The organism is Gordonia jinhuaensis, from assembly GCF_014639795.1.
GTDB classification, from domain to species: Bacteria; Actinomycetota; Actinomycetes; order Mycobacteriales; family Mycobacteriaceae; genus Gordonia_B; species Gordonia_B jinhuaensis.
This window is the reverse complement of sequence record NZ_BMGC01000008.1, coordinates 57,672-154,034: the sequence shown is the minus strand read 5'-3', so window position 1 is coordinate 154,034 and position 96,363 is coordinate 57,672. Positions and strand designations below refer to the sequence as shown.

93 protein-coding genes, 4 tRNA genes and 1 other RNA gene (1 of these 98 cut by a window edge) are annotated in these 96,363 nt (G+C 66.1%); 49 read left to right on the top strand and 49 right to left on the bottom strand.

What is annotated here, in order from left to right:
- Positions 1–658: 658 nt before the first annotated feature.
- The 3 genes from IEW22_RS08220 to IEW22_RS08210 all read left to right on the top strand — a co-directional run bounded on the left by IEW22_RS08220 (position 659) and on the right by IEW22_RS08210 (position 3,499).
- Complete coding sequence (locus tag IEW22_RS08220) at positions 659–1,831, top strand: outer membrane protein assembly factor BamB family protein (protein WP_188586113.1); 1,173 nt, start codon at positions 659–661, stop codon at positions 1,829–1,831.
- 63 nt (positions 1,832–1,894) lie between these two features.
- Positions 1,895–2,758, top strand: coding sequence for an LLM class F420-dependent oxidoreductase (locus tag IEW22_RS08215; RefSeq protein ID WP_188586112.1), 864 nt, complete (start codon positions 1,895–1,897; stop codon positions 2,756–2,758).
- Positions 2,759–3,028: 270 nt separating this feature from the next.
- Positions 3,029–3,499, top strand: coding sequence for an ATP-binding protein (locus tag IEW22_RS08210; protein WP_188586111.1), 471 nt, complete (start codon positions 3,029–3,031; stop codon positions 3,497–3,499).
- Between the two features lie 151 nt (positions 3,500–3,650).
- On the opposite strand, the gene bluB is transcribed toward IEW22_RS08210, so the two are convergent.
- From bluB to IEW22_RS08170, 8 genes are all read right to left on the bottom strand, one after another.
- Positions 3,651–4,295, bottom strand: coding sequence for a 5,6-dimethylbenzimidazole synthase (bluB, locus tag IEW22_RS08205; protein WP_188586110.1), 645 nt, complete (start codon positions 4,293–4,295; stop codon positions 3,651–3,653).
- 41 nt (positions 4,296–4,336) lie between these two features.
- Positions 4,337–4,981, bottom strand: coding sequence for a hypothetical protein (locus tag IEW22_RS08200; RefSeq protein ID WP_188586109.1), 645 nt, complete (start codon positions 4,979–4,981; stop codon positions 4,337–4,339).
- 147 nt (positions 4,982–5,128) lie between these two features.
- Entirely contained in the window at positions 5,129–5,698 is a 570-nt protein-coding gene (locus IEW22_RS08195) for a hypothetical protein (protein ID WP_188586108.1), read from the bottom strand.
- Positions 5,699–5,790: 92 nt separating this feature from the next.
- Positions 5,791–6,402, bottom strand: a complete 612-nt coding sequence (locus IEW22_RS08190; protein WP_188586136.1) for a YoaK family protein — start codon at positions 6,400–6,402, stop codon at positions 5,791–5,793.
- Between the two features lie 133 nt (positions 6,403–6,535).
- Positions 6,536–7,171, bottom strand: a complete 636-nt coding sequence (locus IEW22_RS08185) for a CPBP family intramembrane glutamic endopeptidase (protein WP_188586107.1) — start codon at positions 7,169–7,171, stop codon at positions 6,536–6,538.
- Positions 7,168–8,334, bottom strand: a complete 1,167-nt coding sequence (locus tag IEW22_RS08180) for an SDR family NAD(P)-dependent oxidoreductase (protein WP_188586106.1) — start codon at positions 8,332–8,334, stop codon at positions 7,168–7,170. Before IEW22_RS08180 ends, IEW22_RS08185 begins: the two co-directional genes overlap by 4 nt.
- Positions 8,335–8,370: 36 nt before the next feature.
- A complete protein-coding gene (locus IEW22_RS08175) occupies positions 8,371–9,405 on the bottom strand; it encodes a magnesium transporter CorA family protein (RefSeq protein WP_188586105.1) in 1,035 nt (344 codons plus the stop codon).
- Between the two features lie 21 nt (positions 9,406–9,426).
- Positions 9,427–10,530 (bottom strand): D-alanine--D-alanine ligase family protein, encoded by a 1,104-nt coding sequence (locus IEW22_RS08170; RefSeq protein WP_188586104.1) that lies wholly within the window; start codon positions 10,528–10,530, stop codon positions 9,427–9,429.
- 91 nt (positions 10,531–10,621) lie between these two features.
- Here IEW22_RS08170 and IEW22_RS08165 point away from each other — a divergent pair, with 91 nt between their 5' ends.
- Genes IEW22_RS08165 through IEW22_RS08155 form a run of 3 tightly spaced genes read left to right on the top strand, consistent with a single transcriptional unit; the run spans position 10,622 to position 14,362 of the window.
- Positions 10,622–11,962, top strand: coding sequence for a UDP-N-acetylmuramoyl-tripeptide--D-alanyl-D-alanine ligase (locus IEW22_RS08165; protein WP_188586103.1), 1,341 nt, complete (start codon positions 10,622–10,624; stop codon positions 11,960–11,962).
- A gap of 19 nt (positions 11,963–11,981) precedes the next feature.
- Positions 11,982–13,127 (top strand): acyltransferase family protein, encoded by a 1,146-nt coding sequence (locus tag IEW22_RS08160; RefSeq protein WP_188586135.1) that lies wholly within the window; start codon positions 11,982–11,984, stop codon positions 13,125–13,127.
- A gap of 23 nt (positions 13,128–13,150) precedes the next feature.
- Positions 13,151–14,362, top strand: coding sequence for a hypothetical protein (locus tag IEW22_RS08155; RefSeq protein ID WP_229742303.1), 1,212 nt, complete (start codon positions 13,151–13,153; stop codon positions 14,360–14,362).
- 9 nt (positions 14,363–14,371) lie between these two features.
- Here IEW22_RS08155 and IEW22_RS08150 read toward each other — a convergent pair whose 3' ends face one another.
- From IEW22_RS08150 to hisC, 3 genes are read right to left on the bottom strand one after another with little or no spacing between them, the layout of a single operon-like run.
- Positions 14,372–14,800 (bottom strand): acyl-CoA thioesterase, encoded by a 429-nt coding sequence (locus tag IEW22_RS08150; protein ID WP_188586102.1) that lies wholly within the window; start codon positions 14,798–14,800, stop codon positions 14,372–14,374.
- Positions 14,800–15,879 (bottom strand): alpha/beta hydrolase, encoded by a 1,080-nt coding sequence (locus IEW22_RS08145; RefSeq protein WP_188586101.1) that lies wholly within the window; start codon positions 15,877–15,879, stop codon positions 14,800–14,802. The genes IEW22_RS08150 and IEW22_RS08145 overlap by 1 nt, the downstream gene beginning before the upstream one ends.
- A gap of 4 nt (positions 15,880–15,883) precedes the next feature.
- Positions 15,884–16,945, bottom strand: a complete 1,062-nt coding sequence (gene hisC / locus IEW22_RS08140) for a histidinol-phosphate transaminase (RefSeq protein WP_188586100.1) — start codon at positions 16,943–16,945, stop codon at positions 15,884–15,886.
- 117 nt (positions 16,946–17,062) lie between these two features.
- Between hisC and IEW22_RS08135 the strand changes: the two genes are divergently transcribed.
- Positions 17,063–17,151, top strand: a tRNA-Ser gene (locus tag IEW22_RS08135).
- A gap of 81 nt (positions 17,152–17,232) precedes the next feature.
- Positions 17,233–17,305: transfer RNA gene (locus IEW22_RS08130), tRNA-Arg, on the top strand.
- A gap of 57 nt (positions 17,306–17,362) precedes the next feature.
- Here the strand turns inward: IEW22_RS08130 and IEW22_RS08125 are convergent.
- The 5 genes from IEW22_RS08125 to gjpA all read right to left on the bottom strand — a co-directional run bounded on the left by IEW22_RS08125 (position 17,363) and on the right by gjpA (position 23,877).
- Positions 17,363–18,403 carry an NAD(P)-dependent alcohol dehydrogenase gene (locus IEW22_RS08125; protein ID WP_188586099.1) on the bottom strand — a complete coding sequence of 347 codons (1,041 nt, stop codon included), beginning with the start codon at positions 18,401–18,403 and terminating at the stop codon, positions 17,363–17,365.
- 59 nt (positions 18,404–18,462) lie between these two features.
- On the bottom strand, positions 18,463–19,266 hold the full coding sequence (locus tag IEW22_RS08120; protein WP_188586098.1) for an SDR family oxidoreductase: 804 nt from the start codon (positions 19,264–19,266) through the stop codon (positions 18,463–18,465).
- Positions 19,263–20,927: an FAD-binding dehydrogenase gene (locus IEW22_RS08115; protein ID WP_188586097.1), complete on the bottom strand. Its 1,665-nt coding sequence runs from the start codon at positions 20,925–20,927 to the stop codon at positions 19,263–19,265. Before IEW22_RS08115 ends, IEW22_RS08120 begins: the two co-directional genes overlap by 4 nt.
- A gap of 52 nt (positions 20,928–20,979) precedes the next feature.
- Positions 20,980–22,116, bottom strand: a complete 1,137-nt coding sequence (locus IEW22_RS08110; protein WP_188586096.1) for an NAD(P)/FAD-dependent oxidoreductase — start codon at positions 22,114–22,116, stop codon at positions 20,980–20,982.
- 123 nt (positions 22,117–22,239) lie between these two features.
- Positions 22,240–23,877: an outer membrane porin GjpA gene (gene gjpA / locus IEW22_RS08105; RefSeq protein WP_188586095.1), complete on the bottom strand. Its 1,638-nt coding sequence runs from the start codon at positions 23,875–23,877 to the stop codon at positions 22,240–22,242.
- Positions 23,878–24,190: 313 nt separating this feature from the next.
- Here gjpA and IEW22_RS08100 point away from each other — a divergent pair, with 313 nt between their 5' ends.
- Positions 24,191–26,059 (top strand): fatty acyl-AMP ligase, encoded by a 1,869-nt coding sequence (locus tag IEW22_RS08100; protein WP_188586094.1) that lies wholly within the window; start codon positions 24,191–24,193, stop codon positions 26,057–26,059.
- On the opposite strand, the gene IEW22_RS08095 is transcribed toward IEW22_RS08100, so the two are convergent.
- The gene (locus tag IEW22_RS08095) at positions 26,044–26,817 is read right to left on the bottom strand and encodes a trypsin-like serine peptidase (RefSeq protein ID WP_188586093.1); all 774 of its coding nucleotides are present in this window, start codon (positions 26,815–26,817) and stop codon (positions 26,044–26,046) included. The two genes, IEW22_RS08100 and IEW22_RS08095, sit on opposite strands and share 16 nt — an antisense overlap.
- A gap of 182 nt (positions 26,818–26,999) precedes the next feature.
- Between IEW22_RS08095 and IEW22_RS08090 the strand changes: the two genes are divergently transcribed.
- On the top strand, positions 27,000–27,626 hold the full coding sequence (locus IEW22_RS08090) for a putative glycolipid-binding domain-containing protein (RefSeq protein ID WP_229742302.1): 627 nt from the start codon (positions 27,000–27,002) through the stop codon (positions 27,624–27,626).
- 31 nt (positions 27,627–27,657) lie between these two features.
- Here IEW22_RS08090 and IEW22_RS08085 read toward each other — a convergent pair whose 3' ends face one another.
- Positions 27,658–28,668, bottom strand: a complete 1,011-nt coding sequence (locus IEW22_RS08085) for a prephenate dehydrogenase (RefSeq protein WP_188586091.1) — start codon at positions 28,666–28,668, stop codon at positions 27,658–27,660.
- Between the two features lie 40 nt (positions 28,669–28,708).
- On the opposite strand from IEW22_RS08085, the gene IEW22_RS08080 reads away from it, so the two are divergent.
- The 5 genes from IEW22_RS08080 (at position 28,709) to IEW22_RS08060 (ending at position 30,910) form a co-directional block, all read left to right on the top strand.
- Positions 28,709–29,245, top strand: coding sequence for a tRNA adenosine deaminase-associated protein (locus tag IEW22_RS08080; RefSeq protein ID WP_188586090.1), 537 nt, complete (start codon positions 28,709–28,711; stop codon positions 29,243–29,245).
- Positions 29,246–29,261: 16 nt separating this feature from the next.
- Complete coding sequence (locus IEW22_RS08075) at positions 29,262–29,729, top strand: nucleoside deaminase (protein WP_188586089.1); 468 nt, start codon at positions 29,262–29,264, stop codon at positions 29,727–29,729.
- A 143-nt stretch (positions 29,730–29,872) separates the two neighbouring features.
- Positions 29,873–30,082: a CsbD family protein gene (locus tag IEW22_RS08070; RefSeq protein ID WP_188586088.1), complete on the top strand. Its 210-nt coding sequence runs from the start codon at positions 29,873–29,875 to the stop codon at positions 30,080–30,082.
- A 67-nt stretch (positions 30,083–30,149) separates the two neighbouring features.
- Positions 30,150–30,237 (top strand) — tRNA-Ser (locus IEW22_RS08065).
- Between the two features lie 124 nt (positions 30,238–30,361).
- Entirely contained in the window at positions 30,362–30,910 is a 549-nt protein-coding gene (locus IEW22_RS08060) for an MOSC domain-containing protein (protein ID WP_188586087.1), read from the top strand.
- 35 nt (positions 30,911–30,945) lie between these two features.
- Here the strand turns inward: IEW22_RS08060 and IEW22_RS08055 are convergent, their stop codons facing one another.
- Positions 30,946–31,542: a hypothetical protein gene (locus tag IEW22_RS08055; RefSeq protein WP_188586086.1), complete on the bottom strand. Its 597-nt coding sequence runs from the start codon at positions 31,540–31,542 to the stop codon at positions 30,946–30,948.
- Positions 31,543–31,565: 23 nt separating this feature from the next.
- Here IEW22_RS08055 and tgt point away from each other — a divergent pair, with 23 nt between their 5' ends.
- Positions 31,566–32,816 (top strand): tRNA guanosine(34) transglycosylase Tgt, encoded by a 1,251-nt coding sequence (gene tgt / locus IEW22_RS08050; RefSeq protein ID WP_188586134.1) that lies wholly within the window; start codon positions 31,566–31,568, stop codon positions 32,814–32,816.
- Between the two features lie 6 nt (positions 32,817–32,822).
- Here the strand turns inward: tgt and gluQRS are convergent, their stop codons facing one another.
- A complete protein-coding gene (gene gluQRS, locus IEW22_RS08045) occupies positions 32,823–33,743 on the bottom strand; it encodes a tRNA glutamyl-Q(34) synthetase GluQRS (RefSeq protein ID WP_188586085.1) in 921 nt (306 codons plus the stop codon).
- A 94-nt stretch (positions 33,744–33,837) separates the two neighbouring features.
- Between gluQRS and IEW22_RS08040 the strand changes: the two genes are divergently transcribed.
- Together IEW22_RS08040 and IEW22_RS08035 are read left to right on the top strand one after the other, a co-directional pair.
- Positions 33,838–34,878 carry an ATP-dependent DNA ligase gene (locus IEW22_RS08040; protein WP_188586084.1) on the top strand — a complete coding sequence of 347 codons (1,041 nt, stop codon included), beginning with the start codon at positions 33,838–33,840 and terminating at the stop codon, positions 34,876–34,878.
- Complete coding sequence (locus IEW22_RS08035) at positions 34,878–35,918, top strand: DNA polymerase domain-containing protein (protein WP_188586083.1); 1,041 nt, start codon at positions 34,878–34,880, stop codon at positions 35,916–35,918. Before IEW22_RS08040 ends, IEW22_RS08035 begins: the two co-directional genes overlap by 1 nt.
- Positions 35,919–35,931: 13 nt before the next feature.
- On the opposite strand, the gene IEW22_RS08030 is transcribed toward IEW22_RS08035, so the two are convergent.
- From IEW22_RS08030 to IEW22_RS08015, 4 genes are read right to left on the bottom strand one after another with little or no spacing between them, the layout of a single operon-like run.
- The gene (locus IEW22_RS08030; RefSeq protein ID WP_188586082.1) at positions 35,932–36,303 is read right to left on the bottom strand and encodes a VOC family protein; all 372 of its coding nucleotides are present in this window, start codon (positions 36,301–36,303) and stop codon (positions 35,932–35,934) included.
- Positions 36,300–36,761, bottom strand: a complete 462-nt coding sequence (locus tag IEW22_RS08025; protein WP_188586081.1) for an NUDIX domain-containing protein — start codon at positions 36,759–36,761, stop codon at positions 36,300–36,302. Before IEW22_RS08025 ends, IEW22_RS08030 begins: the two co-directional genes overlap by 4 nt.
- 39 nt (positions 36,762–36,800) lie before the next feature.
- Entirely contained in the window at positions 36,801–37,292 is a 492-nt protein-coding gene (locus IEW22_RS08020) for a DUF2231 domain-containing protein (protein WP_188586080.1), read from the bottom strand.
- A 4-nt stretch (positions 37,293–37,296) separates the two neighbouring features.
- Positions 37,297–37,773 (bottom strand): Rieske (2Fe-2S) protein, encoded by a 477-nt coding sequence (locus tag IEW22_RS08015; protein WP_188586079.1) that lies wholly within the window; start codon positions 37,771–37,773, stop codon positions 37,297–37,299.
- A 163-nt stretch (positions 37,774–37,936) separates the two neighbouring features.
- Between IEW22_RS08015 and IEW22_RS08010 the strand changes: the two genes are divergently transcribed.
- Positions 37,937–38,875 carry a quinone oxidoreductase family protein gene (locus tag IEW22_RS08010; RefSeq protein WP_188586078.1) on the top strand — a complete coding sequence of 313 codons (939 nt, stop codon included), beginning with the start codon at positions 37,937–37,939 and terminating at the stop codon, positions 38,873–38,875.
- Positions 38,876–38,890: 15 nt separating this feature from the next.
- Here IEW22_RS08010 and IEW22_RS08005 read toward each other — a convergent pair whose 3' ends face one another.
- Positions 38,891–39,322: a MarR family winged helix-turn-helix transcriptional regulator gene (locus tag IEW22_RS08005; RefSeq protein WP_188586077.1), complete on the bottom strand. Its 432-nt coding sequence runs from the start codon at positions 39,320–39,322 to the stop codon at positions 38,891–38,893.
- Between the two features lie 173 nt (positions 39,323–39,495).
- On the opposite strand from IEW22_RS08005, the gene IEW22_RS08000 reads away from it, so the two are divergent.
- Both IEW22_RS08000 and IEW22_RS07995 read left to right on the top strand, forming a co-directional pair.
- Positions 39,496–40,125, top strand: coding sequence for a DUF6611 family protein (locus IEW22_RS08000; protein ID WP_188586076.1), 630 nt, complete (start codon positions 39,496–39,498; stop codon positions 40,123–40,125).
- Between the two features lie 350 nt (positions 40,126–40,475).
- Complete coding sequence (locus tag IEW22_RS07995) at positions 40,476–41,474, top strand: hypothetical protein (protein WP_188586075.1); 999 nt, start codon at positions 40,476–40,478, stop codon at positions 41,472–41,474.
- Here the strand turns inward: IEW22_RS07995 and mhpA are convergent.
- Positions 41,461–43,041: a bifunctional 3-(3-hydroxy-phenyl)propionate/3-hydroxycinnamic acid hydroxylase MhpA gene (mhpA, locus tag IEW22_RS07990; RefSeq protein ID WP_188586074.1), complete on the bottom strand. Its 1,581-nt coding sequence runs from the start codon at positions 43,039–43,041 to the stop codon at positions 41,461–41,463. The two genes, IEW22_RS07995 and mhpA, sit on opposite strands and share 14 nt — an antisense overlap.
- A 369-nt stretch (positions 43,042–43,410) precedes the next feature.
- On the opposite strand from mhpA, the gene IEW22_RS07985 reads away from it, so the two are divergent.
- Positions 43,411–44,529, top strand: coding sequence for a cellulase family glycosylhydrolase (locus IEW22_RS07985; RefSeq protein ID WP_188586073.1), 1,119 nt, complete (start codon positions 43,411–43,413; stop codon positions 44,527–44,529).
- Between the two features lie 40 nt (positions 44,530–44,569).
- Here IEW22_RS07985 and IEW22_RS07980 read toward each other — a convergent pair.
- Positions 44,570–44,658, bottom strand: a tRNA-Ser gene (locus IEW22_RS07980).
- A 107-nt stretch (positions 44,659–44,765) separates the two neighbouring features.
- Here IEW22_RS07980 and ffs point away from each other — a divergent pair.
- The 5 genes from ffs to IEW22_RS07955 all read left to right on the top strand — a co-directional run bounded on the left by ffs (position 44,766) and on the right by IEW22_RS07955 (position 51,200).
- Positions 44,766–44,860, top strand: an RNA gene (gene ffs / locus IEW22_RS07975) — signal recognition particle sRNA small type.
- Between the two features lie 84 nt (positions 44,861–44,944).
- Positions 44,945–46,225 (top strand): PLP-dependent aminotransferase family protein, encoded by a 1,281-nt coding sequence (locus IEW22_RS07970; RefSeq protein ID WP_188586072.1) that lies wholly within the window; start codon positions 44,945–44,947, stop codon positions 46,223–46,225.
- A gap of 8 nt (positions 46,226–46,233) precedes the next feature.
- Positions 46,234–47,553: a glycosyltransferase 87 family protein gene (locus IEW22_RS07965; RefSeq protein WP_229742301.1), complete on the top strand. Its 1,320-nt coding sequence runs from the start codon at positions 46,234–46,236 to the stop codon at positions 47,551–47,553.
- Between the two features lie 164 nt (positions 47,554–47,717).
- The gene (locus IEW22_RS07960) at positions 47,718–48,983 is read left to right on the top strand and encodes a glycosyltransferase 87 family protein (RefSeq protein ID WP_188586071.1); all 1,266 of its coding nucleotides are present in this window, start codon (positions 47,718–47,720) and stop codon (positions 48,981–48,983) included.
- A 9-nt stretch (positions 48,984–48,992) separates the two neighbouring features.
- A complete protein-coding gene (locus IEW22_RS07955; RefSeq protein ID WP_188586070.1) occupies positions 48,993–51,200 on the top strand; it encodes a DNA polymerase III subunit gamma and tau in 2,208 nt (735 codons plus the stop codon).
- A gap of 42 nt (positions 51,201–51,242) precedes the next feature.
- On the opposite strand, the gene IEW22_RS07950 is transcribed toward IEW22_RS07955, so the two are convergent.
- Both IEW22_RS07950 and IEW22_RS07945 read right to left on the bottom strand, forming a co-directional pair.
- The gene (locus IEW22_RS07950) at positions 51,243–52,568 is read right to left on the bottom strand and encodes a class I SAM-dependent methyltransferase (RefSeq protein WP_188586069.1); all 1,326 of its coding nucleotides are present in this window, start codon (positions 52,566–52,568) and stop codon (positions 51,243–51,245) included.
- A complete protein-coding gene (locus IEW22_RS07945) occupies positions 52,565–53,983 on the bottom strand; it encodes an FAD-binding protein (protein ID WP_373284152.1) in 1,419 nt (472 codons plus the stop codon). Before IEW22_RS07945 ends, IEW22_RS07950 begins: the two co-directional genes overlap by 4 nt.
- A gap of 274 nt (positions 53,984–54,257) precedes the next feature.
- Here IEW22_RS07945 and IEW22_RS07940 point away from each other — a divergent pair, with 274 nt between their 5' ends.
- From IEW22_RS07940 to IEW22_RS07915, 6 genes are read left to right on the top strand one after another with little or no spacing between them, the layout of a single operon-like run.
- Positions 54,258–54,695, top strand: coding sequence for an SRPBCC family protein (locus IEW22_RS07940; protein WP_188586068.1), 438 nt, complete (start codon positions 54,258–54,260; stop codon positions 54,693–54,695).
- 4 nt (positions 54,696–54,699) lie between these two features.
- Positions 54,700–55,638 carry a pseudouridine synthase gene (locus tag IEW22_RS07935; protein WP_229742300.1) on the top strand — a complete coding sequence of 313 codons (939 nt, stop codon included), beginning with the start codon at positions 54,700–54,702 and terminating at the stop codon, positions 55,636–55,638.
- The gene (locus IEW22_RS07930; RefSeq protein WP_188586067.1) at positions 55,619–55,975 is read left to right on the top strand and encodes a hypothetical protein; all 357 of its coding nucleotides are present in this window, start codon (positions 55,619–55,621) and stop codon (positions 55,973–55,975) included. The genes IEW22_RS07935 and IEW22_RS07930 overlap by 20 nt, the downstream gene beginning before the upstream one ends.
- Positions 55,976–56,026: 51 nt before the next feature.
- Positions 56,027–56,353 (top strand): YbaB/EbfC family nucleoid-associated protein, encoded by a 327-nt coding sequence (locus IEW22_RS07925; RefSeq protein WP_188586066.1) that lies wholly within the window; start codon positions 56,027–56,029, stop codon positions 56,351–56,353.
- A 7-nt stretch (positions 56,354–56,360) separates the two neighbouring features.
- Positions 56,361–56,972: a recombination mediator RecR gene (recR, locus tag IEW22_RS07920; RefSeq protein ID WP_188586065.1), complete on the top strand. Its 612-nt coding sequence runs from the start codon at positions 56,361–56,363 to the stop codon at positions 56,970–56,972.
- Positions 56,969–57,559: a uridine kinase family protein gene (locus IEW22_RS07915; protein ID WP_373284151.1), complete on the top strand. Its 591-nt coding sequence runs from the start codon at positions 56,969–56,971 to the stop codon at positions 57,557–57,559. Before recR ends, IEW22_RS07915 begins: the two co-directional genes overlap by 4 nt.
- Positions 57,560–57,564: 5 nt before the next feature.
- Here the strand turns inward: IEW22_RS07915 and IEW22_RS07910 are convergent, their stop codons facing one another.
- Genes IEW22_RS07910 through stf0 form a run of 5 tightly spaced genes read right to left on the bottom strand, consistent with a single transcriptional unit; the run spans position 57,565 to position 61,949 of the window.
- Complete coding sequence (locus IEW22_RS07910; RefSeq protein WP_229742299.1) at positions 57,565–58,326, bottom strand: type 1 glutamine amidotransferase; 762 nt, start codon at positions 58,324–58,326, stop codon at positions 57,565–57,567.
- Positions 58,323–59,600: a Mur ligase family protein gene (locus IEW22_RS07905; protein ID WP_188586064.1), complete on the bottom strand. Its 1,278-nt coding sequence runs from the start codon at positions 59,598–59,600 to the stop codon at positions 58,323–58,325. Before IEW22_RS07905 ends, IEW22_RS07910 begins: the two co-directional genes overlap by 4 nt.
- Before the next feature lie 60 nt (positions 59,601–59,660).
- Positions 59,661–60,122, bottom strand: coding sequence for a peroxiredoxin (locus tag IEW22_RS07900; protein WP_188586063.1), 462 nt, complete (start codon positions 60,120–60,122; stop codon positions 59,661–59,663).
- Positions 60,123–60,145: 23 nt separating this feature from the next.
- Positions 60,146–61,105, bottom strand: coding sequence for a formylglycine-generating enzyme family protein (locus tag IEW22_RS07895; protein ID WP_308421374.1), 960 nt, complete (start codon positions 61,103–61,105; stop codon positions 60,146–60,148).
- A gap of 49 nt (positions 61,106–61,154) precedes the next feature.
- Positions 61,155–61,949, bottom strand: coding sequence for a trehalose 2-sulfotransferase (gene stf0 / locus IEW22_RS07890; protein WP_188586062.1), 795 nt, complete (start codon positions 61,947–61,949; stop codon positions 61,155–61,157).
- A gap of 166 nt (positions 61,950–62,115) precedes the next feature.
- Here stf0 and IEW22_RS07885 point away from each other — a divergent pair, with 166 nt between their 5' ends.
- Entirely contained in the window at positions 62,116–63,141 is a 1,026-nt protein-coding gene (locus tag IEW22_RS07885; protein ID WP_229742298.1) for a phosphotransferase family protein, read from the top strand.
- On the opposite strand, the gene IEW22_RS07880 is transcribed toward IEW22_RS07885, so the two are convergent.
- Positions 63,132–63,794 carry a histidine phosphatase family protein gene (locus IEW22_RS07880; protein WP_188586060.1) on the bottom strand — a complete coding sequence of 221 codons (663 nt, stop codon included), beginning with the start codon at positions 63,792–63,794 and terminating at the stop codon, positions 63,132–63,134. The two genes, IEW22_RS07885 and IEW22_RS07880, sit on opposite strands and share 10 nt — an antisense overlap.
- A 152-nt stretch (positions 63,795–63,946) precedes the next feature.
- Between IEW22_RS07880 and IEW22_RS07875 the strand changes: the two genes are divergently transcribed.
- The gene (locus tag IEW22_RS07875; RefSeq protein ID WP_188586059.1) at positions 63,947–64,267 is read left to right on the top strand and encodes a helix-turn-helix domain-containing protein; all 321 of its coding nucleotides are present in this window, start codon (positions 63,947–63,949) and stop codon (positions 64,265–64,267) included.
- 27 nt (positions 64,268–64,294) lie between these two features.
- On the opposite strand, the gene atzF is transcribed toward IEW22_RS07875, so the two are convergent.
- The 5 genes from atzF to IEW22_RS07850 form a co-directional block, all read right to left on the bottom strand.
- Positions 64,295–65,956, bottom strand: a complete 1,662-nt coding sequence (gene atzF / locus IEW22_RS07870; protein WP_188586058.1) for an allophanate hydrolase — start codon at positions 65,954–65,956, stop codon at positions 64,295–64,297.
- A complete protein-coding gene (locus IEW22_RS07865; protein WP_188586057.1) occupies positions 65,953–67,983 on the bottom strand; it encodes a 5-oxoprolinase/urea amidolyase family protein in 2,031 nt (676 codons plus the stop codon). The genes atzF and IEW22_RS07865 overlap by 4 nt, the downstream gene beginning before the upstream one ends.
- Positions 67,980–68,708, bottom strand: coding sequence for an urea amidolyase associated protein UAAP2 (locus tag IEW22_RS07860; protein ID WP_188586056.1), 729 nt, complete (start codon positions 68,706–68,708; stop codon positions 67,980–67,982). The genes IEW22_RS07865 and IEW22_RS07860 overlap by 4 nt, the downstream gene beginning before the upstream one ends.
- 60 nt (positions 68,709–68,768) lie before the next feature.
- Entirely contained in the window at positions 68,769–69,644 is an 876-nt protein-coding gene (locus IEW22_RS07855) for an urea amidolyase associated protein UAAP1 (RefSeq protein ID WP_188586055.1), read from the bottom strand.
- Positions 69,645–69,718: 74 nt separating this feature from the next.
- On the bottom strand, positions 69,719–71,278 hold the full coding sequence (locus IEW22_RS07850; RefSeq protein WP_188586054.1) for an amino acid permease: 1,560 nt from the start codon (positions 71,276–71,278) through the stop codon (positions 69,719–69,721).
- Between the two features lie 201 nt (positions 71,279–71,479).
- Here IEW22_RS07850 and IEW22_RS07845 point away from each other — a divergent pair, with 201 nt between their 5' ends.
- The 10 genes from IEW22_RS07845 (at position 71,480) to IEW22_RS07800 (ending at position 82,279) form a co-directional block, all read left to right on the top strand.
- A complete protein-coding gene (locus tag IEW22_RS07845; RefSeq protein ID WP_188586053.1) occupies positions 71,480–72,094 on the top strand; it encodes a TetR/AcrR family transcriptional regulator in 615 nt (204 codons plus the stop codon).
- A 204-nt stretch (positions 72,095–72,298) separates the two neighbouring features.
- Complete coding sequence (locus IEW22_RS07840; RefSeq protein ID WP_188586052.1) at positions 72,299–74,323, top strand: dipeptide ABC transporter ATP-binding protein; 2,025 nt, start codon at positions 72,299–72,301, stop codon at positions 74,321–74,323.
- A complete protein-coding gene (locus IEW22_RS07835) occupies positions 74,324–75,193 on the top strand; it encodes an ABC transporter permease (protein WP_188586051.1) in 870 nt (289 codons plus the stop codon). It begins immediately after the preceding gene.
- 10 nt (positions 75,194–75,203) lie between these two features.
- Positions 75,204–76,202, top strand: coding sequence for an ABC transporter permease (locus tag IEW22_RS07830; protein WP_188586050.1), 999 nt, complete (start codon positions 75,204–75,206; stop codon positions 76,200–76,202).
- A 58-nt stretch (positions 76,203–76,260) separates the two neighbouring features.
- Positions 76,261–76,893, top strand: a complete 633-nt coding sequence (locus IEW22_RS07825; RefSeq protein ID WP_188586049.1) for a cysteine hydrolase family protein — start codon at positions 76,261–76,263, stop codon at positions 76,891–76,893.
- Complete coding sequence (locus IEW22_RS07820; protein ID WP_188586048.1) at positions 76,890–78,467, top strand: ABC transporter substrate-binding protein; 1,578 nt, start codon at positions 76,890–76,892, stop codon at positions 78,465–78,467. The genes IEW22_RS07825 and IEW22_RS07820 overlap by 4 nt, the downstream gene beginning before the upstream one ends.
- Before the next feature lie 3 nt (positions 78,468–78,470).
- Entirely contained in the window at positions 78,471–79,268 is a 798-nt protein-coding gene (locus IEW22_RS07815) for an N-acyl homoserine lactonase family protein (RefSeq protein ID WP_188586047.1), read from the top strand.
- Positions 79,268–79,975 carry a hypothetical protein gene (locus IEW22_RS07810; RefSeq protein WP_188586046.1) on the top strand — a complete coding sequence of 236 codons (708 nt, stop codon included), beginning with the start codon at positions 79,268–79,270 and terminating at the stop codon, positions 79,973–79,975. The genes IEW22_RS07815 and IEW22_RS07810 overlap by 1 nt, the downstream gene beginning before the upstream one ends.
- Positions 79,972–81,024, top strand: a complete 1,053-nt coding sequence (locus tag IEW22_RS07805; RefSeq protein ID WP_188586045.1) for an isopenicillin N synthase family dioxygenase — start codon at positions 79,972–79,974, stop codon at positions 81,022–81,024. Before IEW22_RS07810 ends, IEW22_RS07805 begins: the two co-directional genes overlap by 4 nt.
- Before the next feature lie 181 nt (positions 81,025–81,205).
- Positions 81,206–82,279, top strand: coding sequence for an ABC transporter ATP-binding protein (locus IEW22_RS07800; RefSeq protein WP_188586044.1), 1,074 nt, complete (start codon positions 81,206–81,208; stop codon positions 82,277–82,279).
- 24 nt (positions 82,280–82,303) lie between these two features.
- Here IEW22_RS07800 and IEW22_RS07795 read toward each other — a convergent pair whose 3' ends face one another.
- The 7 genes from IEW22_RS07795 to IEW22_RS07770 form a co-directional block, all read right to left on the bottom strand.
- On the bottom strand, positions 82,304–83,242 hold the full coding sequence (locus IEW22_RS07795; RefSeq protein WP_188586043.1) for an ROK family protein: 939 nt from the start codon (positions 83,240–83,242) through the stop codon (positions 82,304–82,306).
- Positions 83,239–84,774, bottom strand: coding sequence for a glycoside hydrolase family 3 protein (locus tag IEW22_RS07790; protein ID WP_188586042.1), 1,536 nt, complete (start codon positions 84,772–84,774; stop codon positions 83,239–83,241). The genes IEW22_RS07795 and IEW22_RS07790 overlap by 4 nt, the downstream gene beginning before the upstream one ends.
- Positions 84,771–85,622 (bottom strand): carbohydrate ABC transporter permease, encoded by an 852-nt coding sequence (locus IEW22_RS07785; RefSeq protein WP_188586041.1) that lies wholly within the window; start codon positions 85,620–85,622, stop codon positions 84,771–84,773. Before IEW22_RS07785 ends, IEW22_RS07790 begins: the two co-directional genes overlap by 4 nt.
- Positions 85,619–86,152: a carbohydrate ABC transporter permease gene (locus IEW22_RS20030; RefSeq protein WP_229742297.1), complete on the bottom strand. Its 534-nt coding sequence runs from the start codon at positions 86,150–86,152 to the stop codon at positions 85,619–85,621. Before IEW22_RS20030 ends, IEW22_RS07785 begins: the two co-directional genes overlap by 4 nt.
- The gene (locus tag IEW22_RS20025) at positions 86,149–86,487 is read right to left on the bottom strand and encodes a hypothetical protein (protein WP_229742296.1); all 339 of its coding nucleotides are present in this window, start codon (positions 86,485–86,487) and stop codon (positions 86,149–86,151) included. Before IEW22_RS20025 ends, IEW22_RS20030 begins: the two co-directional genes overlap by 4 nt.
- A 70-nt stretch (positions 86,488–86,557) precedes the next feature.
- Positions 86,558–87,811, bottom strand: a complete 1,254-nt coding sequence (locus IEW22_RS07775) for an extracellular solute-binding protein (protein WP_188586040.1) — start codon at positions 87,809–87,811, stop codon at positions 86,558–86,560.
- An 83-nt stretch (positions 87,812–87,894) separates the two neighbouring features.
- Positions 87,895–89,073, bottom strand: coding sequence for an ROK family transcriptional regulator (locus IEW22_RS07770; RefSeq protein WP_229742295.1), 1,179 nt, complete (start codon positions 89,071–89,073; stop codon positions 87,895–87,897).
- Positions 89,074–89,480: 407 nt separating this feature from the next.
- Here IEW22_RS07770 and IEW22_RS07765 point away from each other — a divergent pair, with 407 nt between their 5' ends.
- The 3 genes from IEW22_RS07765 to IEW22_RS07755 all read left to right on the top strand — a co-directional run bounded on the left by IEW22_RS07765 (position 89,481) and on the right by IEW22_RS07755 (position 93,762).
- Positions 89,481–90,854, top strand: a complete 1,374-nt coding sequence (locus IEW22_RS07765; RefSeq protein ID WP_188586039.1) for an ROK family protein — start codon at positions 89,481–89,483, stop codon at positions 90,852–90,854.
- Between the two features lie 107 nt (positions 90,855–90,961).
- Positions 90,962–91,855, top strand: a complete 894-nt coding sequence (locus IEW22_RS07760; RefSeq protein WP_188586038.1) for an SDR family oxidoreductase — start codon at positions 90,962–90,964, stop codon at positions 91,853–91,855.
- 164 nt (positions 91,856–92,019) lie between these two features.
- Positions 92,020–93,762, top strand: a complete 1,743-nt coding sequence (locus tag IEW22_RS07755) for an HNH endonuclease signature motif containing protein (RefSeq protein WP_188586037.1) — start codon at positions 92,020–92,022, stop codon at positions 93,760–93,762.
- Positions 93,763–93,780: 18 nt separating this feature from the next.
- Here the strand turns inward: IEW22_RS07755 and IEW22_RS07750 are convergent, their stop codons facing one another.
- Positions 93,781–94,992, bottom strand: a complete 1,212-nt coding sequence (locus IEW22_RS07750; RefSeq protein ID WP_188586036.1) for a GNAT family N-acetyltransferase — start codon at positions 94,990–94,992, stop codon at positions 93,781–93,783.
- A gap of 129 nt (positions 94,993–95,121) precedes the next feature.
- Here IEW22_RS07750 and IEW22_RS07745 point away from each other — a divergent pair, with 129 nt between their 5' ends.
- Positions 95,122–96,300, top strand: coding sequence for an acyl-CoA dehydrogenase family protein (locus IEW22_RS07745; protein WP_188586035.1), 1,179 nt, complete (start codon positions 95,122–95,124; stop codon positions 96,298–96,300).
- Between the two features lie 6 nt (positions 96,301–96,306).
- On the opposite strand, the gene IEW22_RS07740 is transcribed toward IEW22_RS07745, so the two are convergent.
- Positions 96,307–96,363, bottom strand: partial view of an NUDIX hydrolase gene (locus IEW22_RS07740; RefSeq protein WP_188586034.1) — the 3' portion only. 348 nt of this gene lie beyond the right edge of the window; 57 of the gene's 405 nt are visible here — the last part of the coding sequence; its start codon lies beyond the right edge, outside the window; the stop codon is at positions 96,307–96,309.

Sequence of the window (96,363 nt, the reverse complement as noted above, 5' to 3'; positions counted from 1 at the left end):
TCGCGGAACTCCTGGGGATAGGGCTTGGGCACAGCTGGCATCCTTCCAGGCCGCCCGGCAGGGCAAGCCAGATCAGATGTCACCTACTCGTGCACCAGCCCCGTTTGAGCTCGCGTTCCTCGGCTTGTTCGTCGTTGCACTGATTGTCGAGTTGGTCGGTTTCCTTCGCTGATCTTGGGGACCGCTAACTCCCGTCGGGCAGCGCAATCCACGGGATCGCCCGGTTGGCGCCCTACCGTCTAGCAGCCGCTCCGTCGGACTGCTGTGGTTCGACAACCATGCTGTCCCTTCCGCGGAGATCCCCTCACTGTTTGTGTGCCGGTGAGGGGATCTTCTTCTATCCGGCGGAGTCTTTGGTTCGAGTCCTGCCCCGTGTTCGAGTCCTCCCCACATCTTGCGCGCGGCCGCGGTGAGTCGGCAGATGTGTCATTCTCGCGTACGACACTGGCGCCTGTTTTCCCTGCGTGTCAGATTCCGCGTCGTTCAATGATTCGGCGGTACTCATCCGCTCTGCGATATTGACACGGTGATACGGACGATTTCGGGCGCTTCGGGCGCACTGCTTGCTGCTGCTCTCTTGCTCACGTCGTGCTCATCGACGGACGCGGGTACTGCGAGTTCAACATCGACACCACGTGACGGCAGCGATGGCAGCGCGGTGAGAGCGTTCGATCCCCCGAGAAAATTCGATGGTGTGCCGCGTCCTCTTGACTCTCAGGCGATCGATACCAACGTTACGGGCGACTTCACCAGCAGATTTGTGATGGACGATCGGACGGCTTATGGCGTCACTCGATCGGGCATCGTTGCCACCAGTTTGACGACCGGCAAGCCTCGGTGGACGCAGGACTTTCCGGGTGCTGGCTCCGACGCGTCCGATCCGTCGCTCAACGACTCGGCTGACGTGAGTGCGCCGGTACTTAGCCCAGATCATTCGACGGTCTACGGGGTACTCGACGTGGAGCTCCGAGGGGGCGGTACGGAAAGCGATTCACAGGCGTACCAACTCATTGCGGTCGACACTGGGTCCGGCAAGCTCGACTGGAGTGTGAACATTCCAGGAGTCGGACTCGCGTATGGTGCGCCAACAGGTGGTCTGACGATTTTGAGCGCTACGGACGGCCGTGTCATCGTCGGTGACGGCGGCGGAAACAGTATGAGCGACGGGATTGTCGCGGCTGTCGATGCAGCAACCCACAAGGTCCTGTGGACCACACGCGGCGATGCGTATGCGGTGACGCCGTCGGCCATCGTCGCCACCGCGCACTCGACTACGACAGCAAAAACGGACTACCCGCTTTTGGTGGGACTAGATCCAACAAGTGGCAAGGTGAAGTGGACGGCGGGCAACGACTACGAATCTGCCCCGCGTGATCTGTCAGTTCTGCAGACTGACAGCAAGACCGTCGTCAGTTTCGCTCACTACAGTGGAGCCTCAGGCACTGTTACGGCAGCTATCGATCCGACGACGGGGGCACTGACGCAGCGGTTTCCGGGTGTCGAGCTCTCCCATCCGACCCGAGATGGCGATGCGGTCTATGACGTCGGCGTGAATGACGATGGTGCGGATGAGTTGCGCGCTCTGGACCCGTCGACGCTCCAACCGATCTGGTCCCTGCCAGAAGCAAACAGGATGGCCCCACGGGACCCTGTGTTCTTCGACGGTCTGGTCTACGGCCAGGTAGATCACGGAATGAGCGTCGTTCTCGATGGCGCCACAGGACGGGACGTGACGGCTAATATTCAGGGGTCTTTCGCAATGGTGAACAACGTTGGCGCGATCATGTTTTCGGACGACGGGAAGACTGCCTTCGTCCCGGCGACCGGATAGGCCTTCGACGGTTCTCGAGGCGGATTTCAGGAAATCGGTCCGGGCCGGTGCTAGGTTTGGTGGGTGCGAATAGGATTGCACGCGTTGGGAATAGGGTCAGGTGCTGATCCTGATGTCATCGCGGCCACTGCCCGGCACGCCGAGGATCGGGGTTTCGCGACTCTGTGGTGTGGTGAGCACGTGGTCATGGTCGACCAGCCGTCGTCGCGATATCCGTACACCCCAGACGGACAGATCGCTGTGCCGGTCGACGCCGACTGGCTCGATCCTCTGGCATGCCTTGGGTTTGCCGCCGCACATTCGTCGACGATCCGTCTGGCCACCGGCGTTCTTTTGCTGCCCGAACACAATCCGGTGATCATGGCCAAGCAGGTCGCGTCGCTGGATCGGCTGAGCAAGGGGCGGTTCACGCTGGGCGTGGGGATCGGTTGGTCCAGGGACGAGTTCGATGCCCTCGGGGTCCCGTTCTCGCGGCGCGCTGAGAGGACCGCGGCCTACCTGGAGGCCATGCGGGCATTGTGGAGCACTGAGGTGGCCACCGTCGAATCGGATTTCGTGTCGTTCCGAGACGTGCGCGTCAACCCGAAACCGACCCAAAGCCACGTGCCGGTCATCCTCGGTGGCAACAGCGACCGCGCGCTGATGCGCGTGGCCGAGTGGAGTGACGGGTGGTACGGCTTCAACCTCGACGGACTTGACCACGTAGCTGATCGGCTCGCGACGCTGCGCAGCTACTGCGCCGAGCGCGACCGTGCGATGTCGGACATGCGAATCGCCGTCGCACTTCGTGATCCACGAGATGCCGAGCTCGGTGATCTCGAGCATCTCGGTGTGGATGAACTCGTGATCGTCGAGTCGCCACCGGATTCGGCCGACGCTGTGGAGGAGTGGATAGCGGATCTCGCGCAACGCTGGATCGATCGTTGAGCTGTCCACCGGGGACGCCCCGAAAATTCGCGTGACTGATCGCGATCAACCGTGTACAACGGAAACCTTGCCCGAATTGGGTGCAGGTTTTCGCGGGGCTTTCCCGCGTCGTCAAACCCTGCCGGGTGGATCGATTCGCTCAGCGGGTCGTCTCGTGACGCGCTGCTGGCGCTCGGTGAATTGCTCGTCGGAACGCTCGACCGTCGGACGGACGTCGAGACCGCCCGGCAGTTCACGGCGAGAGGGCTTGGTGTGTCGAGCCTGTCGGGAGTGATCGACGAGACCCGCGAGCTCAACGCGGTGTCGTGTCTGACTGTCGCGTTGGCTCTCGCGGAGTTGATCGAGCTTCACGGAGCGCAGGTGGGTCCGCAGGAGGCGACCGATCCGCCGGCTTTCGTGCAGCGCGATCATCAGTTGGACGCACGAGCGGCGCTCGACCGTCTCTACTCCCGTGCCGCCGAGCTGAACCCCTACCGGGGTCGCGCGGTGCGAGCCTCGATGAAGCAGGGATGGCAAGAGATCGACCTCGGCATCTGCGCAGTGCGCGATCAGCACGAGATGCTCAACCGGCACGGTCTCGGGTCGCGGCGCGGCGTGCTCCTGGTGGGTCCACCGGGTACCGGCAAGAGCGCGGTGTCGGCTGTGATCGCCGCCGAGCTGGTCGACGGCATCCCCGGTGACGTGGATGCACACGCGGTCGCGACCCGCGACCCGCGTCCCGGACGGCACCAGCGGCAGTGATCTGCGTGAGATCGTCCGCCGCGCTGTGGTTTCCGGTGCGGGTGAGGTATCGACCGAGGCGTTGCTGAGGGAGATCGGCTCGGGTCGCTACCGGGTGGAGGTGGCAGAAGTCGGCCAGTATCTCTAGCGGTCCGGTGTCTCAGGCGGACCCTTACGCCCAGCGGTTCTCGCTGACGAAGTCGTCGAGCGGGCGCGCGGTGGTCCACTGCTCGATTTCCAGCAGGGGTCGGTCGGGAAATGACTGTGCCGGTCCCAGGCAGAGCATCGCGACCGGCTGCGCACCCGGCGGCATCGACAGGATCGCCGCCACATCGGCAGGAGAGAAGATCGACACCCAGCCCATGCCGAGGTTTTCGGCGCGTGCGGCGAGCCACAAGTTCTCGATCGCGCAGGCCACCGACGCGAGATCCATCGCAGGCATCGTCCGGCGCCCGAATATGTGACGCTCGCGGTCATCGCAGAGACCGACCACCAGTAGTTCGGCGCAGTCGAGCACTCCCTCGACCTTGAGTCGCATGAACTCGTCGGAACGCTCGCCCAGTGCGTGCGCCGTCCGTACCCGTTCCTCCTCGACCACGGCGTGGAGTCGCCGGCGGACGTCTCCGTCGGTGATGCGCACGAATCGCCACGGTTGCATGAGTCCGACGCTCGGCCCGGCATGTGCCGCCGCCAGAAGGCGGGCGAGAGTATCCGGTTGGATGGTCGCGCCGGGTATGAAGTGCCGGATGTCGCGTCGTGCGCCGATCACGTCGTAGAAGGCGGTGCGTTCGGACTTGGTGAAGTGACGTTGTGGCACAGCGTGACCGTAGTGGGTCAGCCCCTCAGTGAGTCAGACCCTCAGTGTGAGTGAGTCCCCGTCGCTGCGCGTGATGCCTTTTCGAGCGCGGCGGGGGTGCGCAGCACCGACGAACGCTTGGAAGTGAGGTCGGTGAGCTTCGCCCGCGCACTGAGCCCCGACTGTCCTTCCACCGCCGAGAGCTCGGCGTCGATCTCGGTGAGCTGGTCGAGCAGAACCTGGGCGCGACGAGCGAGTTCCTCATGTGAGGGCTGCGACGTATCCGTTCGACGTGCCTGAGCGCGGGATGGTCCGGTGACCGACCCCGAAGCCGTCGAGCCCGAGGACCCCGACGCGCTGCTCGTCGTCGGAGGAGCGGTGTGGGCCGCCGGGCGCGAGGCCGGCCGCGACTTGGTGCGAGAAGCCGGCGCCTTGGTGCGCACTCGGAACAGCTCGGCGTAGGCGTCGCGAGCGGCCACGCGCAGCTCGCGCTCTTCGTCGTCGTCGGTCTCCACCGATCCGCCGAGCGGTCGCAGTCCGTAGAAGCTCACGAACTCACGCGCCTGCGCCACGATGTCCTCGAGTTCCCGGCACCGCCCGCACCGCGGTTCGTTGCGATAGTCCTGCACGTCGGAAAGCGATGAGCACCACACGCATGCAGCAGTCGTGGTGCCGGTGACAACGGTGTCGGCAGCTCTGGAAATCACGGGTAAAAAGAATACGGCACAAGGGGTTTCGAACTCCAACTCACCGGGCGGCGGCAGATGCCCCACGGTGCCGTGCTAGTCTGTTCGACCGACAGTGCTGGCGGGCGGTGGGCCCCGACGATGCGGTGATGGCCGGTACGGCTCCGCTCAGGTGTGATCGTCCCCGACGACCGTCGCAGGCCAGCTCATCGACCGGTCGACCTGCGACTTGGGAAAGCATGGCGACTGAACGCTGACCGGGATGTCGCCGCTGCTGTTGATCTGAGCAGACAGTGTGTAACCGCCCGACTCGCGTGCACGCAGGTATCGCTGATCGGCGTCTTTGTCGACGCTGAAAGATTGCTTCTGCCAAGCAGTTTCGAGGTCGGTGAAGGCGGAGTCGGCGGACTTTCCTGCTGGTAGCAGGAGCCAGAGCCCGTACCGCCACGAGTACGGCTGCTCGGGATTGCTGTCATCGACATCGCAGGGGGCCGCGGTCGCGCTCAACGGCGCGGCCGCGACCCCGGGCAGCGACCTGGACAGCGTGGCCGCCGGCCAGGGAAGGGCGTCGGCGGTGCGCTGAAGCAGTGCGATGATGCGCTGGTGCGCCATGGCATTGCTTGTCGCCGGTGTCTCCTCGCGGTGGTCGCTGCCGCACGATGTGAGCGCTGCGATCGCGCATCCGGCGCTGAGGGCAGCTGCGAGTCGGCGGATGCCCGTCCGGGTGATCCTGATCATGGTGTCGAGGGAGTTGTTTCCGTGGTCCCAGTACGCGGCGTAGACCCACGGCCAGGACCTTAACTGATTCTTTACTGTTTGTCTGCGCGCTGTCACCCGGGTGACTGACGGCTCCATCTGCTCACCGACACGGTCGTGGCCGCGACCGCGAGCATGCCCGCCGCGATCCACAGCGCATCCGAGCCCAGATGCGCCCACGCGAACCCGCCGACCAGCGCACCGCAGGTGAGCGAGGCCCACAGCGACAGATGTCGCAGCCACACCCAGCGGGGTCCGCCGTTGAACGCGTCGACGAGTCGCTGCCCGGCCTTGACGAGAGTTCCGGTCATGTAGGTCAGACCCACCGAGACCTCCCCGCCGCGCTGGAAGGTGGAGTTCACGATGCCCATCGCGACAGCCAGCAGAAGGATGGCGGGGGTTCCCACGCCGAGGTCGCTGGCGATTGCCGACACTGTCACCAGTCCGACCGCCGGCCACAGCACCGCCGACCGCTTGTAGCGGGTACGCGAGAGCACCGACCCGGTGATCACCCCGATGAAGAACAGCCCGATCAGACCCAGCGCCCGACCAGCGCCCTGCCAGTCGCTGTATGCCGCGCGTGCGGCCATCGTGGTGGAGTTGCCGCTGATGAACGATACGAAATAGCCACCGAGGGCGATGAATCCGGCCGCATCGACGAAACCCGACGCCGCAGCGACGACCATCGCGAGCGCAAACTCGCGACGCCGGATCGTGTGCACCACCTTCGCTCCACCTCCTACCGCGCACCTTCTGGCCAGGAAAGGATAGGGGGTGGTGGCCACAGACCGGTCATCGAGCCGGCCGGAGTCGGGTACCTCACACCCCGAAGATGGGTGGCAGAGCCAGCACCATCACCGCACCCCAGATCATGTGGGTGATGATCGGTGCGAGAACGCCCGAGGTGAGGCGGCGCTCGTAGGCGCACACGGCGCCGAGCAGGATCCCGGCGAAGGCCAGCATGAGATTGCCGCTGGCGAGGGTGGCGATCACGTACAGAACGGTCGAGGTGACGATCGGGTGATGCCCGATCAGCGCCGAATACAGTGCGCCACGAAAGTACAGCTCCTCGGCGACACCGTTCACCACGGTGATCACCGCCACGATGGCGACGTTGCCGTGCTGGGCGTGGTCGAGCACCTCGGTGATCAGCCGTGCGATCGGACCGATCTCACGGACCACGAACGCGCCGACGATGAACAACAACCCCAGTCCGACACCCACCGCCGCGCCCAGAGCTGCCGCGCCCGAACGGGTCGTGCGCCACTGCCCCCACCACACGGGGCCGGATGCGAAAGCACCTGCGGTCCACACGATCGCCAGCAACACGGTGAGGAGGTAGAACAGGCCGATGCCGGGGTGTGCACCGAGTGAGAGCCCCAACAGCGCGGTACCCAGCACGTAGGTCACCGCCACGACGACTCGGCGGCGACGTGTGGGTACCTCGGTTGTCATCGGGTACCGGCCACCACGGCACTGAGGAGAGTGGTGGCCCCACGGGTGGCGCCCAGCGCGGTGTCCAACCCGACGCGGATGGCCGCCGACAGCGGTCCGATGTCCAATCGACAAGCGAGACAGAAGTATTCGAGCCGGTGCGACATGGTCTCCCCGACTGCGATGGTGCTCACGGTGCGGATCCGGGCCACGTCGCCGCCGGCCCAGTCTGGGTCGGTGTCGGCAATGTGATGCAGGTCGGCGAGGTCGGAGACGGGGCGGCGGGGCACCTCGGCAGCAGCTGAGGCGACGGCATCGGTCACCGACACCGGTGTGTGTCCCGGCAACTCCGGTGGGGCAGCCTCGCGCCGCGCGGTCATCGACACGCCCAGTGAGCGAACGAGATCGGCGGCCAGGGTGGTGGGCACCGGCGTGAGAAAGCCCCCCACCGACGCTGCCAGTGACGTTCCGATGCCCCGCAGCGGGATCCCGAGCCGAGGCCGGTGTGCCGCGTGCAGGTAGTCGAACACCAGATCGGCGTAGGTGAGCGTCTCTCCGGCGGAGATGTCGTACGCGCCGGGGGCGAAGGTGTCCGGGTCGGCGGCAGCGACGAGATATCGGACCGTGTCCTCGATGGAGATCGGGTCGAGCCGGTTGCGGGTCCAGGCGGGCAGTGGGATCACCGGGAGTCGGTCGGCGAGGTAGCGGATCATCTCGAATGAGGTCGACCCGGCGCCGAGGATCACCGCGGCGCGCAGCCACACCAGGTCGATGCCGTCGACGTCGAGGGCGTCGGCCACCTCGGCGCGACCGGCGAGATGTTCGGATAGTTCACCGTCGGGGACGAAGCCGCCCAGATAGACGATCCGTTTCGTGCCGGAACGCTGCGCTGCCGCCGCGATGCGCGTGGCTGAGGCGTTGTCGGCTGCGCGAAAGTCTTTGCTGCCCAACGTGTGGACCAGAAAGTAGACCGCATCCAACGCACCCGCGGTCTCGAATGCCGCGGCGACCGACTCGTCATCGCTCACATCCATCTCGACCGGTGTCACACGGTCGGCCCAGCCGAAGGATTCCAGGCGTTCGGGGTTGCGAGATGCGGCCAGTACCTCATGCCCCTCATCGAGGAGGCGCGCGACCAGTCGCGATCCGACATAGCCCGTGGAACCGGTGACCAGTACTCGCATGACTCAACGGTACGTGGCTTTCGGTGATGTCGGGTTTTACAGCCAATCCCGCTTCTTGAACGAGATGTACAGTCCCACCACCGCGACCACGGCGATCACCGTGCTGGTGATGTACCCGCCCCAGGTGTCGTAACCCGGATAGGGCACGTTCTGCCCGTAGAAGCCGGTGATGAGGGTGGGGACGGCGATGATCGCGCCCCAGCCGGAGAGCTTCTTCATCACCACGTTGAGCCGGGCGTCCTGGATCGAGAGGTTGGTGTCGAAAATCGACGAGACCATGTCGCGCAACGACTCCGTCCACTCCGCCGATCGCACCGAGTGGTCGTAGAGGTCGCTGAACGCTGCGTCGAGTGCTTCGCCACCGGCGCTGCCGTCGGCCGAGTAGTTTCCCCGGTTGCGGTGAATCGAGCCGATCACGTCGCGCATCGGCAGGATCACCCGGCGCATCACCTCGAGGTCCTTGCGGTAGGTGTACACCTCGCGCTGCAGCGTCTTGCCGCTCTTGGGGTCGTCGTCGAACAGCAGTTCTTCGAGCGCCTCGATGCGGTCGTCCATGTCCTGGATGGCATCGAGATGTTCGTCCACGATCACGTCGAGCAGTCCGTGGACCAGCGATCCGACGCCGTACTCCTGCCCGCCGATCTCGTTCCACCGGTCGACCACTTCGGCCATGTCGAATCCGTCGGAGAGCCGGACGGTGATGAGCGCGTTCTTCTTGACGAAGGCGGAGATGCGATGCAGGCTAACGCGCCCGACGCCCTCCGCCGTGCCGCTCTTGTCGTCGCTGATCTCGATCGAATACAGAGTCATGAACAGGTGCGACGAGTAGCGGGTCACCTTCACCCGCTCGGATTTGGCGAGGGTGTCCTCCACCGCCCACTGGTCGAGGTCGAGCTCGTCGGCGAGTTTGCTCATCTCCTCATGCGACGGGTTGAGCAGGTCCGCCCAGATCAGCAGCGAGTCGTCATGAAGACACTCCGACACCTGCTCGAGGCTGAAATCGTCGAGGAGCTTCCCGTTCCGCCAGACCTGCCCCTGCACACCGGGGTGTTTCGGGTCGACCGCTGTCATCGTGTCGCGCCTGTCATCGCATCACCGCTCTGTGGAGAACGACACGCGGGCGCGGTGGCGCGCCACCGCCAGTTCCACGAGTCGATCGATGAGTTCGGAGTAGCCGACACCCGTGGCCTCCCAGAGCTTCGGGTACATCGACAGCGGGGTGAACCCCGGGATGGTGTTCACCTCGTTGAGCAGCCACCCGCGGCCTCCGTCCTCATAGAAGAAGTCGACCCGGGCCATCCCCGAGCAGCGCAGCGCCGAGAAGGCGGTGACGGCCAGTTCGCGTACCTGCGCGGCCGCGGCGTCGTCAAGATCGGCGGGGATCACCAGCTCGGCCGCCCCGGTGACGTATTTGTCCTCATAGTCGTAGAACTCCGCGCCGGGACGGATCTCGCCGGGTACCGATGTCTGCGGGTCCTCGTTGCCGAGCACGGCGATCTCGATCTCGCGGCCGGTCACAGCCTCCTCGATCACCAGCACCTCGTCATACTGCAGTGCGAGGTCGATCGCGTCGAGCAGCTCGGCGCGGTCGTGGGCTTTGGTGATGCCGACCGACGATCCGAGATTCGCGGGTTTCACGAACGCCGGGAGTCCGAGCTCGTCTTCCACGCGATCGGCGATCGCCTGCGTGTCGCCGCCGGCGCGGTACTCGAGCCACTTGCACTGCGGGATGCCGGCCGCCTCGGCGACCACCTTGGCCATCGCCTTGTCCATGCACACTGCCGAGCCGAGTACGCCGCTGCCCACGTAGGGGACGCCGGCGAGTTCGAGCATGCCCTGCACCGTGCCATCCTCACCCTGCGGGCCGTGCAGCAGCGGCAACACCACGATGGGGGTAGCGGGGTCGTCGGATCGCAGCACCGGCAGCGGGTCGACCTCGGTTCCCGCCGGTTCGAGGGCATCGGGCAGCGACAGCGTCGCGGTTGGGTCGAGTGCGAGTTCGCCGAGGGCGGCGATCGCCTTGTCGTTGCGGATCCAGTGGCCGTCGCGGGTGATCCCCACCGGGATGATGTCGTATTTGCCGAGGTCGGCGGCGGCGAGCACGTGTGCGGCGGTCACGCGCGACACGTCATGTTCGGCGGACCGGCCTCCGAACAACACGACGAGCCGATAGCGATCCGAGGACGGGTTGACCATGGCAGCAACCATACGGTGACCGGCGCGCTTCGACCGGTCGCGGGTGCGGTGCGCCGCCTCCCTCGGTGCCGTCGCCAGGTAGCGTCGACGCGTGCATCTGACGGCGAGTGAGGTGGCCTCGGCCACCGGTGGGCAGCTGAGTGGACCCGATGTGGATGTCGACGGCGCGAGTATCGACTCACGCACGATCGGTGCGGGAAACCTGTTCGTACCGGTTGTCGCCGAGCGGGACGGCCACGACTTCATCCAGGGCGCCCTCGACAAGGGTGCCGTCGCCTACCTCACCGAGCGGGAACCGCTGCCCGGCACCACCGCGATCCGGGTCGCCGACACCCAGAAGGCGCTGGCCGATCTGGGCCGCCACGCCCGCAGCCGGATCGACGGACCGGTGGTGGGGGTGACCGGCTCGGTGGGCAAGACCTCCACCAAGGACCTGCTCGCGGCCGTGTTGTCGACGACCTTCGTGACCGCGGCCAACGAGCGTTCGTTCAACAACGAGTTGGGTCTGCCGCTGACCCTGCTCAACGCACCCGACGACACCCAGGCCGCGGTCGTGGAGATGGGTGCGCGCGGCATCGGACACATCGCGCTGCTCTGCGACATCGCTCATCCGAGCGTGGGCGTGGTGACCCGCGTGGCCGGGGTGCACCTGGAACTGTTCGGGTCGATCGACGACGTCGCGCAGGCCAAGGGCGAGCTGATCGAGTCGCTGCCCAGTGACGGTCTCGCCGTGCTCAACGCCGACGATCCGCGGGTGATCGCGATGGCGTCGCGCTCGTCGGCGCCGGTGATCAGTTATGGCATCGACAGCAGCGGGGCCATCGACGAACCCGCCGACGTCTACGCCACCGACATCACCGTCGGTGACGACCTGCGTGCGGCATTCACACTGCACACCCCGTGGGGTCAGACGCCGGTGGCGCTGTCGGCACGCGGTGCTCATCAGGTGAGCAACGCGTTGGCCGCGGCCGCTGTGGCCGGTGGACTGGGCGTGGGTATCGACGCCATCGCTGCCGGACTCGGCGCCGGTCAGGTGTCGGCGTTGCGGATGGAGCTGGTCACCACCCCCGGCGGGACCACGGTGATCAACGACGCCTACAACGCCAACCCCACCTCGATGAAGGCCGCGCTGGACGCCCTGGCGTCGTTGCCGGCCACTGGTCGCCGCGTGGCGGTACTCGGGGTGATGGCTGAACTCGGCGCCGACGGCGCCGCCGAGCATGCCCAGATCGCCGCCGACGCCGCGCAGCGCGGGATCGAGGTGATCGCGGTGGACTGCGACGCCTACGGGGCGCAGGTCACCCACGTCGCCGACATCGACGGTGCGCTGGCGGCTCTCGGTGAGCTGACCGCCGCCGACGCCGTTCTCGTCAAGGGCAGTCGGGTGGCCGCCCTGGAACGGGTCGCGGCCGCGCTGCTCGGCGCACAGTGAGCCCCCGGTGAGCGAATCGATGCTGCGGGCGGGCGCTCGCGTCGACTCGCTCACCGGCATCCGCTCGCTGGCGGCGCTGGCGGTGTGTTTCACCCACGCCGCGTACTGGACCGGTCGCTACACACCCGACCTGCCCGGACAATTCTTCGCGCGCTTCGAGATCGGCGTCGCACTGTTCTTTGTGTTGTCGGGATATCTGCTGTTCCGGCCATGGGTGGCGGTGGTCTTCGATCGTCGCCCGATGCCATCGGTGCGCCGGTATTCGTGGCATCGTGCCCGACGCATCCTGCCCGCCTACTGGATCACCGTGATCGCGGTGTTCGCGATCTATCGCTGGTGGATCACCGATGACTCGGTGTTCAGTCACGGCTGGTCGGGATTCGTGCGCAACATGACGCTCACGCAGGTCTACGGACTCGGTCACCTGCATTCCGGGCTCACCCAGATGTGGAGTCTGGCCGCCGAGGTGGTCTATTACGTCGCCTTGCCGCCGGTCGCCTGGCTGGTGGTGGTCGTGTGCCGACGACGGCCGCGACCGATCGCCGCGTTGGTGGCGCTCGGTGTGTTCGCACTGATCTCCCCGCTGTGGGCGGTGATCGTGGCGAACACCGACGGCATCGACCCCACCGCGCGACTGTGGGCACCGGCCTTTGCCACCTGGTTCATCGGCGGCATGATGCTAGCCGTCGCCGCACGCGTGGTCACCCGCTGGCATGCCCTGCTGTCGGTTCTCGTCGGGGTGCTGGCGTTCCAGATTAGCTGGACTAGCCTGGCCGGAGAACCCACGATCACCCCGACGGGGGTGGGTGCGACGATCGTCAAACTGCTCCTCTACCTGGTGGCGGCGGTGGCGTTGATCGCTCCGCTGGTGCTCGGCGAACGCGGCAATTGGTGGGACCGGTTGCTGTCGTGGCGACCGCTGGTCGCCATCGGCGAGATCTCCTACGAGTTCTTCTGCGTCCACGTGATGGTGCTGGAACTGATGATGCGGGCGTTGGGATTCCACGTGTTCAGCGGTTCCACCGGCCTCGTGTTCGTGGCCACCACCGTGGTGTCGCTGGCGGTCGCATGGGTCCTGCACCGGCTGACCCGACCGATCTGGTCGCCGGGACATCGTCGGCGCATCAACGCTCCCGGGTCTGCGTTCGTCGGCCATACTGGATGACAGGCCAGTTCAGGAGGGCAGACGTGACGCAGGGGCGACCGACGATCACCGGCGAGCAGATCGGCGCGTGGAGCGCCCGCAGCCGGGTGCCCGGTGAGCTGCCCGAACTGTCGGACGCCGCCGCGGTCCTCATCGCCGCCGGCCATCTGCGCGACGAGCCGCGTGCGGTGATCGTGCGTCGCGTCGCGGCCGGTCTGCCGATCCCCACGGTCCCCGGCGGATTCCATGACCTGCGCCAATTGCAGCGCGCGATCGACGTGACCGAATCCCAGCTCGCCGCCCCGATGGTTCCCGGGGTGGTCGCCGCGGTGCTGCGCAGTCGGCGCAATTCGCTGACACGGCGCCGCGAAGATCTGCGAAAGTCGTCGATGGGCGGCAAGGCCGTCTTCGCCGGCAGTGTGCGCGGGATCCGTCGTGAACGCCGCGAGGGTGTGCACCTGGAGATGACCGACCGCGAACGCCTCTTCGACGCACTACTGCGCACGCCCACCCCCAACCTCGACGGCGGCGGATACGTGCGCCGTGCCGGCTCGCTGGCCGCTGACCGGATGGTCTCGGCGCTCGGCCAGGTGGCGGTGCGGGCGGGTGCCTCGAAGGTGGAGGAGTGGATCAGCGCGCTCGGTGTGGAGGTCGGCGAGATGCCCTCGGGCCAGTCGCGGTTCGTCGACGGATACGAGACGATCCTCGCGCTCACCGGTACCTTCTACGATCGTGTGATCCGTTCTCCTGCATGGCATTCCGAACACTTTGAGCTGCAACGGACCCAGTTGAACCTGCATGCGGAGGTCGCCGACATCGCCGCCGACGTGATCGCACTGCGCTCGGTACGTGTGGACCTCGAACGCTCTCGGCGCAACGCCGGATTCGACGAGTCCTTCCGTGCGCACATCGACAGCCGTGAGCAGTCGCTGCGTCCGGTGTGGGCGCAGCTGATCGAACGCGTGCGTGCGCTCGCCGGTATCGCCGAGGTGATGGAGTCGGCCGCCGTCGAGCTGCGTCTGCTCGACGAGTTCGCCCACACCGCGACCATCGACGAGCGGATCGACCGGCTGGTCGCGCGATCGGGCAGCCGCGAGATGTCGGCCGACAACGCCGATCGGATGCGCGAGCAGATCAAGGCCGGCGAGGAACAGCTGCGGATCTACCGGGATGTGTTGCAGGGCAACCTCATCGCCCTGCCGTCGAACCTCGGTGGACGCGCCGGATCGGATGCCCCGCCGCAGTCGGGGGACTGAGCGCGTCGCTCAGTCGGCACCACCCCAGTCGCGTAGGTACTGCTTCTCGGTGTCCGACAAGCGCCGTAGGCGGTGATGCTCGATGTCGACCACGGCCATCTGCGTACTCGCCACACATGCTGGCCGCGAATCCGCAGCCGCACGGGCGCTGCGGATTTCGTAGCCGATGGTGAAGTCCACGGATCGGAATGCGGTGATCCACATTCCGATGTGCAGCGGTGAGTCCTCCACCCGTAACTGATCCTGATAACGGATCTCGACATGCACGATCATGGCGCTCTTGATCAGCGGCGCATACTCCTCGCCCGCCGACAACAGCCAGGCGATCCGCGCCTCCTCCATCAGCGTCACCATGCGTGCGTGGTTGATGTGACCGAAAGCGTCCATATCCGACCAGCGGACCGGCACCTTCGCCTGAAAGGCGAACGTACGTGCCATCAGCGCGCCGCGCCGACCGACAGCGTGGTGGCCCGATGCGTGGAGATGAGTGCGTCGTAGTACGTGCCGCCCGGGTAGTACTCCGACTGGAAACCGCCGTCGAAGATGTCGGTGGCCCAGGCGTTCGAAAGCGTGCGCAGCACAGCCACATTGCGTGGATCGGGGACGGCGAGTTCGGAGGCGATGCCGAGGATGTCGGTGCTCTCACCCTCGACGTCGATATGGATTCCAGTGGTCAGACGCGTGCCGAGGAATGCCTGATGGGTGCTGGTCGATAGGATCAACACGCCCCGTCCGTCGGCGTTGGACGGAGACGGCGGCGAGGCGATGACGCGAATCGTCGGACCGCCGCCCTTACCGTTGGCGTTGGCCAGATCGGTTGCCGCCGTAGCGAAGCCGTCACCCACGAACGATGCCACCGGATCGAACAACACGAGCCCGCGCAGCCGAGAGAACTGCTGCGGGTGATCGATGCGTAGTTTGTCGGCGGTGGTGAGCACGAATTCGCCACCCGCCGAATGTCCGGAGAAAATCATCGTCGTCGGCATCGGCTCCTCGCTGCGGTGCGCCATCGCCTCCGCGCGGTGCAGGCTGATCCCGAGTGCGCCCGTCGGATCGGTGCCCGCGGCGAACACCGAGGCCATCTCCTCGGTGAACGTGGAGTTGGAGGCGATGTTGGACGCGATCGCGCATCCGGAGGCGCTGAAGGAGCTGATCGTTGGCGCCATCACCACCAGCGAATGTTCGGCATAGGAACGGGCCTGAGCGTCGAGATTGGCTGCGGTGCGGGCGAATCCGTGCTGCAACCAGACGAATCCACGAGGGGTCCCCGAGGGGAGATACCAGGTGGCCGGAAGGGCGAGTGGTGCGCCCGCGCACTGGACGACGAGGGTGGTGCGGGCCACTGAGACGCCGTCGGCAGGACGCGACGTGGCGGGCTGGACAGTGGTCGGTGCGGCCGAGGCCGGTGCGCCGAGACCGACCAGTGAGGTGCCAAAAAGTAGCGCGCCCGCGAAACCCGTTGCCAGTTGCCGACCGACGCGGGTGCGACCGCATGCCAGGATCCGCGCGAGGCTCATCACGTCAGCGCTTCGACCAGTCGGCGGCGAATGCGATCACGAGATCGTTCTCATGCGCTTCGGTCACCGTGATGCGCACGCCGTCGCCGTCGAACGGGCGGACCACGATGCCCGCGTCGATCGCGTCGGAGGCGAATCGCATGGTCTCGTCGCCGAGATCGACCCAGATGAAGTTGGCCTGGGAGTCGGGTACGCGATAGCCCATCTCACGCAGCGCCGCGGTCACCCGAGCGCGTTCGGAGACCACCGTCTCGGTGCGGGTCAGTAACTCCGACGCGGCCGACAGCGACGCGATCGCGGCGCGCTGGGCCAGCGAGTTCACGCTGAACGGCACGTGTACGCGGCGCAGCGCGTCGATCACGGTCGGATCGCCGATCGCATACCCCACACGCAGGCCGGCCAGCCCGTAGGCCTTGGAGAAGGTGCGCAGCACCACCACGTTGTCGTAACGACGGTGCAGATCCATCGCGTCGTAGGACTGTGCGTCGTCGAAGCGGGTGTACTCGAAATAGGCCTCGTCGAGTGCCACGACGACCGAACTCGGCACCCGGTCGAGGAAGTCGACCAGCGCCTGCGCATCGACCACGGTGCCGGTGGGGTTGTTGGGGTTGCATACGAAGATCAGCCGGGTGCGGTCGGTGATCGCGTCTGCCATCGCGGGCAGATCGTGGCTGAGATCGGCGGCCAGCGGCACCTGCACCGGCGTGGCGCCGGCGACCCTCGTCGCGAGCGGATAGGTCTCGAACGAGCGCCAGGCGAACAGCACCTCATCACCTGGACCAGACGTCGCGGTGATGAGGTTCTGGCACAGACTCACCGAACCGCATCCCACTTGGACCTCGTCGGGGGTGACGCCGAGATTCTTGGCCAGGGTCTCGGTCAGCTCCACCATGCCGTTGTCGGGGTAGCGGTTGACGGTGTCGGCCGCATCGGCGATCGCCTGCTTCACCGAGGGCAGCGGGTCGTGGATCACCTCGTTGCTGGCGAGTTTGACCGCCCCGGGAAATGTCTTTCCGGGGACATAGGCGGGGATGGAGCTGAGATCGGGGCGGATGCGCGGTGTCACATCGACCATCGTAAGACTGGTGTCCATCGGTGCTCGCAGGCCGTCTACGAGCGGATTTGCCCCATGACGACGGTCCTGTGTAGCCTTTCTTCTCGGCAGTTCGAAAGGACTCAGCCAGGAGGCGTGCCAGAGCGGCCGAATGGGACTCACTGCTAATGAGTTGTCTCGCTAAAACGGGACCGGAGGTTCAAATCCTCTCGCCTCCGCGCTTGGCAGCCACCTAGTGGCGGCACGCCAGCCACCCGGACAACCGGGTACAACTGGATATGTACAACTGAACAGATCATGCGCTCGTAGCTCAACGGATAGAGCATCTGACTACGGATCAGAAGGTTAGGGGTTCGAATCCCTTCGGGCGCACGTACACCCCGGCGACTTGCAGAGATGCGGTCGCCGGGGTTGTTTTGTCTGTGCCGGTCAGGGGACCACGACGGCGCGACCGCGCAGGTTGTTGGCGGCCAGTCGCCGATAAGCCTCCACGCCGTCGTCGAGGGAGAACGTCTCCAGCGCCACGTCGACCACACCATTGTGAGCGAGGTCGATGACCTCCAGCAGCTCGGTCCGTGCACCCCAGTACGGCGAGCGCACCGAGACCTCATGCGGCTGAGCCCAATAGCCCACCTTGGCCGTTGCCGAGCCGTCGCCGAGGCCGACGATCGTCACATCGCCGAGTGTGCCCACCACACCCATCGCGATGTCGATGGTCGGCTGGTATCCGACGAAGTCGAATACTGCCGTGACACCGTCTTTCCCGACGATCTTGCGCACGTTGTCCACGGCATCGGAATCGCTGAGCACGGCCTCGTGTGCACCGACGGATTTGGCGAAATCGAGTTTGTTCTGCGTGACGTCGAGCGCGATCACCTGCGCGGGGGACAGGTGGCGCAGCATCTGGATTGCGACGTGTCCGAGCCCGCCCGAACCGATCACCACGGCGGTCGAACCGCCGACCAGTTTCGGTAGCGACGCCTTGATCGCGTGATAGGGAGTGAGGCCCGCGTCGGTGAGGGACACGGTGCTCACCGGATCGAGATCGCCGATCGGCACGAGATGTCGGGGATCGTCGACGATCATGTATTCGGCCATCGCTCCGGGAGCCCCCAGACCGGGCGGATAGATCTTGAGTTCTTCGGCTTTGGAGCAGTAATTCTCCAGACCCTGCGAACAGAACCGGCACACACCGCATCCCCACGGCCCGTAGACCACCACCGAGGTGCCCTCGGTCACCGAGTCGACACCGGAGCCGACCTCGGCGACCACACCGGCGCCCTCATGGCCGAGGGTCATCGGTAGGTCGAAACCCAGGGCGCCCGGTGGAGCGTTGAGTACGAAGTCGTCGGAATGGCATGCACCGGCCGCCGTCACCTTCAGCAACACCTGGCCTGGTCCGGGCGAGGGTTTGTCGACCTCCCGGAGCTCTGGCTCTGCCTGTGCTTTCACCATCTGGATGGCCTTCATGGACACGCTCCTCGCCGTTCGACTACGGTTTCGTCCCCCTGACCTCCTTCATACCCGCTTCAGCGGCGCAGCCCGAACATCCTGGCCGACACCTTCTCCAGCACGGTGTCGGGAACGAGGCGTTTGAGAGTGAAGACGATCGGTGCGTTACTGCCGACGGCGTAAAGCGGTTTGGGCTTGTCGGCTTCGATCGCTGAGACGATCGTGCGGGCGACCTGCTCGGGGCCGATGCCGGTGGATTCCTTGTGGTCGAGCGCAGCGATCACCGTCTCGAAGTCGGTGCGGTAGACCGAGTCGGGACGGATGTACTTCGTGCGACGCGAGCTGATGCCGGTGTTGATCGAGCCCGGTTCCACGGTGGTGATGTGCACGCCGTAGGGGGTGACCTCCGTGCGGGCGCTGGTGGCGAATCCCTTGATCGCCGCTTTGGTCGCGGCGTAGGAGGATCGGAAGGCGACGGGGAAACTGGCGAGCATCGAGCCGACCATCACCACCCGGCCGTACCGGCGTTCGCGCATACCCGGCAAGACGAGTTGGGTGAGTTTCACCGGGCCGAACACGTTGAGCGCGAACACATGCTCGATTGCATCGGCTGGGAGTTCTTCGAGTGGGCCGCACTGGCTCTCACCGGCGTTGTTGACCAGTATGTCGACACCGCCGGCGGCCTCGGCGCAGGCACGGATGCTCGCGTCGTCGGCCAGATCCAGTGCCAGGTACTCCACGCCGGGAACCCGCGACCCGCTGCTCAGCGACTCGGGGTCGCGGCTTGTCCCGATCACCCGGTAGCCGCGAGCGACCAGAAGACGCGCCACCTCGCGTCCGATACCCGAGGAGGCGCCGGTGACCAGCGCGGTGCGGCTCACGCCAGATCCCTTGCCAGTGCGCGACCAGCGGCCCGGCCGGAGAAGATGCAGCCGCCGAGGAAGGTCCCCTCCAGGGCGTTGTAGCCGTGTACTCCGCCGCCGCCGAATCCGGCGACCTCACCGGCCGCGTAGAGGCCGTCGAATGCGCTGCCGTCGGGACGCATCACCTGCGAGTCGAGATTCGTCTCGAGTCCGCCCAGTGTCTTGCGCGACAGGATGTTGAGCCGCACGGCGATCAGCGGACCGTGATCGGGATCGAGGAGTCGGTGGGGTTTCGCGACGCGAACCACCTTGTCGCCGAGGAAGGCTCGTGCGTTGTTGATCGCCATGATCTGCGCGTCTTTGGCGAATTTGTTGACCACCTGGGCATCACGCGCGCTGATCTCGCGTTCGATGTCCTTGAGGTCCAGTGCCGGTCCGCGAGTGATCTTGTTCATCCCGTCGACCAGTTCGTGCAGGGTGTCGGCGACCACGAAATCCTCGCCGCGGTCGAGGAATGCCTGAACCGGACCGGGCGCCCCCTTGGCCAACCGGCTCTTCGCCGCGAATCGCAGGTCCTTGCTGGTGATGTCGGGGTTCTGCTCGGATCCCGACAGCGCGAACTCCTTCTCCACGATGGAGCGGGTGAGGATGAACCAGGAGTAGTCGTAACCGGTGGCCAGAATCGCCTTCATCGTCGAATTGGTGTCGAAGCCGGGGAAATTCGGTGCGTCGAAACGCTTTCCGGTCGCATCGAGCCACAGTGAGGACGGGCCGGGGATGATCCGGATGGCGTGATGCGGCCAGATCGGATCCCAGTTGGTGATGCCCTCGGTGTAATGCCACATACGATCCCGGTTGACGATGCTCGCGCCGGCATCCTCGGAGATGCCGAGCATCCGACCGTCGACATGTGCCGGGACACCGGCGATCATGTGCTCGGGCGCGGGACCGAGGCGTTCGGTGGGCCAATTGCGGCGGATGAGGTCGAAGTTGTGGCCGATACCGCCGGAGGTGACGATCACCGCCTGCGCACGGAAGTCGAAGTCGCCGATCACTTCTCGACTTGAGGCAACACCTCGGGGAAGGTCGGTGGATGCCAGGGTCGCGCCGCGCACGCCGACGGCGGCGCCGTCGGCGACCACGACCTCGTCGACCCGGTGGCGGAAGGCGAAGGTCACCAGACCGCGCCGTTCGGCATCGAGAACGGGTTCGGCGAACACCCGGACCACCTCGGGGCCGGTGCCCCAGGTCAGATGGAATCGCGGCACCGAGTTGCCGTGACCGTCGGCGCGGCCGTCACCGCGCTCGGCCCAGCCGACCACGGGTGTGATGCGCAGCCCGAGATCATGCAGGTACTGCCGCTTCTCGCCGGCGGCGAAGTCGACGTAGGCGCGCGCCCATTGGCGCGGCCAGTAGTCCTCGCGATCACGATCGAAGCCAGCCGAACCCAACCAATCGCGCAGCGCCAGCTCGTGGGAGTCCTTGATGCCCAGCCGTCGCTGTTCAGGACTGTCGACGAGGAACAATCCGCCCAGCGACCAGAACGCCTGACCGCCGAGATTGTTGCGATTCTCCTGGTCGACGACGAGTACGCGCTTGCCTGCCTGGGTCAGCTCGTAGGTGGCCACGAGGCCTGCGAGGCCCGCTCCGACGACGATCACATCGTGTTCGACCGGCATGTGTTCTCATCCCCTTGTCCGCGAGATCGAACCACCATGTCCGATCATGTGATCAGGGTAACGAACGCTGCGGACTCAGGGCTGCGGCATCAAGTCCCTTGTCGGTGACGTAGTCGGGGAGCGCGTCGCCCCGGACCAGCGCCGCAGCCACGTCGGAGAGCGCAGCGCACGTCTGAATCCCGTAACCGCCCTGCCCGGCACACCAGAAGAAGCCGTCGGCGTTCTCGTCGTAGCCGATCACCGGGGTGCGGTCGGCGACGAAGCTGCGCAGTCCGGCCCACGGTGTGAGTACGCGCCGGGTGTCGAGTGTGGTGTACTCGCCGATCGCCTCGAGCGCCTTGGCGATGTCGAGATCCTCGGGTTTCGCGTCGACCGGTTCGCTGGGCGTCTCGTCAGCCGGAGAACAGAGCAGCTGTGCGGTCTCGGGTTTGACGTAGAAGGTCTCGTCGACATCGGAGACGGTCGGGATGTCGCGCAGATCCAGTCCGGTCGGGGCGGGGAGCATGAATGCGGTGCGGCGCAACGGCATCAGGCCGATCGTGGTTGCACCGGCAAGGTCCCCGATCACGTCGGCCCACGCACCGGCCGCATCGACCACCACCGGCGCGCTGCGGCGATTGCCGTTGCCGTCGGTGGCCGTCCACAGATCGCCGGAGTGCGAGAGATCGACCACCCCGAATCCGGTCTCGATCACCGCTCCGGCAGCCTTCGCGCCGCGCACGAATCCCTGATGGAGCGCGTGGACGTCGATGTCGGCGGCATCAGGGTCATACATCGCGGCCTCGACGCGGTCGGCGCGCAAGAACGGGATGAGGTCACCGGCCTGCTCGGGCGTGATCAGCGTCGCCGATTCGTTGAGCACTCGGGTGTCCTCATAGAGCGCGCGCACCGCGTCGCCGCGGCCGAGGCCCGCGATGTCGATCGATCCGCGTCGGGTCAATATCGGGCGGTCGAAACCCTCAGGCGGGTCGGTCAAGAACGGCTTGCTTGCCACCGTGAGCGCTCGGATCGGTGCGTTGCCAAAGGATTCGAGGTACAGAGCCGCCGAGCGACCGGTGGTGTGATAAGCCAGTGTTGGCTCACGTTCGATCAGTCGTACGGTTCTGTCGGCGGCCAGTCGATAGGCCAGCGACACGCCGGCGATACCGCCGCCGATCACGAGTACGTCAGATGTGGTGGAGGTCGTCACCGGCACATCTTAGGTCCGCTCGAGCGGCTGAGAGCGCCGTCGACATCAGCGTGGGCATCCAGTTCCCCCGCAGGCGGGGGCGTTCGGCTCGATGACTCGAGCCGAACGCCCCTCGGCCAGTTGTTATGCGGCCGCTGTCGACACCGCAGACGTCGACGCGGATGTGTCGGCGGTCGACGCTCCGGATGTGCTGTCGGACTTGGTGTCTGACGATGCCGCCGTACTCGGTGCAGTATCCGAGGAAGTACTCGGCGAAGAAGTACTCGCCGACGACGCATCGGTGGTGGCGGGGGTGTCGGGGGCCGGGGTGGCATCCGAACTGGCTGCCTCGGTGGCCGGTGCGCTATCCGATGCGGTGGCTCCCGCTGGTGCGGCGGTCTGCTCGCTCGTGACCGGGGTGCTGGGTGCCGGGGTGCTCGCCGGTGCGGACTCGACGGGAGCCGATTCGCTGGTCGTCGAGACAGCAGAAACCGCTTGCACGGCGGTGCTCACCGGTGCAGCGGGAGTCGCATCGCTGCGCGCAGCCGTTGTTGCAGCGGCAGTGTCGTCAGCCGGCGTGCCGGTCTCGGTGGACCCTTCGGATGCCGTGGAACCGGTGTCGGTGACGATCGACGACAACCAGTCGTGCAGTGCGCTCACCACGTCGGCGCCGCCGGTCGGCGTGGTCAGCGTCGGGAACTGAATCCCGGCAAGCGGCGGAACGGGCTTGCCGTTCTTGCCATCCCACTGGTCGCCGAGGAGTGCGCCGACAGTCTGGGCCAGGCCTTCCATGGCGCCGATGGGTCCGATGCCCTGTCCGGGAATGTTCAGTGTGATCGGGAAACCGAGAGCATCGGTGGTGACGTTCATCCCGATGCTGTTGAAGATCGAGCCGCCGGGAGCCTGGATGTTCCCGACATTGCCGCCCATCTCGTATTTGTCGCGACCGATGGCGCCGGTGCTCAGCAAACCCCCGAAGGCGATGTCGAGTGCGTTGATGGTGGTCCCGGTGCCGAGTGCGCCCGAATCGTTCAGGATCGGGGCCAGTGCGTCGAGGTTGAGGGTTGCGCCGTTGAAGAAGGCGTTGATCACATTCGCCGGAGTGTCCCAGACGTCGGCGAACGCCGCCCCGGCATCACCGGCACCGATGGCAGCCGCGATCGCGAACGCGCTGTTGAGGATCGCGACTGCCGGGCTGACAACCGGTCCGACCAACCCCATCAGCATGCCGCTGACCGGCGAGGCGAGAACGTTGAGTACGGACTTCACCAGGTCGGGGTCCAGTGCACCGCCGGACGGTAACAGCCCGGGAATCTGCTGGAGAAGGAGATTGTGGAGGCCATCGACGCTGTGGGTGGTGACAGCGTCGGTGGTGTCCTTGTCGGCCCCGATCAGCGTGACCCCGGTGATCACAGAGGTGAAGTTCTTGCTGATCTGGTCGAGAACGGTGTTCAGGCTCGACGGGTCGTTGAGCACCTGATTGAGGTAGCGCGACTGGTTGAGGATGATCTGCTGTAGCGGCAGTCCTGGGGCCAGTAGAAAGTTGTCGAGAAGCGTCGACGCGTTTTTCGAGGTGTTGTTGAGCGCATTGACGTAGGACGCCAGCGGCTGCCACTCGGTGGTCGAGGCTACCGGCGCCGGGGTGGCGGTAGCAGCGACTGCGGTGTTCATCGCCGGCATGAGCGCAACGGCGCCCGCGCCGAGAAGTGCTGCGCCGGTGGTGATCAGCGGTCGGCGGTGTGATTCCTTCACGTCGGCAGCGACGGAGGGTGAACGGTGCACGGGGTCTCCTAGTTCGAGCATGTGGGAAGCGAACGCATCTGGCGGAATTGCGACTGAGTTGATGATTCAACGCAAGCTGAACGTAGCCTGAGAGCCTGGTCTCGAAATGCGGTTTCGCAGATTTCTTCTCAAAACAAAGTTTCTTGGACGGGAGTGCGCAATCCGATCTGTCGGACACCTCGTTTCCGATAGCATCTACCGAATGCCCGTGGTGTGGCATAACGATGACGATCGGTCATGTTGTGGTTCAACATGATTCGGATGGAGGCGGCGTCTCGACCAGAGGCGGCTGTCGGGTGGGAGATGGGCGGCGATGGCAAAACACTCGCGACGGACTGAGTACACACTGGTGGATGTTCTACGCAATCGTGCTCAGGTCCTCGGCGACAAAGTCGCGTTCACCTTCTCCTACGACGGCGACGGCGTGGATGAGGTGACGCTCACCTTCGCTGAACTCGACCGGCGCGCTCGTGCCATTGCGGCCGACCTGACCGGCCACGGCGCGGCCGGCGAGCGGGTTCTGGTGCTCTGCCGTCCGGGCCTCGATCACATCGCCGGATTCTTCGGCTGTCTGTATGCCGGGGCCGTCGCCGTCCCGGTTCACGAGCGCCTCGCGCCGAGGTTGTCGGCGGTGGTCCCCGACGCCCGCGCCCGCCTCGCACTCGGTGTCACGCAGACGCATTCGGAGATCATGACCGCACTCGACGCCCTCGACGAAGGACGAGACTTGGTGTGGGGACTGATGGATGCACCGGCCGGCGACCCTGACGCGTGGTCGCCGCCGGTCGTCGACGACACCACCACGGCGATGATCCAGTACACATCGGGTTCGACGACGACGCCGAAAGGTGTTGTGCTGAAACACCTCAATCTGATCGACAACATGGAATCGATCCGCGAGTCCTGGCAGGGTACAGATGCGGACATCGCCTGCCTGTGGTTGCCGTCCCATCACGACATGGGTCTCATCGGCGGTGTGCTGTCGATGGTCTACCTCGGGTGTACCGCGCATCTGATGTCTCCCACGTCATTCGTGAAGCGGCCGATGCGCTGGATGGAGGCACTGTCGCGACGCGGCGCCACCTACACCGTCGCACCCGATTTCGCTTACCAGATGTGCGTCGAGAACAGCACTCCGGACGAGCGTGCGGCACTGGATCTCTCGCATCTGAGAACCGCGATGAACGGTGCCGAACCGGTGCGGGCGGGAACATTGAGCGCCTTCGCCGAGGCCTTCGCCGTCGCCGGTTTCGACCCCGGGGCATTCGAGCCTGTCTACGGCCTCGCCGAGGCCACCCTGCTCGTGTCGGGCGGATCAGATCAGGCGGCACCGAAGGTCATGCACATCGACCGCACCGCTCTGGCTGCCGATGAGATCGTCGAGACCGAACCCGGTGAGCACAGCATGGCCATCGTGTCGTGCGGCCGGCTGCGCGGTGGTGCGGCGCTCATCGTCGACCCGGTGACCCAACGCCGCTGCGGCGACGGCGACATCGGCGAGATCTGGTGGGCGGCAAGTTCTGTGGGCCAGGGATACTGGGGCAGGCCGGAGTCGACCGAGCAGACGTTCGGTGCGTTCGTCGACAGCCCAGACAACTTCGACAGTCCCGATGGCTCTGACGACTCCGAGGCGCCGTGTCTACGCACCGGTGATCTCGGGTTTCTCCGTGCGGGTGAGTTGTACGTTGCCGGGCGGTGCAAAGACCTGATCGTCATCCGTGGCGGACACCACTACCCGCACGAGATCGAGCACACCGCACTGGCGGTGCATCCGGGGTTGTTGACCGGACGGGCCGCCGCATTCGCCTTCACCCCGGGTGTGCGGCAGGTCGAACAGTTGGTGGTGGTTGTCGAGGCCGACCGCGCGAAGGTCGACCCGGCTGAGCATGACACCGTTCTCGAGACCATCCACGAGCGTGTCGCACAACGTTTCGGCCTGCAGGTGCATTCGGTGCTGGTGGTGGAACCGATGTCCATCCCGACCACCTCCAGCGGCAAGATCCAGCGGGGGGAGTGCAGGAGGCGTTTCCTCGCCGGCGAGCTCGCGCCGGTGGCGACTCGCCGGCCGGCAACGGCAGCAGACGACATCGCCGCCGCCCGACAGTTCGACCAGGCGCAGGCCGCAGCCGAATTCGTGCGGGCGGCACTGGCCTCGCGGTCGCAGCGTCAGCCGCAGCTCTGAGGGGCCGATGCGCTGAGTACATCGCCGCGGGTGGCGGAGTCGGCCCGCGCGACCAGCCGCGTGGTGTCGGCGCCGAATTCCGGTGTGTAAGAGACGGCGTCGATACACCCGCCCTGTTCGAATCCACCGATCAGCCCAACCACCACTCCACGGTCGGTGACCCACGGGGATCCGCTGGTGCCGTTGGGGAGTCCGTTGCAGTCGATCGCGGCGATCGAGTTCTGATAGCGGACGCGGGTGGTGCAGCGCTGCTGCGGGTCGTCGACGCCGGCGGGATAGCCCATGATGTGGACGGTGGTGTCGGCCTTCGGTGCCGAACCGAGGTGCAGCCCGCCGCCCACCACTCTCGACAGACGTGATCTCGTCCCGGCCGGCGGCGCGACACGCAGGACTGCGTAATCGTGGTCGATGTCGAAGGACTCGTTCCACTGCGGCGAGACGAACACATCGGTCACCCGCCACACGCCGTGTGGTGCGGCGCCTTTGGCGTATCCCGGGGTGAAGTACATCGGTGTGCCGTCGGTGGGAAGGCAGTGCGCGGCGGTCATCACCAGATCGCCCGACCGGCTGGCGACGACGAATCCGGTGCAGTCGTGGCGGACATTGTCGCCGAAGAACAGTGCGCCGACCCGGTGATCGGCGTCGGATGCGGTGGCGTGCGGAGACTTGCCGACCATCCCGAGTCCGATCGCGGTGATCGCGGCGACGAGTACCGCGATCGCCGCCAGCGCTACCAGCACCGGTGCTCTGCGCACCACCGGACCTCCAGCTCGTCGATTCTCCGCGCACCTCGAGCCGGAGCGGGCGGGGTCGGTGGCGCGTGACGAGGTCGTTTTTACCCGGTTGCGCGACGTGCTGCCACACGAACGCGGTGCCGGATTTGCCCGCTTATCCGGACTCGTCTGGTGGTCGGGGCGACCGGTCTCCTATGTTTGATGACGTGAGTTCACCAGACACCCCTGTCGAAGTCGGCGAGCAGACGTCCGGCAGCGACGACGCGTCGTCGGAGCTGAAGACCATCTTCACCTGGAAAGGTGTCGATGCGCAGCGCCTCGAGCAGGTCCGCGTGATGACCAACGGCCTGCGTCTCAAGGCCAGCGGACAGATCATCGCGGCCGGCACCGACGACCATGAGCCGTTCAGCGCCTCCTACGACCTGCTGACCAACGAACTCGGCGTCACGCGGCGACTGTCGATCATGTTGACGCGGGTATCGGGGGAGACGCAGATCTCGATCACCCGCGACGCCGAGCGCAACTGGCTGATCCAGACGCCCAACGGGGTCGAGCACGGCGACTTCGGTGGTGCCGAGGACGTGGACCTGGCGCTGAGCCCGTTCTTCAACGCGCTGCCGATCCGCCGCAACGCCCTGCACCGCAGCCCCGGTGAACTCGACGTTCCGGTTGTCTACATCCATCTCCCGGAGTGGCGGGTGGAACCCAACGTCATGCAGTACACGTCCTCGGCCTCCGGCGTCGCGGTGATCTCGCCGATCGCCTCCTCGACACTGACGGTCGACACCAACGGGTTCGTCATCGACTACCCGGGTCTGGCGACGCGGATCTGAGCCAGCCCGGTGTGAGCCGGTCAGCGCCGGTTCACGCGGTCTGCTGACCGGTCCACACGCGTCCGTCGAGTGCCTGCGCACGCAGCTGCGCCTGCCATCCCGGCGACCCGATCTGCACACCACTGATCGGCCGCGGTTGTGCTGCGGAGAGTTCCTCCCAGCGCAGTCGCGCGCGGTGGCCGTCGTTGATCAGCGTCTCGACACTGCCCCGGTCGCGCAGTTCGTCGCGTGCGGCGACGAGCCGGTCGATGGTCTCGCTGAGGCTGTTGAGCAGTGCCATCCGATTGGCCTCGAGCATCGCGCGCTGCAGTTCGGGTGCGGTGGCCGCGACCCGCGTGCCGTCGCGGAAGCTCCCCGCCGCCAGGTGCAGCGCCAGATCCCCGTCGCCCGCGCCGACGGCCGCGGTGACCGCCGCGGTCAGGTGGGGCAGATGTGAAATTGCGGCCACCGCGCGGTCGTGTTCGTCGGATGCCACCGGGATGACGTCCGAGCCGACGTCGAGCGCCAGACGTGCGACCCGCGCCCAGGTGGCCGGGTCGGCAGAGTCGTCGGTGGCGATCGCCCACACGGCGCGGGTGAACAGGTCGGTCTGACCGGCCGCCCATCCCGACTGTGCGGTACCGGCCATCGGATGTCCGCCGACATACCGCTGACCGGGGGCGTGCCGGGCCATCGCACGCGCGACCTGCTGTTTCACCGAGATCACGTCGGTCACCGCGCAGTCGGGTGCCTGGCCGTGCACCACGGGAATCACTTCGTCGAGCGCGGTCACCGGGGTGGCGAGCACAATGAGCGCGTCGTCGGCCGCGGCTCGTTCCACCACGTCGGCAAGGTCGGCGCCGGCGTCGAAGCCCTCGTCGAGTGCCGAGGAGACCGTTTCGGCGCTGCGGTTGTAGCCGTACACCCGCCATCCCGCGGCACTGGCCGCGCGCATCAGTGACCCGCCGATCAGGCCTAATCCCAGGATCGCGAGGGTGTCGGATGCCGGGGCGGACGGGGCGTCAGTCGGGTCAACGGTCGTCACCGATCCAGCCTGGCACATCGGACTTGGGAGAACCCGCTCGGTGTCCTAATGTGACCCCATGAGTGGTGGAGTCGAGCGCTCGGCGGACACGGATAGCGATACCGAGCAGCTGGATGGGTTCGCTGTTGCGGTGGTGCATGAGGACGGGGCCTGGGCGGTCTCGTCGCTGGATTCGAGCGCTCTGACCAGCCTGGCCGACGCCGAGCGTCAGTTGCGGGACCGGCGCAGCGCCGGTGCGATGTTCGGGCTCCTCGATGTCGACGACGAGTTCTTCGTGGTGATCCGCCCCGCACCCGCCGGAGCACGGCTGCTGGTTTCGGATGCGACCGCGGCGATCGACTACGACATCGCTGCCGACGTCCTCGACGAGCTGCACGTCGACATCCCCGACATCGATCCCGACGATCTCGACGATGTGGAGCCGTGGGGGGAGGGCGATGCCGGCATTCTCGCCGATCTGGGCCTTCCCGAGCCCGTGATGAGCGTGATCATCGGCGACACCGATCTGTATGCCGACGAACAACTCGGCATGATCGCCGCGCGACTCGGATTCGCCGACGAACTGTCGACTGTGCTCGACGCGCTCGGTCACTGATACGGCCCGATCACCGATGGGGATGCGGCGCTCCGATGAGGCCCTGATCGGGGCGGCGATCGAGGCCGCGACCTCGGCGTCGCCGCTCGACGTGCCGATCGGTGCGGTGGTCGTCGGTCCCGACGGTACCGAACTGGCCCGTGCGCACAATGCGCGCGAGGAGCTCGGCGACCCGACCGCGCATGCGGAGATTCTCGCCCTGCGCAGGGCCGCGCAGGTGTACGGCGACGGTTGGCGGCTGGAAGGCGTCACCATCGCGGTCACCCTCGAGCCGTGCACCATGTGCGCCGGTGCGATCGTCGCGGCCCGCGTCCATCGGCTCGTGTTCGGGGCATGGGAACCCAAGACGGGTGCGGTGGCCTCGCTGTGGGATGTGGTGCGCGATCGCCGTAACACCCATCGCCCCGAGGTTCGTGGGGGGATTCGGGAGGCCGAATGTGGGCAACTCCTCATCGACTTTTTCGCGCGACACCGGCAAACCTGACATTTCCGGTGGTGCGGATCGGCGGATGTGGCAGCGTGGTGTCAGGCGGTGCGAACCGCCGGTAGTTGCGGCCACGGGGGTCGGCTCGTCCGAGCCTGAAGAAGCGAACTGGCCGGGATCCGTTTACGAGCGAGGAGCGTGCCATGGGCGCCACTGACGACGCACAGAACAAGGCCGAAGACCTGAAGGGTCGTGGCAAGGAAGCTGCGGGGAGCCTCACCGGCGACGACGACCTCAAGAACGAGGGCAAGGGCGATCAGGCACAGGCCGACGCCAAGCAGAAGGTCTCCGACGCCGCAGACGCGGTCAAGGACAAGGTCGACGACATCAAGAACAAGCTCACCGGCCACTGAGCACTCGAAAATAGGTGCTGAGCTGCTGATTTAAGGCTCGGGGCGCCCCTGCGGTACAGTCTTTCGCGGTGGCGTGTCCGAGCGGCCGAAGGTGCAGCACTCGAAATGCTGTGTGCGGTAACCCCGTACCGGGGGTTCAAATCCCCCCGCCACCGCCGGTGAGAACACCCTCCCGTCCATCCGGACGGGAGGGTGTTCTGCGTTGTGGTGACTTCTGTGTTGTGGTGACCTGCCGCTGCATCGGGGACGGGAACGTCTGGTGGCATCCTTGAGGGCGAGATGATGCACGAGTACCCGTTCGAGATCGAGCTCCTGCTCGTCTCACCCGCCCATGCCTACTTCGGTCGGCCCAAGGACGGGCCCGCGTCGCAGGTGCCGACGTCGCTGCCCGATCGGGTCGAGTTGGTCGCCGACAAGGGAATCCGCGGTGATCGATTCTTCGGCGTCCGTGCCCACACCGAGGCGGCAGTCACCTTGCTGGCGCTCGAGGCGTGGCAGGCCGCCGCCGGTGACGTCGACCCGGCGGTGAGTCGGCGCAACATCGTGGTCCGAGGTCTGGAACTCGATCCGTTGCGTGGGCGTGAGTTCGAGATCTGCGCGGGTGGTGAGTGGGTGCGGCTGCGAGGCGGTCGCCCGGCCCATCCGTGTTCGTGGATGGATGCGATGGCCGGTGAGGGGACGCGCAAGGCGCTGATCGGCCGCGGCGGGCTGCGCGCACAGCCGCTGTCGTCGGGACAGTTGCACCTGGGGCCGGCGTTGATCCGTACCGACGTCGAACTCGATGCGGCTCGTGCTGCCGATCAGGTTCGGCGCGCCCAGCCGCTGTGAGAACTCACATGCCCTGAGAACTCACTCGACGGGACTCACTGGGAGACGAAGCCGAAGGTGTCGTCGCCGCGCGAGCAGTTCGCGAGCACCCCGACGGTCTCCGACGGTCCGCACTGCCAGCCGTCCACGGTTTCGTTGCGCGCCAAGGCGATCCGCGGTCCGAAGGCACGCGCCACAGGCATCACCTGGGCGCATGTCGCGGTGCCCTCGACGATGACCACCCGCAACGCCCCCTCGGGCCCACCGGCTTCACCGCAGCGCCTCCCGGCGATGGTCGGTGACTGCCGCGACGCCGGGATCGACGTCGCCGGCGGGAGTCGCGGGCCCGCGACGGTGGTGGCGTCGTCCCGATCGGGTGCGGCCGAGGGCGCGCCCGGAGCGTCCGTGGTCGTCGCCGCGCTCGTAGCCGGTGCCGCAGCGGTCGAGGTGGCCGGCGCCGACGCCGTCGAATCGTCGCCGCATGCGCTCAGCGCCAGTGCACCGCCGCCCACCGCGGCCACCAGCCCCACACGGGTCGCGGTGCGGATTGCCCGGTGAAAGCACATGGCCTCACCGTAACCGCGGAGCCGGGCGGGCAGGCCGTCGGTGGGGGTGTGTCGGTCGATGGGATGATGGTCGCGTGAGTAGTGCACGCCAGCCGGACGCCCCCACCTCGATCGAACCCGTTCGACCCGATCGGGGCTACACGGTGGGTACGCGGCTGGAGGGCACCCTCGGCCGCACCGGGACGATCCACACCCCGCACGGCGACATCGCCACCCCGGCGTTCGTCCCGGTGGGCACCAAGGCGACAGTCAAGACGGTGCTGCCAGAGTCGATCGCCGATGTCGGTGCGCAGGCGGTGCTGGCCAACGCCTATCACCTGTATCTGCAGCCGGGCTCCGACATCATCGACGAGGCCGGTGGCCTCGGTGCGTTCATGAACTGGCGCGGGCCCACCTACACAGACAGCGGCGGATTCCAGGTGATGTCGCTGGGCGCGGGTTTCAAGAAGGTCATCGCGATGGACATCGCCACCGCGCAGGATGACGCGAAGATCGCCGAGGGCAAAGAACGTCTCGCCCACGTCGACGACGACGGGGTGACCTTCAAATCCCATCTGGACGGCTCGACGCACCGGTTCTCCCCGGAAATCTCCATGCGGATCCAGCATGAGCTCGGTGCCGACATCATCTTCGCTTTCGACGAACTCACCACACTCATGAACACCCGTGAGTACCAGGTGAATTCGCTCGAGCGCACCCGGTTGTGGGCGATCCGCTGCCTGGCTGCCCACAATGAGCTCACCCGTGCGCGCGGACATCGTCCGCCGCAGTCGCTGTGGGGTGTGCTGCAGGGCGCGCACTATGAAGACCTGCGCCGCAAGGCAGCTCGCGACCTCACCGCCATCAGCGCAGAGGATCAGGCGCAGGGCGGACGCGGTTTCGGCGGCTTCGGGATCGGTGGTGCGCTCGAGAAGCAGAACCTAGGGACCATCGTGGGCTGGGTGAACGAGGAACTGCCCGAGGACAAGCCGAAACATCTGCTCGGGATCAGCGAACCTGACGACATCTTCACCGCCATCGAGAACGGTGTGGACACCTTCGACTGCGTCTCCCCGTCACGGGTCGCCCGCAACGGAGCGGTGTACACCCTCGACGGTCGGGTCAACATCACCAACAGTCGGTTCAAGCGCGACTTCCGGCCCATCGACCCCGAGATCGTGAACTACACAACGCACTACACGCGCGCCTATCTCCATCACCTGTTCAAGGCGAAGGAGGGGCTGGCCGCGACGCTGTGCACGATCCACAACGAGTACTTCATCGTCACGCTGGTGGCCCGCGCCCGCCAGGCGATCATCGACGGTGACTATGCGGAGTACCGCGACGAGTTCCTCGGGCGCTATTACGCCGGACGCGCCTAGGTCTCACTAGTCCTCGACGAGCTGCGGCGGTTCGAAGATCCACGGCTCGCGGGGGAGTCGCTGCGGCGAGAAGCGTTGTAGCAGAGCCTGTGTGGACACCGGCTCGCCAGGACTGGCGAGCCCGAGCGATTCGGCCATCAGTGACACCACCTGTGCGGTGGTAATTCCTGCGGCGTGCAGATCCGACAGTGTCACCGCGCCATCTCGTTTGGCCAACCGGATGTGATCGGTGTTGAGCACCATCGGCACGTGTGCGTACACCGGTGGCCTGATGCCCAGCAACGTCGCCAGATAGGCCTGCCGCGGTGCAGACGAGAGCAGGTCGTCGCCGCGCACCACCTGATCGACACCTTGTGCGCCGTCGTCGACCACCACCACCAGGTTGTAGGCGTAGGTCCCATCGCCGCGTACGAGGACGAAGTCGTCCATGGTGCCGGTCTGGGCACCGTGCAACTCGTCGGTGACGGTGAATGTGTCGGTGTCGCTGAGGAGCCGGATCGCCGGCCGCCGCCCGGAGGCACGTCGCGCCGCGCGCTCGGCCTCTGTGAGATGCCGGCAGGTTCCGGGATAGGCGCCCGGAGGGGAATGCGGCGCAGACGGTGCCTCGAGGATCTCCCGGCGGGTGCAGAAGCATTCGAAGGTGCGTCCGACCGACATCAGCTCCGTGACGACCCCGGCGTAGACGTCGAGCCGAGACGACTGCCGCATCTCGGGCGGATCCCAGTCCAGCCCGATAGCGGCCAGGTCGTCGCGCTGACGTTCAGCGGCACCGTCCGCGGTGCGGTCGAGGTCTTCGAAGCGGAGCCGGAAGTGGCGTCCGCTGCTGCGGGCGAACAGCCAGGCGAGCAGGGCGGTGCGCAGGTTGCCGATGTGCAGATCACCCGAGGGGGAGGGGGCGTATCGGCCGGCGCCGATCGAATCGACCATGACGCTCGCGACTCTACCCGGCTCGCGAGTGCTCGCGTTGACCCGTTTTCGCCCGCGGCGACACAGCATGGCTGTTCGATGTCACGATGGAAACGTGGACCTGCCGGTGATACCCCAGATCGCGCCGATGCTCGCCAAAGCGGTGCCTCAGATCCCCGATGCCGGCGACTGGTCGCATGAACCCAAGTGGGATGGGTTCCGGGCGATCATCTACCGCGACGGCGACGAGGTGGTGATCGGCTCGCGCGGCGGCAAGGATCTGGCGCGCTACTTCCCGGAGGTGATCGCCGCGGTGCGCGAGGAGTTGCCCGAGCGGGTGGTCCTCGACGGTGAACTGGGCGTACCCGTCGTGGTCGACGGAGTGCGGCGACTGGACTGGGATTCGTTGAGCCAGCGGATACATCCGGCCGACTCCCGCGTGCAGATGCTCGCCGAGGCCACGCCGGCGATGTTCATCGGCTTCGATGCGCTCGCATACGGCGACCGCGCTTTGCTCGACGAGCCGTTCGCCACGAGACGATCGGTGCTCGAGTCGGCGATCTCCTCGGCACCCGGGCGGACCTGCCGCGTCACGCGGGTCACCTCCGATCACGCCGAGGCGCAGTCGTGGTTCTCCGAGTTCGAGGGTGCGGGCCTCGACGGTATCGTCAGCAAACGACTCGAGTCGGCCTACCTGCCGGGCAAACGTGAGATGTTCAAGATCAAACACAAGCGCACCGCCGACTGCGTGATCATCGGATATCGGATCCACAAGAGCGGGAAGGGAATCGGGTCGGCGCTGCTGGGTCTGTATGCCGACGACGGCACCATGCGGATGGTCGGCGGCTCGAGTGCCTTCTCCGACCGCATGCGCATCGAACTACAGCAGCTACTCGAACCGATGCGCATCGATCCCGACAACGTCGCACCAGGCGAACCGAGCCGATGGAAACCCAAGGGCTCCTCGGAGTGGATACCGATCCGACCCGAACTGGTCGCCGAATTCGGCTACGACCAGATGGAGGGCGGGCGTTTCCGCCACACCGTCCGCTTCCTGCGGTGGCGCCCGGACCGCGATCCGCGCAGCTGCGGATACGACCAGCTCGAGGTTCCGCTGACCTTCGATCTCGATGATGTGCTGGAAGGATCGCGCTGATGGCCTCACGTTCGCCCGCCGAGGAACTCGACGTCGATGGGATCAGTGTGCGAATGTCCAACCCGGACAAGATCTATTTCCCTGAACTCGGCGAGAAGGGCGGGCGCAAGCGGGACCTCGTCGGCTACTACCGGCAGGTGGCCCTGTCGGGGGCGATCATGACGGCGGTGGCAGGTCGCCCGACATTTCTGCAACGGTTCCCCGACGGCATCACCGGCGACGAGATCTACCAGAAGCATGCGGCCAAGAAGTTGCCCGACCACGTGGCCACCACGCGCATCACGTTCCCGTCGGGGCGAACTGGTGATGCGATCTGCCCCCGTCACCCCGCCGATGTGGTGTGGGCCGCAAACCTGGGCACGGTGACCTTCCATCCCTGGCCGACAACGGATCCCGACAACGACCATCCCGACCAGTTGCGTATCGACATGGATCCCCAGCCGGGAACCGATTTCGACGACGCCCGTCGGGTGGCGATCGATCTGCTGCGGCCAGTCCTCGACGAGCTCGGACTGCGCGGATACCCCAAAACCTCCGGTGGTCGCGGAGTGCACGTGTACGTGCCCATCGAGCCCAGATGGGATTTCATCCAGACACGCCATGCCGCAATCGCACTGGCGCGAGAACTCGAACGCCGCGATCCCAAGGCGGTGACCACCTCGTGGTGGAAAGAGGACCGCGGGCAACGGATCTTCATCGACTTCAACCAGAATGCCCGCGATCGCACCATGGCCTCGCCCTATTCGGTGCGCAAGTCGGCGACGGCGCGGGTGTCCACACCGGTAACCTGGGAGGAACTCGCCGACGTCGATCCGCTCGACTGCACCATCGCCACCGTCCCGGGATTGCTCGCCGACCGTGGCGATCCGATGTCCGACATCGGCCGACAGCGTGGATCGTTGCAGCCCTTGATGGACTGGGTGGATCGCGACCGCGAGGCAGGTCTGCCAGATATGCCGTATCCGCCGAGTTATCCGAAGATGCCCGGCGAACCCAAGAGGGTGCAGCCCAGCCGCGACACCGATCGCAGACGCGACTGAGCCGAGCGGCTCCTCATGTCTCGTCGACCAGACAGAACGGGTGGCCGGCGGGGTCGAGGAAGACGCGGAAGTGGTCGTGGTCCTGACCGGCGACCTTCCGCCCGCCGATCCGCAACACGTCGGCCTCGCCGGTGTCGAGGCTCTCCACCAGCACATCGAGATGGAATTGCTGGCTGCCGTATTCGTCGGGGAAAGTCGGCGGCGAATGATGTGGTGAGAGTTGAAATGCCAGTTTCGTGGCGGCCATTCCGCAGTCGAGTTCCACCCAGTCGTCGTCCGCGCCGGACTCCTCGGAGAGTTCACCGCCGAGCAGCTGCTGGTAGAACGTGGCCAGTCCTCGCGGGTCACGCGTGTCGAGAACCACCGATGCCACAGATCCGATCATGTGATGCCCTCCTCGAGCCGATCGATGAACGGGCGTTGTCCGGTCACCAACTTGCTGCGTGCCTCACCCGTCGTGAACCATTCAACGCGATCGATTTCGGGAAAGCTCGTGAATGATCCCGAACCGCGGGGCCATTCGAGGTCAAAGGTGTTTGAGGTGGCGGTCGCCGGATCCAGCTCGCCGCACATCGCATAGGCGTGGATGCGTTTCCCGCTCGGCTGGCGCAGTTCGCCGAGATCGATCGGTGTCCCGTCGGGCGGCCGGTGCCCGGTCTCCTCCTCGAACTCGCGCCGTGCCGCATCCCACGCCGACTCGTCGGGCTGGTACTCACCTTTGGGGATCGACCACGCTCCGTCGTCCTTGCGCGCCCAGAACGGGCCACCGGGATGGCCGAGGAGAACCTCGATGCCCGTGTCGGTCTCGCGGTAAAGCAGCAGTGCGGCGCTGAAAGCGACCATGACAGCAGCCTATTCGCTCGTCGGGTACTGCCACACCGATCAGCCGGTGTAGCTGACCGAACCGTCCGGATTCCACCGAGCTTTCGCGCCCTGTTCGCCGGTTTCGTATGCCAGCCACACACTCACGCAGGCGACGACGACGAGGATCACCGCGGCGACGCCACCGAGCACGCGGCCCTGCGATCGTGACGAGATGATCACCGCGAGTACGGCGATCACGAAGAAGACGATCATCGCGATGAACAGCTTGTCGCCCCACTCCTGATGTCGGTCGACGACTGTGCCGGTGACGTTGCCCTCGATCTGGTCGGACATGGCCCGTTTGAGGTGTTCGCCGCTCTCCTTGGCCACATACACACTCACGGTCGCCACCGCGGTCAGCACCACCAGCGGCCACCGCAGCACACGCCGCCAGCGGGGCACCAGGAAACCGACCGCGAGTAACGCCGACAGCGGCACGAAGACCACCGCGGTGTGCACCACCAGCGAGTGGACCGGGAGCCCGTTGACCTCACCGAAGATCGAACTCATCGGTTCAGGCCACGGTGATCGCGTCGCCGGTCACCGTGATCTGTGTGGCGCGCAGACCGCTGGTCGCCGGACCGGTGATCACATGCCCGTCGTCGACGGAGAACTCGCTGCCGTGGCAGGGGCAGATGATCTTGCCGCCGGTGATATCGGAGACAAGGCATCCCTGATGCGGGCAGACCGCCGAGAACGCCTTGAACTCACCGGCGCTCGGCTGGGTCACCACCACCTTCTCCGATTTCACGACCACGCCGCCGCCGACGGGGACCTGCGAGGTCTGCGCGAGTGCCGAACCCCCGCCCGAGCCGCTTCCTGCCGTGGTGTCCGAGGAGCTACCGCTGTCGTCGGATCCGCATGCCGCCAGGGCTGCTGCACCCGCGATGGCTGCTGTCGCGCCGCCCAACGCTCGTCGGCGTGAGATGGACACTCCCGTCGCGTTGCTTCTCGGGGTGGTGGCGTCGGTGGTGCTCACCTGATGGGTCATCGATCCTCCTGCGGGGGTGTCGCTTGGGAGCCATGATGCCAAACCGCACTCATGTCCCACTGTCTGTTGCCCGTCAACGCCTTGCATGAGTTCGTAGTACGAACTATATTATGATTCGTAGAACGAACTACATGTCGATCGCGCCGAGCCGAAGGAGACGGGCATGAAAGCAGCCGTGGTAGAGACGTTCGACGCGCCACCCCGCTACGGCGAGTTCGCCGAGCCGAGAGTCGAGGGCGAGCATGAGATGCTCGTGGACGTACTCGCCGCCGGACTGCATCACCGCGTGCGATCGCAGGCGAGCGGTAGTCACTACACGAGTTCTGGTGTGTTGCCGTTGATTCCGGGTGTCGATGGGGTCGGTAGATCCCCAGACGGGGAACTGCGATATTTCGTGCTGCCGCACACTGCCTTCGGGTCGATGGCCGACAAGACCGTGATCGATCTGAGGCGCAGTGTGCCGTTGGCTGCTGATGTCGACCCGGCGGCGATCGCCGCCGCGGCTAATCCGGTGATGTCGTCATGGATCGCGCTACGACATCGGGTGGACTTCACCCCGGGGATGACAGTGATGGTGTTCGGTGCCACCGGCAGCTCGGGGCGCCTGGCGACGCAGGTTGCCCGGCGTCTGGGTGCCGGGCGGGTGGTCGCGGTCGGACGCGACGCGCGCAAGCTCGCTGCGCTGGACGTGGACGCGACGATCGATCTCAGCGCGGCGTCCGCCGATCATCGGCTGGCCACGGAGGGCGCGGAGGCCGACGTGGTCCTCGATTACCTGTGGGGTCCGGTCACCGCCCGCGCGTTGCGGGCGATCGTTCCCGCACGCACCGACGATCAACGGCAACTCACCTGGATCGAGATCGGATCGATGGCCGGGGCCGAGTCGGCCATCCCCTCGGCGGCACTGCGCGCCACCCGGTTGTCGTTGGTCGGCAGTGGGCAGGGCTCGGTCGCACCCGGCGACATCGTCGCCGATCTGGGTGATATCGCGAGTGAGATCGCTTCGGGTGCTTACCATCTCGATGTCCGGAAGGTGCCACTGTCACAGGTCGAGTCGGCATGGGAGGCCACCGACGATGCGCGCGTGGTCCTGATCCCCTGACCCAGACGCCTGAGGTCACCGATCCCGGTCGCTCGTCTCGGGGGTGTGCGATGCGACGACTCGGTCGAGCAGGGCGCGTAGCGTGGCCCGATCCTGCCTCGACAGGGGAGCGATCAGCGGTATCAGCGCGTCTGCAACGTCGTCGGCGACACGTCCGGCCAGCTCGGCCCCGTCCTCGGTGAGCACCACTTCGACCACCCGGCCGTCCTGTGCGCTCGGCGCGCGGGTGAGCAGTCCTCGTGCGGCGGCCCGGTCGATCAGTCCGCTCAGCGTGGAGCGTTCGAGGCCGAGGAAGTCGGCGAGTTCGGAGATGCGCAGTCGTCGGTCGCGGAGGATGCCCAGTGTCCGCAGCTGCGTGAGCGACAGATCATGCGCCGCGGCAACCCGATTCAGGACCGCGGTGGTGGCGAACGACATCTGGACGAGTCCATCGGTCAGAGACTCCATGAGACAGATCGTAATCGACGTGATTCGTATGACGAACCATCGTGGGCGTGCCCACCGCCCGCCCGCATGAACAAGACGGTGGCATCAACAAGACGTCAAGATCGAGGCGCAACGCGTAAGGAGTGCGTCAGCACGTGACCTCCTCGCACGTTCGGCGAGGTGAACTCGTCGGTATGAGTCTTGTGGATCTCGACGGGTTCGGACAGCACAGTGCCGGCGAGGGCGATCAGCCGTCCCGGCCCCGCAGCGTCAAGGGTGGGGGCACAGGTCGGCCCGGCGCCGACGCCACCGGCTGTCGCACCGTATGGGGCAGTTACCAGGTGGGACTGATGCGCTACGGCATGGTGCGGCGGCGTCTCGTGGTGTTCCCGCCGGGTGCCGATCGTGACGAGCGGCGCGCCATCCGGGTCTGGCTGTCCTCGGCGCTGTGGGCCCCGCTCGCGTCGATCGTCGTTTTCATCGGTCTCGGTACCTGCCATGTGGACGCCTACCTCGGTCTGTGTGCGGCGATCGCGGTCGGTGTGGGCGGCTGGATGTGGGCCCGGCACCGTGCCGCCGCCGTGCGGTCGGGAGTCCGGATGATCGAGTCGATGGTCGTGCCGAGTGCGACCGACGCCGGTGGCCGCGCCCGCGAACAGCAGATCCGACGCTGGGTCACCGAGCTGCGTGCCGCCGACTCGGGGCTGGCTGACGGCTCACTGAGCCCGGCTCAGCACGAATGCGTGTGGAATCGTGTCCACGCCGAGATCGACGTGGCGCTGGCGACTCCGATTGTCGGGCAGGTGGTTCGGGGTCGCCGCTGACCCGGCAGGCAGCGGGTGAACTCAATCGTGGCGAAGAGCACTCTCGAACAGACACGCTCTGAGAGCACGCACGCCCGTAGGAACACAGGCATACAAGAGAAAACACAGGCATACAAGAGAACCTGCAAGCGAGGAATGTCCGCCGCCGACGAGGACCTTTGCGGGCATTCGTAACCAAAATGACGATTGTTCGAGCGCGTCACTGTTGATGCCTCTTCGAGATCTCCTCGGTACCAAGTCCGACGTCGTCGGGACGAGGATGGAGCAGTGGCCGTCGGTGCCCGGCGCCGATCACCTGTCGCCTGTAGCGATATGGTGTTTTTCGGGTCACGTCGTGGTGGGAGACCCTCGTGAGGCATTTTCTCGTTGTGGTGGTTGTCGCTGTCGGCTTGGCGGCTGGTGTTCAGGCGCCCGCGTCTGCGGTGAGCGTCGCCTACGGCTTTTCGCTGGGTGGTGAGGTGATCGCTCCTGGATGGATGACGCCGCAGCGCTTGGCCGAGTTGTCGACAATCCTGAAAGGATTCGGACCACGCTACGTGCGCGTGGAGATTTCAACTGCCGAACCATATGCACAACAGGCCGCGACGATTTCGGCTGTGCGCAATTCCGGGGCGATTCCGGTGGCGCTGTTGACCTCTCGGTCCAGCAATTTGGCGGCAACTACTCCGGACCCGCAGAGTTTTGCGGACTTCGCGAAGAGTGTCGCCCAGCGATTTGGCGGCAGCGTCGACTATTACGAGATCCTCAACGAGGTGAATACCGGCGCATTCTGGGCCGGTTCGCCGTATGTGGCGCCCGACCCTGTGGAATACGGCAAGATCCTGGTGGCGTCATCGGCGGCAGTCAAAGCCGCCGATCCCGGCGCCAAGATCCTATCGACGTCACCAGCTCCCACTGGTGACGGGTTGTTTTCGCAGTCGCCCACCACGTGGTATCGCAATCTATGGGCGCAGCCAGGAGTGCCGGCCGCCGTCGACATCGCCGGGACCCACGTCTACTGGATGGACTACGGGACAGGTGCGCTGCGGGCGCCGGACACCAACGAGCCGAGCGGCTTCGGCGCTGTCTCATCGATCAAGACGATAACGGCCAGACCGGTGTGGGTGACCGAGACTGGGGTGTCGACTTGTTCGGGTTCGGACAACTGCACGACACAGGCAGACCAACTCTCCTACTTGCAAAAGGCGGTCGGTCTCTTCTCATCCCAGGGAGCCGCCTCGGCAGTCTTCTTCTACACCGCCCAGGATGCGAGCCCCGACGACACCCGTGAGTACCGCTTCGGCGTGGTCGATTACAACGGTGTCGACAAGCTGGCCGCTCCGTGGATCAGGACTCTCATGCACCAGTGATCGCCGGGACGCTGGTCGACAGACGATCGCGGTACTGGCGGGCGAGAGCGGGGAGATCGTCGGGCCTCGCCACTGCGCCGAAGACGTAGTGGTCGGGGCGCACCAGCATCGCGGCGACTCCGCCCGCACCGAACCACTGCGACCAGGCGCCGGTCGGGTCGGTGAGTGTCGTCGGCGCGGCGATGCCCGAGCCGGCCTCCTCGCCGAAGCGCACCGTGCGGACGTCGGCGCCGGCCAGCTCCGCGATCGTCGCCGCGACGTCAGCGGACACCTCGACTCCCGGGGCGATCACCACGGTGGCTCCCTGTCCCACCACGTCGTCGAGCAGTGCGGTCGCGGCGCCCGAGCCCACCGGGAATTGCGGCGCGGTGGTGCCGCGCAATGCGGCGATGTCGATGCCGTCGGCGAGCACGCCGGCGCCCAGCACGGGCAGTGCGGTGACCGGCAACACCCGCGCCGGGTCGGCCTCGCCGGCGATCATCCGCCTGTCGCGGGCCGCAGCCGCGTCGGGATCGAGAACGCAGATGACCTTGCCCAGTTCCACCGACATGGCGATCGCGTACTGCAGATGCTGCTTGCGCTCGCTGGTGTAGGTGTCGAGCAGGTCCGTACGCGAATCGCCGCGCAGAACCCGGTCGAGTTTCCAAGCGAGGTTGGCCGCATCGCGCATACCCGAGCACATCCCCTGGCGGGCGAACGGCGGCATCTGGTGTGCGGAATCGCCTGCGAGGGCAAGGCGGCCGCGGTTCCACTGGTCGGCATACCGAGCGGCGAAGGTGTAGACGGCATGCCGTTCGAGCACCGTGTTCTCGGGTGTGCGACCCCACTCGGACAGCAGCTCCCATGCGCGTTGGGAGGTGTCGAGTTCCTCTCGGGTCTCGTGGGGCAGCCGCATGAACTCCCAGCGGCGGCGGCCCGGGCCGCCCGACACCACGGTGGTCGGCCGGGTGGGATCGCACAGCTGCCAGTTCTGCGGAGACCAGATCGCATCGTCGGTGGGTTGTGTGTCGACGATCAACCAGTCGAAGAAGAAGCCCTCGTCGTGCATGGCGGTGTGCATCTGCGAGCGCACGAAGCTGTTCGCGCCGTCGCAGCCGATCACGTATCGCGCGCTGAAGCTGCGGTCGTCGGCGGAGGTGACCGTCACCGAATCGACGCCCTCATCGAGACCGGTGACCTCCACACCGCGCATGAGCGTGACGGTCTCCATCGCGTCGACCGCCTCGGAGAGCACCTTCTCGATGTTGGGCTGGGAGAAGAAGCTCGCCATCGGCCACCCGGACAGACCGGGCTGCGACCAGTCCATGCTCACCAGGATGTCGCCGTCGGCGTTTCGCCATTCGTAACAGTCGGTGACCGGCCCGGAGACCGCCCTGACCTCCTCGGTCAGCCCCATCGACTGGAACATCCGGCCGATCTCGTCGTCGAAGTGAACTGCACGCGGCAGCGGATACGGCTGTGGCCAGCGTTCCAGAACTGCCACCGAGTGACCGCCGAGGCCGAGTAGCCGCGCCAGCGACAGGCCCACCGGGCCGGCTCCCACGATGACGACGTCGACTGTGTTCACGGCTGCACCTGCCAGGATCGGGGTGAATTAATCATGATGATTAGGTCTAGCACGGTGTAACTCGGATCACAACCAGTAATCGACTGTGATCCAGCGCGCGGCATGTCGCACCGTGTGGTGGCCGCGGAGTGTCATCGCGTCGTATTGACGAAAATCGTCAAGAACGGGCAGAAATGGATAGGGATCGGGTAAGCCTCACTTCGTATCCATCGCCGTTATCGTATCGAGATAGTTACGTGATGCATACCCGGGTCTGCCGGGGGCAGACTGGTTCAGTACACCCAAGTATCTGACACCGAGTGTCTGGTCGGGAACGCTCAAGTGAATGGCATTTTCTGTCAGCGCATTTCGTCGATTCGCGCCGGTTCGTTGGCGATCGTCGGCGGGGGAGGGTTGTACATGTCGCAACGATTGACCATCGCTTGGCGAGCGGTTTCCCAGCGAATGATCGTCACTATTCTTGCGGCCGTTGTGGTGATGGTGGGAGGTGTACATACCGCCAAAGCCTCAGCGGCGACTCAGGCCTACGGATTCTCGCTTGGTGGGGAGATGGTGACGCCAGATTGGACGTCGCCCGCGAAGCTCGCTGCGTTGACCGGCGTCCTCAAGTCGTTTGGCCCGAAGTACGTGCGAGTCGAGATCTCGACAAATGAGCCACCCGCTGCTCAGGCGGCAGCGATAGACGCGGTGCGCGCATCGGGTGCAACCCCACTGGTGCTGCTGGCGTCGCTGACTCCGGCATTCACGCCGACAGTTCCAGATCCCACGGACTTCGCCGACTTCGCCAAGTCTGTCGCGCAGCGATTCGGCAGCCAGGTGGGCTACTACGAAATCCTCAATGAGCAGAACGTCGGCTTGAACTGGAGTGGCCTGCCCGCCTCGCCACCCGATCCGGTCGGATATGCGAAGGTCCTCGTCGCTGCATCGGCAGCGATCAAAGCCGCGAATCCGTCAGCCAAGATCCTGTCGTCGTCACCAGCCCCAGCCGCTGACGCGATCGCATCGGAATCGCCACAGACGTGGACCGACAGGGTGTGGTCGCAACCGGGAGTGCCTGAGGCAGTCGACATCGTCGGCGCGCATGTGTACTGGATGGACTACACCACCGGGACTCTGCGCCCACCGGACACCGAGGAACCGAGTGGGTTCGATGCTGTTGCATCGATGAAGGCGAGCACGGGGAAACCTGTGTGGGTCACGGAGACTGGATTCTCCACCTGCGTGGGCTCGGACAACTGCACGACGGAGGCCAACCAGTTGGCCTATCTCCAGAGCGCGATGCGGCTCTTCGCAGACCAAGGCGCAGCATCGGTGGTGATGATCTTCAGGCCAGTCGACCAAAGTCCTGTCAACGACCGCGAGGCGCGTTTCGGCGTGGTCCACTACGACGGCACCGACAAGACCGCGGCGCCCTGGGTGCGCACGCTGATGAGCGGAACAGGCACCGGCAGCGGAAGCGGATCGATCGCGGGCATCTTCGGATCCTGAGACGACAGATCCCCGGCCGCTGGTGCGACCGGGGATCCGTTGGCGGAGGATGGGGGATTCGAACCCCCGAGGGCTGTTAACCCAACCCGCGTTCCAGGCGAGCGCCATAGGCCACTAGGCGAATCCTCCAACGCACCGAATGATACGGGTCGAGTGCCGGGCGTCCAAAAGCGCACCGGCCCGCGCATGCGGAGACCGGGTGGCTCCGGCCCGGCGGACGACCGTCTACACTCTCTTACGGATCCCGCGCGGCGTGCATCCTGTGAACTCCCCCAGGGCCGGAAGGCAGCAAGGGTCAGCGGGCTCTGACGGGTGCGCGGGGTCCCCTACAACTTTTCCGGGGCTCATCCGCCGCAGACACCGGCCGCGCGGAGGCGTGGGCGCCACCAGCAGGGGCGCGCGGCGAGAGGACACCGTGAACTATCAGTCGATGGGATCCGAGAGCCTCACGCAGGTGCGTGACGAGCTCGCCGATGCCTACCAGCAACTGCTCGCCGCTGGTCTCTCGCTCGACATCACCCGCGGCAAGCCCTCACCCGAACAGCTCGATCTGTCCAACGACCTGCTCTCCCTGCCCGGTGAGCACTATCTGGACTCGCGTGGCACCGACACCCGCAACTACGGCGGCGATCTGGGCCTACCCGATCTGCGCGCGATCTTCGCCGAGATCGTCAACGTCGCGACCGACAACATCATCGCCGCGGGCAACGCGAGCCTGGAACTGATGCACGACGCGACGATCTTCTCCCTCCTGCACGGGACTCCCGACTCCCTCGACCCCTGGGCGCATCAGGGCACCATCAAATTCCTGTGCCCGGCGCCGGGTTACGACCGCCACTTCGCGCTCACCGAGAGCCTGGGCATCGAGATGATCACCGTGCCGATGCTGCCGAACGGCCCCGACGTCGACGCCTGCGCCGAACTGGTGGCCTCCGATCCGGCCATCAAGGGCATGTGGGCGGTGCCGACCTATTCGAACCCGACCGGTGTCACCTTCGACCTCGACGTGACCACTCGACTCATGTCGATGCCGGCGGCCGCACCGGACTTCCGGATCTACTGGGACAACGCCTACGTCGTGCACACCCTCGTCGACGAGGCGCCCACACCGCATCCGGTGCTCGAGATCGCCGCGAAGGCGGGGCACCCCAACCGCCCGTACGTGTTCGCCTCGACCTCCAAGATCACCTTTGCCGGCGCCGGGGTGTCGTTCTTCGCCTCGTCGACGGAGAACATCGACTGGTATCGCCGGCATTCATCGGTCAAGTGGATCGGCCCCGACAAGGTCAACCATCTGCGGCATGTGCAGTTCTTCGGCGACGCCGAGGGGGTGCGGGCGCATATGGCCCGTCATCGTGAACTCCTGGCACCGAAGTTCCGTCTGGTCAACGAGATCTTCACCGATCGCCTCGCCGATTCGAAGGTCGCCTCGTGGACTGATCCCGAGGGTGGGTACTTCGTGAGCCTCGACGTGATCGACGGCACTGCCAAGCGTGTGGTCGAGCTGGCCAAGCAGGCCGGCATCGCGCTGACCGCCGCCGGATCGACGTTCCCCTACCTGCGCGACCCCTACGACCGCAACATCCGTATCGCGCCGACGATGCCGTCCATCGACGAGTTGCGGGTCGCGATCGACGGCGTGGCAACCTGCGTTCTGCTCGCGGCCGCCGACAAGTTGCTGGCCGCGCAGAAGTAGCGGGCCCGATGACACGGTTGTCGGTCGCGAGCCCCGCGATCGCAATTGATCGTCCCTCGGCCCGAGTACTGCCCTATCCCTGGATTCTCGCCGGCGCCTTCGTGATCGGCGCGGCGATCGCGCTCTGGGTCCAGCATCTCGTCGTCCCCCTCGGCCAGCCGTTCTGGGGGATGTTCGACAACCAGCTCGACCTGGGTGTCTACCGCGACGGCGCGCGGGTGGTCCTCGACGGGCAGAGCCTCTATCACGCGAAGCTGCTCGGCGTCATGGACTACACGTACACGCCGATCTCGGTGGTCATGTTCATGCCGTTCACGCTGATGCCGTTCGTCGCCGCCCAGGTGGTGTGGGTGACGCTCACCTTCGTGGCGCTGTATCTGACGGTGATGCTGTCGTTCCGCGCGCTCGGATACCGCGCGACGATGCCCCTGCGGGTGATCGCGGCGTGTCTGGTGGTGATCCTGACCCTGCTCGAACCGGTCCGCTCGACCATCTGGTTCGGCCAGATCAACGCCTTCCTGATGCTGGTGATCGTGTGGGATCTGACCCGTCCACGGGGATCGCGGTGGCGTGGCTTCTCTGTCGGGCTCACCGGCGGCATCAAGCTCACGCCACTGCTGTTCATCCCGTATCTGGTGTTCACACGGGACTTCAAGGCGGTACGTAACTCGCTGCTGACCTTCGTCGCGACCATCGCGGTGGGATTCGCCATCATGCCCGGCGAGTCGTGGACGTACTGGACACATTCGCTGATGGACTCCAACCGGGTCGGTGCGCCCAACACGCTGGGCAACCAGTCGTTGCGTGGGGCGATCGCGAACCTGGAGAACACCGCACACCCGAGTACCGCGCTGTGGATGGCGCTGGCCGTGGTGGCGCTGGTGGCGGCGTTCTTCGCCGCGACATGGGCCAGTCAGGTCGGGCGCGAACTGCTGGCCGTGACGATCATCGGGCTGGCGTCGGCGGTGGTGTCGCCGATGTCGTGGGGCCACCACTGGGTATGGGTGGTGCCGTTGACCGTGATCGGGATCGATCGGGTGGTCCGCTCCCGCACACTGGTGATGCGCATCGCCGCGGTCGTGGCGATCGTCGCGGTGTTCCTGGCGATGTTCGCCTGGCCGACGTATCTGCCGTATCCGATTCTCTACGTGCAGTGGTGGGTTCCCGACGCGTATCTCACCGGGACGTTCTTCCTCTCCTCACCGAGCTGGCTGCGGTGGTTCGTCTACGACCCCTACAACTGGGTCTTCGTGTTCACTGTGGTCGCGACCGTGGCGACGCTGTGGTGGACCCGCTCGAAGCAGAATTCCACGAATTCGATCAGCTGAATTCGACGACTGAATTCGGTCATCATGTGGGGGTGCAGTGGCGCCGGTGAATTTGTGGTTATGATCCTCACCGGACCATGGCAGAGGACATTGTGGCTGAGCACACCGCAGCTGCCGCGCATGCGCGGAGCGCTTCACCCAGAACCCATCGAAGTCTTTGGGTGGTGGGCATTTTCGTGGTGGCGGGGTTTGTCGCCCTTTACCTGCAGGTGACGTTCATCCCGTGGCACAGCCGGCCGTTCGGCTTGTTCCACAACCAGATTGACCTCGAGGTCTATCGCGCGGGAGCGCGGCATGTCCTGCATCGTCAGCCCGTGTACGACGGTCCGGTGCTCGGTCTGTTCATGTACACCTACAGTCCGTTCTCCACATTGGCGTTCATCCCACTGGTGCACATGTCCCATCACACCGCGGTGCTGGTGTGGAGTTCACTGACCGTGATCGCACTCGTCGCGTCGGTGTTGTTGTGTTTCAAAAGTTTCGGGTATCGGCTCAATTCCCGCACGTGGGTGTTGGCGATCGCGGTCGCCGCGGTGTGTTCGATGATGGAACCGGTGCGCACCACCGTGTGGTACGGCCAGGTCAACGTCGTGATCATGGCCTTGATCCTGTGGGACCTGCTGCGCCCTGGCGGGTCACGGCTTCAAGGCGTGATGGTGGGACTGACGGCCGGGATCAAGCTGACCCCGGCACTGTTCGCGGTGTACCTGCTGGCGATCAGACGGACACGCGCGGCGATCATCGCAGTCGTCGCAGGTGTACTCACGGTGGCCATCGGGGCGCTGGCGATGCCGAGGGCGTCGAAGAAGTTCTGGACCGAGACGCTCTGGGATTCGCGGCGGGTGGGTCCGGTGCGCGCCCCGAGCAATCAGTCGATCACGGGGGCGCTGGCCTCGATCCTGCGTACCGACTCCCCGCCCACGGGCCTGTGGCTGCTGCTGGCAGGGGTGGCGCTGGTGCTCGGGCTGACGGCTGCGGTGGTGGCCTACCGGCGCGGCGCGGCGGTGCTGGCGCTGGCCATCGTCGGCATGACCAGCACATCGGTGTCGCCGTTCAGCTGGGGTCATCACTGGGTGTGGTTCGTCCCGCTGGCCGCCCATCTGGTGCACCTGATGATCAGCGCGGTCGACAACGGCCGGTGGGTCCGTCTGGCCGCCGCGGTCGTGGCCTTCTGTGCGCTCTACGTCTCGGTGTTCCTGTGGAAGTCGCATTACCCGCATCCGCTGCAGGTGGGTACCGCCCACTTCCGGGAGTTCTACGCGATGGGCCTGTTCATGATCCCCACCCCGCCGCAGTGGCACTGGTTCAGCGCGCAGCCCTACCTGTGGGTGTTCGGTGTGACGTGTGTGGTGACGCTGCTGTGGTGGGGACCGTGGCGCTCGCCGGCGCGGCTCGCACAGGCCGCCCGTGCTGTCGGGGCACGCCGGTAGTCTGCACACGTGGCGCTCTATCGGACATATCGACCTGCGACGTTCGCCGAGGTCGTCGGCCAAGACCATGTGACCGACCCGCTGCGGCGTGCATTGGACACCGGGCGCATCAACCACGCCTACCTGTTCTCGGGTCCGCGCGGCTGCGGCAAGACATCATCGGCTCGCATCCTGGCGCGCTCGCTGAACTGCGAGCAGGGCCCCACGTCCACGCCGTGCGGGGTGTGCGATTCGTGTGTGGCCCTCGCCCCCGGCGGGCCGGGCAACCTCGACGTCGTCGAGCTCGACGCCGCGAGTCATGGTGGTGTCGACGACACCCGTGACCTGCGCGATCGTGCGTTCTTCGCGCCGGCGCAGTCGCGGTATCGCGTGTTCATCATCGACGAAGCCCACATGGTCACCAACGCGGGTTTCAACGCCTTGCTCAAGATCGTCGAGGAACCACCCGAGCACCTGATCTTCGTGTTCGCCACCACCGAGCCCGAGAAGGTCCTGCCGACCATCCGGTCGCGGACCCACCACTATCCGTTCCGTCTGCTGCCCCCGCCGGTGATGCGCGGGCTGCTCGAACGGATCGTGGCGCAGGAGGACGTGCGCGTCGATCCGGCGGTGTATCCGCTGGTGGTCCGCGCCGGCGGTGGGTCGCCGCGCGACTCGCTGTCGGTGCTCGACCAGTTGCTGGCCGGCGCCGGTGAGGACGGCGTCACCTACGACCGTGCGGTCGCCCTGCTCGGTGTCACCGACGTGGCGCTCATCGACGATGCGGTCAGTGCGCTCGCCGACTCCGACGGTGCGACGCTGTTCGGCACAGTGGAGCGGGTCATCAACGCCGGGCACGACCCTCGCCGTTTCGGTGTCGATCTGCTCGACCGCTTCCGTGACCTGATCCTGCTCAACGCTGTGCCCGACGCCGGCGAGCGCGGCCTGGTCGAGGTGCCCGAGGACGAGCTCGAGCGCATGCGCGGCCAGGTCGACCGGCTCGGGCTGGCCGCTCTCACCCGCTATGCCGAGACCGTGCACGCGGCGCTCGGCGAGATGCGGGGGACCACGTCGCCGCGGCTGTTGCTCGAGGTGCTCTGCGCCCGGCTCCTGTTGCCTGCCGCAGGCGACGGTGACGGAGCGCTGCTCCAGCGACTCGAGCGAGTGGAGCAGCAACTGTCGGGGGTGACCCCGAATGCGTTGCCCACGCCACCGGCCGTGCATTCCGGAGGTGCGCAGGTGGCCGATTCGGCGCCCGCCGCGCCGGCACCGACCGCCACCGGACCCGCACCCGCCGCTGCGCCCGATGAGCCGGCACCCAGGTACATCAGACCGTCTCAGCGCAAGGCGGATGAGGCCGTCCCGGCTCCGCCTCCCGTTCCCGAGGTCGCCACCCGGGCACCCGAGTCGGTGCGTGCGGAATCGGTAGTTGCCGCGCCGGTGTCCGAGCCCGATCCGATGCCCGAGCCCGAACCGGTCGCTGAGTCCGCGCCGCTCGCCGAACCCGAACCGCCAGTCGAACCGGAACCGCTAGCCGAACCGGAACCGCTAGCCGAGTCCGAACCGCTAGCCGAGTCCGAACCTGCGCCCGAACCGGAGCCGGTTGTCGACCCCGAACAAGAACCCGGGCCCGAGCAGCCGTCGACGTCGATCGACGCCGACGCGGTTCGCCAGGTGTGGCAGCAGGTTCGCGAACATGTGCGTGCACACGACAAGATCATCGAGGTGATGCTCTCGGACGCGGCGGTCGAACGCGTCGACGGACAGACGGTGGTGCTCAGTCACGTATCGCCGCCGTTGGTCGGGCGGCTGTCCTCGCCGCGCGGTACCGGTGTGCTCACGGCCGCCTTCGGTGAGGTGCTCGGCGGCGACTGGTCGGTGGAGGTCATCCACCGCACCGCCACCACACCGGCAGACGCACCGGCCGGACCGCGTTCGGCTGCCCCCGCGAAACAAGGATTCGTGCGTCCGAGTCGCGAGGGAGTTGCCCGGGAGGGGCAGCCCGCTGCGGCGGGCTCCGGCGAGACGGCCGGGTCGAGCGGTGACACACCCCCGCCGCCCGACGACGTCCCCGAGCCGGAACCGGTCTCCGACGACGACCTGACCGATGCCGAACGCGAGGAGATGATCGCCGGGGTGCACTCGGGTGAATCCGAGCTACGGAAGGATCCCGACGAGGTTGCCCTCGAGCTGCTCACCAGCGAACTGGGTGCACGGGTGGTCAACGAGCAGGGATAGCACCCGGGGTGCTGGTAGCACCCAGGGGTGCGAGGCGAACCGCTACGGCCGCCACCACGGGCGCAGCGGAACGTTGACCGATCCCTTGTCGTCGAGTTTGACCGCGAGCACCTGGTGCAGCTGAACGACGTTGCGCTCGAAGCCGATTCGGCAGCCGGCCATGTACAGGCCCCACAGGCGTGCCGTGCCCTCGCCGACCTCGGCGACCGCGGCATCCCAGTTCTCGAGGAGATTGGCGTTCCAGTCGCGCAGCGTCATCGCGTAGTGCTCGCGCAGATTCTCCTCGTGGATCACCTCCATACCGCCGATGTCCTGCAGTTTGGTGATGATGGTGCCCGAGCCGGTCAGCTCGCCGTCGGGGAACACATACCGGTCGATGAACGAACCGGCGCGCTTGTTCGCCTTGTTGTCGGGTCGGGTGATGCAGTGGTTGAGCAGCTTGCCGCCCACCCGCAGCTTGCCGCGGATGAAGGAGAAGTAGCCGGCGTAATTGGCCACGCCGATGTGCTCGGTCAGGCCGATCGACGACACCGCGTCGAAATCGCCCTCGGACACGTCGCGGTAGTCGCTGTAGCGGACCTCGGCGAGATCGGTGAGTCCTTCGTCGACGATGGCCTTCTGGGCCCATTCGGCCTGCTCACGCGACAGGGTCACGCCCAGCGCCTTCACACCCTGGCGTGCGGCATAGCGGACCATGCCGCCCCACCCGCAGCCGATGTCGAGCAGCCGGTCGCCGGGCTTGAGGTCGAGCTTCTCGAACACCAGGCGGTACTTGTTCTCCTGGGCTTGTTCGAGTGAGGCAGCACGCTCGGGATAGCAGGCGCAGGTGTAGGTCATCGACGGTCCGAGTACATACTCGTAGAACGTGTTCGACACGTCGTAGTGGTGATGGATCGCCTCGGCGTCACGAGTCTTCGAGTGCCGCAGGCCCTCGGCGATACGCCGCCACCGGGGCAGTGCCTCCTGGGGCGGCGGTGCGATCGGCTTGAAGTGCTCGAGTCCGAGTGAGCGGGTGATCGCGGCCAGTGTGCGCGCCGAGGGGCGTTTGAAACTCACGTCATCGGACAGTGCCCGCAGCGCCTCATAAGGATCGGCGGGATGCCCGCCGCGCAGCACCAGATCTCCGGAGATGTAGGCGCGGGCCAGGCCGAGGTCGCTGGGCGCGGTCACCAGATAGGTGGTGCCGCGCGGACTCACCAGATCGAGGCCGAACTGTGCGTCCTCGGGGCCGGCCGACGATCCGTCGTATGCGGTGACCCGGATGTTCAGATCGTCACCGGCCACCGCCTCGACGATCTGCGCGAGGGTCAGTTTTCCGGTGTCGGTGTGATCGATGGGGGCCGATGAGCCCGATTTGAAGGTTGTCACTGACGTTTCACCGCCTTGGCGTAGAGATCCAATAGCCGCGACGCGGGGTCGTAGCGCTTTTTCAGCAGGCGGTAGGTTTCTCCGCCGTAGAGTTGATCGAATTCGTCCTCATCGTAGAACGACTCCGAGTACAGCGATTTGTGTCCGTCGAGTTCGGACACACGTTTTTCGATTCGACGGTTGGTGTACCCCTCGGGTTCACCGGGCACTGTGGCAACCGCCGACCAGAAGCCGAAATTCACATAGGTGCGGCCGGGTTCGAGCGGATACAGCGGCCACGGACGTGCCGGGTCGGCGCCGGGAAGCAGCGGTTCCCGAAGTCGCAAGGGGCACAGCCAGATCGGCTCGATCGGAATGTTGTCGAGGAACCACTGAGCGAATGCGCTGGTGTTCTCCACCGGCACCTCGATGTCTTGGACCACGCGCTCCTGCGGGGGCTCGCCACGCCGCGCGGCGAGTTTGTCGCCGATGTTGTACCGATGGTCGTAGCCGATCAGCTTCCAGTAGAAGCTGCTGCGCAACAGGCGCTTTGGCCACCACCGACGGATCTTCGGGTTCTGCGCCCCGAATGCGCGCGAGCACCAGAACCAGTCGGTGTCCCAGCGCCACAGGTAGTCGGAGATGGTGAGCACGTCGCGTTTGGGGTGTGCGGTGTCGCCGTGCTGGATCGACCGGTAGTAGATGTCGAGTCCGGTGTAGTCGCTCGGTGAGCGGTGCGCGGTCTCGCTGGCCCGCCCGAGTACCAGGTAGCACTCGTCGGCGGTGAAGATCACGCCGTCGAGGTAGTCCACCTGTTCGTCCTGGTAAGTACGGTGCTCCACGATGTCGATCAGGCTGTCCTGCATGTCCTGCAGCGAGGTGAAGCGGACATGACGCAGTTCGACGAATGGCTTGACCTGCTCGAGCTTGATCTTCAGGCGTGTGGAATAGCCAAGCGTCCCATAGGAATTCGGGAAACCGAAGTAGAGGTCGGAGTTCTCGCCGTCGGGGGATGCGGTCACGATCTCGCCGGAGCCGGTGAGAATGTCCATTTCCAGGACCGACTCGTGGGGCAGTCCGTTGCGAAACGACGTGCTTTCGATACCGAGTCCGGTCACCGCGCCGCCGAGTGTGATGGTCTTGAGTTGCGGAACCACATAGGGCGCAAAGCCGTAACGCAGGGTCACGGCTACCAGATCCTCGTAGGTGCACATGCCGGCCACATCGGCGGTGCCCGCCTGCGGGTCGACCTCGATCACCCCGGACAGGCCCGAGACGTCGAGGCCGGGATAGGGATTTTTCGCGCGTGCCCGAAACAGGTTGGAGGTCTTCTTCGCCAGCCGGACGCGTCCGTCGGCCGGGATCGCGCGGTAACTGGCGAGTAGCCGTTCCACGCCTTCGGCGTATCCGGTTCGACCCAATTCCTGCGACGTCATCGGCTTCTCTCGCGCTCCCTCCGTGGTGCCGGTCGCCATACCCGCGAGCGGCACTGCGGCTCCGAGCCTATGTGGTCACCCGATACGTCGCCAACGGTGGGGACCTCATCGTGCGTGCCTGCGTCGGCAGGCGCCTTTCGTCTGAGGACCACGGCACCTCTCGCCTGAGGACCACGGTCATCTGGCAGGCTCGGTGGAAGATGTGCGGGCTCAGGGCCCGCCAGACAACGGACGAGCGCGACACACGCGCGCGAGAAGATGAGGTGGACGAGCGGTGGCCAAGGTCAATGCGACGCAGTCGGAGTACATCAACGCCGCACCGGATGCGGTGCTCGCAGCGCTCGAGGACTACAAGGAGGTGCGCCCGCAGATCCTGCCCGAGCAGTATCTCGACTACGGCGTGCTCGAGGGTGGCCACGGCGACGGAACCGTTGCCGTGTGGACTCTGCAGGCCACCTCGAAGCGGTCCCGCAATGTCAAGGCACATGTGACGGTGGCCGGCAACACCATCACCGAGACCGACGAGAACTCGTCGATGGTGACCACCTACACGGTCACCGAAGCAGGCACCGGCACCGAAGTCACCACCGAGACCAGCTGGAACGGCGCCGGCGGCGTGGGCGGATTCTTCGAGAAGACCTTCGCCCCGCTGGGACTGAAGAAGATCCAGGCATCGGTGTTGTCGAACCTGAAGTCGCGACTGGAGAGCTGATCCGGTGGCGCGTCGGCGCAGACCGTCGCCGCTGCCGCCCCGCGACGGCGTCGACGCGACGCGGGTGGTCCTGCGGGCCGGTCACACCAGCGTCGCCGAGGCGATCCTCGCAACGGCCTCGGGTGCCGAGGTGGGGATCGAGGGGCTGCGTCGGCGCGGTGAGCGCGGGGAGGTCGTCGATGCCGACGGGACGGTGGTCGACCTCGACGCGCCCGCCCGGGTGAACTCGTCGGTGTTCCTCTACCGCGACCTGCCCGACGAGGTCCCCATCCCGTTCGACCTGCCGATCCTGCACCGCGACGACAACATCGTGGTGGTCGACAAGCCCCACTTCCTGGCCACGATGCCGCGCGGTCGGCACGTGGTGCAGAGCGCGCTGGTCCGGCTGCGTCGCGAACTCGGCAGCGATGCGGTCGCCCCCGTACATCGACTCGACCGGCTCACGGCGGGAGTGCTGGTCTTCACCTTGCGCAAGCCGGTGCGCGAGCCGTATCAGCGACTGTTCGCCGAGCGTGCGGTGGTCAAGGAGTACCGGGCGCTGGCGCGGGCCGACGAGCGGCTGCGCAGTGGCGTCGAGGTGGCCAACCGCATCGACAAGACCGCCGGGGATCTGCGCGCCCGGCTGGTCGAGGGGCCGCCCAATGCGATCAGCCGGATCGAGCTCGTCGAGACGGTGTCGGATGGTCTCGGTGTCTACCGACTGTCGCCGTCGACAGGCCGCACCCATCAGCTGCGGGTCCACATGGCCGGTCTGGGCGTGCCGATCGTCGACGATCCGCTCTACCCGCAGGTGCGGCCGGATCTCGCGGCGCTCCCCGATGCCGGCGACTTCTCCCGCCCGCTGCGGTTGGTCGCACACCGGCTGAGCTTCACCGATCCGATCGACGGTGCGCACCGCGACTTCGTCAGTCATCATCGGGTGTGTGATCACCGCGAGTTATGACCGCCACGTCGACCTCGGCTGCGAGGTGCTGGTGTTCATCGATTCCGAGAGCGGTGACTGTCTGCAGATCCAGCGTGATCTGCCCGCTCTCGTCGATCCGGCGGCCCCGGGCGGCGCCGATGCGACGGGACGGTACTGCCTGACCACCGGCGTGGGCGCGCCGGTCTACGACGGCATCGAGGAGTGGCGTCGTCGCGACGATCTGTTCGAGTTCGCGCTGACCCCGCGAGCGGCCCGCATGTTCGGGGGCAACCCGTGGCTGGAGTTCCGGATCACCCCGATCGAGGGCAGCACCGTCGACGACATCGCCGAGCATCTGAGGCGACTCGTCGGCTGAACCGACGGCCTGCCGCGGCCGGATGTCGGCGGCGCACATTACGCTGGTGGGATGGATCCAGAGAATCCGATGGCCGACCTGCTCGCGCAGGCGCAGCAGATGCAGCAGCAGTTGATGGTCGTGCAGAACGAGATCGCATCGACGCAGATCACCGGGACCGCCGGCGGCGGTCTCGTGTCGGTCACCGGCAACGGTGTCGGTGAGATCACCGGGATCTCGATCGACCCGAAGGTGGTCGACCCCGACGACGTGGAGACCCTGCAGGACCTCGTGCTCGGTGCGCTCACCGATCTCGCCGGCAAACGTGAGGCCCTCACCGAGGAGAAGATGGGCCCGCTGACCGGTGGTCTCGGCGGCGGACTGCCCGGCCTGGGCTGACCCACGTATGTACGAAGGACCCATCCAGGATCTGATCGACGAGCTCGGCAAGCTGCCCGGGCTCGGTCCCAAGGGTGCTCAGCGCATCGCGTTCCACCTGCTGGCCGCGGAGAATGCCGAGACCAACAGGCTGATCGGCGCACTCACCCGGGTGCGTGACGACGTCACGTTCTGCGCCGAATGCGGAAACGTCTCCGCCGACCGGCTGTGCCGGATCTGTTCGGACGCCCGACGCGATGCGACCAAGATCTGTGTCGTCGAGGAACCCAAAGATGTGCTGGCCATCGAGCGCACGCGTGAGTTCGCCGGGCGCTACCACGTTCTCGGCGGAGCACTCGACCCGCTGTCGGGGATCGGCCCCGACCAGTTGCGTATCCGTGAGCTGCTGCGCCGCCTGGGCAATCAGGAGGACGGGGTGGACGTGAGTGAGGTGATCGTGGCGACCGATCCCAACACCGAGGGTGAGGCCACCGCGACATATCTGGTGCGCATGCTCAAGGACTTCCCGGGACTCTCGGTGACCAGACTCGCGTCGGGTCTGCCGATGGGCGGCGATCTGGAGTTCGCCGACGATCTCACTCTCGGCCGCGCCCTGTCGGGCCGTCGGGTCCTGGTATGACGACTGCCCCCGATACCTCCAGCGCCCCCGATGAAACGGTGACCGACGAGCCGTTGCGGTCGCAGGCAGCGATGCTCGCCGCCGAGATGACCACCGGCATCGTCGCGATCGACGGACCGTCGGGAGCGGGTAAGTCGACCTTCGCCGATCTGCTCGTCGAGGAACTCGCCGCACGCGGCACCGGGGTGGCGCTGGTGCGCACCGATCACTATGCGACGTGGGACAACCCGGCCGCATGGTGGCCGGATTTCGAGACCGAGATCATTCACCCGTTCCTGCGTCGTCGTGACTATGCCTACCGGCCACTGATGTGGGATGCCGACGGAATACCCACCCCGGGCGCGAAGACGATCATCCGCTGGCAGCCGCTGTTGGTGATCGAGGGTGTCACCTCGGCGCGCCGGCGTATCGCCGACCGGCTGACCCACTCGCTGTGGCTCGACGGCGGGGATGCCACCACCCGACTCGAGCGTGCGGTCGCCCGCGACGGAGAGATCAACCGCGACAACCTGATTCGCTGGCAGAACTTCGAGCGGGGCTGGTATGCGGTGGACGCAACTCGCGCCCGCTGCCGGATCGTCGACTAGATCGCTCAGCGCCGCGCGGCGGCCAGACGTTCCCTGCGCAGTTGTGTGACCTCCGGAAGATCCAGTGGCGCAAGTGAATCCACGCCGGTCGCGCGTGCGAGCAGCAGATCGGCGAGTTCGGGGTTGCGGGCGAGCGCCGGTCCGTGCATGTAGGTGCTGATCACCGATCCCTGCACCGCACCCTCGGTGCCGTCACCCACGCCGTTTCCGGTGCCGTGTTCCACCCGTGCCAGCGGGGCGGCGTCGGGTCCGAGAGTGCTTCCGCCGCGGTGGTTCTCGAACCCGGTGAGCGGTTGGGTGAGCCCGTCGAGCACGGGGCGGGTGGCCAGTTCGCCGATCGAGCGCGTGGCCTGCGGGGAGGTGGTGAGGTCGAGCATCGAGATGCCTTCCACACGTTCGCCCGCCGACGTCTCATACCAGTGACCGAGGACCTGGATCGCTGCGCAGATCGCCAGCACCGGTGCGCCGCGCTCGGCGGCACGCTGCAGGCCGGGATAGCGGCTCAGGTGGCGGGTGGCCAGCCGCTGGGCGTAGTCCTCGGCTCCGCCGAGGGTGTACACGTCGAGGGACTCGGGCACCGGATCGTCGAGGGTGATGGCGATGATCTGTGCGTCGATCCCGCGCATCAGCGCGCGCTGGCGCAGGACGAGCGCGTTGCCGCCGTCGCCGTAGGTACCCATCACGTCGGGCAGTACCAGCCCGATCCGCAGGGTGGACTCACCAGAACGCATCTCGGAGACATTGTCGCCCAGGATGTTCGCATTCATTCGCCGGTCCTCTCGCGTCGGATCGCGCGGTCCATCGCGACACCGAGGTCGCGGAATGCGGTGTAGTTGGCCAGTACCTCCACCCGGCCCGGCGGACAGGCGGCGATCGCCTTCATCGGGTCGGTGATCGTGGTGTGCTCGGCGCCGGCGTAGAGCAGTCGCACACCGAGGTCGGCGGCGCGCTCCCCGGCGGCGAACACCTGCATGGTCTCGAATTCCTCGAAGCGCACATCCCAGAGCCAGGAGAGATCTTCGCCGTCGGGAACCTGTCCGTTGACCGCGATCACCAGGCCGTCGGCGTCCTGGTCGATCATCGATAGTGCCTCCTGCCAGCCCGCCGGGTTCTTGGCCAGCAGCATGCGTACCGAGTGGTTGCCGATCTGCCGCACGCCGTAGCGTCCGGCCACCTCGCCGACGGTCTCTACTGCCGCAACGGCTTTCGCCGGGTCGGCACCCATGGCGACCGCAGCGGCCACCGCCTGCGTCGCATTGCCGCGGTTCGCGGTGCCCGGTACCGACAGGGTCATGTCGGCGACGAAACCGTCTGGGCCGTAGATCTTCTCGTCGTCGAACCACCATGCCGGCGTCGGGCGCCGGAAATCGGTTCCGCTGCTGTACCACTGGCCGTCGGCGCTACGCACGATCGGTTCACCCGAGCGCGGACAGCTCACCGAGTCACCGGCCCAGCCGCCGCCGGCGGCGACCCACACCACGTTCTGTGCGTCATAGGCGGCAGAAGTCACCAGCACGTCATCGCAATTGGCGACGATCGTTGCGCCCGGATGTGCGGTCACACCCTCGCGAAGGCGGCGTTCGATCATGTTGATCTCGCCGACCCGGTCGAGCTGGTCGCGCGAGAGGTTCAGCAGCACAATCACTTCCGGATCGGTGGCATCGGCGACATGGGGGGTGTGCAATTCGTCGACCTCGAGTGCCGCATAGGGCGCGGTCTGGTCGAGGGTGAGCGCGGCGATGATCCCGGCATCCATGTTGGCGCCGTCGGCCTGGGTCACCACGTCGCCGAGGCCGGCGAGTGCGGCGGCCGTCATCCGTGTGGTGGTGGATTTACCGTTGGTTCCGGTGATGAGTGCGGTGTGTTTGCCCGCGGCCAGCCGGTTCATGATCTTCGGGTCGATCTTCCACGCGATCAGCCCGCCGATCATCGACCCCTTGCCCCGGCCGCTGGTGCGTGACGCCCAACGGGCGGCCGATGCCGCGGTGAGGGCGGCTCGTGTGCGAACCGGCCGGTGAGCCACGTCAGACCGAGAAGACATGTGTCGAGTGTGGCATACCGGCGGTGCGCACAGCTCGGCGCGCGGATGTCTGTGTGCCGGTCACACCGTGCGCTTGGTCAGCAGGTCCAGCGCCTGGTCGGCATGGGTCTGCGCGTTGAACTCGTTGGCGATCACGGCCAGGATGCGCCGGTCGGTGTCGATGACGAAGGTGTGTCGTTTGACCGGGGCGAGCTTGCCGAGCAGGCCGCGTTTGACGCCGTAGGCTCTCGCGGTGGCTCCGTCGGAATCCGACAGCAGCGGATAGTCGAACTGGTGACCACCCGCGAACCCGGACAAGGTCTCGACATCGTCGGTGCTGATACCCACCCGTGTTGCCCCGACCTGCGCGAACTCGGAGGCGAGGTCGCGGAAGTGACAGGCCTCCTTGGTGCAGATCGGCGTGTTGGCGCCGGGGTAGAAGAAGAGCACGACCGGGCCGGTGGTCAGGAAGTCGGTGAGGGTGCGTGTGGTCCCCGTGTTGTCCGGCAGCGCGAAGTCGGGTGCGACGTCACCTGTGTTCATCGTGTGGACCCCCTTTCGGCTTCTCACCCTATAGTCGACGCCCGTAGGTGGCCCGGTGACCGTTCAGCTGCGCCGACGGTGCGAAAGCCGATGTTGCCGGCCGTGGAGTGCGCCGTGTTGTGTGAACGTGCGGCCACTCGATAGCGATAGCAGTAGGAGATATGACACAGGTGGCTGCCGCCGCGCAGGACCCGGGCATTCCCGCGGTCGGGACCCTGCGGGTGGTGGCTGGGGGAGCGCCGGTAGTACCGGGCGCTGAAGCGGTCGGCGCACCACTCCCACACGTTGCCGACCGGCTGGAACAGCCCGTAACCGTTGGGGGTGTAGGACCGCGCGGCCACGGTGCCGACCGGTGCGGTGGGCCGGTCGGGGAATTCGCCGGTGAAGATGTTGAGGTGCTGGCCGGTGGGCCCGTCGTGGGTGGGATGGTCGTCTCCCCACGGATAGCGGGCACCCGATAGCCCGCCGCGCGCGGCGTATTCCCACTGCGCCTCGGTGGGCAGCGCGCGAGAAGCCCAGTCGCAGTAGGCGAGCGCATCGTGAAACGACACGTGCACCACGGGATGGTCGTCGATCGCGGTGCTGGACGGACCGTGGGGATGGCGCCAGTCCGCGCCCGGTACCGCGAGCCACCAGGGCGTCTGCGGGATCGGTTCGCCGGGGTCGCTCGCATACCCGGCGAACACCGGCGACATGCCGAGCCGTTCGGCGTCGGTGAGGTGGCCGGTGTCGTCGACGAATTCGGCGAAGGCCGCGGTGGTGACGGTGGTGGCGTCGATGTCGAAGGCGTCCAGTGTCACCTCGTGGACGGGTACCTCACCGTCGGCGGGATATCCCTCACCGAGTGCATCCCCCATCGCGAAGGTCCCGCCGGGGATCTGGACGGTCTCGATCGGATGGTCGCCTCGGACCCGGTGATCGCCACGAGCGGCAGGATCCGGATGCGGCAGCGTCTCATCTCCGTCGGGCGTGCAACAACTCACCCTTCGATGATGCTCTCGCGGTGGCTGTCGGGTCGCTCGTGCGGGCCGGTCATGACGGATAGCCCAGGCGTGCGGCGTCGTCGCGGTAGCGCTCGACCCATTCGCGTGATCGGGAGTTGGACTGCCGCCGGATCGGTGGCGGCGGCGCCAATCCGGGATCCTGATCGAGGGCCGAGAGCACCCGCGCGGTGGTGGCGGTGGGGTCGGCGACGAGCTCACTGAACTCGATCTCGACCGGCGAGAGTGACTCGGCGGCGAACCACTGCCGCCAGGCGCGCTCCTGATCGAGCAGGATCGTCGCGAGATGAGCTATCCCGCGGGCGTCGTAGACCGGTTCCCGGTGCAGTGCTGCGGGCGCGTCGGGTGCCTGCCACTGCTGGGTTTGGACCGCCGTCCACATCGAGACAGCCTGCGGGACAACATCTTTACGCGACACATGGATGTAGAGAGGATCGGCACCGTCGAACAGTGACCGGACGGCGGTGCGCAGGGATGCATGTGCGATCCGGGTTCGGGCGATCAGCAACGGTGTCTGGTTCCACATCAGCTTGCCGCCCCACACACCGTTCGGCGTGGCGCCGGCGGCCAGGATGTCGGCGCGCCACTGGTCTGCGGTCCTGGTGTCGACGCTGCCCTCATCGGTCGTGTCCAGCAGCTCGACGATCTCGGGGTCGGTGACTCCGGCGAACCACTCCCGCGGCTGTGGGGGCAGTGAGCTCGTCGGCAGGTACTGGAAGAACTCGGCGGGCCGACCGGCAACGCCGGTGGTGGCGAGTGACTCCACGAGAAGAGTCGAACCGCTTCGCTGGGTGGCGCAGACGAGGTAGGCGCGCGTCGCTGGCATGGCGCACAGTGTAACCAGCCGAAACCCCCCCGCAACCTGGACATTTACGCTCATCGAGAGGTTAAGTCTTGCCATTTCGGACGCGTTGTCGGTGGCTGTGAACTCACCGGCGTGTATCGGGCGAAATCCCCCACACGCCGCCGTCGGCACACCTAACGTCGAGGCTGTGTCGACCCCCACGCACCCGGTCCTACCCCTCGATGCCGTCGCCGAGGTGCTACGGCGATCCGGCGTCGACATCGTCGGCGAGTTGCACGCCGACCGGATCAGCGGCGGACGCAGCAATCTCACATTTCTGCTCGCAGATGACATCCATCGCTGGGTGATCCGCCGCCCTCCCACGGGCGGGCTGACACCCTCGGCGCATGACATGACCCGGGAGTGGACGGTCACCTCGGCGTTGCAGGACACAGCGGTCCCGGTCGCGGCCAGTGTGGCCGCCGATCTGGACGGCACAGCGTTCGGCGTGCCGTTCACGGTGATGGGTTTCGTGGACGGCACGGTGATCCGCACGGCGGCAGATCTCGCCGATCTCACCGACGAGCAGGTGGCCGACAACTCCGATGCGTTGGTCGACACCCTCGCCGCACTGCATTCCGTCGACATCGACGCGGTGGGTCTGCGCGATTTCGGTCGGCCGGACGGGTTCGCGGCGCGGCAGGTACGAACCTGGACACGGCAGTGGGAGCATGTGCGCACCCGCGACCTGCCCGATCTGGACCGGCTGGCCGGCGCGTTGGCCGAGCGCGTACCGCAGTCGGCACGGCATGCGGTGGTCCACGGCGACTTCCGGGTGGACAACACGATCCTGGCCGCCGGCGATCCGAGCACGGTGGCCGCCGTCGTCGACTGGGAGATGGCCACTCTCGGCGACCCGCTCACCGATGTCGCGTTGATGTGTGTCTATCGCACACCGGAATTCGATCGGGTCCTCGGTTTCGACGCGGCCTGGACGAGTCCGCGATATCCGTCGGCCGACGAGATGGCGCAGCGCTACACCCGCAGCTCGAGTGTCGAGCTCGATCACTGGGGGTTCTACCTGGGATTGGCCTACCTGAAGATCGCGGTGATCGCCGAGGGCATCACCCACCGCGCGATCAGCGGCGCCGACGCCGGGGACGGGGCAGATCGCGCCGCCGAGGCCACCGAGGCGCTGGTGACCCTGGGATTGCGGACGCTCGATCAGCGGTAGGTCATCAAGCCCGCGGTCTCGACGTGTGCGTGTTCGGCGACCGAGGCGACGTGGACACCGGCGCCGCCGACGATCAGCTTGGTGATCGCGGTGTTGACCATCATCCGGGCCAGCGACTGCCAACTCTGCGGCGGCATCCCCCACAGGGCGGCGACCACCGCGGCGATGGTGCCGCTCGACGACGCGACGACCACCGTCTTGCCCGACCCGGCGGCCGTCGCGGCCTGGGTGAGCGCGTCGGCCGCGCGGCCGGTGAAGTCGGCGAAGCTCTCGCCGGCACCCTCCCCGCCGCCGATCCACCGGTCGAGTGCGGCGTCGAGAACCTCCTGGTAGCCGCGGGTGTCGGTGCTCGAGGGCACATCCACACCGGAGAGCACATCGGCGATGCGGTACTCATCCCAGCGTTCGTCGACGGTGGGCACGGGCGAGTCGGGCAGTTGCGCGAGTACCAGGTCGAGCGTCTCGCGCTGGCGGGGCAGATCACCGCAGAAGGCGGCGTCGACATGTCCGATCCGTCTGCTCAGCGCCACACCGGCATGCTCGGCCTGGTGTCGTCCCAGCTCGGTGAGGCCGGTCGGTACGTCGTCGGCGACGTCGGTGTCGTAGGCCGCAGTGGAGGCCTGTCCGTGACGCACGATGTAGATGACTCCCATGTGTCGATCGTGTCATCCCGCCATCGGCGCGACACCCGGGGCTTCGCTGTCCGCGAAATAGGTGGGTTGGACGCGCGCGTCCTCACACGTGCGGGATAGGTTGGGAGTTCACTCGTACACCCCCACCCGGCGTACAACCGAGGAGGCAGCACATGGCGGATCTCACGGTGATGCCCACCGCACGCGCGGTCGATCCGCTGCTGCGTGAGGTCATCGGCGACACACTGCGCGACGCCCGCAAGCGTCAGGGGCGCACCCTCAAGGAGGTCGCCGGTGAGGCCGGAGTCTCGGTGACCTATCTGTCCGAGGTCGAGCGTGGACAGAAGGAAGCCTCCTCGGAGGTCGTCGCGGCGGTGACCCGTGCACTCGGCGGTTCGATGATCGATCTCCTCACCGAGATGACCGTGCGCATCGCCCCGCAGGTGCCCGCAGGTGTCGGCGCCGAGAGTGCCGCGCTGCACGCGGTCGCCTGACCTGCCGGATCTCATCCCACCGACGCGCTACCTCTGCGCGAGCCAGTGATCGGCGTCCATCGGACGTCCAGCCTGGGCCGCTGCGGCATCACAACCGAATCCGACGATCTCCTCGCCGCCGTCGAGGGTGATCCGGCCGAGCATCATCGGTGCGGGCAGCTGGGCGAGGAATGTGCCGAGCGCTGCGGTGGGCACCACCCATCGCTCGCCACGGATGCGCCTGCCCGATGCCGGATCGTGGATCAGTCCGGGCTTGGGCGGCACGGTGTCTAGTTCCACCAACCGATAGCCGACCGACGTCGTGACCTCACCCGCCCACCGCGCACCGGGGGTCGTGAGCTGCCAGTCGAGAGGTTGCCCCCGCAGGTGCGCCCCGAACACCGCGAGGTCGGATGTGTCCGAGACGGACTCGGGCCACGACGCCCGCGCGGCGGGGTCACCGGCCAGTCGGCGCGCCAGATCCATCAGCACCGCGTCACGATGTGCGGTCGAGAGCAGCGTCACGCCGAAATTCGCGGTACCCGCGGCGCCCTCGTCCACGGTGCCCGCCGGAACAGCGAGCGCGCACATGCCGAACAGGTTGCAGAAGTTGGTGTAGGTACCCATCCGCGAGTTCACGCCCACGGGATCGGCGGCGACCTCGGCGAGCGTCGGGTGCGCCGGTGCGGTGGGGACCATCAGCGCGTCGGCGTCACCGAGCTCGGCGAGAGCGGCGGTGCGCAACTGCTCGACCCGACGCCGGTCGGCGAGAAGCTCGGTCGCCGAGAACCGGTCGGCCGCACCGATGATCGTGGTGACGGTCGGGTCGAGTCCGTCGGGGCCCGCGGCGATGACATCGCCGACGGCGTCGTATCGCTCGGCCACCAGTGCCCCGTTGTAGAGCAGTGCGGCCGCGGCGAGGAAATCGGTGAGGTCGATCGGCTTGACGGTCATCCCCGCTGCCTCGGCCTGCGTGATCGCCTCGGCGAAGGCCGCACGCCACGACTCGGACAGTTCGGGTAGTTCGGCGGGAACCGCGATCACCGGTGCAGGTGGCGCGGCGAGCGCGGTGTCGGCGGGAAATGGTGCGCTGCCCCGTGCCCGGGCCATCACCGCCATCGCCGCGTCGGCGGTGTCGAGGTCACGGGCGAAGATCGTGACGCAGTCATAGCTGGCGCACGCCGGCACCACACCGATGGTGCTGATCGCGCCGACACTCGGTTTCACGCCGACCAGTCCCTGCAGACCGGCGGGCACGCGACCGGATCCGGCCGTGTCGGTGCCGATCGCGATGTCGGCGAAGCCCAGTGCCACCGCCACCGACGATCCCGAACTCGAGCCGCCGGAGATGTGATCGGGCCGGGTGGCGTCGCGGACCGCGCCGTAGGGGCTGCGGGTACCGACGAGTCCGGTTGCGAACTGGTCGAGATTGGTCTTGCCGATCACCACCGCGCCGGCGGACTTCAGCGCGGCCACGGCCGGCGCGTCGTCGGTGGGGGTGTAGGCGTAGGACGGGCATGCGGCGGTGGTGGGTAGTCCGGCGACATCGACGTTGTCCTTCACCGCCAGAACGACTCCCGCGAGTTCGCCGCCTGCGGACATCGACGCCGCGTAGTCCTGTGCGACGTCGTCCTGCGGGCGTAGATGGATGAACACCTCGGGTCGATCGGCGTGAGCGATGCTGCGGTAGATGTCGTCGATGTGGGTCATGCTGCTTCCCCTGGCCGGTCGGAGTGATCAGTGGTTGCCGGTGCGCTGTCGAATTCTCCTGCCGCCGCCCACCGTTCACGTTCGAGTACGCGGGCGGCCTCCATGGCGGCGCTGACCCGTGTGATGTCGGCATCGTTGTCTCGCAGGAACTCCCGGTAGGACGACATCGAGAAGGTGCCGTCGGTGATGTCGACGGTGCCTCGTCCGGCGGCGGTGTCGGCGCGCAGGTCGAGGAGCTCCTCGGCGCTCACCGGGTACCAGTGGATGCGATCGAAGAATCGGAGCAGCCAGGGATGTTCGGGTTCGAAACCGCCCGCGCTCTGCGGATGCCGATGATTCCACACCTGGGTGGTGCGACCCACGAACTGGTAGCCGCCGGGGCCCTCCATCCCGTAGATGCACAGATAGGCGCCGCCGATACCGACCGCGTTCTCCGGCGTCCAGGTGCGTGCGGGATTGTATTTCGTGGTGACGAGACGATGTCGCGGATCGTAGGGAACCGCCACGGGCGCACCGAGATACACGTCGCCGAGGCCGAGGACGAGATATTCGGCGTCGAAGACAGTGCGATACACGTCGTCCACCGAGTCCAGACCGTTCATCCGCCGGATGAACTCGATGTTCCACGGACACCAGGGGGCGTCGGAGCGGACCCCGAGCATGTACCGTTCGATGGCCTCGCGGGTGGCCGGATCGTCCCACGACAACGGCAGATGCACTGTGCGACTGGGCACCACGAGATCGTCGGCAGCCGGGAGTTCGGACTCCGCCTCGGTCAGCCAGTCCAGCAGCGACCGCTGCGTCATGACGGCAGGGTCCACTTTGACCTGCAACGACCGGATACCCGGGGTGAGATCGATCAGTCCCCTGGGCTTGTCGGCGGCCAGTCGCTGCTGGAGCGCGTGGACCCGGGCGCGCAGCTCGAGATCCAATGTCATGGAACCGTATTCGACGAGGATGTTGTCGTCACCGCTGCGCCGGTAGGTCACCTCGGTGGTGCCGTCGGCGGTCACACCGCCGGCGAGGATCCCGTTGTCGGTGTCGCCACCGGAGGACACCACCATCGGCAGGAAGGCACGTCGGTGGACCGAGGTGGTGGAGGGATCGGCCGCATTGTCCGAACGCACAGGTACGAAGCGGACGGTGTTGCCGGGAGCGAGCTGTCCCAGCTTCCATCGGTCGCTGCTGACCACCGTGACCGGGCAGACGAAACCACCGAGGCTCGGGCCGTCGGGGCCGAGCAGGATCGGTGTGTCGCCGGTGAAGTCGAGCGCGCCGACCGAGTAGGCGTTGTCGTGGATGTTGGACGGGTGCAGTCCGGCCTCGCCACCATCGGTTCGCGCCCACTGCGGCTTGGGGCCCACCAGACGGATGCCGGTGCGGTCGGAGTTGAAGTGCACCTCGTAGGCCGTGTCGTAGAGCGTCTCGATGTCGGCGGGTGTGAAGAACTCCGGTGCGCTGTGCGGTCCGACGGTCACCGCGAGCTGCCAGTCGGTGACCATCGCCGGCTCCTCCGAGAACTGGATACGACGAGGCGAACTCACCTGCGCCACAGCGCCGGTCGCCAACTCGTCGCCAGCGGACAGGGTGCGCCCGTCGAGACCGCCGAAGCGGCCCATCGTGAACGTGGAGCAGCTGCCCAGATAGTCCTCGGCGAGCAGTCCGCCAGAGACGGCCACGTAGACCCGCAGTCCCACACCCTCCACCGCGCCGACATCGAGGATGTCACCGGCGGTGACGGTGACCGGCTGATATTGGGCCACGGTGCGGCCATTGACGCTCACGGTGGCCGGGGCGCCGGTCACCGCGACCACTCGGTCGTCGGTGAACCGCAGCGCCGGTCCGATCATGGTGGCCTCGAGACCGGGGGTGCCCTCGGGATTGCCGACGGCGATATTGGCCAACCGGAACGACAGGTCGTCCATCGGACCCGACGGGGGCACGCCCACCTGCCAGTAGCCCACGCGGCCGGGCCAGTCCTGGATGGTGGTCATCGGACCCGGACGTTCGACGAGGATCGTGGTCATGACGACACCGACTCCATGTCGCCGGAGTTCGGACGGGTGACGATCACGCGCACGGCGGTGGGGTCGAATCCGTTGCACGGGTTGTTGATCTGCGGGCAGTTCGAGATCAGTACGAGTGTGTCGGCATCGGCGCGCAGCGCCAGCCGCTTCCCGGGGGCCGACAGTCCGTCGACGATGCCGAGGGTGCCGTCAGGGTCGATGGGTACGTTCATGAAGAAGTTGACATTGCCCACCAGATCGCGTTTGCCCAGTCCGTGTCGGGACCCCTCGATGAGGAAGTTCTCACAGCAGGCATGCTGGTGTTTGGTGTGGTGGCCGTAGCGCAGGGTGTTGGATTCCTGCGAGCACGCACCACCGAGGGTGTCGTGGTTGCCCACCTCGTCGCCGACGATGGTCATCATCGGCTGTGACTGCTGATCGCGGATCACCGAGCCGGTGGTGAGAAAGATGTTGCCCTGTGCGGCGATGGTCGCCTGGGCGCTGTAGCGGATCGAATGATCCTGTGCGCCATAGAACAACGTGTCGACCGCCTGGTTTCCGTAGAGGTCGACCATCGTGAGGACGTCGCCGCGCTCGACGATGCCCGACCAGGGTGCGCGGGCGTCGATCACGGTGTCGAGGACAGGCGTCCCCGGCACGAGTGCCAGCTCTGCTGCCGGCGCGTCGAGGGGGCTGGTGGAAGTCGGTGTAGTGCTGCTGGTGCTGGTGCTGGTGCTGGTGGTCATGATGGGTACCTGATTCGTGAGAGTCTGTGTGGTGGTGGGCGTCAGCTGTGGTGCTGGTCGTCAGCGGGCCAGTGCATGCCAGGCATCTTCGGAATTGGCCACGGCGCGGGCGTATTCCGGGTCGCCGGTGGGCGCGCCCGCGACCAGGTCGGCGAGGTCCTCGTCGGCAGACCACGCCAGCACCTGTACGGAGCCGGTGTCGAAGACCGGTGCCGGGTCGAGCGGATGTGCGGTGTTGGCGATCGCCACGATGCAGGGCAGGTGCAGCACCAGATCGACATAAGTGCCCGCACCCGCTGAGCCGGTCGCCACGAGGTTGCCCGAGTCGTCCGCGCGCACACCCTGGAAGAACGAGAGTGACGGTGCCACGTCGGTGGGGGTCAGGCCGTTCTTCGCGGCGGCCAGGACCAGGAGTTCGCGACCGGCGGGCGACGGCGATTCAGGCGATCCGGCACCGTATTTCGCGGTGTTGTCGGCCAACGAGGTGGTGCCGCAGAGAGCGTCGTGATGGTGGGAGGTGTCGTCGGCGAGGGTCGCCAGCACACGTCCCTGGTCGCTCAGGAGTGGATGCCCGGCACTCAGGTATGCCTGCCACGGAACCTTCACGGTGTCGGCGACATTGAGGCGCTCCCACGGTGCGTCGGCGCGCCACAACAGGATGTTGGCGCATCCGGCGCCCGCCACGTCGACCAGCCGCAGGCGGGTCCCCCGGGCAAGGGTCTTGGTGGTGTAGCGGCCGCCGGGAACGGTCTCGGCCCAGGTCAGTGTCGCCGGATCGATGCCCTGCGGGGGTGTCGGCCAGTTCGATGCCGGGACCACCGGCATCGAGTCGGTGATGGTGCCCGCCTGTGCGCGGGCGTGGTCACGGGCGCCGGCTGTCGACGCGGTGCCGGTCGGTGCTGTGGAATCAGTGGTGGTGGGGGTGGAAGCGGTCATCGTGATGTCCAATCTCTGTGCTATCGAAATCTGTTGTGCGGACGCATCTGTGGATGGGTGAGCGTGGGATTGCGTCACTTCTTCGAGACCAGTGCGTCGGTGGGCTCTGGTGCGCCGGGCAGGCTGCGGACGCGGCGGTAGGCGAACCATCCGACGATCACCGTCGCCGCGACGAAGATGATCGCGAAATACTGCAGGATCACATTGCCGCCGTCGGGGTCATACACCGCCTGACGCGGCCAGGCGCAGTTGATCATGAGCAGGGTGGCCATCACCACGGCGATCAGGTTCACCGGGATACCCCACTTGCCGAGTCCGGACACAGGTTTGCCGTGGCTGAGGCTGGTGCCGCGCAGCCGGTGGATCAGCGCGGGCACCGTCACCATCAGATAGGCGAGGTAGACGATCACCACCGACACGCTGGTGATGGCCGCGAAGACGCCGGCCTGGCCCAGGTTGACCAGGAGTACCGCGATGGCCAACACGCTGACCACGACACCGGTGATGACCGGCGTGCCGGTGCGCGGGTTGACACGAGACAGGAAGGTGGCGAAGGGAAGTCTGTTGTCGCGGGCCATGGAGAACATCACTCGTGAGGCCGACGCCTGGATGGCCAGGGTCGCCGAGAAGATCGCGATGGCCACGATGATCAACAGCAGCTTGCCCAGGCCGGTGTCGAGCTGTGAGGTGATCACCCAGGCGATGCCCTGAGCCGACAGGTTGCCGTCGGTGAGTGACGGTGCGGCCATGAGCGCGGCGATGATCATCAGTCCGCCGCCGACGAAGGAGACCAGCAGTGCGTTGATGATCGCCTTGGGTGCGGTCTTCCGGGGATTGGTGGTCTCCTCGGAGAGTTCGGCGGCGCTGTCGAAGCCGTACATCACGTAGCAGGCCATCAGCATCGAGGCGAGGAATGCGGGGAAGTAGCCGAGGCCGTGTCCGTGTTCACCGGTGTTGGCCACCGCGGCCACCGGTGAGCGCTCGGCCTTGATGAACATGGCCGCGACGAGGAGGATCACGCCGATGATCTCGATGGTGACGCCGGTGACGGTGATCTTGCCCATGATCCGCACGCCCGCAGCGCTGATGACCGTGCACAGTGCGATGGTGATCGAACCGAGGCTGATCGCATTGGTCGCGCCGGAGACCGAGGACAGGCTGGTGTCGCTGCCCACGAACTGGAATCCGCTCCAGATCTCCGGGAGGACCGACTGCATCGCGATCGCCAGCGCGGCGACACTCACGATGTAGCCCACGAGCATGAACCAGCCGGCGAACCAGCCGACCGTCTCGCCGGCCAGGCGACGCGACCACTGGTAGACGGCGCCGGCCACCGGGAATTTGCCCGACAGTTCGGCGAACACGAGGCAGACGCAGAACTGGCAGACGAACACGATCGGCCAGGTCCAGAAGAAGGCGGGACCGCCGAGACCGAAGCCCAGTGCGAACAGCGCGAAGACAGTGGTCAGGATGGACACGAAGGAGAAGCCCGAGGCGAAGGCGGCGTAACCGCCGATCCCGCGGTGCAGCTCCTGTCGGTATCCGAGCTGGGAGAGGGCTGCGCTGTCCTCGTCGGATGAGTATGTGCTGACGGTCGGTGTCGATTCGGTCGAGGTCGGTTCGGTGGCGGTCATGGTGGCTCCCAGGCCCTAGTCGTAACTGTCACTTGATAGATAATCGGAGAGCAATTTCTATCGGGTGACAGAAATGTTTCGCGCGTGAAAACCGGCGTTAAGGTCGGGTTACTTCGGTCGTCTGTGTTGGGCGCGGCGACCGGTGTGCCCTCGATACTCTGTCCTCATGGACGTGGCGACGAGCACGGAAGCGACTCGAGGATGAAGACGAACGTTGGACCCGGTCGCCCCCGTCTGGTCGAACAGCGGCGCCGAGGGGGCAATCCCCGCGAGGAGATCCTCGACGCCGCCGCCGAGCTGTTCACCACACACGGCTACGCGGGGACATCGACCCGCAAGATCGCCGAAGCGGTCGGGATGCGCCAGGCCTCGCTGTATCACCACTTCGCCACCAAGGAAGACATCCTCGAGGCGCTCCTGCAATCGACGGTCGCGCCCACGCTCGACTACGCCCGCGCGCTGCCTCCGGCGAGCGATGCGTCGATTGCACGCGAGCAGTTGCTCGCGCTCGCCCGCTTCGACGCCGGTCAACTCGCCGGCTCGCGATGGAATCTCGGTGCGCTGTACCTGTTGCCTGAACTCCGGCAGGAGCGCTTCGCCGAGTTCTTCGGTGTGCGAACAGAACTCGCCCGGGTGTATTCGGGCCTGTCGGCACAGATCCTCGGCGACGAGCAGGACCCCCGGTGTCATCTGCCGTTCCGGCTGGTGGAGATGGTGATCAACCTGCGCTCGGATGGCGAGATCAGGGATACGGCGCCCTCGCGCAGGCGGATGATCGACGCGCTCGTCAGCGCCGTCGACCGTTTGCTCTCGTAATGTTCTGACACCAAAGTGTTTGCAGCACTGTGAATTCGGTGTTCACGAGCTGCGACATATTCCTATCGGTCATCCGATAGAAACAATCTACACGCGCATGTAACGCCAGTTGAAGCAACTGTTACCGCAGTGACACCGCCGCGCCTCACATCTCAGGCGAAACTGTCAACTGACAGTTTCGGTACCAGTGCTCCGGGAGGCGACATGACGACAGCATCGGCTGTGGGAGCGGAAGATTCGACACAGTCGAGTCGGCAAGCCCGATCTCCGATTGCCGTCGTCACAGATCTCTCTGTCACGTTCCGACGCGGTTCGGCGTCGCTGCACGCAGTCCGCGGCGTCTCCCTCGACATCCAGCCCGGCGAGATCGTCGGCCTCGTGGGCGAGTCCGGGTCCGGCAAGAGCGTGCTCGGCAACGCCCTGCTCGGGCTCCTTCCCGCGAGCGCGACGGTGTCGGGGACGGTACGCGTGGCGGGACACGACATGACTGCCGGCAAGTCCGCCGATCTGCGTACGGTTCGGCGCAGTGATCTCGGTGCGGTGTTCCAGGATCCGATGCGTTCGCTCAATCCCACGATGCGGATCGGGCGGCAGGTCAACGAGGCGACGGGTGACGAGAAGGAGAGCGTTCGACTGCTCGCCGAGGTAGGCGTACCCGAACCGCAGATGCGGATGCGCTCCTATCCACACGAACTGTCCGGTGGTCTGCGTCAACGAGTGATGATCTCGATGGCAGTGGCAGGAACCCCGGGTCTGATCATCGCTGATGAGCCGACCACAGCACTCGACGTCACCGTGCAGGCGCAGGTCCTTGCACTGCTGCGGAAGATCGCCGACGAGATGGGCTGCGCGATCCTGATGGTCACTCATGATCTCGGGGTCGCCGCGCAGATCTCCGATCGCATCGCAGTTCTCTACGCGGGTCGGATAGCCGAGATCGGCCCGACGCACACGGTGCTCACCGAACCGGCGCACCCGTATACGCGCGGACTGCTCGGATCGCGGCTGACACTGACCACCCCCCGCGGTACCGAGCTGCCGGCATTGCGTGGGGAGGTCCCCGGGCCCGCCGCGCCGCTGCCCGGCTGTGCCTTCGCGCCGAGGTGTGCACTGGCCGAACAGGAGTGCGAGCACAGACCGCCCGACCCGATCAGCGTCGGGGAATCACATGTCAGCGCTTGCATTCTCGGCGCCGATGCGGTGGCCCGCGGATTGCCCCTGACGACCGCCGCCGTCGACCACGCTGGCCCCCAGACTGTGCCGGCCGGCGACGACGAGACTGTTCGCCGCGAAGCCGTGGCGCCGGCACCGGCGGCGGTGAGTCTCACCGACGTCACCAAGTCGTTCGTTGTGAAACGTGGCTTCGCTCGTCGTGGTGAGGCGAGATCGCTGCAGGCGCTGCGGCGGATCAGCGTGGATGTGGCGCCCGGAGAATCGCTGGCCATCGTCGGCGAATCGGGCTCGGGAAAGTCGACTCTGCTACGTGTCATCGCCGGGTTGGAGACCGCCACCTCCGGGAGTGTGCGCGTCGACGGGGGACGTCCGCAGATGGTCTTCCAGGACGCAGGTGCCTCTCTGACGCCCTGGTTGAATGTCGGAACCATCATCGGTGAACGCCTTGCGGGATCGAAATTGTCGCACTCGCAGCGTAAGGACGCCGTCGTGGAGGCCCTGCGTCGGGTCGGTCTGCCCGCAGATGTGATGAAGGCCAGGGTCAGCCAGCTGTCCGGCGGGCAACGGCAGCGTGTGTGCCTGGCCAGGGCCACGGTGGTGGCCCCGGATGTGCTCCTCTGTGACGAGCCCACCAGTGCGCTCGATGTCTCTCTGGCGGCATCGGTGATCAACCTGATCGGCGAACTCCGTTCGACGCTGGGGATGTCGGTGCTGTTCGTGACGCACGATCTCTCGGTTGCCCGAATCGTCGCCGACCGGATCGCCGTGATGTACCTCGGACGGATCGTGGAGATCGGTGATGCCGAGCAGGTGATCGGCAATCCCGCCCACCCCTACACGAAGGCCCTCATCGACTCGATACCCGAGGCGGGGCGACGACCCGTCATCCCTCGCGGGGAACCGGCGAGTCCGCTGGCCCCTCCGCCGGGTTGTGAATTCCATCCGAGGTGTCCCATCGCCGTCGATGCCTGCTCCGACCACTCACTTGATGTGCGCCTCGAGGGATCCCCGGGCCACACCCATCGCGTCGCATGCATCGAACGGAAGGCGGGCTAGATGAGCATCGCGCTGACTGGTGAAAGACTGTCACGACTCAAGATCCGCGTGCCCGGGATGGAGACCATCCGGCAGCGTCGTGTCGTTGCGTGGCTGGGTTTCTCGCTTCTGGGTCTCGTGACGATATTCGCACTCTGTGTCCCTCTGATCGCCGGCCACGACCCTTTGGTTCCCGCGGGGATGCCGCTGCAGAAACCGGGAACCGACGGCTTCGTACTCGGGACCGACAGTATCGGCCGCGACATCGAGAGCCGTGTGCTCTACGGGATTCGTGCGAGCTGGTTCGCGGCCTTGGCGGTGGTCGCGATCGGCTTGCTGATCGGCGGGCTCGTCGGACTGGTCGCAGGCGCGGCGGGAGGGTGGATCGACAGCGTCTTGATGCGCATCACCGATGCCTTTCTCGCACTTCCCGCTCCGGTGTTGGCGATCGCGGTCGTGGCTGCACTCGGACCCGGCTTCGTGCACACGCTGATCGCGGTCTCGATCGTGTGGTGGCCGTTCTACGCGCGGCTGGTGCGCGGTGAGATCACCAGGCTCGCGGCGCGTCCGCACGTCGAGGCCGCGCGGCTGTCAGGCGTCGGGAGAATCCGTGTGGCGCTGCGGCATCTGCTCCCGGGTGCAGTCCCGAATGCGCTCGTCGCCGCGAGTCTCGACATCGGCACGTTGATCTTGACGCTTGCCGCGCTGTCCTTCCTCGGACTGGGGCAAGCCGCACCTGCTCCCGAACTCGGCGCCGATGCCGCACGCAATCTCAGCTACTTCCTGCAGCAGTGGTGGATCCCCGTGATGCCGGGCATCGGCGTGATGGCGCTGGCGCTGATCGGCAACATCTCCGGGGACAGCCTCCGAACACTCATGATCCGGGATTGAGGACACTGCAGTGATACGTTTCGTCCTGACCCGCCTCGGTGCGATGGTCGTCATCATGATCGCGCTCATCGCGGTCATGTTCATCCTCGCCAAGGTTTCGCCGCTTGATCCGGTACACGCGCAACTCGGTGCGCAGGCATCCGCACAGGCAGTTGCCGAACGCAGACATGCGCTGGGACTCGATCGACCGATGTTCAGCCAGTTCCTGAGTTATCTGGGGAATGTGGCACATGGTGACTTCGGAACGAGTTACCGCACGCGACGTCCGGTATCCACCGACATCGCCGACTTCCTCCCTGCCACTCTGGAATTGGCCTTCATGGCCATCGTGATATCCATCGTGATGGCGACGCTGCTGGCATTCAGCTCGGTGCTGAAGTGGCCGGGGGCGCGGTTGTTCCGAGGCATCCTGTATCTGGGATCCTCGGCCCCGATGTTTCTCCTCGGGATCATCGGTCTGATCGTCTTCTACCAGCGGCTCGGGTGGGTCCCCGCGAACGGGCGGACCTCGCTGTCCGACGCTCCCACCGGGCCCACCGGATTCCTGGTTCTCGACGGGCTGATCCATGCCCGGTTCGACGTGATCGGTGATGCCCTGCACCACTTGATCCTGCCCGCCTTCGTCATCGCACTGGGACCCGCAGTGGCGATCGGACGTGTGCTGCAGTCGTCCCTGGCAGAAGATGCGGGAAGTGAATATGTGAAGACCGCACGCGCCAAGGGTCTTGGTGAGACACGGATCCTGTTCGGGCACGTGTTGCGCAACAGCCTCGGAGCTGCACTGTCGATGACCGGTCTGCAGATCGGTCTGATGCTCTCGGGGGTGTTGGTGGTCGAGCAGGTATTCGGTTGGCCGGGCATCGGTCAATACATCGCCCAGAGCATTCCCGTGGCCGACTTCCCGGCGATCTCAGGTGTGACGATCGTGCTCGGTGGTGCGTACGTCGTCATCAACGCGATCGTCGATCTCCTCCAAGCCGCCGCGGATCCACGGATCGTGATCGCGTGAGGGCATCGTCGGATCTCGTTCGAGACAGGCTCGTGGCTACATCAGGAAAGAGGCGTTCATGCCGCGTCAACCGTTCATAGTGGGCCGTCCGGTGCTGGTGGTTGTCGACATGCAGACCGGTGGGGGCATGCTCGCAGAGGACGTCGGGATCGACGTCATGCCGGGTCATTCCGACCGTGTACGGCGCTGCGAATTGCTTGTGCGCGCTGCTCGCGATCGCGACATTCCCGTCGTGTTCTTCCAGGAAGTCCACCGACCGAGCGGAATCGACTTCGGGCGTGAGCTCGACGGGGCCGAAGGTGTGCACTGCGTCGAAGGCGTTGCGGGCACGGAGCTCGAGCCGAGCCTCCGGCCGTTGGACACCGAGTTCCATATCGTCAAACGGCGGTATTCGGGATTCATCGGGACAGACTTCGAGATAGTGCTCCGCGGTCTGGGTGCGTCCACCCTGATCCTCGTGGGCGGTCTGACCGATGTCTGTGTCCACTACACCTTCGCTGACGCACACCAACGAGACTTCTACGTGCGAGTGGTCGCCGACTGCGTCGGGGGCTCCTCCCTCGCGCGGCATGAGGCTGCGCTCGACGCGATGGAGTACCTGCAGGCCGGTGCGATCTGTGACAGCGCAGCGGTTCTCTGTGCCTTTGACAGTCAATCTCGTACAACACTCACCGAAGGAACCGTCAGATGAGATTCAAGCCCTGGGCAGCGACTGCACTGCTGTCGGTGGCCGCCACAGCACTTGCGGCATGTGGCTCGTCGGGTGGCGACTCGTCGCCGAATCCGGCGCCGACCGACAAGACCCTGAAAATCGCGTTCCTCCAGGACCCGGGACAGCCACCCGACCCGGATGTCTTCTATGCCGGCCAGGGACTACTGCTCACCACGAACATCTACGAAGGCCTGTTGCAGTACAAGTCAGGAACCGCGACTCCCACGCTGCAGCCCTTGCTCGCCACCGCATGGACCGCCTCACCGGACAACCGCGTCTACGACTTCACCCTGCGTCAGGGAGTCAAATTCCATGACGGGACCCCGTTCACCTCGGCGGCGGTCAAGGCGTCGTTCGACCGCCGTCTGGCAGTCAACCAGGGTCCGGCATACATGGTCTCCGACGTCGCTTCTGTTGTGCCGAAGGGTGATTACGAAGTAACGGTGACACTCAAGGCGCCGAACTCGGCATTCCTCGACTACATGGCTTCACCGTATGGCCCGAGGATGGTCAGCCCGTCGGGTCTGACCGCGCATGCCGGTGGCGACAACGCCCAGAAGTATTTGTCGAGTCATGATCTGGGCACCGGCCCGTATGAACTCACCGACGCCAGCGTCGGCTCGCATTACGGTATGAAGGCATTCGACGGCTACTGGGGAGCGAAGCCGTATTTCCAGACCATCGACATCCCGGTGGTCAACGACGCCTCGTCACAGCAGTTGCAGTTCAACAACGGACAGCTCGCAGCGATTCTGAGTGGACTGCCGACGTCGGCCGTCGAGTCCTACATCAAGAACAAGAAGTTCTCGAGTTACTCGCTGCCGTCGATGATGTCGAACTCCCTGTACCTCAACCCGAATCACGGCGTGTTCACCTCTCAGGCCGCGCGGACGGCTCTGCAGCAAGCCGTCGACATCAGCCAGATCACCAAGCAGACGTACTTCGGCCGTGGCAAAGATGCCAAGCAGATCTACCCGCCGAATATGCTGCCGGAGCAGTACGGCACCCAGAACATCACCCACGACACCTCTGCACTGCAGAAGATCGTGCAGGGGCTGCCGGCCTCCGAGCGCACCATCACCATCGGTTACGACTCCGGTGCCCCGGACAACCAGCTGATCAGCAATCTCCTGCAGACCCAGCTGTCGGCTGTGGGTTTCACCGCGAAGGTGCAGTCCTACCCGACGTCGCAGATCTACGGCTGGATCGGGAACAAGAATGCCGGGGCTCCGGACATCTTCACCGAGCTGGTGTGGCCCGACGCTCCGTCTCCGTTCACCTGGGGGCACATCAGCTGGGATGCCAGCGGTGGTCTCAATTACCTGAGCTGCCCGGCAGATGCAGCCTCGGCGACGCTGAACGAGGCGCTGCCCTCCGGCGACAATTCGTTGTACGGCAAGGCCGGTGAGCAGGCGCTGCAGACGGGTTGCTGGCTGAATCTCACCGATGTCAACGACTTCATGGTCGGGCAATCATGGCTGAAGGGCATCGAGCAATCCCACATCGTGACCAATCCGACGTCGCTGTACCTGGCCGGACTCTCGGTGGGCTGAGCGATGGCGTATGCGAATCGGATGTTCATGCTCGACTACGGTCGTGAACTCGTGCACAAGTCGCTCTCGGTACTCGGCGGTTCGGACGCTGTCCTCGCCGAACCCATCCCCGGTGTTGCCGTGGAGACAGACGACGGTGTGGTCATCCTCGACACGGGGATCAGCAGGCAGGCGTTGGACGACATCGACACCGTCGGAGCGATGTACGGCGACGACCTGTTGCCGACGGGTCCTACCGGTGACCCGTTGCACGCCGCTCTTGCGGCGGTCGGCTACGGGCTCGATGACGTCTGTCTTGCTGTCGTCAGCCATTTTCACCTGGATCACTCGGGTGGTATCAGAACGCTGAGCGAGGCCGGGATCCCGGTCGTCATCGACGCGGCCGAACTGGAGTACGTGCAGGCACGTATCGCTGACGGGACAGAACAAGAGGTCGCCTGTTACAGAGACGATTTCACTGATGTTGCCACGAAGTGGCAGACCGTCGGTGGTGATGAGCAGATCGCTGCGGGTGTCTCGGTGTTCGCCACCCCGGGGCACACGCCCGGGCATCTGTCCTTTCGCGTCGACCTACGGGAGTCCGGCACCTGGCTGTTCGCCGCCGATGCCGCCGATCTCGGGGAAAACCTTCTCGAGCGGATACCGTGCGGTGCGGTCGCCGAACCGAGCGATGCCGGCCGGGCAGCGGCATCGGTCAATCGGTTGATGGAGGAGGGCAGTCGGCTCGACGCCCGCGTGGTCCCCGGACACGACCCTGTGTTCTGGCGTGCATTACGCCACCCGAGCGGGGGGCATCGCTGATGATCGCGCACTCCGATATCCCGTTGATGGCAGCATGTTCGGGCGAATGGCAGCGTACAGGACTCGTGGTGAACGGCACACCGGTAGCGTCTCGTGCAGAGGTCCGGTGGATCCAGGGCCCGACCCGATTCGTCGATCTGCGGGTCGATCCGACGGGCGCCGAACCCCTCGACGGCTTCGCGGGCACACTCCGACAGACCGGTGATGTGTTCACCTGGCACCGGACGATCGAACTCAGCGAGTCCGAGCTGCCCGACGAAGGGTTCATGTCACTGATCGACGGGGTTCTCCACGAGCGCGGTGTCCACGCCGACTACTCCGAGAGGTGGGAGCGGCAGCCCACTGAGAACGACGGCAGCGGTTGCTGGGCAATGGAGCTCACCTCCGATGCCGATTGTGCGATCGTCGTGTGCGCATCGGGACGGTTGGGTTGGGCTCACCGCATCGATGGTGTGGTCACGATCGTCGCATGTGAACCACAAGCGCAGTCGGACAGTGCAACAGACATGCCATCGCGTGACCGCGTCGGTTCGTGGACGATCACGCACGCCTCCGATCAATCGCTGGTCGGCTCACACCTGACCCTGGGTGTCTCGCCGGACGGACTTGTCACATCGACAGTTCAGTCAGCCCAGGGCACGAATCCACGGCACGAGAGCACACAGCAATGGACTCTCGCATTCACGGAAGGAACCATCCACGCATGACAACACAGACAGGACTCGGGGCGTTCACCAGCATCCCCGTGATCGACATCGCCGCGCTGTGGACCGACGATGGCGAGTCCCGGAAGCGCGTCGTCGACGAGATCGGCGATGCAGCACGGAATGTGGGGTTCTTCTACGTCACCGGTTCGGGCGTTGACGAGGAGCTTTTCGAGTCGATGCTCAAGCAGGTGAAGGCATTCTTCGCCAAGCCGGTCGAGGAGAAGATGCGCTATTACATCGGCAATTCCACCTGCCATCGTGGATACGTACCTGTCGGCGAAGAGGGTCTGGACAAGCCGGACAAGAAACCCGACCTCAAGGAAGCGTTCGACACCGCTCTCGATCTTCCCGCCGACGACCCCGATCATCTGGCCGGCAACCCCATGCTGGGTCCGAATGTGTGGCCCGACCAGGATGGCTTCGCCGAGGCGGTGACCGCTTACTATCAGGCAGTTCTGGCGGTGGGGCAGAAGCTGTTGTGGGCGTTCGCGGTTGCGCTGGGTGAGGATCCCGACGTGTTCACCAGGCATGCGACGAAGACTCCGAGTCAGCTGCGGCTCATGCATTACCAGTACGACCCGGATGCGCATGACGTCCAAGGCATCGGATCGCACACCGACTTCGAATGCTTCACCCTGCTACGGCCGACGGCGCCCGGTCTGGAGGTGATGAACGGGGCCGGTGAGTGGATCGACGCGCCGCCGATCCCGGGTGCCTTCGTGATCAACGTCGGAGACATGCTCGAACTGTGGACCAACGGTGAATTCGTGGCGACGAGCCATCGGGTGCGCAAGGTCAGCGAAGAGCGCTATTCGTTCCCGCTGTTCTTCAACGTCGACTACGACACGCGGGTGGCACCGCTGCCGCAGTTCGTTCGAGACGGCGAGCCCGCCCGGACCCCGCTGGTGGCCGGGGAGCACCTGTTCGCCCAGACCGCACAGGCGTTCACCTATCTGCGCAAGCGTCTCGCGTCGGGAGAACTCACTCTGCCCGAGGGATCGGTCGGGTTGGGGACGTTTGGTCAGGAGGCTCGACAGAAGACGGCGTGACGGTGCGGTGAGGCTGGGCGACATCTGATGGCGCGGTCGCCCAGATATGCCTCATCCCAGGCCAAAGCGCTGCGCCAGTGCGACATGTCGACGAGAATGGCTGGTGGGCTCGGGGAATCCTGGCCTTTCACTTCACTCGGATCGTGCGGCACGTTCCTGCCGCTGAAGGGATGAACAGTCAATGGCATCTGTCAGTTTTCAGAAGGCGACGAGAAACTTTGCCGGGCAACAACGCCCGGCCGTCGACGAGTTGAGCCTCGACGTCGAGGACGGCGAGTTCCTGGTCCTGGTCGGCCCATCGGGGTGCGGCAAGTCGACCTCGTTGCGCATGCTCGCCGGTCTCGAGGAGGTCGACGCGGGGCGGATTCTGATCGGCGACACCGACGTCACCGATCTGCCGCCCAAGTCGCGCGACATCGCGATGGTGTTCCAGAATTACGCGCTCTACCCGCATATGACGGTGGCCGAGAACATGGGTTTCGCACTCAAGATCGCGGGCACGCCGAAGAGTGAGATCACCAGGCGAGTGGGCGAGGTCGCAGAGATGCTCGGGCTCACCGACTATCTCGCGCGTAAACCCAAGGCGCTCTCCGGTGGCCAGCGTCAGCGTGTGGCGATGGGTCGCTCCATCGTGCGCTCGCCGCGGGTGTTCCTCATGGACGAGCCGCTGTCGAATCTCGATGCGAAGCTGCGCCTTCAGACGCGCGCTCAGATCGCCGGGCTGCAGCGTCGGCTCGGCACCACCACGGTGTACGTGACTCACGATCAGGTGGAGGCGATGACCCTCGGTGATCGGGTCGCCGTGATGCGCGACGGCGTTCTGCAACAGGTGGATACACCGAGATCCACGTACGATCACCCGGTCAACGTGTTTGTCGCGGGATTCCTCGGATCCCCGTCGATGAACCTGTTCGAGGTACCGGTGGTTGACGGCGGTGTGCAGGTGGGGCAGAGCGTGATCCCTGTGCCACGTGCAGTTCTCGCCGATACCCAGGCGTCTCGGGTGACCCTCGGCATCCGCCCCGAGGATATGGAGCAGGCGTCCGAGGGCATCGCCATGCGGGTGGATGTCGTCGAGGAGTTGGGTTCTGATGCCTTCGCATACGGAACGACCGAGATCGACGGGACAGCCCAGCACGTGGTCGCGCGAGTGAACTGGCGTACTCCTCCCGCCATCGGTGACGATATTCACTTCGCGGTCGACCCCGAGCGCGTTCATCTGTTCTCGATCGACACCGGCCGGCGACTCGGCTGACACCGGCGCGTGAGTGAGGCGCCGTCACCGCCTCCTGCCGCTCTCGGGGTCGCTGAGTTCAGCGGCCCCGAGAGCGGCCGCCGGATGATCGGCCGGCAGCAGCATCGTGCGCTCCCGCAGCCGCAGACTCGCGACGAACGGTGAGGTGTGTGCATCGTGTCCCAGGCGCTCCAGAAGCGGGGCGGTGATGCGCTCGCCCAATCGCATCACGCCACCGGTGAGCACCACATGAGCGGGATCCACCGCCAAGGTGGCGATCCGGATGGCCGTGCCGAGCCAGCTCAGGAATGTCTCGCGGATCGCGATCGCCTCGACGTCACCGGCATCGGCCGCGTCGAACACCGCGACCGGTGCCGGATCGGGCCCGTCGTGGTGCCATTGACGTTCGAGGGCACGTCCCGAGGCGTACATCTCGATACATCCGCGTTGGCCACATGAACACAGCGGCCCGTCCGGGACCACGGCCAGGTGGCCGAGTTCGCCGACGAGACTCGTTGCGCCACGCCGTAATCGGCCGTCGAGGACGAAGCCGGCGGCCAACCCGGTGCCGATGGACAGCAGTGCGACGTCGGGTGTCTCGCCCCGAGAGACCAGCCACCGAGCGACACCGCACGCAGCCGCGTCGACGTCGTTGTTCACCGTCACCGGTATCCCCACCGCGGCGGTGAGGATGCCGCGCAGATCCATCGGCGAGCCGATGAGCAGGTTCACGGCGTTGGTGAGAATCCCGTCGCACCCCACCGCGCCGGGAACACCGATCCCCAGAGCGACCGGCTCCGCGACCGCACCGGCGGCCTCGAGAAGCTGTGACACCGCCTGCAGCGCCGAGGCCACCACGCCCTGTGGTCCGCGCATCGTGGGGATCCGGATCTGTGCGTGAAGCAGTTCGGGATCGGCGGCGTCCACGGCGACACCGTGGATCTTGGTGCCGCCGATATCGAGCCCGAGGCGCACCGCCGTCATCGCGCCCGCCTGTCGAGTGTGTCACGCGTACCCAATATGTCACGCGTACTGCTGGTTTCAGGAGACTGGGGACGCGCCCGTTCGATCGCACGTCCGACCGCATGCGCGCACGCCGGTGAGGATCCCCACCCCAGTACGGTGCGAGGGAGTGCCGACAGCCTCGGCCCGGGCCAGCCGAGTTCGACGACCAGGGTGTCCGGGCGCCTGCGGGCGAGTTCGGCGAGCCACTCGAAGACCCGGGGCTCGGCGTCGAGACGTCGGCCGACCACGATGACGGGACCGGGGTGTGCGACGAGTGTGGTGATCTCTGCGAGGCGCTCGTCGACGGTCACCACGTCTGCGTCGGAGAGCGCCAGATCGCCCCACGGCGCCACGCCGACAGCGAGATTGGATCCGGTATCGATACGGATGACCAGAGCGCGTCCCGAGGGCAGGTCGATGTCGAGGTCACCGATGACCGCAGCTGCGGCGTACTCGCCCGCCTCACACCCCGCCTCGATCACCGCGGGGTCGGCAACCCCGATCCCGGTACCGTATGTCGCGGCCAGTAGGTCGACGCGGTGTGCGGCCTCGATCAGTCGATCAGCTGAGAGTGCACCGGACTCGACTGCGGCGAGGATCGCCTCAACGGTGTCGAGGGTGTGCGCCGGTCCTCTGCCGAGGTTGTCGGGGCCCAGGAGAAGGAGATCCGCACCCGCCGACAGTGCGGCGACGGCGGCGGCCGGAATACCGATGTCGGCGCTGGCGCCGGCCATGTCCAAGGCGTCGGTGACGATCACTCCGTCGTAACCCATCTCCTTGCGCAGCAACCCGGTGAGAACAGCATGGCTCAGCGTCGCCGGCCGGCCGGGATCGATGGCCTCGACCACGATGTGCGAGGTCATCACGCAGGCGGTACCGGCTGCGATCGCTGCCGCGAAGGGGATCAGTTCCCGATCGTGCAGGGTCGCGAGATCGGCGTTGACACAAGGGAGTTCCAGATGTGAGTCGGTCGCGGTATCGCCATGTCCGGGAAAGTGCTTGACGCAGGCGGCCACACCCTCGCGTTGAAGACCGTCCACGAATGCCACTGTATGCCGCGCGACGAGGTGTGGATCGGCGCCGAAGCTACGCGTCCCGATGACCGGGTTGCGCGGATCGGAGTTCACATCGGCGTCGGGTGCAAGGTCGAGCCAGATGCCGGCGGTCTTCAGCCGCGCCGCTGTCGCACGCGCGACCGACGTCGTGGTGTCGAGGTCGTCGTAGCGGCCGAGGACCCCATTACCCGGGAATGCACTGCCCGTCCCGTAGTCCAGACGCGTGACATCGCCGCCCTCCTCGTCGACAGTGATGATCAGCTGTGCGCTCAGCTGTGCGAGTTCGCGGGCCAGGGTGAGGGTTCGTTCCGATCCGGCGTCAAGATTGTTGCCGTACAGGCAGATCCCACCGAGTCCCGCCTCGACGAGTTCGGGCAGCCAGCTCGGCACGGTGGTGCCGGCGAAGGCGCTGACGACCACTCGGTAGGCAGCGCGGCGCAGTGCGGGATCGGTCATCCCTTGACCGCCCCGCCCACCAATCCACTGGTCATCTTGTTCTGGACGACGAGGAACAGGGCGATCACCGGTACGGCCACGAGGGTGGCACCGGCCATCACTGCGGGCCAGTCGACGGCCTTGTCCGACACCGTTGTCAGACCCTGCAGCCAGAGCGGGACCGTGGAGTTGTCAGGGCTCATCACCACGGTCGCGATGGTGATCTCGTTCCAGCATTGCAGGAATCCGTACACCCCCGAGGCGACGAGTCCGGGTGCCAGCAACGGGAAGGTGATCGAGAAGAAGGCGCGGAATCGGCTGCAGCCGTCGACCATCGCAGCCTCCTCCAATTCAGCCGGGATACCTGCCACGAATCCTCTCAGCATCCATACGGTGAACGGCAGGATCATCGCCACATAGAGCAGCGTCAGGCCGATGATCGTGTTGGACAGGCTCCACGCGGTGAGCATCTTGTATTGGGAGATGAACAGCGCCTCGGCGGGGATCATCTGGACCACCAGGATGACGATGACGAAGGCAGTCTTGCCGCGCAGGCGGAATCGGGTGATCGCCAGTGCCGCAAGGAAAGCGAAGACCAGTCCGACGGCCACGGCGAGCAATGTCACGATCAGGCTCAACCGCATCGAATGCCAGAAGTCGGCGTCGAGGACGCGGCCGTATGCGGCGAACCCGCGGCCCGCGCCGAAGGGTAACCAGGCGGGATCCTTGCCGCGGAGTCTTGTCACCGGCTGGAAGGAGCTGTTGAGAATCCAGTAGACCGGGAAGATCCAGACGACCGCCACCACGAGAGCGACGATGTTGGCGAGAGTTCGTCCGGCGTGGTGACGCCGCAGGGCGGTGGTGCTCATGCGTTCTTCTCCTCGCGCAGCAACGAGCGGACATACCCGGCGGTCAGGATCAGCGTCAGGATGAGCATCAACATCGCCACCGCCGACGCGACGCCGTAGTGGCTCTGGCCGATGCCCAACTGATACAGGTAGGTGCCGAGGAGGTTGGTTTTCTCCTGTGTGCCACCGGCATTCTGCAGGTAGTTGATCTGGGCGAACACCCTCAGGTCCCAGACGATCTGCAGAAGGGTGACGATGGCGAGGACCGGACGGATGGCGGGTGCGACGATGTAGCGCAGTCGCTGCCATGCCGAGGCGCCGTCGATCTGGGCGGCCTCGATCGTCTCCTCGGAGACCTGGGTCAGTGCGGCGTAGAGCGAGAACGCCACGAAGGGGACGCTCATCCACACCACGATCACGGCCGCGACCACGAAGAAGGTCAGCGGGTCGGCCAACCAGCTGTAGCCCTCGAATCCGTGCAGGCCGATCTTGACCAGCACCCAGTTGATCACGCCATATCGGGTGTCGAACAACCACTTCCACACCGTCATGCTCGCGACCAGCGGCGTGGCCCACGCAGCGAGGCGATCGACCGTGCCACCACCTGCCATGTGGTGGCGTCGGTGAGGACCGCAGTGTAGTTGTCCAGGCCGATCCATCTCGGGGGCGCGGTACCGAATTGCTGTGCGAGACCGAACTCCTGGAACGACATCACCACTTGGCGCACCAGCGGGTAGCCGAGTCCGAGGGCCAAGACACCGAGGGTCGGGAGCAGCAGCAGGTACCGGCCGAAGTGCGGTCGTGCCCTGTGGTGTTCGGGTGTGCCGGCAGTGTCGGCGTTGCCGCCGTGCGCGGTCACGCCGGTGTCGAGCGTCGCATGGGCCATGATCTTCCCCTGTCGTGGGGCCGGGGTGCGGGCCCGCCATGTCGTCGCCGACATGGCGGGCCCTCGGGAATTACTGGTTGAGCTCTGCTTCGAGTTTCTCGTCGTACTTCTTGGCGACAGTGGTGACGTCGCCGCCCTTGGCCAGTTCACCGAAGAACGCCTCCATCACCTTGGCGTTCTCGATATTCGACCAGTTCGGCGAAGCCGGGGTGAGCTTGGAGTTCGCAGCTGCCGCGATCGCGGACTTGGCGAACACGTCGTCACCCATCGCCGAGGTGAATGCGGATTTGGCCGGGCCGAGTCCGTTGGTGGCCAACTGCTTCTGGTAGTCGTCGCTGTAGATCAGCTGCAGCAGCTTGAATGCCAGATCCTGGTGCTTGGACTTGGCGGATACACCGATGTTCGAACCGCCGGCGAAGACCGGTGCGGCGCCGCCGTCGACACCCGGGAGTGCGAATGCGCCGAGATCGGCGGCCTTGGACGGGTCGACGCTCGATTTCGCCCAGCCCGGAGCCATGAACATCGCCGACTCGCCATTGTTGAACGGCACCCAGGACTCGTCGTCGAGGCCGTCCTTCGGTGCGCTGGTGCCCTTCTCGGCGATCTGCTGCCACTCGGTCAGGCCCTTGATGCTCTGCGGGGAGGACAGTGTGCCGACCCACTTGTCGCCCTGCTTGGTGGCGATGTCGCCGCCGTTGGCGAATACCCAGGAGATCCCGTTGCGCCAGTCCTCGCCGGGCAGCCAGAATCCCGAATAGTTCTTGCCGCCCTTGTCTTTCAGTGCAACCGTCGCCTTGTTGAACTCGTCGAGTGTCGTCGGAACCGCAACCCCGGCGTCGGCGAGCGCCTTCTTGCTGTAGAAGACGTACCGCGACCCCCAGTAGTAGGGCACCGCATACTGCTTGCCGTCGAACTTGCCTGCCTCCAGGAAGCTCTTGGGACCGATGTCGGAGCCCAGCTCACTCATCTTGCCGGTGAGATCGGTGAATGCGCCGACCGAGGTGAAGGTGGGCGACTGGGTGTTGCCGACCTCGAATACGTCAGGTGTCTCGTTGGCATTCGACAGGGCGGTCTGCAGCCGAGGGATCAGCTGGCCCCAATCGATCTGGGAGATCTCCAGTTTCACATTGCTGTTCTGGGATTCGTAGGTCTTCTCCAGCCATTGGGTCAGCGCGGCGGGAGTGTCGGTCTTGCCGGCCAACCACAGCTTGATGGTGGTGGTGCCGCCACCGGAGTCGTTGTTGTCGGAGCTGCCGCAGGCGGACAGTGTGAGTGCGAGTGCGGAGGCCACACCCAGTGCTGTGAAGCGCACAATCTTCTTCATCGGGTTTCTCTTTCTGGCGGTGAGTGGGCCGGTCCTGGCACGGAGAAAATCCGGGGACTGTCCGAAGACAGTCCGAACCCCGGTCAGACAACCCCTAGTTGGGCGTAGCGGACCTGTGCCGCTGCGCCCGTGAGAACGACATCGCGGGCAAGCGAGGCCATCCGCACGTCGAGGTGCTCGGCGACCACCGGCATGCTGCGCGCGGCGACACAGGCGCGGACGGCCTCGAGGAGAGGTCCGTCCAGCAGCTCGGTGGGGCCGTGGAGCACGACGTCGGTGAGGCCGAGCGTCGTGACGATGGGAGCGATCGCCGCCCCCAGCGTCGTGCCGACCTCGGTGAGCACCGAGGTCGTTTCCAGCGAAGAACTGTCCGCAGATGTCAGCGCGGCGCGGAGGTGAGGAACCGCGAGCACCGTCTCCAGGCAGCCGCGGTTGCCGCAGACGCATCGCGCACCGTCCGGATCGACCACGATGTGGCCGATCTCGCCCGCTGACATCAACGGTCCACCCAGGATCGTCTGGTCCATCACGATTCCGCCGCCGACACCGTGACCGACGGCCACCAGCATCAACCCATCGGCGTTGCCGTCGGCGAAGGTGCATTCGGCGAGCGCCGCGATATTCGCGTCGTTGGCCACGTGGGTCGGTATCCCCAGCCGCTCGGTGAGTCGTTGTGCCAGTGGCAGATCGAACCAGCCCAGGTTCGGGGCCTGGCGGACCACGCCGTCGTCGTCGACCACACCCGGGGTGCCGACGCCGACGCCGAGAATCGGCCGCTGCGACGCCGCGACCAGTCGACCCGCCAGTTCTGCGACCAGCTCGAGTGCGTCGGTGCCGCGTGCGTGTCCCAGTTCGGCGGAGTCGCGGGCAACCACCTCGCCGTCGAGATCGATGAGAGCGCCGCGCAATGCGGTGTCGTCGGACAGGTCCAGCGCCACGATGAGTCGGGCGTTGGGGACGGTGCCGAGCAGGATCGCCGGCTTCCCGGTGCGGACACCGGGTTTGGGTCCCAGTTCGGCGACCAACCCGTCGGAGAGGAGCTCGGTCACGAGGTCGGAGATGGTGACTCGCGTCAGACCGGTCGCGCGGGCCAGGTCTGCCCGACTCAGCTCGCCCTCGTCGTGCAGGCACTGCAGCACCAGCGACAGATGGTGGCGCCGGGTGTCGGCCGGTGCCAGCTTCTCTTGGACTCGGCGGGTGAGGCGCACGGGAGTGGTGCGGGCGGGTTGACCGCCTGTCACCAGCGGTGATGTGTCGAGCACCGTGTTAGTTCATCCTACTAACAAAGGTGCTGCAACCGAAGTTATCAAGCTGTTATGCGCGAGTTCACCAAGTCGATCGATCTTTCGCGCAGGCTGATCGAAATCATCCGCGTCACCAACGCGCTGGCTATCATCGAGGCCTGACCTGGGACGTTGATGCTGCCGAGCGCATATCTGCGGTGCCGAAAGTGTTGCTCGCGACCGACTCGGATTGCTACCGTCATGCCATGCGGAGCACGACGAATGCCATCCCGGAGGTCACCTACGTGATCACCGCGCTGGGCTGCCGTCTGCCTTTTGCCCGCGTTCTCTGTTGTCGAATGCGCTGATCTCTCCGAATCAACCAGCCCATTTCGCCAGATCACCGCGCCGAAGCGTGCGCGCTGAGCACTGCACAGAGGACAATCATGACCACCACACTCGATCACTCTGCCGTTCGCCCGTCACCACGGGCGGTGCCGACCATCTCACTGCGAGGACGTCCGATTCCCCCCATCGCCGAATCACCCCGCACGGGGAATGTGCGTGGGGCGAATGTGCGCAATGGGAATGCGCGCAATGGGAATGCGCGCAGTGGGAATGCGCGCGGGGGTAGTGCCGGCGGGCGTCAGTCCACCCCCCACATCGCCACGCCCACGCTGCAGTTGTCGAACAAGCCTGCCGCACTGGTGCTGCGGGTCGCACGGTTGCAGGGACCGGTGTTCCGCGACGTCGCCGCCGAGCAGACCGGCTTGAGTATCTCGACGGTGAACCGCCAGGTCAGCGCATTGCTGAAGCGCGGTCTGTTGCGTGAGCGCGCCGACCTCGCCCCGGCCGGAGCGATCGGGCGTCCCCGACTGCCATTCGAGGTGAACGTCGCCGACTTCCTCACTGTGGGCATCCACATCGGATACAAGGTCACCTCGATCACCACTCACGACCTGCTGCACCGTGTGGTCGGTGCGATTCAGATCGCCACGCCCACGTCCGATGATCCCGAAGAGGTGCTGACCGCGATCGGGTTGAGCGCGAGCCGTTTCGTGTCGCGGTGGCCGGGCAAGCGACTGCTGTGGACCGGTGTCGCACTCGGTGGCCGCGTGCTGGCCGACGGATCGGTGGACAACCCGCGGCTCGGCTGGAGTGAGGCTCCCGTTGGGCGCGTGCTCGCCGACACGATCGGTCTGCCCGTCTCAGTGGCCTCCCACGTGGAGGCGATGGCCGCCGCGGAGTTGCTGGTCAACCCTGATGACGAGGGTGGCAGCTTCCTCTACTTCTATGCCCGCGAGATGGTGGGCGTGGCGTTCACGATGGACGGGACCGTCTACACGCCGACCGCCGGACCGCCGGTGATCGCACACTTCCCGACCGGTGCGACGCGTCTGCTCGACCCCTATCGCACCGGCCAGCTCGAGTCGACCGTCAGCGACACCGGTGTGGTGCAGGCCGCCAAGGCCGCCGGTCTGGCCGTCACTCGGATCGAGGACGTGCACAGCGCGGCGAAGTCGGGCGACACGATCGCGCGTGAGCTCCTCGAGGAGCGCGCCGAGATCCTCGGCCGCACGGTCGGCCTGATCTCCGACATCTTCAACCCCGATCACGTGATCCTCGGTGGACAGGCGTTCACGGATTCGCCGGCCACATTGTCGACCGTGGCGCGGTCGGTGCGCTCGACATCGGTGGCGGCGGTGCGCGATGTGCGGGTGACCCGCTCGGGAGCCACTGTTCAGCAGCAGGCCTCGGGTGCGGTGTCACTCGACGCGGTGTACTCCGACCCGCTCGCCGCGCTCGCGCTGACGGACTGAGGCTGACGGACTGTCGCCGACAGGTTGCCGCTGACAGGTTGCGGAGTCGGTACCGGGCTTGTCACCCGCTGCCGGTGCAGGTCGGTCCGTTGTGATTGCATGACCAGATGAGTGATCTACGTAACGCAGTTCTTCGCCGGGTCAACGCCGTGGTGACCAGTGCGGCGTTGCAGGCGCCGGTCACTCTCGTCGAAGGTGTTCGCCGACGGCTCCCGCTGATCGGGAATGGCGGACACGACATCGCCGGGCGCGTGATCGTGGTGACCGGTGCGTCGTCGGGAATCGGTCGTGCGGCTGCACTACGTCTGGGTGGCTTGGGTGCGCATGTGGTGCTGGTCGCGCGGCGGGTCGAGGAACTCGACGAGGTGGCCGCGGCGATCACCGATGCCGGTGGAGCTGCGACGGTTGCGCCGTGTGATCTCTCCGACCTCGACACCGTGGACGGACTGGCGAAGTCAATTCTCGAATCCGTTGGGCACGTGGATGTTCTGGTCAACAATGCGGGCCGCTCGATCCGGCGACCGGTGTTGCAGACGGTTGATCGCTTCCATGACTACGAACGCACCATGACGCTGAACTACTACAGCCCGGTGCGGCTCACACTGGGGTTGCTCGATTCGATGGTCGCCGCCGGTGGTGGGCACATCATCAACGTCGGCACATGGGGTGTGGCGATGGGCGCGGTACCGGATTTCGCGGCGTACGTGGCATCGAAGTCCGCACTCATCGCATTCGGGCGCTCCGTCGATACGGAGTTGCACGACAGGGGAATTCGTGTCACCTCGATCGGATTTCCATTGGTCCGGACTCCGATGATCGCCCCGACTGCCGACTACGATCACGCGCCGGCGCTCACCGTGAATGACGCCGCCGATTGGATCGAGACCGCCGTGCGCCGTCGGCCGATCGAGATGTATCCGAACGTCGCGCTGGGATCGCGTCTCATCGATTCGATTGCACCGCAGATCAATTCGTTGTTGATGAGGCGAGGCGCGTTGTGACGGTGTGACCCGGCGCGGTTCCTTTTGTCATTCGCGTGAATGATCTTTGGCGTGGGTCCGGTTTGTGGTTGTTTTCCCTTGCCGGGGTGGGTTTTTCTCGGTAGAATCGAACATGTATTCGATAGATGGTTCGAGTCGTGTTCGTCCGCCGGGAGGGGGTTCCGATGTCAGTTGAGTCAGAGCCGGATCTCTCCGTATTGGGACTGCCTGAGTCGTTGGATGACGTGGATGCCGCCGGGTTGGGTGCGGTCGTGGTGTCGGCGCGGCGTGCTAGTGCGTTGATGGACTGGCACCGGTTGCGGGCGATGTCGGAGGTGTACGAACGACTGGTCGCGCCGTATATGGACTCCGATCAGCGTGTGTATGACGCACACGCGCGGGCAGCGAATGAGATCGCGATGATGGTGGGTCGCAGCCAGGGCTCGGTGGAAACCGAGTTGGGTTATGCGATGCACCTGTTCAACACGCTGCCTGCGGTGGCGCAGTGCTTGCACGATGGGGTGATCGCCGGCGGGCACGTCCGCACGATCGTCGCTCGTACGGGTCTGGTCGGCGGACAGGACTACGCACCCCTGGTCGACCAGGAACTCGCTGACGCGTTGCGGCGGCAAGGCAGCTGGTCGCTGCAGAGGTTGCGGGATGTGTGTGATCGGATCGTGTTCCGCCACGACCCCGCCGCGGTGCGTGAACGCCGCAAGGCGTCGGAAGAAGGCCGTCGGGTGTGGGCCGAGAACTCCACTGACGGTATGGCGGTCCTGCATGCGTCGATGACCGCCGAAAACGTGCGCGTCGCCGCCGCGCGCGTCGACGCTCTTGCGAACAGCGTGTGCGACGCTGATCCGCGGCGTGACGGCGCGCGTCGTTCCGATGCGGTGTTCGCCCTGTTGTCAGGGGAGCTGTTCGAGTGCCAATGCGACCGCGGCGACCAGTGTGACGCCACGGTTCCCGCGCCGGCGATGGTGCAAGCGGCTGAGGCGCAAGTGATCATCCATGTGATCACCGAAGCTGCGACACTCGACGAACCAGAGCCGGAGCCGGAAGCGACAGAAGCTGCTGCTGAGGCCGACGATGCCGAGCCTGCACTGTTCGACGCCGAGAGCGCACAGTCGAGGACAGAAACTCGCGGATGTCGCAACCCGAAGTCTGCTGAACCTGTTGCGGCTGAATCGGATCCGATCACAGAGTCCCACTCCGCCGATAAAGAGTCGGTACCCGCGAAGCCCGAGCCCAGGACCAAGCGCGCCTATTCCCCGCGTCACTCGGGTGTGGGGTTCATGGATGGTTACGGTGTGATCTCCGGTGACTATGTGCGGGAGTTAGCCCAACGCGCCGGCGCGGTCATCAGGCCGGTCAACCCGGCCGGGAAACCACTACTTCCGCATCTGCCGTCGGATCCGTATCGGCCCAGCACGGCGATGAGTCTGTTCATTCGTATCCGGGATGGCTACTGCACGGTGCCCGGCTGCGACAAACCCGCCTTCGCTGGGGATCTGGATCATGTGCACGAATACGATCACGACAATCCGGCAGCTGGTGGCCAGACGACCGCAGCAGGGCTGGCCACGAAGTGCCGGATGCATCACCAGATGAAAACCGATGGTGTGTTTCTCGATGATCAATACATCGACGCCACCGGCAAAGCCCGGCAGGTCTTCTACACCCAGAACGGTGCAACGATCCACGGTTATGCCGAATCCGGCGACGATCTCTTCCCCACGCTGCGGGACATCACCTTCACCGACCCGCAACCACCGAAACACCCACCGCCACAACCGAACACACCCGAATCACCCACCAGGCGCCGACTACGCCTGGCAGACACACACGCCCGCCGACGCCAGGAACGCGAACGCAACCGCACAGCCCTCGAAGGCGTCTTCGAAGGCCGAGACTCGCCACCGTTCTGACGCGGGATCACTGCGGACTCAAAAGTGCCACCCGAGTTGTGGCATGACGTCGCCGCGCATCGCTGCGTCGAAGTGGTGCAGCATCTGCGGAGTCCGTGCGTCCAGCCGTCCGGCGCGGGCGAACTGCACCGCCGACCGCCCACCCAGGTACAACGCGCCCAACGTGTCGATGGGTAGACGAAGATCTGCTGTCGCCGTGGTCGGTACGCATGTGGCCTCACCGCCGCCGACCGTCAGTGCGAATGTGCCACCGACGCCAAAGAATTCGTCCTTCACCTCGATCACCACCCGGCCGTCGCGCCCGTAGGTCCGTGCCTCCAATGCACGGGCAACGTCGAGTATCCGCAGCCACCCCTCGTCATAGCGTCCGGTCGTCTTCGTCAGTCGCTGATCCTCGAAATACAGCGGAGCGGGATCGCCGGGCGCTGTGACGATCTCGATCGTCTCGACCAGATCGAGTCCACACAGCGCATGCCACAGTGCTAGTCGTGCAGTCTCGGTGACGGCGACGAGCTCGACAACATGCGCTGTGGTCCGGTCAGAACTTCGCCGGAACAGTGCATAGCCGTCGTCGTGAAGAAACAGGAACTTCTCCGAACGTCCACGTCGGAATTCCTCCGGATCGGTGAACTCCAGCTCCCACAACGACCGCGGTCGCGGCTGCGCACCCGGCGTCGACCGCTGCCATCGCGTATAGATCTCCGGCAACGCCGCTCGGACCTCGTCGGAATCGAAGGGCAGCGTCACCACCCCACCGGGATCGGGCAATCCGCGGTGGAACGTGGCGAATCGACGATCGACCGACAGCTGCTCACCCACCGTGGCGACACCGAACCCGAACCGGCCATAGATCCCGCCCTCGGTGGCGGTCAGTGCAGCCAGCGGTGTGGCCACCGGATCGGCGCGGGTCAACAGAGTCGTCATCATCGCGCGCAGGATGCCGCGGCGCCGATGCGTCGGGGCGACCGCAATACCGGTGACCGCCCGGACGCCCACCTCACGCGTGCGGTGTCCACCACCACCCGGGACTGTCATCGACATCGGAAAATCCAGCGCCGTGCCCACCGGGCGGCCGGCGTCGTCGGCGACGATCACGCTGTCGGGTTCGAGGAGTGTGCGAACGAAGGATCGGACGACGTCGCTGGTGAGACGTCCGAACGCGACCTCGAAGAGATGGTCGGCGGCGCGTAGTTCGGTGTCACCGGTGGCGGTACGTACGGGGAACGTCATGACCGCACCCTATGCATGGGCGCTTGGCGCGGAAATCGGAAATCGGTCCATCCGAACCCCTGGCGATCGATCTTACTCAGTAGTAAGTTAGCCACAGACCGTGACAGGGCGGGCATCGAAAGGCGACTGATGACGATCAACCTCGAACTCTCCGAGAAGCTGGCCGCGACCGTCGAGCGCACGCATCTTGCCGCCGAGCACGTCCTGCGGCCCATCGCGCGCAAATACGACCTCGCCGAACACGAATATCCCACCGAACTCGACGACCTCGCGAAACTGGCCAACGATGCCGAGAAGGCGGGTGCTACCGCTGAGCCCGCCGCCGACAAGCGCTCGGAAGCATCTCTGGTCGCCGTACTCGCTGCCCTCGAGGTCTCGTGGGGTGATCTGGGACTGCTGCTGTCGATGCCCGGCCGCGGTCTGGGCAATGCGGCCATCGCGGCGGTGGCCACTCCCGAACAGCTCGAGAAATTCGCCGGGGTGTGGGCGGCCATGGCGATCACCGAACCGGGTGCGGGGTCGGACTCCGCAGCGATCTCGACCACCGCGACCCGCGATGGCGACGACTATGTGATCAACGGCGAGAAGATCTTCGTCACCGCCGGCTCTCGTGCCGATCACGTGGTGGTGTGGGCGACTCTCGACAAGAGTGCCGGCCGCGCTGCCATCAAGAGTTTCGTCGTCCCCCGCGACACTGCGGGCCTCACCGTGGACAGGCTCGAGGAGAAGTTGGGGATCAAGGCATCAGACACCGCCGTCCTGCGTTTCGAGAACGTCCGCGTCCCGGCGGAAAACCTCCTCGGATCCCCCGACATCGACGTCGAGAAGAGCTTCGCCGGTGCGATGGCGACCTTCGACAACACCCGACCGGTGGTCGCCGGTATGGCAGTCGGCGTGGCACGTGCGGCACTCGAGGAGCTTCGGGATGTCCTCGCCGACGCCGGCGTGGAGGTCGACTACGACAAGCCGCTGGCCTCACAGCATTACGCGGTCTCCGAATACGTCCGGCTCGAAGCCGATGTGGAGGCGGCCTACTTGCTGGCCCTGCGCGCGGCGTGGATGGCCGACAACCACATCCCCAACTCCAAGGAAGCCTCGATGGCCAAGGCGAAGGCGGGCCGCGCGGTCACCGACGCCACCACCAAGGCCGTCGAACTGGTCGGCACACTCGGCTTTTCGGAGGTCATGCTGCTCGAGAAGTGGGCCCGCGACGCCAAGATCCTCGACATCTTCGAAGGCACGCAACAGATTCAGCAGCTCATCATCGCTCGCCGACTCCTCGGCAAGAGCAGCGCCGAGCTGAAGTGACTCAGCTCAGCTGAGTTCACGTTCGGCGATGGCCTCGCACACCGGCGTCATCAACGGGGCGAA

What these genes read in the sequence shown, in the direction of transcription:
- IEW22_RS08195 (WP_188586108.1), bottom strand. Translation starts at nt 5,698, where the DNA reads ATGATCAGGATCACCCGGACGGGCATCCGCCGACTCGCAGCTGCCCTC.
- IEW22_RS08190 (WP_188586136.1), bottom strand. Translation starts at nt 6,402, where the DNA reads ATGGTCGTCGCTGCGGCGTCGGGTTTCGTCGATGCGGCCGGATTCATC.
- IEW22_RS08185 (WP_188586107.1), bottom strand. Translation starts at nt 7,171, where the DNA reads ATGACAACCGAGGTACCCACACGTCGCCGCCGAGTCGTCGTGGCGGTG.
- IEW22_RS08180 (WP_188586106.1), bottom strand. Translation starts at nt 8,334, where the DNA reads ATGCGAGTACTGGTCACCGGTTCCACGGGCTATGTCGGATCGCGACTG.
- IEW22_RS08175 (WP_188586105.1), bottom strand. Translation starts at nt 9,405, where the DNA reads ATGACAGCGGTCGACCCGAAACACCCCGGTGTGCAGGGGCAGGTCTGG.
- IEW22_RS08170 (WP_188586104.1), bottom strand. Translation starts at nt 10,530, where the DNA reads ATGGTCAACCCGTCCTCGGATCGCTATCGGCTCGTCGTGTTGTTCGGA.
- IEW22_RS08160 (WP_188586135.1), top strand. Translation starts at nt 11,982, where the DNA reads ATGCTGCGGGCGGGCGCTCGCGTCGACTCGCTCACCGGCATCCGCTCG.
- IEW22_RS08150 (WP_188586102.1), bottom strand. Translation starts at nt 14,800, where the DNA reads ATGGCACGTACGTTCGCCTTTCAGGCGAAGGTGCCGGTCCGCTGGTCG.
- IEW22_RS08145 (WP_188586101.1), bottom strand. Translation starts at nt 15,879, where the DNA reads ATGAGCCTCGCGCGGATCCTGGCATGCGGTCGCACCCGCGTCGGTCGG.
- IEW22_RS08125 (WP_188586099.1), bottom strand. Translation starts at nt 18,403, where the DNA reads ATGAAGGCCATCCAGATGGTGAAAGCACAGGCAGAGCCAGAGCTCCGG.
- IEW22_RS08115 (WP_188586097.1), bottom strand. Translation starts at nt 20,927, where the DNA reads ATGCCGGTCGAACACGATGTGATCGTCGTCGGAGCGGGCCTCGCAGGC.
- IEW22_RS08100 (WP_188586094.1), top strand. Translation starts at nt 24,191, where the DNA reads ATGGCAAAACACTCGCGACGGACTGAGTACACACTGGTGGATGTTCTA.
- IEW22_RS08085 (WP_188586091.1), bottom strand. Translation starts at nt 28,668, where the DNA reads ATGTGCCAGGCTGGATCGGTGACGACCGTTGACCCGACTGACGCCCCG.
- IEW22_RS08080 (WP_188586090.1), top strand. Translation starts at nt 28,709, where the DNA reads ATGAGTGGTGGAGTCGAGCGCTCGGCGGACACGGATAGCGATACCGAG.
- IEW22_RS08075 (WP_188586089.1), top strand. Translation starts at nt 29,262, where the DNA reads ATGGGGATGCGGCGCTCCGATGAGGCCCTGATCGGGGCGGCGATCGAG.
- IEW22_RS08070 (WP_188586088.1), top strand. Translation starts at nt 29,873, where the DNA reads ATGGGCGCCACTGACGACGCACAGAACAAGGCCGAAGACCTGAAGGGT.
- IEW22_RS08060 (WP_188586087.1), top strand. Translation starts at nt 30,362, where the DNA reads ATGATGCACGAGTACCCGTTCGAGATCGAGCTCCTGCTCGTCTCACCC.
- gluQRS (WP_188586085.1), bottom strand. Translation starts at nt 33,743, where the DNA reads ATGGTCGATTCGATCGGCGCCGGCCGATACGCCCCCTCCCCCTCGGGT.
- IEW22_RS08035 (WP_188586083.1), top strand. Translation starts at nt 34,878, where the DNA reads ATGGCCTCACGTTCGCCCGCCGAGGAACTCGACGTCGATGGGATCAGT.
- IEW22_RS08030 (WP_188586082.1), bottom strand. Translation starts at nt 36,303, where the DNA reads ATGATCGGATCTGTGGCATCGGTGGTTCTCGACACGCGTGACCCGCGA.
- IEW22_RS08025 (WP_188586081.1), bottom strand. Translation starts at nt 36,761, where the DNA reads ATGGTCGCTTTCAGCGCCGCACTGCTGCTTTACCGCGAGACCGACACG.
- IEW22_RS08020 (WP_188586080.1), bottom strand. Translation starts at nt 37,292, where the DNA reads ATGAGTTCGATCTTCGGTGAGGTCAACGGGCTCCCGGTCCACTCGCTG.
- IEW22_RS08015 (WP_188586079.1), bottom strand. Translation starts at nt 37,773, where the DNA reads ATGACCCATCAGGTGAGCACCACCGACGCCACCACCCCGAGAAGCAAC.
- IEW22_RS08010 (WP_188586078.1), top strand. Translation starts at nt 37,937, where the DNA reads ATGAAAGCAGCCGTGGTAGAGACGTTCGACGCGCCACCCCGCTACGGC.
- IEW22_RS08005 (WP_188586077.1), bottom strand. Translation starts at nt 39,322, where the DNA reads ATGGAGTCTCTGACCGATGGACTCGTCCAGATGTCGTTCGCCACCACC.
- IEW22_RS08000 (WP_188586076.1), top strand. Translation starts at nt 39,496, where the DNA reads ATGAGTCTTGTGGATCTCGACGGGTTCGGACAGCACAGTGCCGGCGAG.
- IEW22_RS07965 (WP_229742301.1), top strand. Translation starts at nt 46,234, where the DNA reads ATGACACGGTTGTCGGTCGCGAGCCCCGCGATCGCAATTGATCGTCCC.
- IEW22_RS07945 (WP_373284152.1), bottom strand. Translation starts at nt 53,983, where the DNA reads ATGACGTCGCAGGAATTGGGTCGAACCGGATACGCCGAAGGCGTGGAA.
- IEW22_RS07925 (WP_188586066.1), top strand. Translation starts at nt 56,027, where the DNA reads ATGGATCCAGAGAATCCGATGGCCGACCTGCTCGCGCAGGCGCAGCAG.
- recR (WP_188586065.1), top strand. Translation starts at nt 56,361, where the DNA reads ATGTACGAAGGACCCATCCAGGATCTGATCGACGAGCTCGGCAAGCTG.
- IEW22_RS07915 (WP_373284151.1), top strand. Translation starts at nt 56,969, where the DNA reads ATGACGACTGCCCCCGATACCTCCAGCGCCCCCGATGAAACGGTGACC.
- IEW22_RS07910 (WP_229742299.1), bottom strand. Translation starts at nt 58,326, where the DNA reads ATGAATGCGAACATCCTGGGCGACAATGTCTCCGAGATGCGTTCTGGT.
- IEW22_RS07905 (WP_188586064.1), bottom strand. Translation starts at nt 59,600, where the DNA reads ATGTCTTCTCGGTCTGACGTGGCTCACCGGCCGGTTCGCACACGAGCC.
- IEW22_RS07900 (WP_188586063.1), bottom strand. Translation starts at nt 60,122, where the DNA reads ATGAACACAGGTGACGTCGCACCCGACTTCGCGCTGCCGGACAACACG.
- stf0 (WP_188586062.1), bottom strand. Translation starts at nt 61,949, where the DNA reads ATGCCAGCGACGCGCGCCTACCTCGTCTGCGCCACCCAGCGAAGCGGT.
- IEW22_RS07880 (WP_188586060.1), bottom strand. Translation starts at nt 63,794, where the DNA reads ATGGGAGTCATCTACATCGTGCGTCACGGACAGGCCTCCACTGCGGCC.
- IEW22_RS07875 (WP_188586059.1), top strand. Translation starts at nt 63,947, where the DNA reads ATGGCGGATCTCACGGTGATGCCCACCGCACGCGCGGTCGATCCGCTG.
- atzF (WP_188586058.1), bottom strand. Translation starts at nt 65,956, where the DNA reads ATGACCCACATCGACGACATCTACCGCAGCATCGCTCACGCCGATCGA.
- IEW22_RS07865 (WP_188586057.1), bottom strand. Translation starts at nt 67,983, where the DNA reads ATGACCACGATCCTCGTCGAACGTCCGGGTCCGATGACCACCATCCAG.
- IEW22_RS07860 (WP_188586056.1), bottom strand. Translation starts at nt 68,708, where the DNA reads ATGACCACCAGCACCAGCACCAGCACCAGCAGCACTACACCGACTTCC.
- IEW22_RS07855 (WP_188586055.1), bottom strand. Translation starts at nt 69,644, where the DNA reads ATGACCGCTTCCACCCCCACCACCACTGATTCCACAGCACCGACCGGC.
- IEW22_RS07850 (WP_188586054.1), bottom strand. Translation starts at nt 71,278, where the DNA reads ATGACCGCCACCGAACCGACCTCGACCGAATCGACACCGACCGTCAGC.
- IEW22_RS07845 (WP_188586053.1), top strand. Translation starts at nt 71,480, where the DNA reads ATGAAGACGAACGTTGGACCCGGTCGCCCCCGTCTGGTCGAACAGCGG.
- IEW22_RS07840 (WP_188586052.1), top strand. Translation starts at nt 72,299, where the DNA reads ATGACGACAGCATCGGCTGTGGGAGCGGAAGATTCGACACAGTCGAGT.
- IEW22_RS07835 (WP_188586051.1), top strand. Translation starts at nt 74,324, where the DNA reads ATGAGCATCGCGCTGACTGGTGAAAGACTGTCACGACTCAAGATCCGC.
- IEW22_RS07825 (WP_188586049.1), top strand. Translation starts at nt 76,261, where the DNA reads ATGCCGCGTCAACCGTTCATAGTGGGCCGTCCGGTGCTGGTGGTTGTC.
- IEW22_RS07820 (WP_188586048.1), top strand. Translation starts at nt 76,890, where the DNA reads ATGAGATTCAAGCCCTGGGCAGCGACTGCACTGCTGTCGGTGGCCGCC.
- IEW22_RS07815 (WP_188586047.1), top strand. Translation starts at nt 78,471, where the DNA reads ATGGCGTATGCGAATCGGATGTTCATGCTCGACTACGGTCGTGAACTC.
- IEW22_RS07810 (WP_188586046.1), top strand. Translation starts at nt 79,268, where the DNA reads ATGATCGCGCACTCCGATATCCCGTTGATGGCAGCATGTTCGGGCGAA.
- IEW22_RS07805 (WP_188586045.1), top strand. Translation starts at nt 79,972, where the DNA reads ATGACAACACAGACAGGACTCGGGGCGTTCACCAGCATCCCCGTGATC.
- IEW22_RS07800 (WP_188586044.1), top strand. Translation starts at nt 81,206, where the DNA reads ATGGCATCTGTCAGTTTTCAGAAGGCGACGAGAAACTTTGCCGGGCAA.
- IEW22_RS07795 (WP_188586043.1), bottom strand. Translation starts at nt 83,242, where the DNA reads ATGACGGCGGTGCGCCTCGGGCTCGATATCGGCGGCACCAAGATCCAC.
- IEW22_RS07790 (WP_188586042.1), bottom strand. Translation starts at nt 84,774, where the DNA reads ATGACCGATCCCGCACTGCGCCGCGCTGCCTACCGAGTGGTCGTCAGC.
- IEW22_RS07785 (WP_188586041.1), bottom strand. Translation starts at nt 85,622, where the DNA reads ATGAGCACCACCGCCCTGCGGCGTCACCACGCCGGACGAACTCTCGCC.
- IEW22_RS20030 (WP_229742297.1), bottom strand. Translation starts at nt 86,152, where the DNA reads ATGACGGTGTGGAAGTGGTTGTTCGACACCCGATATGGCGTGATCAAC.
- IEW22_RS20025 (WP_229742296.1), bottom strand. Translation starts at nt 86,487, where the DNA reads ATGGCCCATGCGACGCTCGACACCGGCGTGACCGCGCACGGCGGCAAC.
- IEW22_RS07775 (WP_188586040.1), bottom strand. Translation starts at nt 87,811, where the DNA reads ATGAAGAAGATTGTGCGCTTCACAGCACTGGGTGTGGCCTCCGCACTC.
- IEW22_RS07765 (WP_188586039.1), top strand. Translation starts at nt 89,481, where the DNA reads ATGACCACCACACTCGATCACTCTGCCGTTCGCCCGTCACCACGGGCG.
- IEW22_RS07760 (WP_188586038.1), top strand. Translation starts at nt 90,962, where the DNA reads ATGAGTGATCTACGTAACGCAGTTCTTCGCCGGGTCAACGCCGTGGTG.
- IEW22_RS07755 (WP_188586037.1), top strand. Translation starts at nt 92,020, where the DNA reads ATGTCAGTTGAGTCAGAGCCGGATCTCTCCGTATTGGGACTGCCTGAG.
- IEW22_RS07750 (WP_188586036.1), bottom strand. Translation starts at nt 94,992, where the DNA reads ATGACGTTCCCCGTACGTACCGCCACCGGTGACACCGAACTACGCGCC.
- IEW22_RS07745 (WP_188586035.1), top strand. Translation starts at nt 95,122, where the DNA reads ATGACGATCAACCTCGAACTCTCCGAGAAGCTGGCCGCGACCGTCGAG.